Origin of the sequence: Peribacillus muralis (assembly GCF_001645685.2) — a bacterium.
Taxonomy (GTDB): domain Bacteria; phylum Bacillota; class Bacilli; order Bacillales; family DSM-1321; genus Peribacillus; species Peribacillus muralis_A.
Window position 1 is genome coordinate 4,106,318 of the sequence record NZ_CP017080.1, and the last position, 115,343, is coordinate 4,221,660.

Sequence of the window (115,343 nt, forward strand, 5' to 3'; positions counted from 1 at the left end):
GGGAACAAAGTCAACACACCCATACATGTCCCCACGATCCTATTCGCACGGCGGCTTTTGAAAAATGAATGATGTGTACAATCATGGAAAATGATGAAAATCCGTGTCAGGAAGCCCGCAGCCAATATCGCCGGGATCAATGTTAACCAATATGATACGGAAAGGCTTATATATGCAAGGTACCATAAAATAAGAAACGGTCCGATCGTATTGATGATCTGCCAGATACTTTCCTTTGTCGTTGATTTCTCAAAAGGAGCAATTTGTTTTCTCAAACTCTTCGTATTTTGTACAGTCATTATTCGATTGCACTTCCTTTTATTTGTCTTACTCTTATTATAAGGAACGGACTGCGACAATATTAGTACCAGGTGTCATGACGAGAAGATGACATATGTCACATGCATATCATGTGAACAATGAGATTGCTCATACCCGCTTTGGCGGGTCGATGTGGAAATTCCAGAGAAGAAATATCGGAGGCTTTTATCTGCGAATTCTGCCTTTTATCTACGATTCTAGTGCTTTTATCTACGAAATTTGCATTTTATCTACGAATTCGGACTTTTATCTGCGATTCCGGCGATTTTATCTACGAATTCTGCTTTTTATCTACGAATTCGCACTTTCCACAATGTACCTCTATTTTATGGAGATTCTCCATAGTAAACTAGTGAAGTTAAAATGATGAACAGCTAAGGAGAATAGAATAATAGTGAAAAAACACGTTGGATGTCTTATTATGTTAAGCCTTCTTTGTATTTGTTTCTTTCCAGCAAGCGGCAAGGCAGCAAGCAATACCTTGTACGTAGGCTCGGTTAAAGCGGATAATACAAAGGTTTATAGTTCTCCTGCTCTCGGTTCCACTGTACTGAAGACTTTGAAAAAGGGTGAGGCTTTTCCCGTCATTTCCACTGTCGCCGGTGATTCTTCGAAGCCGATTGTGCATACAGTGAAAACCGGAAACACCTTATGGAAAGTCGCCAATCAATATGGTGTGTCAATCGGTGATATACAGAAAGAAAACAAATTGAATTCGACCGATATCATAGTGGGCCAAAAATTGAAGATCCCGCAAAAATATAAGATACATACCGTTGTATCAGGTGATACATTGTGGAAAATCTCGAATAAATACGAGGTAGCCGCAGCTGACTTGTCCAAATTGAACAACTTGCGGACTGCTTCCCTTAACGTCGGGCAAAAATTGAAAATTCCCGATTATTACCACCAAGTTCAGTTGCTTGACGGTAAAAAAGGCTGGATCAAGAAGTCGCTCCTCCCAAAAAAAGCGCAAAAGCGTATCGTCATGGGCTGGAAACATAATGGAACACAGGAAAACTACATCAAACAGCTTAAACAGCCACATTTAAATGTAGTATCACCGCGTTCCTATACACTGACCGATTCCGGCAATTTCTTTTCCGCTTCTGTAGATACAAAATACGTTCAATCCGCACATAAACAAGGAAAACAAGTTTGGCAGCTGATTGGCAATAAATTCGACCCAACTTTAACTGGTTCAATACTTGGCAATGAAAAAAAACGTCAGAAACTAGTTTCAGCTTTACGCGATTCACTAGTTGAAACGAAAAGTGATGGAATCAATGTGGATTTTGAAAACATCGATCCCAAAAATAAGAAGGACTTCGTACGTTTCATAAGCGAATTGAAAAAGGCGCTAAAACCTCATGGAATCATCTTATCCGTGGATGTCACCCGAGAAAACGAAGACCCTTTCTGGTCAAAAAGCCTCGACAGGAAAGAACTTGGCAAAATCGCAGACTATATCATCATCATGGGGTATGACGAACATTGGGGCGGAAGCCCAGTGGCTGGCTCCGTTTCCTCGTTACCTTGGATCACTGAAGGAACCAAGCTCTTAATGAAGGACGTACCTGCCCATAAAATCATTTTGGCGGTACCATTTTATACGCGGGAATGGGTAACCGATTTATCGACCAAAAAAGTGACAAGCCATGACCGCACCATGACTGAGGTCAACCGGATCGTTTCGGCCCACAAGCTTAAAAAGGTTTGGGATAAAAACACCTCACAAAATTACGTCGAGTATACATCCAAAGGAGAAAAGCACCAAATTTGGATGGAAGATAAAAAATCACTGGGGCTTCGTCTTGACCTCGTTAAAAAAAATCATCTAGGCGGAGTAGCCGCTTGGTACATTGGATCAGAAACTCCCGACATTTGGGATGTCTATCATTTTAATTAACAAATGAATAGACAAAGAAGGCCTCACATGGTGTGGGGCCTTTTCTGCATGATCTCATTTTCAGTCGGTCTCGTTGTCCTGAGTGAATAGATCATCCCAAGAAAAATCAATGAAATGCCCAAGATTTGAACCATATCCGGGACAAACCCCGAAAGCAAAATATCTAAAAGAATGGCAACTGCCGGATCCACAAATATCATGAAGGATACTACGTTTGTTGGCAAATGGCGAATGCTATTGAAAAACAAAAGATAAACGACGCCCGTATGGACGATGCCGGTCAGTACCGTGTAAAACCATTGCGAAGCATGCAGCGTTGTATACACGTGAAAATCAACAAAGGGAAGCAGCAATAAAAAACCGATGAGCATTTGCAGGAACGTGGTCGCATACACACTCGTCTTTGTAATCGACTTTCCTAAAAGCATCGTTGCCGCATAGAAAAATGCCGCAATGATCCCATACATGATTCCTTCCCATTCAGGAGATGACGATTGAAATCCATCCGTCCCCATTATCAATAATGTGCCGATGAAGCATAGGGAAATGGCCAGGATGGAGTATAAAGACAGCTTCTCCCTAAAGATGAAGCTCCCGATGATAAGCACAATGATCGGTGCTAAATGATAGAGCGAAATGGCAATCGTCACGGAAATCAGCTCAAACGATTTAAAGAGGAATATCCAGTTTAACAAGTTGGCCACCGCACAAAAAATGATCAACATTGCCTCTCTAACATCCCACTTCTCCCTTTTGAAATGTCCGGTAGCCATCCAGGCTGCACAGAGGAATACCGCAGCACAGATGCAGCGAACAAAAACCAATTCCAATGCAGGAAGTCCCGTCCGTTCCGAAAAGAAACCGACGGAACCAAAAATCGCCATCGCCACGGACAGCTGAAGAACGGCTATTTTATTCATGTATTCTCTCCTAATCTATTCGTTTAGCTTATGCTATCATTTTTCACCCATACCGTCACGAGTGATGAGATCAGCCCACACGCCTATTCACATAAATTGTGTTAAAGGCCCAGCTTACCTTCTTTTCAAAACAACAAACATGAACAATGAAAGAAGAATCCCCTTTCGGATAAAAGGAGATTCTTCGCTTGCCGTCATCATCCGAAGAATAAATCGAGCAAATTGCTGCCTGCAGAAGATTGCCTATTATAAAACTCCGAATAGCCGCATTGCTTGCAATACACTACCGTGAATTGATTGCTCTGGACATCGAACATTTTTGACAACCCTGTTCCAGTCATGGCTACGTCCTTCTTGGCAGCATCATTGCTGCCGCATTTCATGCATCCTTTTTCAGTCATGATTACACTCTCCCGAATTTTAGTTACGGATCCCCTCGATCATGAGACCCCATGATCCTTCCTGGCAAAACCGAGATACCTTGTTCCTTGGAAGGTTAACGTGCCGCTATCCCCTTCTGCAAGCATCCCAAACTCCTTGCCCGAAAGATGGAATTCGAACCGATCTCCACTCTCAAATTCAAACGTACTGAAATAAGTCGTGGAGCTACCATCCGAAGAAAGATGTTGATCGTTTGTCTGATGTCTCGTCACCTTTGTCCGCTTACTTTTTACAACGGCAGGAACAGTCAAGCGAGGCGAATCCTCATTTTTCTTCCATTGCCGAGCTCCGTTGAATAATTGAAAGATAATGATGATAAAAAAGATAACAAACATAATTCCGATAAGGTCTGGAGCACCGGTGAACACCCAATCCTCACTTCCATCAAAACCGTCCATGAAAACACCTCCCCCTTCCAGATGTTAACATATACGAATGACCTGGAAAAAAGTTTCATCCTGCACGCTTACATATCAAGATAAGCATATTCAGGTGTTACAAGAGAAAATAACCACTTTATCCGCGAATTGGACTTTTCTCAAAGTTTCAACGCGCTTTACTCGCCAATTTTGGGGTTTTACTCGCCAGTTTTGGGGTTTTACTCGCCAATTCCGTCGTTTTACTCGCCAATTTCACGACTTTACTCGCCAATTGGGTTTTCCCTCTAATTTTCAGCGTGTTCACACCATCCGAAAATATGGTTCTAGTGCCGTGAGTCGCGGAAGTTCTATGCCAAGCCTTCTTGCATCGGCCAGTATATCTCTTGGGAAGAGGGCGAACGATTCTTGTGAAATATACGCGGTATCCTCCATCCGTTCCATGATTGCGCCTGCGAGCGTGCCACCGGTAATCACTTTATATACGCCATATCCCATCAATCCTGCAGGAAGGTGCAGCATGACCATGGTACCCAAGCTAGCCCTGCGTCCTTTCGCCCGAATCAATGGAAGCATCTCGCGCATTAACAGCACAGCTGGCTTCACGTGTTTTGGGGACTGATACATCTTTTGATAGCTTCCCATCTTCAAGGCTTGCGCAGCCATGCCGGCATTCATGATGAAATGCTGTAAATACCAGACGTACATGTCTTTTTGCAAGGATACGGAGAAGCCTGCCTGCTGAAACAGATCAACGGCATTTTTGTGTCTTACCACAGAGGAAGCGGCAGCAGCGGATTCCAAATAAATCGATTTCATAAAACCGGCCTCCAATTTATTTTTGCCTCTAAAGCCTCCACCTCCACCTGGAAAGCCCCACAATATTTGCTCTTTGGGCAGCCGCGCCGCTACAGTATCCAGGTCATCCCACACATTATTGAAAATTAAAATCGTGGCATTACCCGCGCGTTCGCTCACTATTTTAGATGCTTCCTCGAACTGCTCGTGGTTTACGCTGAGAAAAATGAGGTCATAGTCGTGATCGGGACTGATTTCCTCACGCATATTAATAAACCATCTCTCCAGGACCTGGTCTCCCTTTCTGTTTTTTCGCCCATCCAGTATATCCAGGTCAACATACGGACCGTATTGGGCAGCCCTTCCCGGCCTCACATAGAAATCGACCTCATTTCCCGCTTTTTCAAGCGCCCATCCGTACTGCGTCGCCATAACGCCTCTGCCAAACATTAAAATTTTCATCCTGTTTTCCCCCTTGAAAGTTTTTTAATTTAATCAACTGTATTTAAAAACTAATGTACAGAAATCTTTGCCGTTTGTCAAAAGTTTTTAAATATAATCGATTATGTTTAAAAACTACCCGTTATATGTCATAATACTTGTATCAACGAATAAGAGGGAATGTCATGAACAAATATGAAATCAGAACGCAGAAGAAGAAAGACGCCATCATCCAAGCGGCTCTAGACCTCTTCCGGGATAAGGGATACACCAACGTCAGCATCAATGAAATCGCCTCCCTTTCAGGCGTATCCTCGGTTTCCATTTATAACTATTTTGGCAATAAAGAAGGGGTAATCAAGGAGTGTGCGCGAGTTCTTATGCAGGAAGCAACACAGCTGGTGAACGATTTGCTTCTAGAAAACATTAGCTTCAAGGAAAAGCTGCTGCGGGCGGTTTCCATTTGTGCCGAGAAGCCACACCAGCTCCTCGAAGAATACTTCTCACAGGAAGCGCTGCACGATGCCGTTTTTGTCGATTTATTTAAAGAAAGTGCGGGTGAAATCCAGAGAGATATATTGCAAGTATTTATCGAATCCGGAAAACGGGAAGGGACAATCGATGCCTCCATTTCCACGGAAGCAATCATGGAGTTTCTTGATGCCGTCGCGAGCCTGCAGGCAAACTGGGAAACGAAAGAGGAGTATCAAACGAAAACGGCGGAGATCGGGAAGCTTATCCTTTACGGTTTGATAGGGCGTTAAAGCACATGGCAAAGAAGAGGCCGCTATTAGGTGCGCCTCTTTGAAATCCATTATAGTAAATCAGAAAGCTGCGTCAGCCTAACCAGCTCCACATTCCCGAGGATGAATTGACACTCCTCCGCATTTTTACTGGCTAGTAAACTTTTGTCTTCACCTGTCCCTAGCTCTAACCAATGGACACCGTCTGCAAGACGGCTCGCAAATCTGCATAAGTTACCGAATGATGCAGTTTACATTCATACAGTACTTCAAACATTTCTTCAAACTTCAAATATTCTTCAGTTTCTGAGCTTGTTACTTTTTCAACAATGATATCAAATTTTTCTATAAACGGAGTTAAGTGTACCTTACATTCATCTTCGTCTTTTGCATGTACATGCAATCGTACCAGCATTCGTAACACCCTATTCTTATATTAAAAAAGCCAAATAAAGCCGCACCTATTACTGGTAATAACATAATAAATACCCGTTTTCCTTATCAAAAAGCACCACTACAACCATCTCATCCGTTCCCCTGATTTCATGATGATATCGATTTGATCCAGTTGCCCATTTATATGTTTTTCCTTCATCCCTGATACATCGATATCCATTTCTATTTTCAGTCGATTTCGCTCTTTTCCCCTTAAAATGACCATATAAGGAGATTCGGTGTTCATGAATGATACCAATTTCGAATCGTCTTTGTCATACCTGCCTATCAATTGGATCTTGAATTGGACATCTTTCTTGCTGTAATTCTCAAAAGGAAGCTCGCATACACCATGCAGCGTTGTTTCATCTTCCATATAAAAACGGCAAGTACTGGATTCGCGATCATAGGAAACGGCGTAAATGTCCGAGGCAAAATGCTTTTGATATGTATTCGCCAAAAAGTGAGGCGCAAACCAGGCTATGATGATGGCCAGCACGAAAAATCGGCCAGGATGCACTCCCACTGCTTGGACAAGGAAAAACAGGCTGATCAGCAATAGAATGACCGCCAATATCCCCACATATTGGAATCCATTTTCGGACTCGATCGGTATGCCAAACCTGATTGCAAGCGCAGCGCCGTATGGAACTTGATGCGGGAACGGGAAATTCAAAATGAATGACAGTATAAAAAAGATGAGTGCGAGATACAGATGTTTTCTTTTTTTTATCAATTGAACCACTTCTTTCTCTCTTCTTGGAACAATTCAGCCTACCTGCTACCAAATTGAATTCCCCAGTAATAAAATAATTCCGAAAATTTCTATCGGCCCTATTCCCTTAAAATATCCTTGTCCATACTTATACGATTAGAACTGGCTTAAGTTTCACTTTAATCCAAATTTTGTATGAATTTTCATTCTATAAAGGGACCTTTAGCCTCATTCCAATTATGGGGAATAATCCAGATGGATGACAGGAGGAGGATGGGAATACGGTCATAATGACGGGAGGGGTTTTCGGAGCGAAGTGAACATCGTCGTGCGCCGGGAGGCTAGTTTGAAAGAAGCTAAACAGGCACAGCACATCCTGCCCCGCATGCAAGAGTTTGTGATGTCTCAAGCGAGATTGAACGGATCTCCTATTGGAATGGGCACTGAATGTTTTAGTGAACACTGCAGGCAAGACAAGGAGGACTGACGAGATCATCAAAAGGAGCTGGCGACTAATCTTGAAGCGCCCATGCATGTAACGACTCTTTTCCTGCCGCATTTGATGCAAAGAACAACGGCAGCCTTGATCCTCCAGTTTAGCTTTGACACCTGGTACATGGGTGCCCTATCTATAGTGCAACCAAAGCTGAGATTCACTCATTTACGGTTTCCTTAAGACTGGACCCATGTAAACGTGATTGAGGTTTTACCGCCTGCAGTCAATACCGATCTTGGCGTTGTTGGCCTCCATACCTTCGGCGTTCCCTTGAATGACTTTGCCGATGCTGTCTTTAACGAATTGGAAAGCGGCAAGGAGAACCGCCTACATGCGACCAGGAATGAGTTCGACGAAGTGACCCGGCAAGCTTGGAAGGCTTCAAACGTAAAAGTCCGGATTTTTTGAGCGACTGACTCATGAAGATTTCAGGGAGGGTCCAATGCGAATGCCCCCTCCCATACTGTTAGAATACTATTCTTGCAAACGAAAAAAGACTGCAGCGCAGTCTTTATCTCGAATAAATTATTCTTTATTTCAAGAGATATTACTTACACGAATACCTCCCTATTGCTTCCCCGTTAAATTAAAAGGTCGGGATGGACGAATGATAATTGGTAGCCGAAATCGACGTGCCTCCAACATTCGTTCCGCTAAATTGAACATCTATCGCGTTGTAGAAGGCATTCACCGTATCCGCGACATCCCATACCGCAAAGATGACGTGATATCCAGTCCGCTGCGGCACGACCACTTGATGGTTCACTTTATTGGACGGTCTTGCTCCATTATCATTTTTTTCATAGAAAGGGACCAGTTCCAATTGATCTCTTGTAAGCGGCTTATTCGGATTCCAATTTTGCTTCGTGATATAATAATGCCATTTCGCTGTCGAATGCATGGCGGTTAAATTCCAGGTGAAGGTTTGCGGACCGCTTTGAATGGCATTTTTGCTCCAGCGTGTCGCTGTTTGTTCATCAAGGACGCCGCCAAATAAACCGCCTGCCGATGCAAGCTTGCCATCAGGAATGCTCGTACCCGGAAAACCTTTGTGGCCCTCCAAGCTTTGCGGTTCATACATGATCGATCCACAATTCTTATTCACCTGCTCTTTGCAAAGCAACGACCGTGATTTTGGCGACTCGACATATCCATGAGCAGAGGCGAAATCATTTGCACCGACAATGGACAACCCAAGAACTAACGAAGTACTGAAAAGAAAGCGCTTTAAACTTTTCGAACCTTTCATCTTTACAACATCTCCCTCATCATTTTCCTACATAACATGTAGTATATAAACATTATAATGTTTATACCTTTGTTTTTTAAGGGCAATATGTCCTATTTATACAGATAATTACAAATATTCAATTTAAATGGTTTTTTTCACGCCTGCGATTCCAATAAAAAAATCCGGAACCCCTAATGGATTCCGGTCAACGCAATCAATTCGTAATATCTTTTTTCTGGAAGAAGAAGAATGTCAGTGCTAAAAATACGAGATAATAGACGACTAACACACCCATGGAAAAACCAAGTGTAGCTCCATCGAACATCTCCATCGTTCCCGAGATGTACCCTCTTAAATCAAGGTGAGGGAATAAGACGAATTTTAACCACTCGTATTTCCCGATGAAGGATTGAATGATCATATTTAATGTCGAAGATGCAAATAAGATGAAGATCGATATCCCCACTGCGAGCGCTTGATTCTTAAATAACGTGCTTAACATGAACGCAATCGTCGTGATGACCAGGAATCCCGGTATCCAATAAACGATCATGTCTTTGAAATAGGTGCCGACCACCACTGTACTGAAGCTTCCGAATGCTGTCGGGTCGAGCATCTTGTCTGAATAGGAACCATTGCCAAAGAATATGATTCCGATCAGGTAACTGAAAACCACTAGGCTCACAAGCAATAAAGCGGCAAATAACAACGAAGTGATATATTTGGAAAGAAGGATCTTCCAGCGTTTATAAGGCCTGATCAGCAGTTGCTTTATGGTGCCATCCGAAAATTCAGAGGAAACCATCGAGCTGCAGACGATCACGACGAATAACGTTACGAATGATGTCAGCGATACTGTATACTCTGCCATATAGGTCCAGTTCGTGCTTAAGTCAGGGTCGATATTGGCAGCTAACAGTTGCTTATTGGTGTCGATCTCGTCCATGATAGCGGCCTTTTCATCTTCACCGATATCTTTGGCTTTCAATGCTTTTTCCTGTTCTTGTATGTCCGCTTTTACCTCCTGCTTCCAATCCTGGCCGGACTCCTCCGGGCTAAGCTTCATGTCGATGATTGCCGTTACAAGAGCTGCCACCAAAAGAAAAGCGATGAATATATAAGTCGATACTTTAGAAAAGATTTTCATCCATTCATTTTTCACTAAGGATATCATACAGACTCCCTCATTTCCTGCTCGGTAATTTCAAAGAATTTATCTTCCAATGATTTTCTCGTGATGCCAATTTCATAAACATCCAGTTCATTTCCATTCAATAGCCTGTTTATCCGGGCCGTTTGTTCACGTGTCGCGGTCACGGAAATCGTACTCGCATCGAATGAAAGAATTGGGATTTCCGCAAACTGTTCCTGAAGGATCTTATTGGCTAACTCCCCATCATTGACAGCAAAGGAAACTTGATGAATCGTTTCCGCTTTTTCATCGATCATATGCTCTTTCGTATGTATCAGTTTTCCTTTTTCGATGACGGCGAAACTATCACACATCAATTGCATTTCCGATAGCAAATGGGAGGATATCAGTATTCCGACTCCCTCACTTGCCAGTAGCTTCAAATGATCGCGAAACTCGCGGATCCCCTGCGGATCCAAGCCGTTCGTCGGTTCATCGAAGATCAGTAACGACGGTTTATGCAGGATGGCCTGTGCCACACCAAGGCGCTGACGCATCCCCAATGAATAGGTTTTGACCTTCTTATCGATGGCATGCTCCAATTTCACAAGCTTGATGACCTCTTCTATTCGCTCATTCGATATGTCATTGGGAGACATGCGAGCATAATGGAGGATATTCTTCCTGCCTGTCATGTACTTATAAAACTCGGGGTTTTCGACGATGGCGCCCAATTGATTCATCGCGCCCTCGAAGTCTTTATCAAGATCGCTGCCATTGATCATCACAGAGCCGCCGGTACGGTTGATTAGACCTGTGATCATCCGGATGATCGTCGTTTTACCAGCTCCATTCGGACCGAGTAAACCGAATATTTCATTGTTTTTTATCTCGAAGCTAACATTGTCCACAATGGTCGCATTGCCAATTTTTTTGGTTAAGGATTGAACCTTAAGAACTGCATCAGACATATAGTACCTTCCTTTTTTAGTATTTTCCAAAATCACACATTCTCAACATTACCATATTATGCATATCATTACTATATTGATATTTTTCCAGTAACATCCCCTATAATCCGTTTCCTTTGCATACGTTATTAATGGAATTAAGTTTCATTTTTCCAGCAAAAAGTAAATTATAGCGCAGCACAAACAGAACCACAGAAGAAAAACAAAAAATGGTGGAAGTTTTGAAATTAAACTTTCACCATTTTTTAGTTGCTGTTTCTCACTTATATACTAAATGAAACATTTTATAGCATTTACTTTGATTAACTACCTGAAATTTAGATATAAATCTTCTATTATTATTTTTTCAGGTTTTCTTATCGGTGCAATACTCTCTAAAATTTTATTTACAGACCCAGATAATCTCATGGTTATAACTTGTTTTCTAGGGGGTTTTTTTATCGGAGAATACGTAATGATAAATAAATGGATAAAAAATCATAAGACCCATGGTTAACCAAGCTGGAAATGCGGCTAGACTGCATACGCTTAGTAGTGAGAGCCCATGGGCGGACCTCTCTAAAAAACTAAGAGCCTGCAGTGCAATGCAACGGGCTTTGTACAAATCCAACAACTGTGGGTAATGGTGTATAATCATAGATTTCATACAGAGTTGAATGAAACGATAGATGTCCTTCAATCTGCGGGCAATGGAAATGCCATTCTTATGTTCACACAAAGTGGAATGAAACGGAAGGCAGCGACACTCCTGCGGGAAATGCAACGGGCTTTGTACAAATCCAACAACTGTGGGTAATGGTGTTTAATCATAGATTTCATTCAGAGTTGAATGAAACGGTAGATGTCCTTCAATCTGCGGGCAATGGAAATGCCATTCTTATGTTCACACAAAGTGGAATGAAACGGAAGGCAGCGACACTCCTGCGGGAATTGCGCGTCTACTTGAGACCCCACAGGCTTTAGCCGAGGAGGCTCAAGGACCGCCCGCGGAAAGGGAGCGCCTGCAGTGCAATGCAACGGTCTATATATAAGCCCCCAATACTGTGGATTAAATTTTACTAGTTAACCCATCAGCTTCATATTGCTTTGCTCATGTGTGCATGAAAAAGATGAAACGAAAAAACCGAAGACTCTTTATATCTTCGGCGTTGGTTATTGGCAATACGTTAGCAATCGCCCCAGATCATTGCTCAATCTGTTTTATGACATCAGTCAGGCTTTTTTCCATCATGGAACGCAGGCGTAAATGATGATGTTCGAACGCTAAAGCCTCCGTCACGGGATTTGGAACGATTACACACTTCACTCCAGCTTTCAGAGCCGCTTGAAGCCCATTTAATGAATCTTCAAAGGCGATGGCCTCCGTCGGATCGACATTCAACACCTGAATTGCCTTAATATATAAATCAGGCGCAGGTTTAACCTTAGTCACTTCATCGCCCGTGATGATGGCCTCAAAATAGTGCAGCAGTCCAAGCTTCTCCAAATAAAGAGTGACCCACTCTTTGGATGAGCTGGAAGCAAGCGCAATTTTATATCCTGATTTTTTTGCTTCCTCTAAATATTCCTTAACGCCTTCACGGGCCACAGCAGCCTCCATCTTCCCTTCATGCAGGCTTTTTGCTCTCGTTTCAATCTCTTCGATATTGTATCTGTCGCCTAACTGTGATTTGAAAAACGCATTAAGTTCCGTATTATCCGTTCCGATGCATGTAACGAAATGCTCGAGAGGCAGATCGGCTTCATAAAAACCCATCGTTTCCTTATACGCTTCATACCAAGCGGTTTCCGTGTCTAAAATCAAACCATCAAAGTCAAAAATAACTGCTTTAATCATCATGGTTCCCTCCCCTTAGATTGCTTGAGGACAAAGCTCAGGCTCCTTACTTAAACGTACATGAATGAGTATCCATATTCAACTAAACCGACCTCTTCGTTCCCGGTTCACCAAGGAGGAAAAGGATTCTAGAATATCCTTTCCTTCTTGCTTCGATCGAATGCACCATCCCCGTAACTAAGGATATCGTAGCCCTATCTCCGCCTCATTTCCCCCCCTTCGCCGTTACATGTTTTAACAGTTCCTTAGTGCCTTCGCGGTGTTTTTGCTTGCCTGCGCTAAAAAAAGTGATGGGGTACCGAATTGTATGACTGCAGGAAACAACGAGGAGGAAAAACATGAAGAACATTATAGTAACGATCCTAACGGCTTCTGTATTCATTCTAGGCGTTTGCATGCCAACAGAAAGCGAAGCCGCAGTCGGGAATCGCACCCTTTCAATGGGTATGAGTAATAGTGATGTAAAAGAACTGCAGGAATTATTAATGACCAAAGGGGTCTTCCCTTATCATGAAGAGACAGGGTATTACGGACCGATCACTAAAGCATCGGTTAAGAAGTTCCAGGTGAAAACTGGATTGAAGGCCGATGGTATAGCAGGAGCAAAAACGAATCAAAAAATACAGGTGTTGCGAAGCGGGGATATGGGACGGCCAGTAGCAGATCTGCAAAGGTTATTGAAAGCATGGAATGTCTACACTTCAACAATCGATGGCATCTATGGCAATGGTACAAAGCAAGCCGTTTTGACCTTTCAAAAACAACACGGTTTATCGGCCGATGGCATAGCCGGAGCACGGACCTTCAGTAAATTACAGGCAAAGGCCAATTTAGCGGGATCATCCGTTAAGGAGCTGACGGTGACCAGTACAGCCTATACAGCGAGCTGTTCAGGATGCTCGGGCACGACCCGAATGGGCGTCGACCTAAAAAAATATGATGACGCGAAACTGATAGCCGTCGATCCGAATGTCATTCCGTTAGGCTCCATCGTCGAAGTCGAGGGCTACGGACAGGCCATCGCAGCAGACACGGGCGGAGCGATCAAAGGAAACAGAATCGATGTTTTCATCGCAAAGGAAAATGATGCGTTAACATGGGGAAGAAAGCAAGTGAAGGTGAAAATCATCAAATGATCGATTGCTGATTCATCATATGAATCAGGTACATAACGAAAAGGGCTGGCATGGGGTATCGTTTCCCTGCCTGCCCTTTTTTCTTTTGCTGATCACACCAGCTTATACATCAAAATGTCATCCACGATTTGCGCTTCGCCTAATGAAAGAAAGGCGAATTTATTTTCCACTCGCTCATATTCCAAATGAAACCCCAAAACATCAAGATAAAATTTTTTCGATTCACTAATATTCGCTACGGATAATTCCGGTACTAGTGCCTTGTATTTCATGCCTGCTCAATCCTCCACATCATCGTCCCCCATGTGATATCACGTTCAAATCGAATTGAACGATCGGGCGGTTTTCGATTATTCTCTTTTCTATTGTTGAAACCGCTTTGTTCCATTCACGATCTTGATTCATAAAATCATATTTTTTATGGAAGAAGTTATATAACGTAAGATCTCTTACCTTCAAAAACAAAGGAATGGTTTCGTAATCAGCACGTGTCAGTATATTTTCCGTCTCATATCCTTTCATGAATTCCCTCATGAATGTGGCCGCATATCCATCCAGGTCTTCCACGCCCTCGCGCTCCAAGCTCCACATCAAATAATATAAAGGGATGGCCAGGTCGCTGGCGAACCAGTGATTGGAGCAGTCATCAAAGTCAAAGACGTGAATCCTGCCCTCGTGATAATGGAAATTCCCGTGATGAATATCGGAATGAATCAAGCCGAAGTTATCGCGGTTAACTGCTAGACCGTTTAATTCCCTTAGGATGATGTCTTGCTGGCGCACCACTTGTTCCGGAGCATCCGCTTGATAGTGTGCAGCATCCAATAATTCCTCTTCCTGCCAATCCATCCTTTGATAAGCTTTTTCCGGTATGTAGTCTTTTGTTTTTTGATGCAGCTGACCTATCGTTTTTCCCCACACATAAAATAAATCTCCATTGTGATTTCCATCCACTAGCTTCACTCTCGCACCCGGGGCTTTTTCGAACAGGCAGCAATGAAAATCCGACCCATCAAGACCCTTTACCGTTTCAATCAGGTTATTTCCCTTTGAAGGAATAACCTTCGGAATCGCGCACCCATTAGTTTGGAGATACTCCATCCACTTTAGCTCAGCCAGCACTTGATGCTTCGCGCGATGTGATTGATGGGTCAACCTTAGAATGTATGGCGTGCCATCGCGATTAACCTCAAATACATAGTTCTCGGCATCGCCCAGTTTAACCGGATTTTCTGTGTTCACTTGAAAAAAACGCCCGGCCGACTCCACCATTTCAGCCGTGAAAATCCGCTCTATCGACTCTTCCAATTCCTTCACTCCCTTTATGATCCATAAACGGTGAAATAATCTCACCTTATTTGCTTATACGATATCAAGGGTCTATTTCCCTTTATTTGCCTATTGTTATTTTTCAAAGTCGACACAAGGTTTTCAGAAATGATCGGACACACCGATACAAATGTGTACAAATTAGCAATTTTCCTTGTTTCATAGGAAAAACTTCGAGAGCCTTTGTGCTCCGAGATACACTATCATGCTATCATCAAGTCATAATCATAATTTAGCATGTAAGGAGAAAATAGATGACAACGACCGCGATAATCATTACCATCATTCTTAGTATCATTAAGCTATTGGCGTCCTGTCTTCCAACCAGTACAGTGAATTGGATTCTTAAGAAATTCGAACTTCATTTCGAACTCGACCAAGCCAATACAAGCTTAACCATCCAAGGAAAACACTTGGAGGGTGAAGACAAGCTTCGTGTTATAAACTATTATAACGAGGCGAAATTCTTAAAGAAAAAACATATTTTCCCCGGTAATGAACGATTGTTTTTGCAACCAGAGGATAATGGAACTCCATTAGTCTTTGAGACGAAACAAGGGAAAAAAGATATAAAGTTGCATGTCTTCATATACAATGACCACATCGACGTAGTCAAACAATACAAAAAGAAACTAGCTGCGTATACCTTGTCTTCCGATTGCCTCCAAGAACGTTCTATGCAGTTAAGCAGCGATTTAGCTTAAAGTTCGTAAATGATAGACTACTAACAAGCTCCCGTTTGAACTAAGTTTCACTTCAAAACGGGAGCTTGTTCATTTTGCTTCAACTTATTAAGTCAGCCTAATTTCTTACGATCGGGGGAGGTTCTTTAAAGAAGAATGATATAATGATTTCAAATAAAGGGAAACGATCGGAGTTAATTAATAGATGAAAAAAACTCAAGTAATGGTGTATTTCAGTTTGTTTGGAGATGATTTTCCAATAGATGAAGTAACCAAAAGCTTAGGCATTACCCCTACGCTGACCTATAAAAAAGGTGACATCATTCCTCGGCATAACTCTTTAAACTCTTTACAGCCCCACTACCGAAAAGAAACTGCTTGGGATTTAAGTAGTGGTTACCAGGAGTCCTATGATGTAACGGAACAAATGGACCAAGTATTTGTGCCATTAAAAAATCAGGCAGCGGTGATCAATCAATTAAAGGAGAACTATCATTTGCAATGTAAATTCTTCATCGTAATAAAAATGGAAAACGGGCATTCGCCTGGTTTATATCTAGATAATGAACAAGTCGATTTCGCCAGCAAGGTAAAGGCCGGGTTTGATATTGATTTGTATGCAAACCCTTATAACGACAGCTTTGACGACTAATCCAAGAAGATAGGGAAGGTTTATTAAAGCAGGGATTGAAAAAAAAAGAAGGCATAGCTCAACAAGAAGAAGAATTAAGTCATCTGAAATTTTTCAACCCGCACCTTCCACGGGTATGGGGGTTTTGATTTAATTCTTTTAAGCTTTTGGAAGAATGGTTTGGAACGGAAGGCGCGACACCGCAGCCTGAGGCTTGAGGCTCACGGGCCGCCGCTGGATAAGGGAGCACCTGCAACGGTCCAAGTCCACCCCCTCCATAACTGCGGGCACAAGCGGTATTATCAACGTATTCATGCAGAATCAAGGTCCACACCGACTTCCATGAAAGGGAATTCAATCGATTAAGCCAAAACGCCACTTTGTTACAGAACTATACCGCTCTCCCTTATCCACAAGAGTCGTAGGGAACTGTGGATGATTGACCGCATCCGGGATCCCCTGCGTTTCCAAGCATAGCCCCAAATATTTTCCTGATTGCCTTCCGCGAATTCGAAAGTCATCTTCCAATAGATTGCCAGAATATAAAACGACCGCGGGCTGATTGGTTTCAATGATAAGTCTGCGCCCGCTTTCCTCGTCATCCAAAACGATGGCCGCTGCATCGCTCCCCCCTAACAGGAAAGGATGGTCATACCCGTTTCCAGCCAAGAGATTTTGCGGATGCTGAGATGTGATCCCGTCCTCGATGACACGTCCTTTGCGGAAATCGAATACAGTCCCCTCCACTTCCACAGCTTGACCAGTTGGTATCAAGCTTTCATCAAGCTCGAGGAATTGATCACTTTTTAACGTCAGCCGATGTAATTCGATTGAGCTTTTCAGATCACCGCTCAAATTAAAATACGTATGATTCGTCATGTTCAAAATGGTCCGCCGATCACTTTCCCCTTCGAGCGTAAGGATGATTTCATTATCGTTTGTAACCGTATAAACCACCGTCAGTTCAACCCTCCCAGGATACCCCTCCTCAAGATGCCCACTTGAATGGCTATAACGAAGACTGATTGAGTCGTCCCCTTCGGTGATGGATACATCCCAAACCACTTTATCAAAACCGTTGATGCCGCCATGCAGATGGTTGCCAAGATCGTTTTGGGCAAGCCTGTACGTTTTTCCCTCGATCATTAACATGCCTTGTTTAATCCGGCCGGCATGCCGTCCAATCACAGAGCCAAAATAAGGGGAATGCTTCTGATATTCGTCAACCGTATCAAAGCCGAGTACCACATTTCCCGATTTCCCATGACGGTCAGGAACTAAAATGCTCGTGATCGTACAGCCATAATTAAGACAGGTTACTTCCATCCCGCTATCATTGACTATCTTATGCTCCATGATTCGCTTTCCAGCCAGCTCCCCTATACATGCTTGAGATACCTTCATTCCATTTCCTCCCACACTATAAACTCAGGCAAAAACGGCGAAATGCCTTTTGACCTTGCAAATCCCTTTTGAATACACCGGAATCTTCCAACGTCCTGAGGAATTTAACACCCAATTCCTTTTGAAGGATGCCTTGAACGGTTTCCTTACTTATGCTTGCATCATATCGGGCCCTTATATCATCGGCCCATGATACATGGTATTCCTGCACGTTTTTCATTCCGCCCAACAAATAGGCTTCAATCTGCTCCAGCTCCATTTTCAGCCTAGCCGGAAGAACGGCCAGACCCATCACTTCAATCAAACCGATATTTTCTTTCTTTATATGATGCACATCACGGTGCGGGTGGAAGATTCCATCCGGATGTTCCGAATTCGTCCGATTATTCCTCAGTACAAGATCCAGCTCGAAATGACCATCCTTCAATCGTGCAATCGGCGTGACCGTATTATGGGGCGTCTCATCTGTATAAGCCCTTATTTCCACCTCTTCATCTGAATACAGCTTCCATTTTTCGAGGATGTTGGCAGCTGCATTCGTCAGCTCTTCCTTATTTTCACCGCTTAACCGAATGACAGACATCGGCCACTTTAAGGTATGGGCCATCACCTCAGGAAATCCCTCTACGTTGAAGCTACATTCTCTCGCTGCGTTTTCCATGGCGAATTCATATTGGCCGCCTTGATAATGATCATGGTTCAATATCGATCCTCCTACAATTGGGAGATCTGCATTGGAACCAATAAAATAATGCGGAAACTTCTCCACGAATTCCAGAAGCCTTGAGAAGGTTCCCTTGGTTATCCTCATGTCGCGGTGCTCTTCAGAAAGAACAATGCAATGCTCATTGTAGTAAACATATGGGGAAAATTGAAAATGCCATCGCTCATCCATTAATTCAAGCCGGATCGTCCGGTGATTCGAACGTGCCGGATGACCGATCCTCCCGCCATACCCTTCATTCTCGACGCAGAGGAGGCAGCGGGGATAGGAGATGGCTTGCTGTTTTTCTTTTTCCAGCGCGATTTGCCTTGGATCCTTTTCCGGCTTAGAGAGGTTGATCGTGATATCGAGTTCACCATATTGACTTTCCAATTTGTAGTTGATGTTCTTGTGGATATGCTTCATTTGAATATAATTGCTGTTCTGACTTAATCGATAAAAATATTCAGTCGCCGCTTTTGGGTCTTGATGATATTTGTCATAAAAGGTTCCATTCACCTCAGACGGTTTTTGCATGAGCACATTCATGATTTTACTGCCGAGGATTTCTTTTTGTATGTCGAGTTCACCAACGATGCCCTTTTCGCATGCATAAGCCACTATCTCTTCAAGCAAATCAGGAATGGCTGCGTGTTTCCGTACCTCTGCCGCATACGGGAATTCCTCCAACTGGAGGAGCGCCATGATTTGATTGCGACAATAAATTTCATCCTCTTTCACCAGCATATCGAGCTGAACCGCCTGATTCAGAAGTGTTTGAATAGCTACATATATCTCCATATGAACACTCCTTTGTTATTTTTTCATTTCCCATTTGTGCAGGGGCAGGCGAGCCCTCAAATTCGTTTCGTTCCATCTCCTATACTCGCTACATAAAAGTCGGCTTCATAACCAATTTTTTGCTTATATCCTTCACCGACCTCGGTGATGAAGGAATCCACCTCATTCGCATCGACCAAGGCTATCGCACATCCGCCAAAACCGCCGCCTGTCATTCTGGCTCCCACCGTTCCCGGCTGTGCCCAGGCTGATTCCACAAGGGTATCCAATTCAATCCCCGTGATTTCATAGTCCTTGCGCATGGATAGATGAGATTCGTTCATAAGATGTCCGAAGGTGCTTAAATCGCCTTCCTTCAGCGATTTCAAGGCTTTTTTCGTCCGGTTGTTTTCATACACCGCATGTTTGGCCCGCCTCTTCAACACATCGTCATCAATCAGGAATTGATTGGCTTCAAATTCCTCTTCCGTAAGATCGCCCAGGCTTTGAATATCCAGCTTCCTTTGCAAAAGCCGCAAAGCGTGCTCGCATTCCGAACGGCGTTCATTATATTTGGAGTCTGCCAGTTCCCTTCTCTTGTTGGAGTTGATGATGATGATTTTATGACCCCCGATATCCAGCGGGGCATACTCATATTCAAGTGTTTGGCAGTCAAGGAACATCCCGCAATTCACTTTCCCCATCCCTACGGCGAACTGGTCCATGATACCGCTGTTGACTCCAATGAAATCGTTCTCGACTTTTTGGCCAAGCTTGACAAGCTCAATGCGATCAATCCCCAGAGCATAGACTTCATTCAGGATGACCCCCATCAGCATTTCGAGGGATGCCGATGAGGATAGGCCTGCACCATTTGGAAGATTGCCAGATACATACATATCAAAACCAACAGGCAGTGATCCATACCTTTCCTGAATATAACGGATCATTCCTTTTGGATAATTGGCCCAATTATCTTCTGCAGCGAATTCCAATAGATCAAGCGAGAATTCGATCATGCCTATATTTGCGAAGTTTTTCGAGTAGACGCGAACGCGTCGATCTTCCCGCCGTTTTACAACACCATATGTACCATACGTGATCGCACACGGCAGCACGTATCCGCCATTGTAATCGGTATGCTCACCTATGAGGTTAATGCGTCCAGGCGAGAAGAAGGTGTGCACCGCCTGACTTGCCTCGATCGAAAAAACTTGTTGAAATTCACTTATTAACGTATTTTTGTCCATCGGCTCTCCTTTTTAATTCATTAATGAAATGAAAGACCAGCGCAAAGCCATTCACCCTCTGCCACTGGCCCTTTTTCTGTTACGAGATCGTCTCCGCATGCCACATATCATTGATTTCCTTTATCTTTTTCAAGTCACATTTCGGTTTTCGATCGTAAGTCAGAATCCCGTTGATTTCTTGCTCCACATCCGTTAGCTGGGTATAACAATATCCGTGAAGGACGTTGGAAGCATAGACCGCTTCCATTACCCTTCGGTAGTCCGCTACAAATTCTTCCTCATTTGCAACCGATGTATATCCCCACCCAGCATCTGCACCGGCTTTATAGCCGATACCGCCGAATTCTGTCAAAAGAATCGGTTCTCCTTGATGTGAAAACCCATCGGCATAAATTCTTCGCTTCGCTGGCATTGAAGCAACAGCTGCCTCTTTTGTTCCTAACTCAGCTTTGAACGCTTCATATTTACCCTGTTCTTCCTTCGTTCCGTGATTGTAATTATGGATGGCACAAATATCCGTTTTCGTAAGCTCCCACCCATCATTCGATATCACCAGTCTCGTTCCATCCAAGGAATGAAGGAGATGGTACATGGCCAACGAATGATGCTGCTGGTGGAGGTTTTCTTTTACATGTGGGATGCCCCAGCTTTCATTCAAAGGCACCCAAGCGACAATCGAGGGATGATTATAATCTCTTGCTACCATTTCCATCCACTCTTTCGTTAAACGGGCAACCGAATCGTTATTGAACGAAGGCGATGCCGCGCACTCTCCCCAAACAAGATAGCCTAGCTTATCCGCCCAATATAAAAACCGCGGATCCTCAGTCTTTTGATGCTTGCGACACCCGTTAAAGCCCATTTCCTTTGCCAATTCAATATCTTTTTTCAGGTCTTCATCCGTGGGAGCAGTAAGCAGACCATCCGCCCAATACCCTTGATCAAGAACAAGCTTTTGATAATAGGGCTTATTATTCAAATACACCATGCCATTTTCGGTATGGACCTTTCTCATCCCGAAATATGTTTGCACATCATCCAGTGATCTGTCATTGTCATCTTTCAATTTTATCGTTACATCAAAAAGGTTCGGGTTTTCCGGGGTCCAATTCCAGCCATCATGATGAAAGCCCGTTCTGAAAATTTTATGATTATAGAGGTTGAAGGTGCGGCTCGTATATCTTTCCATGATGAACACGGTATCCTTGACGATCCGTTCCCCTTGGAAGTTGATCTCGACGTCTACATGCTTTTCGCTATAGTCCCCAAAAATCTCAAACTCCATTTGAATATTTCCATGATCAATGTCCGGCGTCCATTTAAGGTTCCCCACACGCACTGGCTCGACTGGCTCTACCCAGACCGTTTGCCAGATTCCGGTCGTTCTCGTGTACCAGATTGAATCCGATTTCTCGAGCCAAAACTGCTTGCCTCGCGGGATCGTTTCATCAGTGGATGGATCCTCCGCCTTAACGACGACCGTTTCTTTCCCACCAGTCAAATACTCCGTTATATCATAGGTAAAGCTTGTATGACCACCTTCGTGGTAACCTGCAAACTGTCCATTCACATAGACCCATGACCGATAGTCCACCGCTCCGAAATGGAGGTGTATCCGTTTCCCCTTCCATAAATCAGAAATTTCAAAATGCCTTTTATACCAAACGATATCGTGAAGACTAGTATCTTCAATGCCGCTCAGCTTCGTTTGATAGGCAAAGGGAACTTGGATTTCCTTCTCAAAAACCGCGGCGTCCTGCGCATACCACTTTTGATCGGTACCAATCTTTTGATCATCAAAAGCAAAGGACCAGACCCCATTTAAATTGAGCCAATCTTTGCGAACGAATTGAGGTCTCGGATATTCCTGGCGATATGTCATTGCCTTCTCTCCCTATAAATGATTAATTTGATTATAAATAAAAGTCATCCCAATAATTGAAAGCGCCTACAATATCATTCTATATAAACAGTAAAATAACGTCAATAATTTTAGTAAAATTTTTATCAATCCTTTTTTCTAGAAATAGAAAAAAACCATGGAAGGAATCCATGGTTTTGGAGGTTCTTTACTTTATTTGCTGCCTTTCACATCCGTCTGCGGAAAACTGCTCACATGCTGTGGAATGGAACGGAAGGTGCGACACTCATGCGGGAAAGCGTGTCTACGTGAGACATCGGAGACTCACAGACCTCCTCTGGATAAGAGACCGCCTTGCAGTGCAATGGAAGAATTCCTTACAGCTCACACCGCATCGTTATCACTCAGAAGCTGCTGTTCCTGATAATCAATTCCGTACCGATCAAGACTTGCTTGACGATTTTGCGGCCCATCACTTGCTCCAAGACTAAATCGGCTGCCGTTTCCCCCATCAATTCCGTATGTACCTTAAGGGTCGTCAGCGCTGGATAGACATATTTCGAAACACTGATATCATTGAGCCCGATGATATTGACTCGTTCAGGCACCTGTATGCCTTCTTCATGCAAGGCACGTAAACATCCGATCGCAATCAGGTCATTCCCGGCAAAGAAGGCGGTAGGCAATTCGTCACCATGCTCGTTAATGGCCGCTTTCATCAAGCGATATCCGTCATCCACCGAAAAAGTCCCCATATAGATAAACTTTTCTTTAAGCACGTGCTTTTCTTTTCCGTAACTTTTGAATGTTAGCTCGCGTAAATCGCTAATCTCGCCGGATTTGTCTTTATAGGTCTCTTTTCCTCCTATGTACCCGATCGAGGCATGTCCTTTATCAATTAAATAGTTGATGATTTTTTTAGTCGCTTTCTCGAAATCGATTTTAACGGAATCGAAGGAATCATCTTCAAGACTATGATCGACCAAGACGATGTTTTCCGTTATTTCCGCAAGTGAAAGGACTTGCTCCTTGCTGAACTTCCCTATTGCAATGATCCCTTGGATGTTTTCAAGCTTCACTTCCTCAAGGTCATTATAAAAATATTTTACAAGCTGGGCCTCTAGTTGCTGGCAACGCCGTTCAATTCCAAAACGGATCGACATATAGTATAAGTCTTCAAGCTCTTCTTTTTCTGTATACCAATGGATGATCGCGAATTTAGAAGGTGCTGCCTTTCGTATCGCCCGTCGTTTATAGGATAACGTCTCTGCTGCTTCAAATATCCTTTTCCTAGTCTCATCCGTAACGGAAAGTGAATCGTCATAATTTAAAACTCTTGAAACAGTGGCAATGGAAACGCCAGCTTTTTCAGCTATATCCTTAATCGTGGCCATTCTTATCAATCCATTCTTACATAATTTCTGTACTTTTCTTTACTTAATAATTTCATATTATCCATAAAAAAGAAAGGGAATCTTCCTGAAGGGAATGGTGATTTAATCCGGTAAACCCGCCCATTATCCGCTCCCATACGACCTCCCTATCATTTAATGCCAGTTTGGGTGACTCCCTTAATGAATGAACGCTGCCCCATAATGAAGATAAGGATAACGGGAATGGTGGCAATCGCCGTTAACGCCATTAATCTTCCTGGTGAAGAAACGAAGCTTCCTTGCTGCATGATGGCTATGCCAGTCGTGATGGTCCTCATCTCCGGCGAGCTTGTCGTCAGCAACGGCCAAAGGAAATCGTTGTAAATCGACATGAAGGTGAAAATCGCCAATGTCCAAATAACAGGGCGGACAGATGGCAGGACCACCTTGATGAACACCTGCCACTTGTTCGCTCCATCCAAATGGGCCGCCTCCTCCAGCTCCTTCGGGAAAGCCTTGAAGGATTGATATAAAAGAAACACGCCAAAGGCATTCGCAGAATAAGGCAAAATGAGCACGGCATACGTATCCAATAATCCAAACTGGTTGAATCCCATATATAAAGGTAAAAACGTGATGACCCATGGGATGGTCAAGGAACCTATGAACATGGCGAACAGCAGCTTTTTGAATGGCACGTCCAGCCTTGCCAAACCATATGCTGCAAGGGTATCGACAATTAACACGAGCAAGGTGCCCATAATCCCGACAAATAAGGAATTAGACATCCACGTAAAGACTGGCGTATCCGATCCGCCGCTAAGGCTATACGTATAATTCTCCAACGTGAAAATTTCGGGTATCCATTTAATTCCCGAGGTGAAGGCTTCTTGATCGGTTTTAAAGGAAGTGGCCAGCATCCAAAAAAGAGGAGCGATAAAGAAGATGGCAATGACAATCGCTAGCGTGACTATAAAAATCTTGAACCCTGTATTTCTCATTTACTTCACTGCCTCCTTCTTTTCCCTGGTCAGTCTAAATTGAACGAGTGAGATGATGATCATGATTACGGCCATCAATATCGACATGGCAGCGGCATTGCCCAATTGTCGCTGATTGAAGCCTTCCTCGACTATATTCATCAGGAGAACCTGCGTTGATGTGCCTGGGCCGCCCCTGGTCATCAAATAAGGCTGACCGTATATATTGAAGGATGCGATGGTCGAGGTGAGGGTGACGAATAGCATCGTTGGCTTGATGGTCGGCAACGTAATATGAATGAAGGTCTGCCATCTGTTGGCCCCATCCAATGAACCCGCTTCATACAATTCCTCCGATACCTCATTAAGGGCATTGGTGAATATGACCATATTAAAACCTATCGTCCACCATAGTGTCGCGATGATGATCGATACCCAGGCCCAAGGGATATCCGTTAGCCAAGGGATCGCCGAAAATCCTAACTTCTGGAGATATTGATTGATCAAGCCACTGTTCGTATCGAATATCCAAAGCCAGATGATGGCAACGATGGAAACGGATACAGAGTAAGGAATGAAATAAGCAGTTCGGAACAAACCTGTCATCTTCTTTGGCAGGGCATTCAGCAGCAAGGCTAAACCAAGCCCCACGGCGACAAGCAAAGGCACACTGAAGATGACGAACAAGAACGTATTTTTCAGTCCTTCAAAAAATAAATTGTGCAAATATGATTCCGAGTCGAATATATTCAAATAGTTTTTCAACCCGACGAATTCTTTGACGGGATTCAGCAAATCCCAATCATGCATGCTGATCCATACCCCATATACAATCGGGGCTATGAGAAAGACAGTAAACAATAGCAAGTACGGTAATACAAATAGACTGGAAGTGGCTTTTGATTTCCACGATGTTCGCTGCATAGGTTTCTCTCCTTAATTAACTCTCTGCGGTCGATACAATAATAGGAGGAAGCAAGTGATTTTCACCTGCCGCCTCCTTCAAGTCATTTATTCAAGATTTGGCCGGCTTTTTTCGTTGCATCATCCAACGCTTGTTTTGGATCCTTCTTCCCTAACAACGCCAGATTGACTTCAGCCCATAATGGATCTGAGATCTGGCCCCAGTTTGCGATCCTTGGGGCAAACATGGCGTATTCGAACGAAGCGGCAACCTTAGGCTGTTGAACCATGCTTTTAAATTCTTCATTTTGCTCATAAATTGCCTTGGAGGCAGGAGCTTGGCCTGATTTGGCCCATTCCAATGTGTTTCCGGCAGCGAATTTAAGGAAATCATTGATAGCGGCCAGTTTTTCTTTATTTTTAACAGTAGCAGGGATAACGAAATTATGACCATTGGCATATACAGCTTGTTTTTCCGTACCTAATTGCGGCACTTCGGCAACACCATAATTAATGCCTGCCTTGTCCCACTGCTCCATCATCCACGGTCCATTAAATTGCATCGCATTTTTCCCTTGAAGAAAAAGATTCACTTCTCCATCTTGCTGAACATTGGCCGGGGACACCTTTTGCTTATGGATTAAATCCGTCAAGAAGGTCAAGGCTTCAACTCCAGCCGGGCTATTGTAATCAGGCTTGCCATCCTTTAAGAATTCTCCGCCATTTTGATAGAAGATCGTTGGGTAAATGAACTGATTCGGCCAAAGAGTCGGCACGACATAGCCATATTGCCCTTTAGATTTATCCGTTAGCTTTTTGGCAAATTCCAAGAACTCCTCCCGATTCACCGGCGCCTTTTCAGGATCTAGACCAGCAGCCTTGAACAAGTCCTTGTCGTAGTATAGAAGCAGGGGATGAATATCCAACGGAATCGCATATTGCTTTCCGTCCACAGTCCCCGCGCCCCAAGCCGTTTCGGAATAATCCTCTTGTTTTATACCTGCAGATGCCACTGTCTCGCTAACATCTTTCACTAGATTCTTTTCCACATAGTTTGTAAGCTGATCAGTATGCATGATTAATAGATCAGGCGCATTTTTTTGCCCCGAAAATGCAACATCGACCGTTTTGTAATAATCCGATTGCGGTACGATTTGCATATTCACTTCATATTCAGACTGGGATTTATTATAGTTTTCAACAATATTCTTCATTCTCGGACCATCCGCACCAGAAAACGGTGTCCAAAATGTAATCTTTTTACCATTGCCATCATCACCGGAGGTAGAAGCTTTATCATCATTGGAACAAGCAGCCAGAGATCCTATCGCAAGCGCTGTAGCCAGGAATGCGCCGATTATCTTTTTCTTTTTCATCTAGGTTAACTCCCTCACCTTTATTTCGTTTCACTTTTGAATACGTTCCCCTTCTTTGTGCAACACACCTCCCGTCCGATAGAATTTTAACGTAGTGAAGCCCACTGATGAATACGCTTTCAATTACTGATAAAAAAAATTTGTTTTTAAGTAAAATTTTTACTTAAAATAAATATATACTTGGACCCATTTGTTGTCAACGGTTTTTCCAACACCAATAAAAAAAATTCCGACAACTTTGATATTTGTATGTAACGGTGTCGGGTGCATTTTCTGATTGAACTAAAAAGGAGCCCGTCAAACGACACTCAAGCGTGCGTTCAGAGCTACTTTATAGGAAGTATGCATCCAAGCAAATGACTCAGGACTGAACCATCGTCAGCTAAGTGGATCAATATTCAAATAGGAATCCACGCAGTTAACATACGGTTTCAGATCATAGGAAGAATACAATTGACTGGCAAGCCTGATCGGATCTCCAAAGAAAAACCGTTCATAAAGCGTTTCCCTTGCGCCGAAAGAGCTCATGGAGATATCCCATGCCAAGCGAAAAATTTTCATGCGGTCTTCAGCTTTTCTGGATGCCCCTTGCAAATATTGCTCTAAGTCTTTTTTGATCCCCGATTGAAAGGAGGTTCCTGTCGGGATCGTCATTAACCCGCTTGCACCTAGTAATTGGATGATTTCCGTAAACCTAGGGTACATTTTCGGAAACAAGTTACTGGCAATTTGAAGCGTTAGCTGATCAGGCCTCATATATCCCCATTCATCGGCTCGCGCCTCCATTTCCGCTTTAAACAGCAAAGCTTTCATCGTCTCCAGGGCGACGATGATTTCAGCAGCTTTCTCTTGTACATGCTGGTATCCGCCAATATTTATTGTTTCAATGATGGATTGGACTATGCCCAGAATGAATTCGGTTTTAACGATCCTTCTTGCCACAACCTGATGCATGCTGAATGCAGAAAATGAACTGTTAGCCATGAAGGTATTCGAGATTTCGCTATTATTAAAATAAAATACCCGCTCCCATGGGACCAATACAGAATCAAAAACAACAATCGTATCCATTTCCTCGAATCTTGAACTTAAAGGGTGATCGAAAGCAGATTCCCCGCCAACAAAGGATTCCCTGCAGATGAATTTCAAGCCTTTACTGTTGCTGGGAATGCTGAAGGAAAAACCTTTATCCTTCCCATCGAGTCCTGCTGCTGACAAAACTAATATTTCATCCGTTATCCCACCCTGTGTTGCCAATACCTTCGCACCTTTGATTACGATTCCCTCATCATTTCTTTCGATGACTTTTGCTGCAATCGGCTCCTCCGCATGTTCAAAATGATAGTGGGACCGATCTACTTGCGGATCGATAAATGTATGAGTGATCGATACATCGTGTTCACGTGCATATTCATAGAACTTCGTTACATTTTCAGGAAAACAATTTTCTTTACCGTTCAATAAATCCACTGAAGAGGCAAATGCCATGATGACCGTATTCATATAGTCTGGACTTCTGCCCATCATTCCATTGCTCAATTTTGCCCAGTTTTGGATCATCGTGCGCCTGCTGACTAGATCTTCGATTGTTTTTGGCTGTAAGTAGGACATTCCCACTTGTTTTCCGGTTAAGGGGGATTGATAGGTCATTTCATGCTTGAATGCTTCTTCAAGCTGGAAGTCATACAACCTTCCTTGGCTTTTCATGACTCCCTTAAATGCAGGATGCTCTGAAATCTTCCCCTCCACAGGATTCCCATCCACCCATACATTCGTTTTTAGCCGGTCAATTCGATCAATATATTGATCTCCGTTTATAGCTGGCATTTTTCCACCCCTTCCTTCGTGATATCATATTAAGCTTCATTTTTCTTTGTTACCGAAATAGGGAGTGTTCCAGAAAAACTTTCAAATCCGCCCATGCTCCATTTGTAATCGGTTCCAATGCGAACCGGCAGGAATCCTGATGTTTACCTATGCTTTTTAAAGGCTAGAGTACCACTACATCAAAACAATTAGGGGGAGATTTTCTTGAATATATATGAACAGCAGAAAAACGGACAGCCTGGACAAACGCAGCCAAGGCAGCCTGGCATCGAATCAGAAATGAATCCATTGCCCATTCAGCCGAAAGATTACAAAGGAAGCGACAAGCTGAAGGACCGCGTCGCATTGATTACTGGCGGGGATAGCGGCATCGGACGTGCGGTTGCGATGGCTTATGCGAAAGAAGGGGCCCATGTCGTGGTGAATTATTTAGATGAGCACAGTGATGCACAAGAAACGAAGCAGCTGATTGAAGCGGAAGGCGTCCGCTGCCTCTTGCTGCCAGGAGATGTATCGGAGGAAGCGACCTGTAAGGAACTGGTCAAGAAAACGATCGACGAGTTCGGCAAGCTGGATATCCTTGTGAATAACGCTGCGGTGCAATACCCGACGGAAAATATTGAGGATATCACGGACGAGCAATGGGACAAAACGTTCCGCACCAATATTTATTCCGTATTCTACATGAGCAAGCATGCGGTTCCACATATGAAGCAGGGGAATTCCGTCATTAACACCACCTCCATCAACCCGTACAGAGGACACGCGACATTGATGGACTATACGGCGACAAAAGGAGCAATCGTCGGCTTCACACGAAGCCTTGCACAGAATGTTGCAAAAAAAGGAATCCGCGTCAACATGGTTGCTCCAGGCCCAATCTGGACTCCGCTCATCCCGGCGACGTTCGACGAACAAAGCGTAGCTGAATTTGGCACGGAGGCACCTCTTGGCCGCCCGGGACAGCCCGCAGATCATGCAGGCGCATATGTACTGCTCGCATCTGATGAAGGAGCATATATAACAGGACAGTGCATCCATATCAACGGCGGCATCACGATGTCTTCATGAACCTAAACGACCGCAAGCCTGATGCTTCCGGTCGTTTCTTTCCCTAGCACCAAACGATGATTCGATATGGCGTGGTTTGGGCAGGGATGCTTTTGGTGACAGGTCCATAGATGACAACCAAATTGCGGCTTTCGGGGGTTTTCGAGAACGGTTGCCCGTTTTGTAAAACGATTTGCGTGAACGGAGAAAGATTCAATCGCAATTGGCCATCCCGGCTCTCCAACTGATCGTTGAAATAGTCGACTTTCACATTTTGATATGGACTATCCTTCACCATGATAAGCGCCCGAAATTGCGGCGGGTAAATAAGAGGAACAGGCGCATTTTCATCATAATAACCAGTCACCCGATCTCCTACGGATACCATTGCCTGGTCAACGAAGTACGTTCGGGGTGACACAACGAAATTCACTGATGTTCCCCTATCTTCTACAGATACTAATTTATAGCAGCCTTCCCTCTCACCATTTTGCCCGGTTGGAAAATCACTGACCATGGTGACGATTCCATGAAATGGTTTAAAACTTATCATCCGTAATCCCTCCAATAACTAAAAATATCCATAATGATATCGTTTTAATGTATGGGAAATCATCTAGATCGGTGCTTGTGAGCACGCTATTCATTGCACTCCGCGCATGTTTTACATTTCGTACATATTTGCTTGCAATTTATTGGTATGAGTTGCTTTCAGATGCTCAAAATAAGATAGAGATCGATTGAAATCGGAGACTTTGGGATAAGGGCAATAAGAAAATTCAAAAAATATATTGAAATATCAATTTTTTTTAGATATAATACGACATGGTCTTAAATATTAGTTCGTCTACAATTTTTAGAAAATTTAATTATTTTTTAAAATAGTAAATACTGGGTAAACTCTTGGAGGTTTTAATGTGTCTAATAAAGTGCCATCTTCATTTATAGTAGTGATCGGTTTCATGCTATTCGCCTTGTTCTTTGGGGCAGGAAATTTAATCTTCCCGCCGATGCTCGGTCAATCAGCAGGAATGAATGTCTGGATTGCCAATGCCGGATTTTTAGTGACCGGAGTCGGACTGCCCTTACTTGGCGTAATGGCACTTGGTTTTTCAGGAAAAGATGATTTACAATCGTTAGCGAGTCGCGTACATCCGGTGTTTGGGATTGTATTCACAACCGTTCTTTATTTAGCGATCGGCCCTCTGTTCGCAATACCGCGAACTGGTAACGTATCATTTGAGATCGGTGTAAAACCCTTTTTACCCGACAATCCAGGCCCGCTGCCTTTAATGATTTTCACCATCATCTTTTTCACAGTAACGTGTCTTCTTTCGCTCAATCCCGCGAAAATTGTCGAAATTGTGGGGAAAATATTAACACCTATCAAGTTAACATTCATTGGAATTTTAGTGGTAGTTGCATTCGTCCATCCAATCGGGAACTTCCAAGCACCTGCCAGTAACTATACCGTTCAACCATTTTTCAATGGATTTAAAGAAGGATACTTAACGATGGATACATTGGCATCATTCGTTTTTGGTATCATCATCATTAACGCCATCAAAGCAAAAGGCGCCACAACCAAAAAACAAATCATGATTGTCTGCGGAAAAGCAACCGCTATTGCAGCCATCATCCTGGCTACGATTTATACTGCCCTTTCCTATATGGGAGCTTCCAGCGTAGAAAAGCTGGGACATCTCGATAACGGTGGAATCGTGCTGGCCAAAGTTTCGGATTACTACTTTGGATCATATGGCGGAATCTTACTCGGATTAATGATCACGGTAGCTTGTATAACGACGAGCGTAGGACTGATAACGTCTTGTTCGACATACTTCCATAAGCTATTTCCAAACCTGCCGTACAAAACCATTGCGATCAGCTTATCGGTTTTCAGTGCAATAGTTGCCAATATTGGCCTGACGCAATTGATCGCCATTTCCGTACCCGTGATGACAGCCATCTATCCGTTGGCCATCGTATTGATTTTCTTAACCTTTTTCCATTCTCTATTCAAAGGGAGACCGGAAGTGTATCAAGGCAGCTTACTGCTGACATTCATCGTCAGTTTATTTGATGGATTAAGCGGAGCTGGCGTCCACATTTCATTCATCGATACATTCTTTAATGCAATCCTTCCCCTATACGGAGCAGGACTAGGATGGATCGTCCCGGCCATCGTAGGAGGAGTCGTCGGCTATGCCAGCAGCCTCATACGCCCAAGCCATAACCATCAAATCGATTAAACAAAAAGATCTGTCCAAGCATCCTGGACAGATCTTTTTTGTTCTATTTTCGCGTGTTCGGATGGATTATTTGCGCGCTTGGGCGGATTATTATTCAGTTGGGACGAATTTTCGCGCGCTGGGTCGGATTATTACTCTGGTGGGACGGATTATCCGCGCGCTAGGTCGAATTATTACACAGTTCGGACGAATTATAGCGCGCTGGGACGGATTATTACTCTGGTGGGACGGATTCTCGCGCGCTGGGTCGAATTATGACTCTGGTGGGACGAATTATCGTGCGTTGGGTCGAATTATGACACAGTTGGGACGAATTATCGCGCGTTGGGGCGCATTATGACGCAGTTCGGACGAATTTTCCGCGCGCTAGGTCGGATTTTTACGCAGTTCGGACGAATTATCTCGCGCTAGGACGGATTTTTACGCAGTTCGGACGAATTATCCCGCGCTGGGACGGTTTCCGACGAGGTTCGAATAAATAATCTCGCGTTGGGCGAATTCCGACACGGGTAAGGGCGTTTACCTCCTGGTATACCAACATTTTCATTACCTTTTTACTTCGTTCCGTAGTTGCCTCAGCTGTTGAAGGATTTGTCCGCGGTGATGTGATTCGTGTTCTATCAAATGGTAAACGACCCATTCAGGCGTGACATCATATTTTTCAAGCACTCTTGGTTTACGCCAGTCTTCCAGGTCCATTGTTTGGAAATGGGAAAGAAAAACTTTACGCACCCTATTCAGGCGGTCAAGATGCTCTTCCGTAGTTTGTCCCTCCAAATGGGTTAGGGAGCCATCGCCGGAACGGCTGTCTACCGGAAACAGCGCGAGTATTTCTGGATCCCATTCCCTGACCAGCACTTCTTCGTATAACCAATCCGCCTCGACCAATGCAATGTGGTAGAGCAGCGAGCCGATCGTTTGCCGTTCATCCATCTTTGTATCGAGTATGTTTTGGCTGACGCCGGCCATTTCCGAGAGGATCGTATGGCGCACATCTTCCAAACACCAGAGCCACCGCCCAATCTCTTCTTCATATCCCGGTAATGCCTTTACCCTTAATTCCCTTTTCTCCAATGCCATCATCCTCCGCTACTTTGAAGTAGATGCATAAATGGGGGCAGTGCCGTGATATTTTTATAGTCGTAACTACGTCCGTCATATGCATCCTTTATAGTGAAATTCGCTGAAGGACATAGGTTTTCCTCTTTTCTTTTTCTCAATTAATAACATGACAAAAAGAGCAATCCACTGATTGCCCTCTCGTTAGCCGGTGTCAATTGCCAAAAAAAAGATTGGTTCTCATTCCCTCAGATATACGCCTGCTTTGTAAATAATCCAGTTCCCGTTCTTGTTCAACCATTATCCGTTGCTCCAGTTTTTGAGCATATAGTGCATAACTGATCCCATGAGCCTGAAACATTGCTTTTTCCATTGCCGACGTGTACGTTAATTCGAGAAAATTAATGAAGAATCAATCCTTTCCAGATTAAATTTCGTTTTCATCTTATCATTCCAACCGACTTACTGACAAAGTGGCTCAGCCTTCATATTCACGGATAATCCAGATTCTCGCCTGCCGGTTCTTCTTGCCGGGCATCGAAACGCCGAATCCCGCAATTTTCCTCTATTTTCCTTTTTTTTGTTCCTTACAAGGAGAACAGTAAGCACAATGAAAAAAGCCCCCGTTTACAATGGTTGTTGTAAATGGAGGCTGAACATTATTGTTTGTAGGAACCGAATATTTCTTTAGCCAGTCTGCGGCCGGTCGGTGTAGCCGCAAGGCCGCCCTCTGCCGTTTCACGGAGTGCAGATGGCATGGTCAGCCCAATTTTATACATCGCATCGATCACTTCGTCACATGGAATGCGGCTCGTTATGCCTGCGAGTGCCATATCCGCAGCCGTAATCGCGTTAGATGCTCCCATCGCATTACGCTTCACGCAAGGAACCTCGACTAAACCAGCCACGGGATCACAAACAAGGCCAAGCATATTTTTCAATGTGATTGCCATCGCCTCTGCAGCTTGACTAGGTGTACCGCCGGCTAGCTCTACAATTGCAGCTGCCGCCATTCCGCTTGCTGACCCAACTTCTGCCTGGCAGCCTCCAGCTGCTCCGGAAATCGAAGCGTTGTTCGCAACGACGAAACCGAAGGCAGCCGAAGTGAAGAGAAATTCGATCATTTCTGCCCGGGTCGGGTTCAGTTTTTCTTTAACGGCAAATAAGGTACCGGGAACCACACCTGCGGAACCTGCAGTTGGAGTGGCGCAAATCATTCCCATTGCTGCATTGACTTCGTTCGTCGCAACAGCCTTGCTGACAGCATCCAAGAGCAGATTGCCTGCGAGTGCCTTGCCCGTCTTCATATAATTTTGCAAAAGGACCGCATCTCCGCCTGTTAGACCTGTAACGGATTGCACGCCCTTCAATCCTCTTTCGACCGCTTGTTCCATGACCGTCAGATTCCTGTCCATTTTTTCTATGATTTGTTCTCTCGACAAGCCAGAGAACTCCATTTCTTGTAAAATCATGATTTCCGCAATTTTGACATTTTTACTTTCAGCAAGTTCAACCAACTCTGCTACATTTCGGAACATATCCTTACCTCCACATCTATACAAACAAACTTCAAGTCTCTTTAATCCACCATCTTGATGACTTGCGAAACGTTTTCCAATTCTTCAAGTTCCTTCATGATTTCAAGCTTGATCTTCTGATCGACTTCAATCACCATGAGCGCCATCTGGCCTTTTTCTTTTCGTGAAACTTCCATATGTCCGATGTTAATTTCATGATTCGCCAAAACGGTTGAAACGGAAGATATGATTCCGAATACATCATTGTGTACCACCAGGATGGCTGGGTTTTCACCTGACAATTTAAGCTTGAATGTATTCAGCTCCGTTATTTCGATTGTGCCGCCGCCAATGGAGATTCCAACAAGCTCCAATTCCTTATCTTCATCGAACAGCCTGATTTTGACCGTATTGGGATGATCCATCACCGTATCCTCGATTGTAAAGGTGACTTCCATACCCGCTTCTCTAGCAATGGTTAACGAAGACGGGATCCTTTCATCATCGGTATCGAAATCCAATATCCCGCCCACGACAGCAACATCCGTGCCATGTCCCCTATAGGTTTTTGCAAAAGAACCGTACAAAGAAATAATGGCCTTATTAGGTTGCTTTCCGAATAATGTCCTTGCCACTCTGCCAATTCTGGCAGCTCCTGCTGTATGTGAACTGGAAGGTCCGACCATGACAGGACCGATTATATCGAATGCAGATCTATATTTCATTGTGTACTGCTCCTTTTCTGATAATATATTCGTTTAACCGACATGGAACATGCCGCTTTTCGCACTTCATCCTTTTTGTTTGATCTAGCTGCCCCGGTTCCATGGCTTCCTCTATTAAGCTATCCATATGGATAATATGAATAATATATATATTATATTAGAATATCTTTATTTTTCCTAGAAATGTAAACCCTTTCATTGCATATATCATCTTACCATATATTAGACTGCATACCTAACAAAATTTCTTATTAAGAAAATAAAAATATTATTAAATTCTTCAGTATTTTTACATAATTTAGTCTCTTATAGCGTTCTTCAAAATTTTAAGGTTTCTGTAAGGTTGGCATTTAAATCATGTAAGGTTCGTTGCCTATAGTGATCATTATACAGAATAATTTTTTAAAAGGAGAATGACATTGATTCCATCCATATCACAAAAAGAAAGAATCCTTTCATTGGACATTATCCGCGGCCTTGCTCTTTTTGGCATATTGCTCATTAATGTAGCTGCGTTCAAAATCACGATTGAAGGAGACCCCCTACCTGATTATGACGGCGTTAACGGCATCATCAGCACATTGATAGACATCATCGTGGAAAAGAAATTCTTTTCGATTTTTTCTTTCTTATTTGGAGCAGGTTTGTATATTTTTGCTTCAAGAGCCGAAAGTCGCGGCGATAAACCTCACTGGAGGATGGTGAGACGGTTACTGACCCTCTTCGTTTTAGGAATTCTTCACTTTTTCATCTTCTGGGGAACCATTCTGCCGGTATACTCAATTGTCGGGTTGCTTTTGATCCCCTTTTATCGTGCAAAGGTTTCCACACTGAAGAAGTGGTTAGGGGGCATGACGGTCATATACATGGCATCGTTACTTACCAATATCCTTCTTCCATCTATAGCATCACCAATCCTGGAGTTTCTAACCAATGATGGTATTCTAATCTTCATCATGTTTTTAGCTGGTTTCTTAACCGCTAAAGCAAATTGGCTTGTTCGGATACAAGCATTATCAAAACAGCTTAAATGGATACAGCTCGGCACCTTTCCCGTGTTCATGATTTTATCCGTTTGGATCTGGAACGCTTCGCAGCATGGTGATGATCATATCGATCTGCTTATCAAATTGGGTGCGATCCCAACTACGCTGTTTTACTTATCCACAATGTTCCTATTAGTTGAAAAAGAACGGATCGTGAAATGGCTGAAGCCGATTTCCCTTGTCGGACAAATGGCTTTCACCAATTATATCGCCCAAAGCATCATTGGTTCGGCTATCATCTTCCTTCTCGGTCTCGAAGTCGTTTCACCACTTGATGTTGTATATATTGCCGTCTTGATTTATGGAATACAAATCACGTTCAGCATAATCTGGTTCAAGTTCTTCCCTATGGGTCCAATGGAAAAAGCTTGGAGGTATATGACTTATGGAAAGCAAATGAAGAGCAAATGAAAGCAACCCGAATGCCAAAATGGAGCAGCTGTACACATGCCAGCTGCTCCTTCTGCCTTTAAAATATTAGCTCGCCTTTTTCTCATCCTTCGATCCTACCGCACCCCAAATCTTGGACGCCCACTCAGGGTGATCAATGAATGGATTGCGGTTATTCTGCCATTCATAAATGACATCATTTCGATGACTTTCGAAATCGTCGACTGGATCGAGATCATTCCATTTCAATAAAGTCGAAAGCTTTCCATGCAACGGCTTCGGATACGTATTGACCGTATCGGATAATTCCAGATCCAACTCGCCGTTTCCTTCATAACGGACGGCCATGTAAAACAGCATCCGGGCGATATCACCTTTCACATGATCTGGCGGCTCCCATGAATCTGCATCGAACTTGCATTCACAGCCACTATACGATTGACCGCCCTCATCAAAATCGAGATGGCCCCGTTTGCCATTCACTGTCACATCGGCAGGACGGAGATGATGAAGATCGGTCCCAGGTCCTTTGGTCGTTCCAAAATCACCGTGTGACTTAGCCCAGACATGTTCACGGTTCCATTGCCCTGTATTGCCGCCATTGGCATTCTTGGCAATCGATTTTCCAGAGTAAAGCAGGATGACATTATTGCTGTTTTGCGGATCTTCATCCGTTTCCTTAAGGGCATTCCAAACTTGATCATAAGAAACCATCGTATGCCCCTTGATGATGGAGTGCAGAACAGACTTCAATTCCGTCCCTGTTTTACCTGCCGCCTTGTCGTAATACGCTTCAAGTGGATCATTCGAGACATTCAACGTGAAACGGGCAACCGCCTCCGACTGCTTATCAGCGGCCCTTACTGCAACAATCGTTGTACCCGCCTCATGTGTAGGAAGGGTTAAGATGGAGCCGGCAACCGTACCGATGGTGGAAGAAAAAGTGAGTGGATCGCCATCGGGGTCTGTAAAATGTTGTTCTAGGTTTATCGTTACTTTAGATCCTATTTTCACGTCAACATTTTCAAGACTTTTCGTCACGACAGGTGCTTGATTTTCTTTAGTCCCAAAAGGGGAAGCAATTGCTTCCCCCTTAGAATTGAAAAACTTGATACTCTTCGTGTCGACACCTTCGGTTACTGTCCACTTCTGGACATTTTCAGCGCCGCGGATTTCTTTTACATGAGCATTATCGATGATGACTTCCTTCACCGCCATGCCCCCAAAATCAATGACTGCGCCTTCCTTATCCGGCTTGATCGTGACTGTCACATTTTTGAGGCCCAAGCCTTTGAGTACCGCATAGGAACCCTTTAAAAAGATGCCTTCTTCAATTTTGGATGTTTCGTCCAAATCCACCAACACGCTAGGGGATGCAATCGTAAGTTTTTTTGTTTTAACGTTTTGCAAATGATACTTCTTGTCCGGGACAACCGGTTCAACTCCGCCTGACCCGGATAGAGCGGTTTGAATCAATACAGGGTCATGATCGCTTGCCCGTCCATGCACTTCCATGAAGGATGAGTTAATATGGACAATATCGACTTTCGTCGCAGCGGCCATGTTATTCGAGACGAGAATATGGTCCAACACTTGTGAATTCCCTTGATAGGTGTATGAATAACGTTTCTCAAAAGGAACGTTCTCGATCATATTCGTTAAGTCTTTACCCTTTAATGTTTTAAGCGGTGCCGAAAATTCATAATCGTTAAAATCGCCTAGCAGGACGATATTCGCCTTCGCATCCTGTGACTTGATATCGCTGACGAATCGATTGACGATGGAAGCAATTTTAAGCCTTTGCGTCTCACTTGAAAGCACTGGAGGCTGGTTCTTTCCGAATAAAGGCTGGTCGCCGCCCTTCGAATTAAAATGATTGGCCACTACCACTACACGTTCGCCTTTGAATTCGAATTGAGCGGCCAACGGCTTCCGGCTTGAAGTGAAAGCAGGATCAGCAGGCTCGATCCGTCCAGGGTTCAAGGTGAGCTTTCCATCCTTGTAGGCTACGGACTGTGTCGCCGTCCCCCTCAATCCCTCCGTTAATTTGACACGGTCGACATTATATAAAAAGCCGACACGGATATTCCCGCCTGGCGCTCCGCCATCGCGTTTATCTTCTGGGGCGATATCGATGAACTGATAGTCCGGTCCGCCCAAATCTTTGATTTTGTCGGTTAGCTTCTTGGCGCTTTGTGCAGAATCCGTTGTTCCGCTGTCCGTTGCCCCATCATTGTCCTGCATCTCGGTTACGCCGATGATATCCGGCTGTTTAAGATTTGTAATGATGGATGTTGCTATCGTTTCCACTTTCGCGTTAGCCGTTTGTGTCGAGAAATTCTCGATATTATAGGAAGCAATCGATAGTTTATCGGAATCCTTCTCTATGGATGTCACTTCCCGGGCAGTGCCCCCATCCTTTAATGCCGGCAGTTGATTTTTATTCGTCAATACCCGGTAGTTGCTGAATCCATAACCGATTACACCCGTAACCGAGCCATCAAAGGAATCACCGGTTTTGGCCACGAATTTTTCATCATCTATATCCAGGATGATTCGTTCAGGATTAAAATCCGTTTCCGTAATTTTCACGCCTCCAACAGCAGTCGTCGTTTCCATATTCCCTGGAATCACGACCAATTCACCATAATCTTGTGGCGCGACCACTTTTGGATTGGCTACTTGTACGAGCATTCCTTCCAAGCTCTCGTAAAAATCAATGCCATCTTCGCTCGGATTAAAGTCTGTCAATCTATCATCATCTATGTTTTCCGAAGGCGGGGTGACGTCTTTGCCGATGACGATCGGTTTCGGTACAGCTGCTGTGCCCAGCTTTTCAATGGTCGTATTCGTCAATTCCGTTGTTGGCAAATCTGTCGTTTTCATTTCGGCATATCCCTCGACGTACCATTCAACGACCTTACCAGACACTTTGATGTGATCTCCCGCTTTCAGACCATGTGCTTTATTGTTTACAAGAATTCCCTCCGAAGTGGTTATATCCTGATCCGGATTCGGATCTTGCATGTAAAAATTATTCGCATCCTTTACATACGTGACGACACCCTCGACACTTGAGACGAGTTGATTCTCGTACGATGAAAAATGATTCATCCCCTGGATGTCCCGGATTTTCACTTCATTGGTTTTCGTTACCGTATAGGCAAATGAGAAAGCCTCGGACGTGTTGTCGTTAACAGCAATTGCTTTTATGACCGTATCTTTCGTCAAGGTGATGGGCTCCGTGTAAAGCGTGCTTGCTGAAGTCGGAGCTGAGCCATCCAGCGTATAATGGATCTTCGCATCTTTCCAGCCCGTATGAAGCGTCACCTTTGTCTGTTCACTAACCGTTCCAGGAAAAATATTCGTGTAAACAGCCGGTTTGTTGACCAATTCATAATCTTCCATTCCACGCGGCTTCAGTTGGTACGTGTCATTGAATTGCGATGCGATTCCGGTAATGGAAATGACATCACCTTCCTTAAAGCTTTTCAGAAAATCATCATATGTCGAACCGTTCCGGTTATCATGACGGACGATCACAGAATTCCCTTTGGCGTCTTTAGCCAGAAATTCAAATGTACCGTATGTTCCGGACGAAGCCAATCCTGTAATCGTCACATTCTCAATGGTGACGAGCTCCCCTTGTGTGTTTGCATTGACGCCAGATGCGTCCAGTTTTTGGCTTTCCGGAAGCTCATTCCCAGAAGAAATGACCTCCAGGTTGGTTGGCTGCATTTGCAATTCTTTATTATAAGCCGATACCTTGCCAATCAAACGAACCTTATCCCCTTGCTTCACATCTTTAGGCCATGAAGAACCATACACATATAGACCAGCTGTTTCATCTTGGATATAAAAGCCTTTTCCGCCCCAATATCCTAGCCCTGTGGTCACCACTCCATCCACCTGCACAACATCTTCTGTATTCGTGCGGGCCTCGGCAATGGAATCAAGAACCTTCACATCGGGTTGTTCAGGAGATGTTCCTCCATCGGTGTTGATAGTGTATGCGGTCGGCGATTTAAGACCAGGTACGGAAAAGTATTTTTCCAATTTCCCGGTAATCGTCACTTGTGCTTTCAATAATTCCGGATGGTCGACCAAATTAAGTGCCGCCCGGATGCTACCGGCTGGAAGCTGAACGGGCATGATTTTCTTTACGTCCGTTTCATCGCGACTATCCGCTATTCCAATATTCGTACCTTCAGTAAAAGGTGATGCCTGTTGATAGCTTGTCCCGCTTTTGGCTACGCCGACGATGTATCCCTTCACAGCTGCCGTCCCGCTGTTATTGTTAATGGCTTCCGCTACCGTTATCGTCGTCCCTTCCGCCTTGGCAACGGCGGCATATGGCAAAACCGTTGATAGCACAAACAATATGGCAAGGAAAAGCTTGCTCATCCCACTCTTCTTCAAAATCTCAACCCCTCCAACTTTTTACGTATATCTGCTGTATGCCAATTAAAAAATGATTTCGCCCTTCACGGTAATACCGCTCATGTTCACGTCTTTGCCTTGAAGGGATGATAAATCCAAATCGCCCTCGACTGTAACATTCGAAAAAGTGAAGTCATCCGCAGGAGTGCCCACCAATGATAGATTCCCTTTAACTGCTGCATCTTTTAATGAAGCGATATCCGTGATGTCCACAATTACATGACCATCATGGATCTTCGGTGCATCAGCATTTCCGCCAAAGTCCTTAGCCAATACTTTGACCGGGTCTCCAGGATTTCCAGCCACATCTTTGATCCGGCCTTCAATGCTTGGGGCAACGGTTTTCAGTCCGCTTACATAATCGCGTAAATTTTCCCAATCGGCGAGACCGATATCCGTCACTCGTCCTTCTTCATAGGCCTTCTTGAAAACGGTGAAACCATCTCCGCCCTTAGCTGTAAAAGCATTGGTCGCCACGACATATTGCTTCGTCGCTGCCAATTCGGAGTATGTTCCATCTTGGCCCAAGACTTCTACCTTGTTCACACGGTTGCCTGATGCCTTCGAACTGTCATAGGTGAATCTCATTCCAGCTACATGGAGGAAACCGCCATTTTCCTTAGGGGCAAGGCTGACACTATGCTCCAATGCCTCAGTGATTTCCGCGCTAGACAGCTTCATCGTCGCCAGCGTATTGCCAAATGGTAAGACGGTCAGGATTTCCCCTAACGTGATCTCGCCTTGATCGATGCCCGCACGGATTCCCCCGCCATTTTGGAACGCGATGACTGCATCTTTATTAAATTCCTTCGCTTTGCTAAGCATTCCATCCGTAATCAAGTTACCTAGTTCCGTTTCATTTTTACGTACACTCGGCTTCGTTTCGACGCCTCCATCACGAGGGGTTACCAAAGCATTCACGGCAGTTGCCCCTGTCTTCGTTTCCTTCAGCTCCTTAATTTTCGAGGAGTATGTTTCAAGCACTTTAGCCGCTTCTGCATCTTCCTGTTTATCAGCAAGCTTGATCAGCTGTCCGGCCTGGCCGACAATCTTGCCTTCCTTATCGAATTGCACATCGACCGTTCCCAAAAAGTCACTATACTGATAGCCCTGAACGATGACCGTAGGCTCTTTCTCATTCCCCTTTGCATCCTTATCGATAACGACAGGAGCGTCCAATTGCGTATGGCTATGGCCGCCCACGATCACATCGATCCCTTTGACGCTTGCCGCCAAGGTTAAATCATTGTCGTAAGCTGCATTGTCATCATAGCCAATATGTGAGATGGCAACGATCTTATTCACGCCCATTCCTTCGAACGCCTTGACCGCCTTTTCGGCTTCTTCAAGATAGTTTTCGAACTCTATGCTTCCAGGACTTGAAATATCTTTCGTTTCTTCAGTCGTAAGCCCGAAGAAACCGACCTTCTGACCGTCCACTTCCTTGATGATCCCATTGTAAATCTTCCCTTGCTCTGGCTTGCTTGAGATCAAGTCAGAAAAGAGTCCTTTAAATTTGTTATCTTTTGAGAAGTCCACATTCGAACTGACAAACGGGAATTGTGCCCCTTTAACGAAATCGGCCAAAGCTTGATGTCCTTCCGCACTTGACCCCAGGTCGAATTCATGATTGCCAAAGGTCATGACATCATATTTCATTAAATTCATAAAACGAAGATCTGCTTGTCCCTTGAATTCATTGAAATAGAGCGTTCCCGAGAATACATCCCCAGCATCCACCAGCAACGCTTGCGGTTTAACTTGACGCACTTCTTTAACGGCCGTCACCCTTTTAGCCACATTGTCCAAGTGGGCATGCGTGTCATTCGTATGCATCAAGGAAAGCGTGATCGCCTTCGGCTTCAAAGCCTCTTCGGCAGCCGCAACCTTTTTATCCGCCAATGTGATCTTCGCCTCGAATTCCTTGCGATCGGCATCCTTGATACCCGTTAAATGGATGGCGGCCCTGGCCTTTTTAGCCGCGTCTATCTGCACTTTCGTTTTAAGCTCCCCATTGGCAAGAGCTACGTAGGCATTCACTTTTTTGGCTACTTCTTTTTTCTTTTCTGCATATACCGCACCGTCATACTTAGCGGTTACATCTTTCACATAAGCATGGATACCCTTGCCAAGCTTCGATGTTTTACTAACCTTTTTCAGCTGTGACGAAACGGTTTTCATCCTTTTGTCTGCCGTTATTAAATCACCTTTTTTCACCCAGTACTCTGCTTTTCCATAGTAAAATGGCACTTTAAGATCACCATTCAAAGCCGTTTTGGTCGACTTCGTGAATTTATCGTATAAAAGCTTTTCGATTTTGGCACCGTACACCGTATCTTTTATCGCTTTGTCTGTCTTTTTCACGGCCTTATCCAGTGCATTGTATTGATCACTGATATCATTGGATTTCTTCGCAATGACCGCATTCGTAAAGGCATTGATTGCCTTATCATGTGCAGCTTTCGCTTTTTCGGCGTCTTTATATCCTTTTACGTAGCCTTCTGAACGAGTGATATACTTATCATAGGCTTCGATTTCTTTATATTTGGCCTCTTTTTCTTTTTTGCTTAACACTGATTTTTTGATTGAAGAGTTGATGTCTTTTTTAGCTTGTTTAGCTGACTTGATTTGTTTCTCGACAGTGGACACGGAAGCGAGTTTAGAAGAGTAGAAATAAGTATCGAATGGTTTTTTGATGGCGGCCTTCGCCGCTTTGATTTTTCCATTCAAGCTAGTGGCGGCGTCTGATGGTGCCGGTGCGACTGCCACGACCGTAGTCGCAGCCATAATGGCAGCTGATGCGATTTTCACGATTTTCTTTTTCCCCATTGAAGTTTTCCTCCCATAAGTTCTATACTGACATAATATTTCGTTAACATGACCTTGAAATTGACACGCTTTTCAAAAAATTATGTCCGAAAAAAACCTAATTCATATACACAAACCCACCCTACTTTTTTCCTGTAAAGATTCGTGTATATCCTATATTACAACAAAATAATCCAATTTTAAAACAAATTTACAATATTAAACGAAATATTAACAGAATATTATCAATCATTTTAATTCATAATACCTATTTAGCGATTGAAATTATCCCAATAAAACTATTAAACAGGATAATAGTAGGGAGATTCCTTCAATTGACCGTTGGACTTTATACCTGAATTTGCAAATAATCAACATGATGAGTTTCTGCTTGGTCATCTATTGAGATTGGGATGAATGATGGATTTTGATGATGGCAAAGGTTGATTTCCCATCCCCGCTTCTTCTAAAGCGCCCTGCCACTTATGGCGACAGTATTAAGGGTTGGTTTTTTAATGTTTTCAGTTTTACTTTTGACATGTGGCAGGTGGCTGAATTAAAAGAGAGAGGCTGTACGGAAATGAAATAAATATCCCAAAAAGTAGAAACTGTTCATTTGGAAATAATCAGATTTTTATGTTTTTTTCATAATAACACAAAAGGAACGTATGTTCTAGTATAAAGTGTAAAATAATTACACTTTTATAAAAAAATCATTCTTAGAAAACTCTGTTCAAAATGATGAGATGAGCATAGATCCCTTAATCAGCTACGACGGATTCAATTAGAAATCACTCTTCACCGCTATCATAAGCATTGTTATTTCATTGAAAAAATGCCTCACTTTAGATTTTCTGACGGAATTGTTTGCTACTATTTAACGTAAATATAAAATGGGCATTCATGTTAAAATTAACAATAATAAACTTTCAATTAACCTAGGGAAATTCAACATTTGAATAGATAAGCGGAGTGCATTGAAAGGAATTGGGGTGGCTATCATAAAGAAAATTATTGGTTTATTGTTTTTAATTGTATTGATTAATGGTGTAGTTGCTTGTAATAAGGATGTCGTGAAGGAGGGGAAAATGGTCACGCTAGAAGATGCAGAAAAATTATTTAAAGGCTATAGTACAGAGCTATATACCATTAAGGATCCAGCCACTCCCCCTACTTCTGATGACATTGCAAAAAATATTAAGGTTTATTTAACGGAAGAACATTATAATGCCGAAATAGCGAACCGCAAATTTCAAATACCGGAATTGGTAGCCAAACAAATTAACAAAAGTATTGAAGTACAAGATGTGACCCTTGAAGAACAAAGCAAAAATGATGATGGCACAATCGATTACTTATACACGACAAAATTCAAGGTTTATGACGACACCTCCTCTAAACTGTATGAAAAAGAAGGAGAACTAACCATCACCACCATAAATGATGAATTAAAAATCAAACGTGAGTGGAGCAGAGGGGTAGAAATTGACGGCATGGATGTTGGCGGACTTTAAACTGATAGTTGCATGAGATATAGTATCTTGGACGATTCCCAGTCTTTCACTCATCCATAATCACCCATTCATGCGTGACTTCCAGATGATGATGTTCTTTTAATAAAAGGGAAACGCGTACCACAAAAAAGAAGGTTTGAATTTGAAAAAACACGGTCAAGTAATTTTTAGGCTGGCTTTGCGGTATTCTATTAATCTTTGGATAGTGATGAAATGAAAAATGGTTCTTATCTAAATTGAGATAAGAACCATTTTTCTATTTATCTGCGATAAATCTTTATATGAGCGTTAAAAATAATAAACAAGGATTCACCCGTCAAAACGAACTCCCCGAAAGTTCTGGATAAATTATTTCATCGACCTAGCCACTTCAAACATTTGTTTCCTTGATACCCGTGCCCGTGAGCTATACATTTCTACATAAGTTCCTTCTTGTTTCCAACGAAGTAAACCACCCGTAATAATTTCTCCCTTTTTGTCTAACTCACCGTTATTTCCCTATACGATAGGTTAATAACGATTTGATCCGGATCCAAGGACGTTCATTTTCCCATTTTACCGTGACTGGGACTTGAAAGGTCTTTTCCAATATATCTTCCGTTAAGACCTCTCTTTTTTCGCCTTTAGCCACAACGGTGCCGGAATTGATCAATAACGCATGTGTGAGTGATGGGACGATTTCTTCAATATGGTGGGTAACATATATGATCGTTGGGGCGATTGGGGATTGTGCCATTTTTTCTATGGCTGCCAATAGTTCTTCCTTAGCGTGGATATCCAGTCCATTGCATGGCTCGTCCAGAACGAGTAGCTTCGGTGAAGACATAAGGGCCCTTGCCAGCATCACTTTTCTTTTTTCACCTTGAGAGAGCGTATGTAAGAGTTGATCGGCCATGGGCTTGATCCTGAATTGGTCGAGCAGTTCCATCGCCTTGTTGCGATCATTGTCCGTGATCTTGTCATATATTCCAATGGAAGCGAACTTGCCGCTTATGACGGTTTCAAGTGCCGAATCACTTGCCCTTGCCTGATACTCTTGGTCCAGGGAAGAACTTACCCAGCCAATGGATTTCCGCAGCTCCGGTATATTCGTTTTGCCAAAAACATTCCCCAGCACTGACACGTCACCGCTGCTTGGCCATTGATAGCCTGTAATCATCTTCAGCAGGGAGGTTTTCCCTGATCCATTAAGTCCTAGAAGGGCCCAATGTTCTCCTGCCCGTACCTCCCAAGATACTTCAGTCAATATCGTTTTCCCTTGTCTCTTCCAGCTAATATGGTTAAGTGTAATGATGCCAGTGTCTTGGCTCATCGTTTTTTCCCCCTTAATCGGATGAATGACTTTCTGAATACTTTGACGACTCATTCATTCTACCATTTTATCCACTTCCCCATCAAAACCTTCAGGAGTTGAAAGCAACGAATGCCAAAAAAAACGGTGTGAAGGTTCACACCGTACATGTTTCCATAATAGAAATTAAGCGATTCATGCACTATTTTTTAGTGCTTGGTCTGTCTTTCTTCCAAATCCATTGATGATGACGACGCTCGAAATCGCAACCAGCCCCCCCATTATGGAAAGGCCGCTCGGCAGCTCCTGGAGCCAGATCCAGGCAACGATAATGGCAAATGCCGGTTCAATATACATCATGCTCGAAACGGAGCTGGCTTTTCCTAATGATAGGGCAATGGCCCAAGAAACATAAGCGACCGCTCCCGGAAAAATGCCGATATAGAGAGCAGAAACATTCGCTTCCAGCGTCGCATCTTGAATGGTATGTATAAGGCCAGGAGAAAAGATGAAAAAAGGCAATGTGCCTGCCCATGTAAAGTACGCCGTCAATTCAATCGGCTTGTAGCGAAGCAATAATGGTTTTTGATAAACGAAAAAAACCGAAGTGGCAATAGCAGCGAATAATACTAAAAAAGCTCCGTTGGAAATATGGAAGCTTGTACTGCCCGTTCCCAACGTAATAAGGAAGATCCCCACAAAACCAATCACTAATCCGACCCATCCAAACAGACCTAGACGTTCCTTTAAGACGAGGGCAGCTATTACCGCTGTAAAAATGGGGGCAGAGGCAACGAGCATCGCTGCCGTCCCCGCTGAAACGGTTTCTTCACCGAATGTTACACCCAATTGATAGAGACTGATGCCAATCCAGCCCAAGATCACTATTTTTATGATATCCTCTTTTCGCGGTAAACGGAATTTGCTCGCAGGCCACATGGCATAAAGGATAAAAACAGCTGATGCTATGAGAAAACGGATCAGCACTAAATGTCCTGCGGAGTAACCGCCATGGAGGCTTGCACGAATGGCCGCAAATGCTGATCCCCATAAGATGATGGCTACCGCCGCTATCATGAATATCTTCAGATTCATAACCAGGCCTCCACTCCCTTTTTTATATACAAGCCTAAAGGTCCTTCATCCTTTTTAATGTGTATAGGAAGTATTCCCAATTATTGATTGTCGAGGGGATGCTGAGATGTTCATCAGGTGTATGGACGGAAAACATATCCGGTCCGATCGAAACGGCATCCAATCCTGGTATCTTATCGATGAACACCCCGCATTCAATCCCTGCATGGACAGCGATGATTTCAATCTCCGCTTCATATTTCTCTTTATATGTTTCTTCAAATAATTTCTTGAGCTTCGATTCGGGATCATAAGGCCATTCCGGATAATCCGCATCGATCGATAGCTCGCAGCCGAGCATGTCCGCGATGGCCTTTGCCTGGGTGACCATATGATATTTGATGCTTTTGATCGAACTCCTGATTTCACTTTCAAATGTCAATTCGGCATCATTTATACTAACGACCCCTAGGTTGGTCGAGCTCTCGACCAATCCCTCTATCCCCATGCTCATTCCTTGTACGCCGTGGGGGATGATCAATAGTGAGGAAATCGCTTTAGCCGCCGTCTCCTTGGAAAAAACGGCTTCAGAAGCTGCTTCGCTCCGTTCAAAAGCAATCGACACTTCACGGTCGGAGGATTGCAGTTCGTTTTTGAATGTTTCGTCCCATTGCTTGATTTTCTCCTTAACCTTTTGCTGATCTCCTACATGAATTCGTACAATTGCCTCCGCTTCGCGTGGGATGGCATTCCCCTTTAGCCCACCGCTCATTTGCTGTATGAAGCATGGGAACTCCATCGTTAAATCCTGTAATAATCTACCCAAAAGCTTATTGGCATTGCCTCTTTCCTTATCGATCGATATGCCTGAATGTCCGCCCTTCAAACCCTTAATCCCGATCCTGTAGGGAACGGCTTCCTTAGGGGCAGGCTCCCATATGATCGGGAGGTTCTGTCTGGCACGGATTCCCCCTGCACTGCTGACCAGCAGCTTTCCGTCTTCCTCGGAATCGATATTGATCAGCATTTTTCCCTTGAAGTGAGCTGGATCAACGGCAAGTGCTCCGTTCATGGTCGTTTCTTCTTCGGTCGTAATCACGATTTCAAGCTCAGGGTGAGGGATATCGTTTGCATCCAGAAGAGCTAATGCATAAGCAACCGCAATCCCATTATCCGCACCCAAGGTTGTATCCGTTGCATATAACATGTCCCCGATAATCCGTAATTGGAGGGGATCGTTCTCGAAATCATGAAGGGTCCCTTTGTTCTTTTCACATACCATATCCATATGACCCTGGATAATGATGGCAGGTGCGCGTTCATATCCTAGGGCTGCAGGCTTTTTAATGATGACATTCAAGGCTTCATCCTGGATTGCCTCTAGGTCCCTCTCCTTCGCAAAACGGACCAGATAATCACTGATCGCTTTTTCCTTACCCGAACCTCGCGGGATTTTCGATATCTCTGCAAAATAATGAAACACGGGATGGTCCGTTAATTCCTCTAACGTGCGATACATGAAAAACACCCTTTCATTCAACATATTTATATAGCTCGGAACCCTTCTTCACCATCCCTTTCCCTTCCCAGGCAGGATCGTAACGACCCTGGAGAAAAGGGGATAAAGGAGGTAACCCAAGTAAACACCCATCATGTTCAGGATAAGGTCATCCACATCCAAGCTTCCGCGCCGGAGAACAAATTGGCTGATCTCGATGGTGGAGATCAAGGTGAACGGAAAAAGGAATTTCGTTAAGGCGGTCGCCACTTTCCCTTCCCTGGACAACAAATACAGCCCGAACGGAATGAAAAGTCCTACATTGGCGCTAAGGTTATAAAATGACACAAGCCTGTCCAGTTCATTCGATGCATAAGATAGAATGGTGGAAAAAGGAATCAAATTATAGGAATAGACCTGCCCTTTTGGCCGAAAAAACAGCAACACCAATAGTGATGAGCTGTAGCCGACAAACGTGGCCTGCCATACAAATCGCCGGACGGTGATCACTTCTTTGCGAAAATGAAGAACGGAGAACGCTACGAGCAGGAGGATAGAAAACCAGACTACCAGGATTGCCAAAGGATTCAAATATAATGAGAGCTTGAGAAATACAGGCAGGCCGCAAAAAAATAACGCTTGCGACAGAAAAAAGGAAAGCAGGACCGATTTTAGCGACATAAGCATTCATCCTCCTTCCAAATCATACCTATCTTTTTATCCTAGGGCATCTTCAACAAACCGTCAACAAAGGGCAGGATCGGGTGATGCCAAGTTAAAAGCGATTCCTCATTCGACTTCCACCATGATTTGGGTCAGGTAATTTTCATATCCTTTTACCGAGACTTCATCCAAGATATATTCTTCGTAGGCAAACGATTTGATGTTCAGATTTTCATGCTCCATGAAGCGGATGATCCTTTTATAGGTTTCGGAAATATTTTCATAGCTACCCCTATGGTAGGCAACGATATAAAGACCCTTCGGCTTGACATGGACGGCAAGGCGATGATCTGTATCGTTTACTTTCGTGTAAAGAAATGAGTAATTATCATGATCTCCGTCGATGATCTTTTCTTTGCTTATCATCGCCCCGATTGGATATCCGCTGTAAAATTCATGTTCATTACAATAATCGATGAAGTCCGAAGTTGCTTTTAAAAATTCAGCATCAGAAGAGTTCAGGATGGATTCGCTAAGGAAAAGCGGTTCTTCCTCCTCGAGTCTCAAGGTGATTTCGGTGTCATCCATACATAGCGCTTTTTCAGTGAGGGATATTTTCGTTTCGATGATTTTCTGCATTCGATGAAGATTTTTTATTTTTTTTTCCAACTCCAACGACTTTTCTTTGAAAAGCTCGATTAGTTCCATTGGTGATCGGTTGGTGAGAAACCACTTAATCTCCTTCAATGGCATATTGAATTCCTTTAATAATGAAATGACCGAAAAAACTTCAAATTGCTGATAGGAATAATACCGATACCCTTTGTCATTTTTGACATCGGGAGTGAGAAGCCCAATATCATCATAATGGATGAGCGTTTGTTTCTTCACATTGCATAATTTGGCAAATTCACCGGTTGTGAAGTATTTGCCTATATTTAACTCGGACATTTCGATCTCTCCTCTTGACTATATGGTTACCATATACCTTAGGGTATTAGTATATCATGATAGCAAAACAGATAAACCGGAGCGAAACGAGGAAGGAAATTATATGACAGTTCATATTAAGGAAGTCACGAACGAAAATCGTGCAGAGATTTTGAAGCTGCAAATCCATAAAAGGCAAAGGTCATTTATCGAAACGACCGAGCAATGCTTGAAAGACGCTTTAGAATGTAAATATTATAGGCCGGTCGGTCTTTATTTGGAAAATACCTTGGTCGGCTTTGCGATGTATGGTTTTTTCCCCGGCGAGGGTGATAATGGCCGAGTTTGGCTGGACCGCTATTTCATTGACGCCAAGCATCAGGGACAAGGTCTTGGTACAGTCTTGCTCAATGCTTTGATCGAACAGTTAATCAAGGAATATGATTGTCCCGAGATTTACTTAAGCATTGTCGAGGAGAACAAGGCTGCTTGCCACTTGTATAAGAAATTCGGCTTTTCCTTCAATGGCGAGGCAGATTTCAACAATGAAAGAGTCATGGTCAAGAAGATATGAACATGGAGGACCTTATACGAAAAAAAATCCGGTTGCTGATAAGGCAGCCGGATTTTGTAATGTTGCGCTCGTTCATAAGGAACGATATCTTTTCAAGCTAATGATATTGATCGTTATGAAGACGGCTGAAAATGCCACAAGGACGAGTAAATCCAAGTATACATCAGCGAAAGAAAAGCCTTTATACATGATGCCGTTCATGGCATCCGATGCGTAATAAAGCGGCATGATCTTGCCGATTTTTTGCAGCCAGTCCGCCATGCCATCCAAAGGGAAAATCCCGGTGAAGAACACCTGCGGCACGATGACGAGTGGAATGAACTGTACCATCTGGAATTCGGAGGTGGCGAAACTGGATAGCAATGTGCCAAGCGACAAGGCCACGAGTGCGACAAGGATATTCGTCACTAACACGAGCCATAAAGAGCCCACGAGCACGATATCCAGCACATTGACCGCATAGAGGACGACGATGATCGTCTGAATGAGGGCAAATGATCCATAGCCGATCACATAGCCGGCGACGATTTCATGCCGCTTGATCGGTGTGGCCAGCAGCCGCTCAAGCGTCCCGCTTGTACGCTCCTTCAAAAGAGCGATTCCTGCTATCAAAAATACGAAGAAAAATACGAAAAAGCTTACGAGCATAGGACTGAAGGTATCAAACCCCTTTGTATCTTCATTTCCGTACACATATTGCGCATCGATGGAAGGCATCTTGCTTGCATGCCCCTGCAGTCCGAGCATGAGCTGCATTTGCACCGCTTTTGCACGTGCTGGTTCGTCGTTCAACAGTGTCAGCTCCATTTTTCCCTGTTCAACTTGCAGCCAGCCATCTGTGTTGGTTTCGATCATTTTCTTTCTTGAAAATTCCTCAGCCTCCTTTACTTGAAAATCGGCTTGCTTCAATCCCGCGATTGTACTTTGATCACTTCCGGTTACCACGAGTTTCAACTCACTCGCTTCTGTACCGAAAATGAAGTACATGAGCGTTAAAATGAGCAAGGGGGCGAGGAAGAATAAAGCAAGGGTCCTCCGATCACGGCGCAGCTGCTGGATGATTCGTGTAACGAGAGAGGATATCCGCATTACCGCACGCCTCCAATCTGTAAAAAAACATCATCAAGCGATTTCACCGCGTATTGTTCTTTTAAAGCGGCAGGCGTTCCCGATGCGATGATGGCTCCCTCACGCAGCATCGCCAGTTTATCGCAGCGTTCCGCCTCATCCATGACATGGGTCGTTATCACGATCGTCTTACGCTCTTCATCTCTTAGCCGCTCAAGCTCCTGCCAAATGGTTCGTTTCAGCGAAGGATCGATCCCCACTGTCGGTTCATCCAAAATGAGGATCTCGGGATTTTGGATGAGGGCAATCGCCAAAGACAAACGGCGCTTCATCCCCCCGGAATAATATGCAACCCGGGTGTTCAAATCATTCGTTAACCCGACGATTTCGGCTGCATATCGTATTCGCCCGCTTCTTTCCTTTTTCGATAAACGATACAGCTTGGCAAAAAACTCAAGATTTTCAGCACCAGTCAGCTCCGTATACAAAGCATCGGATTGTGCCATATAGCCGATTTCCATCAATAGTGCTTCATTTGGGACTTTATAGTCGAGAACCGTAACACGGCCTGCATCCGGGTTAATCAAGCCGACGATCATTTTGATCAAGGTCGTTTTCCCGCAGCCGGAAGGTCCTAACAAGCCGAAAATCCCGCTTCTTTCAATAGTGAGGTCCAAGGGCTGAATGACCTTTTTATGTTGAAAGCCTTTGGCGATTCCTTCCATGATAATCGCATGTTTCATCGAATTCACTCCTCCACTCTTTCATTAACACGGTGTTGAATGTATCATCATTCTAAGGTAGCATGAGTTTCAATACAATAAACAGATTTGGAAAAATGTTCAGTGAAGGGAGGGATACATTCAGGTGGCATCGATTCATGAGGAAATGGTACAAAAAACGAAAGCGCATATCAAGCATCATTTCATCGCACTCATCGAAGAAGAAGGGTTTTCGCATGTATCGGTGAAGAAAATTGCAGAGCGTGCAAACATCAACCGAGGCACCTTCTATCTCCACTATGCAGATAAGTATGCATTGATGGATCAATTGCAACAGGAATTGCTGGATGATCTTCAGGCACGCATTACGGTGATTGTGCCGAAGGAGGCACTCCTTGCCCTTCATCAACAACAGCTGTATCCGCCTTTCGTTGCGATTTTTCAATTCATCGGTGAGCATGCCTTGCCTTTAAGAGCGATACTTGGTGATCACGGCGATCCTTCTTTTGCGAAAAAAATGAAGCGTGTATTCGGTGAAGTCCTGTTGGACCGCTTGATCAGCCAGCACCCAGCAGCTGTCCATGAAGCATTTCGAACATATATGCACGCCTTTTTGACATCGGCGATTTTAGGGGTGATCCAGGAGTGGCTGGAGAATTGCGAGGAACAGCCAGTGGAGGAAATGGCCAGAATTCATTTTGAAATCTTGAACTTCATCAGCCAATTGCGCACATTCATTAAATGAACTGCTCATATGGCCTTTCCCGCACATGCCTTGTCATTCCCCAGGCGGAAAGGGGCCCTTACACCTTTTCCTCCGTCATTCCCGCTTCACTGGAATAATACCTGCTTTTCAAAGGCCACATACTGAGTACACATAATAAAAGAGAAAGCGCAACCATGACCATCGAGCCTGAAACGACGACGAACCGAATCGAAATGAAATGTGCGGATACCCCGACAATCACTGTTGCCATAATGACCAATAATGCTTCCAACAATCCGAAAAGGCTGCCCACCCTCCCCATGATATCCACAGGAATATTATTTTGGTAAAAAGTTTGAAAGCCAGTGTTGGCAAAAGCCAAGGAAAAGGCAATAACGAAAAATCCCATAGCCGCGATCGAAAAGGAAGGGGATAAGGCATAAATCATATAACCGAGCGAAACAAATACAGAACCTAAGCCAATCATGTATGATGTCCGCATTTTATTGACGAATAATGCATTGACGATGGCTCCGGCAATGATACCGGCACCGGCGATGCTTACGAGGAACCCGTAATCACTGTCCGACAAAAAAAGGACAGCTTTGGCAAATGCCGCTTCTTGCGAGTCCATGGCCGTTTCCATGACCACCATGCAGCTGAACAAGAAATAGATGAGCATCACATAAGCGGATTTACGGCTGTAATTCAGGACGATGCCCCAATCCCTTTTCACGATGTTCCAGGATAGGCGATGATCGGTAGGACGATAGGAATCATCTTTTTCAAGATCTGGCATGAATAGCGTGATCACGCCTGAGAATACTAAGGCCAGTGCATTGATATAGATGGCAACGACGGGGGTGCCGATTAAGAAAAGGAGACCCGCTAACGCTGGTCCAATCAAAAAAGCCCCTGAATCGATCAAGCTTCGTAATGAGTTGAATCGTTTTCTCTGTTCAATTGTTAGTAATTTTGTTATATACGTCCTTGATGTTGTACCAAACATGGCCTCTGCCATATTGATCACCAATACGAGCGAATAGATGACCCAAATGGAGGAAGTAAAGGCAAGCAAAGCGATGAATGCCGCCCGGAATAGATCAAGAGTAACCATTAGATTCCGCTTATTCATCCGGTCGATGACGCTGCCTGCCCATACATTGGTCAATAATACCGCCACCGGCTTCACCATAAATAAACCAGCCACCGCTAAGGGCGACTTGGTCAAATCGAGCACGATTAAATTGAGGGCGATGAAATACACCCACGCGCCGAAGTTGGAAATCCCGATCCCGCACAACAAGATCGCAGGATACTTCCAAGAAGCTCCTACATGTTTAAATCTCATCAGTTCCACACCCTTGGTTGCCATGCTCCGTGCTAGGCAGTGTTCAACAGTATTTCCGCCACTTACATTGAAGTCATGTTTTTCTAAATTTTAACATTATCGATCAAGAGCTGTAAATGATTCCACGCAAAAAAACCCATTGAGATCAATGAGTTTAAAAGCGAAACAAGATATGGATTTTTCGGCTCGGCGTTCACTGTCATTCCATGCATGAAGCCACTAGGAAATAATCACCTTTGTGAAAAAAATTTTAACAAGGGATTCTTTTTCTTATCGGTTATTCTTAACTCATTCATGATGATCTGGTCCTCATGATCGGCAATCCATTTTCTTAGTGCATCTTTATCCTGACATTGGGTTAAATAAGTCTGGCCACCCTTGCCTGTAGCATTGATAACATATCGATTGAACGTCTTCTCCATAATTGCCCGCCTTTTTTGTAATGTGTTTGATTTCGTTTAGGATTTCCCAAAAGAACGAATATATATAGTCTCTTAAATCGGATTTTCGAATGAATCGAACCTATCATAATGTGCTAACTAATATTTGTCAATACGTTTTGGAAATGTATAAGTGAAACATAAATTTTCAGTTTTGTTAAAGAAATATATTTTTACAATTTAGGGGTTTACAACTGCTAAATGATGGGAGTAGAATACATTTTATCAATTTAATATATTTCGGCCAAAACTCATGTGATTTGAGTACGGAGGACCCAATTACTTGGGGTTAATTCTGCCTTGCAGAAGGGATGAGATCAGCTCTTTCGCCATCCTACCCGTCAGCTAACTTCGTCGGCTAAAGCGAAGGAGGTCATAAGACCGCCTATTTCGGGAGCTACTTTGCACATTATTTGTGTCAAAATAGCTGTTCGAGTTTTTTCGCAGGTCTTTTTATTATGCTTTAAAAAGCTTCGTAATGAAGATTGATGGTTACTAAATCCATACAATTTCACACATTTCACACATTTCATTTTTATAGGTAGGGATGATCATTTTGATAAAAGCAAAAAATCTATTGGATCCACCAAAAATTCTAGTAATCGGGTTCGGCATCCTGATACTTATCGGGTCCTATTTATTGACCCTGCCGATTTCCACTGAAAGCGGGCATGGTCTTTCTTTTCTGGATGCTCTTTTCACCGCAACATCCGCTACTTGCGTAACGGGGCTTGTCGTAGTGGATACGGGATCGACTTTTTCAACTTTTGGTGAGTTGGTCATCTTAACACTGATTCAAATAGGCGGCTTGGGATTCATGTCATTTGCGACATTTTTCTTTTTCCTATTAGGCAAGAAGATTTCTTTAAAAGGCAGGTTACTTTTGCAGGAGTCCTTAAATAATCTATCCATGGCAGGTGTAGTAAGGTTAGTGAGACGGCTATTGATTTTCACAGCCATTATTGAAGGCATTGGCGCCCTTATCTTATCGATTCGCTTCTCTTTTGACATGCCGATCGGCAAAGCGATTTATTACGGGGTTTTTCATTCCATATCGAATTTCAATAATGCCGGCTTTGATTTAATGGGGGAATTCAGGAGTTTAACCCCCTATGTATCGGATCCATTCATAACCCTTACGGTCGTCTTCCTAATCACGTTTGGCGGAATAGGTTTTATCGTGATGAATGAATTATACGAATATCGTGACACCCATCGTTTATCCGTACATACGAAGATTGTTCTAACGACTAGCTTGATCCTTACGATTGCCGGAGCCATTTTAATCTTTTTATTCGAGTTCGGCAATGTCAAGACATTGCAGCCTTTATCCTTGATGGGTAAAACGTTATCGTCTTTATTTCAGTCGGTTTCACCAAGGACGGCAGGCTCCAATACGTTGAATATCCCTGATTTGACTCAGCCTACCTTACTGCTCATCATTTTCTTGATGTTCGTTGGGGCTTCTCCGGGATCGACTGGCGGCGGGATTAAAACCACTACATTGGCGACGCTTGTCGGAACGGTTTGGTCACAGATTAAAGGAAAGGGTGATGTGGTCTTATTCCGTCACCGTATTGTGAGTGAAACGATTTTCAAAGCATTATCCGTTACATTCATTGGCGTATTCATGGTTTCAAGCATCTCCATTCTGCTGGCCATCACTGAAAGCGGAAGTGACTTCTTGATGATTTTGTTCGAAGCCACTTCAGCATTCGCCACCGTGGGACTCTCGATGGGTTTGACCCCGGAATTATCACCGGTTGGCCGGATGCTCATCATTTTTACGATGTTTGCAGGCCGTGTTGGTCCTTTGACTCTGGCTTTTGCTATCGCCATGCGGCGCAAGCCAGATCAGTTCCGCCGGCCAAAAGGGAAAATCATGATTGGCTAGTCATAAAAGGAGGAGTGTAAAAGATGGGAAGACGACAATATGCCGTAATCGGTCTAGGCAGATTCGGAACCAGTGTGGCACATAGATTGTATACGGCCGACCAAGAGGTTTTGGGTATTGATATCAATGAGGAGAGAGTCGAGAATGCGGAACTGAGCATTACCCATGCAGTCATCGCAGACACAACTGAAGAAGAGACATTGAAATCAATCGGCATCCGTAATTTCGATTGTGTCATCGTAGCCATCGGAAATGACATGCAATCGAGCATTTTAACTACCTTGCTTTTAAAAGAGCTTGGGGTCAAAAAGGTCATTGCCAAAGCCCTTAATAAAAATCACGGGCAGGTGCTCACTAAAGTCGGTGCCGACTGGGTCATCTATCCTGAGAGGGATATGGGGGAACGGGTCGCGAATCAGCTTCTCTCCCCTAACATGCTGAACTATATAGAGCTCTCTAAAGAATACAATATCGAGGAAATCATCCTCCCCATGAGCATGAAGGGAAAAAGCCTCAGAGAGCTAGATTTACGGGCAAAATATAATATCAGCGTCATTGCCATCGTGAGCAATGGAGAAATTATCATAGCACCATCACCGGATCAGGATATTTCTGAAAAAGATATGCTTCTAGTCGTTGGCAATAAAGAAGATTTAGCCTTATTTGCCAATATTGAATGATTCAGGCATTTGGTTACTCACTGACTGTTTACATCATTCGATCGATAAGGAATGATAGCTTTCACCATCTGTTGTCGTTTCCTATTTTGCTCGTATCTATTTTTAATACCTTTCCAGATGTGGGTTCGGTATTAGCACCCTATCATTCTAGCATCCCCACCTTGTATATGTATTATATGATCGTATTGATCGCTTGGGCTAAAGTGGATTTGACCGTCACCTTGTCAAAAGGCAATTGAAGCTTGACTGCTTTCATCGCTATATCAGGCTGAAGCCCTGAAAGGGTGGTATCGATTCCGATCAGATGGAGTGATTCGATCAGTTGCGACAATTGGTGAGCGGATACCTCGTCTATGGCATGAACGCCCGATAGGTCAATGAATAGCCGCGTGACACTTTTTTCGGCACACTGCTGTAATGTGCTTTCAAGCAAGGACATGCCCCTTGCCGTGTCAATATTGCCAATCAGCGGGAGTAGTGCTGTATGATCCTTTAGCGATATGATCGGCGAGCTCAATTCAACGATCGTTTGCTGTTGGTCCATCATTATTTTATTGGCATACCTATGGTTCGCCTGCGTGAACCTTTCCATCACTTCACTGAATACCTTGACGACGACCCGGTTCCAGGCGTTCACTTCCGCTTGCGTGTATTTTCCTTCATGCAAGGCGACAAATTGCTCAATGTAATCGAGGTATTGATTTTGCGTCCGGAAAAATTCCCGCAATATAAAATAGATCGGTGTGTTTAAATGCTCCTCATCACTGCCGATATCATCGATCCAGTCATCAAGTAGGTCAAAGAACTGGCATTCCTCTAGTGTGAAAATCTTAAAGAAATGCAAGTGAAATTGATGATTTTGCTGTTTCAGCTTTTCAATAACCCGTGGATCAGGTGAGCTATACACCCCCACCTGGTCATTTTTATTCAATGTCGCATACCAATCCTCCGTCAGTTGCGTTGCTTTATCTGATAAAAATGAATATAGTTCCCTATTTCTATGCATTAACTTCTCCACCTATTTATTTATTATCAAAAGTCATTTCAATTGGTCTCAAGTCAGCTGGTACCGCGAGCTGCAGCCCTCTTTCCATATACCTTCCCTGCTGCTTTTGAAACCATGCAACAACTGATTTTTCGAAAAAAGATGAACATTGAAATTTTATTCGAACCTATCATTTCATTTTAATAGTTTGCCATTTTTATTTTTAGTTAACAAATATACATTTACGCAATAAAAAACCTGACCCCAGATCCCGCGATCCAGCATGCAGAATTGTTTAAGTTCAATGTGGAAACGGAAAAATTACGTATATTACCTTGACTGTCATAGTAATGTATTATAGGATATACCAAAGGAGGTGAGGATTTGATTCAACGTAAACTTTCCTCAGACCTGCTTCGCGGACATGTAGATACGATGATTCTAAAACTCCTGCAAAGTGGCGATAAGTATGGATACGAAATCAGCAAACTGATATATGTAAGTTCAAATGAGCAATATGAAATAAAGGAAGCAACGATGTATTCCAGCTTAAAACGTCTCGAAAAAGACGGATGCATCCTCTCTTATTGGGGAGATGCGACCCAAGGCGGCAGAAGGAAATATTATAAGATCACTCCGCTCGGTGAAGACACATACAGGCAAAATAAAAATGACTGGGAGCAGGCCAAGCGAATCCTTGAAAGCCTGCTGTAAGAAAGGATGATGAAATGTGATTGAAAAACTGCATGCACATGTTCATGGCATTTTTGCACCATACCAAAATGCAAAAACGGCAAAGGAATTGGAAGAAGAACTGCTGCAAAATCTATTGGAAAAATACAACGACCATAAAAGGAAGGGCTCAAGCGAAGAAGAGGCGTATAAGCTCACCATCGATTCAATAGGCGAAGTATCGGAACTTGTGGATGCCCTCAATCTTCAATATAGTGAGCTTGAACAGGCAATCAAGATGGATTATTCAAAACAACGCTTAGTGGATTCCGACTTTCGCTCGGTTTCCGTGCATGATGGAAAATTCAATTCCTGCGATTTAAGCCGCTCCGATTTCAGCCATTCAGACCTGACGGGCAGTACATTCAAAGGCACGAACTTAAGTAATTGCATCTTTGAAAACGTCAACTTAACAAGCACGTTATTTAAAAGTGCCAATTTAAAAGGCGTCACCTTCAACAGCAATACGTATAATAAAACCCATTTTAAAAACTGTAACCTATCGGGGCTTATTTTTGATGGCGAATCATTCAGCCAAACCATTTTCGAAGGGTCTTCATTGAGAAAGGCATCATTTCGCGATGCCACTCTCACCAATGTTCAATTCCGGATGTCCGATTTAAAGAAAATCGACTTTACGGGAGCATCGATGGATAAGCTCACTTACAACTTTTTATATGGAGCAAAGGTTGACCTTAGCGGAGTAACCCTCATCTAATCCCACAACCGCCCCATTTGCTTGATCAAAAAACCCTGTGCCAAGACATGAGACTTCTTGGCACAGGGTTTTTTACGGTTTCAGTTCCTTCATTTCATGGATCATGCGTACGAAGGCTTAAAAATGACGTTCTATTTTAAAAAAAGCAACGGCTTCATGCCAGGATTACATTGTACTTTGAAAAAAAAACGGCCATTGCTGCTCTTTTCCCATTCAGTACAAACATATTCGCTTAATGTAATTCGATGCGTATTCCGCTATCCCTTGCTGCAGCGCAAATCCACATGCAAACTCCCATGATATAAAAAAAAGAACCGCCATTAAGCATGTCGTTCCGATAGAACTCCCATTGCCAAAAGCTTTGGGCGCCACCGCAGGCACTTAGCTTTACAGTGGCGGTCCGGGAAGCCTCTCCTCGGCGGGCTTCGCCTACCGCGCTCATTTACTAGCCGGAGTCTCGCACCATCGTTCCAATTCACCATGTAATCGAGTCCCTAAAAGCAAAAGGGCTTCGGAATACTTTCATTCCGAAACCCTTTTGTCGTTTAATTCACTTGCGATTTATGCCATTTCCATGCACTTGCAATGATTTCTTCCAAATCAATGGATGCTTTCCAGCCTAGGTCTTCATATATTCTGGTAGCGGAAGCGACGAGACGCGCTGGGTCTCCAGGACGGCGGTCTGCATACTCAATGTTCGGTTTCACGCCTGTGACTTTTTCGCATGTGTCGATCACATCTTTAACCGAAAACCCTTTTCCGTTCCCCAGGTTATAGGTCGCCGTGTTCTTCTTCCCGGACAGTAGTGCTTGAAGCGCAATGATGTGTGCTTTAGCTAGATCGGTAACATGTATATAGTCGCGAATGCATGTACCATCTTGAGTTTCATAGTCTGTACCAAACACGGAAATCTTCTCACGCTGGCCTAACAAATGCTGCAGAATGATCGGGATGAGATGCGTTTCCGGATCATGGCTTTCACCGATTTCCGCCGACTCATGTGCCCCGGCTGCATTGAAGTATCGCAAAACAACATAATGAAGGCCATACGCTTGGGCGAAGTCCTCCAAAATCTGCTCGACCATCAATTTAGAGCGGCCGTATGGGTTGATTGGATCAGTTGGCTGATCCTCATCGATCATGTCCACATTAGGTATCCCATAAGTGGCAGCAGTGGAAGAGAAAATGAAATTCTTCACATCATGCTTGAGCATTGTATTCAATAATGTAAGAGTTGCCCCCACATTATTCTCATAGTATTTATATGGGTCTTGTACCGACTCCCCTACTAAGCTATTCGCTGCGAAATGCATGACCGCTTCAATGGGATATTTGCCGAATATTTCATTCAAGACCGCTTCGTCCCCTAGATTCCCTTCAACCAAGATGGCATTCGAATCCACCAAAGAACGAAAACCGGTTGAAAGATTATCCAGAATGACAACCTCTTTTTCATTTACTAATTCCTTCACAAGATGACTGCCGATGTAACCTGCACCGCCAACGACCAAAATCACATTACATTTCCCCTTTCGAAACTGCCTTCTTTGCATGTACCTCTAATTCGGATTCATCTGCCTCATTAGGCGTGGATTACTTACTTATATGTTATAGGCATTTCTTGAAGGTTTCCATGGCTAATGCATTATATTGATGGTAATCAAATTTTTCCGGTTTGGATTCAGCATTATTAGCCATCGTAGATAACCCTTTTTCAAGTCCATTTATGCTATTTTCAACAAGCAGCCCATATTTGCCGTTCTCCAGAACGGTCCGGTTCGCGACTATATCAGTTGCCATGATTTTCATCCCTAACGTCATCGCCTCTAGTAAAACCATAGGCTGCCCTTCATAATGTGATGACAGAACGAAGCAGTCACATTTTTCCATGAATGAAAAAGGATTTTCGAGCTGCCCCAAAAGGTGGACGGAATGATTCAGCTCCAACTCATCAATGATGGCCTGCAGATCTTCCCTTAAAGGACCTTGACCTAATATATACAGCTTGCTGTTTCTGTGCTTCTCGTGGAAGCTTGCGAAAGCATGAATCAAGTTATCCTGACCTTTTTCAGGAGAAAGCCTTCCCATGTTAACAAAATTATAATCATTTTCATTAGGATATGGGACGAAGTGATTATTCACTTCCAATCCAAGGACTTCCTGTACGATTAGCGCCTGTTGGTCCAGCCAGCCTAGTGATTTACCGTCCTTCACCAAATGATTATAGGTCCCAAGCTGGGTAACGGCTTCTTTATCGAACTCGACAAGGCATCCATCAAAGCTCGGCCCTTCTGGAACGACCATCGCATCCAATAACCCGTAAGGTTTATTAAAGATATTATAATTTCCTAGCTTGATTTCCGCCATGCCATGCACTTCCCGTTCTTTTAACACGACAGGCTCATCAATCATTTCAAAGGCACTGGTATTTAACCAGCCAATTTTTTTATTGTCCAATTCGAAAAGGTAGTAGCCACCCTTTCTTGTTCTGTTGTATTTGGTGATTTTAACGGTTTGCCCCTCGAACTCCGCTGCCTTGCCTACCCTTTTGGCTTTGTAATTCGGATAAGCCTTCGTCCATATAGTATGATCTTCCGGGTTCATTATCTTCCCATACTTCTGGGCACTCGTATTTACTTCCTTCAGCGTCCGGTTATCGAGCTTATCAAGGAATTTTTTATATTTTTTATAGTTTTGCGCCAGCATATACTTTCGTTTCAGCATGATTTGCAGCTTGTCCATTTCACTCATATCTTCAGTGATTGTACACTGCTCCTGCATGGATAAAGCTGAATTATCCACCCAACCGATTTCCGTCTGGTTTATCGAAATTCTGCTATAGATCGAATGCTGGGTTTTTACTTCCTTATCGACATTCACGAGTATCCCTTTAAAATCATGGCTGCCGGAGACTTTGTATGTTCCTTCAACCTTGTATGGCTGCGACCAGATGAAGTTTCCTCTTGGCCTTACTAGTTTCGCGATTTTATCCAGATCCTTTTCGTAAATGATACTGTCTGGCAAGAACTCCACTGCATCTTCGTTGATCCAGCCGATGATTTGATTATTGAAGCTGAATTTATAATAGGTAGCTTCATTACCCTTGGCTTTTCGCGTAATCATGATTTCGGCATCTTCAAGCCGCTCTTCCAAAGCGAATTGAAACGCATTCGAATTACCAGGAAGGATATTCCAGGCATGATGATTCCTGACATCCCTCAATATTGCTCTTGCCTTGAAATTCTCGGTCGTAATCGAAGCCTCTTCATCAGTGATCGACGGTGCAGCTTCCTCGGTCTTGATTTGAAGGATTTTCTCGGGATTGATGGAATTCATGACAAAATCGAATTTCTCATAATCTGCATATTGAAGAAGGTTATTTCGGTTCAATTCCATTGTCCCCTCAGATACACTGACTAATTTATCGAAACGATGGTATACGGAAAATAGCCCTCTCAAGTTAATGCGGTGAGGCCGTCTCCCATTAATTACCCGCTCACTATCGGAAAGTAGATCATTATGCATATAACAAACTTTCTTTTTTGAATCGGCAGCAAGGAGGAATTTTGCCCAATAATGGCTATATCCACTAAAATCAATCACATAATCAAATTGGGTCTTCCCGAACAGGCGGGCATGTTCCCTTATATAAGCCTCTTCCGGGTAAAGCTTTTTCCCTAAGGAGCCTCTTTCCCCCCTGTTATGAATGAATTTATCCTTGTACACTTCCCCCAAATTATAAACAGGCAGGCCTGGTTTAAAGAGAAAACGCACATTCTTATTGACTTTATTCAAGTTTTTCAAGGCTTCCTGGGAGTTGGGCGTCGCGGTAAAACAGGTGACATCATATTTATCATAGTCAATATTGTTCATTAAATTGATAAAGGAGGATGTGATCCCGTTATCTCTCATACCGCCTGGATAAATCAGGATTTTTTCCTTTGAGGAATCTAGACCGGTAATTGTGTTGAGATGTTTCGTAGAGTTATTGAAAATACTATGAACAATTCTCTCTGTTACATTCCCATCCTCATAATTCGTGAATTGTTGCTTCATTTTATGATATTTATCTGCATAGCTCTTTTTCACATCTTCAATGTCCTTAACGGCCTGTACCAATTCCTTGGCATTGAAGAGCATCGGTCCTGGAAGCTCATCATTTTTCAAATATTGGCCCCTCTGCTCCGAATATACATCCGTATCCCATGTGTAGAATAAGATCGGCCTATCGGTTACAAGGTAATCGAAGAAAATGCTGGAGTAATCCGTGATGAGCAGGTCGACTGCAGCAAGCAATTCATTCGTATCCACATAATCCGGCACTAATCTGTCCGTGATATCCGCATGCTTGGCTGCTTCTTTATAAAGAAAAGGATGCACCTTAATCAATATATTATATTGTTCTCCGACTTGAGCTCCTAAATCATTCATATCCGCTATAATCTGAAGGATATCATTATCCACTTTGGCAAGGTTCGTCCCTTTCCATGTAGGAGCGTATAAAATATTCTGCTTGCCATCTTGAAGGGCCAAACCAAGTGTCTTTAAATACCCCATATACTCTTCCGGGTTCGTATTCAAGGTCATATCAATCCGCGGATATCCCGCTTCAATGATTTCCCCTTTAAACAAGCCGTTCAATTTATAGCTTTTCGTAAACATGTCCGTCGTATGGGCATTGGGGCTCAAAATGTAATCTGCACTTAAAAAGTTCCTGACGACGTTTTGAGATATAGAAGGGTTTCCAGGAATATCGAAGCCCATGCTCTTAAGCGGTGTCCCGTGCCATGTATTGATATAAACTTGATCCTTTTTTGGAATGAAAAAAGATTGGAACGTCGAATTATTGATTAAATACTCACTTGTGGCCAAACATTTTAAATATTCCTTTGAATTACGTTGAACAAATTTAACGTTAGGCATATCCTTATACTTCGCAATCACCCCAGAGAGGATGTCAAAATCCTGAATGGACCAAATATGCAGATAATCCTTGAAATCTTGATTTCCTATCATATAAGTAAACATCGCATATGGACTGTCGGTCATACTATTACCATCGCGGCTCTCATACAAAATGGTGTTTTTTTCTACACTTAACTTTTCATAATATTTCGCGTAATTGATTACGCGTTTATGATTTTCCCTTAAGAAGAAGTTCGTAACAGGCTGTAAAAGGAACTCAGCTCTTCTTTTTAATACCTTTTTATTCACTAAACAGGCAACCCCTTTTATGAATTGATCATCAATATCAGAAATAAATCTATTAAACCTTGTAAAAATGAAGCACGGAAAAGAAGAAAACTCTTAATATGGGACAATCCACTCCATAACAAATCAAACTTGCCCGTGACTGTAATAATAAAGTTTTGAGATGCCTGATCGAATACATTTCAACATGAATCCGATCAGACCATTACTGGTCACACAGGCTAGCTTGATGGAGATGGCATCTCTGATTCAGAAAGTGGATAATTTGAAAAAAGCCTAGTATTGCCGGCTTTTTTGCTTTAAATCCTATATGAAGGTCTATTTGGTTGCAGTCCTGTGCATCTTGAGTATATTTTCCATTTCCTTAATGATGTCATCTCTTAACTCAGGACGCTGCAGCGCAAATTCGATGGTCGTCTTGACAAAGCCATCCACTACTCCCACATCATAGCGTTTACCTTCAAAATCGTAGGCGAAAACCTTCTGTATTTCATTCAATTTTTGGATGGCATCCGTCAACTGGATTTCGCCGCCGGCCCCTGTTTCTTGCCTAGCCAGGAAATCGAATATTTCCGGAGTTAGGATATATCTTCCCATAATGGCTAAATTGGAAGGCGCCGTTCCTTGTTTCGGTTTTTCAACGAAACGATTCACTTCGTATCTTCTGCCTTCCTGTGTAACCGGGTCAATAACGCCATACCTATGCGTTTCGTTCTCATCCACTGGCTGCACTCCGATGATGGACGAGCCAGTTGCATCGTATTCGTTGATCAATTGACGCAATGAAGGCACTTCGCTTTGTACGATATCATCACCTAAAAGGACGGCAAATGGCTCATCCCCGATAAAGTTCCGTGCACACCATACAGCATGTCCAAGACCTTTAGGTTCTTTTTGCCTAATGTAATGAATATTGGCCAAGTTAGAGGGATATTGCACTTTCTCCAATAGGTCGAATTTTTCTTTTTCCCGCAGGTTGTTCTCTAGCTCATAGGCGTTATCGAAATGATCTTCGATCGCACGCTTATTCTTCCCTGTGACAATGATAATATCTTCAATTCCAGATTTCACGGCTTCTTCTATAATATATTGAATGGTTGGCTTGTCCACTATTGGCAGCATTTCTTTGGGCATTGCCTTCGTAGCAGGTAAAAATCTAGTTCCCAATCCCGCTGCAGGTATAATCGCCTTTTTAACTTTTTTCATACTTTTGTAGCTCCTCCGTCATAACTTTTTAAATCTATCCATAAGACTACTTAGTTTACTATATACAATATTCATAGTAACATAGACTCGTTTTTTGTAAATATTTTCGTCAATTAAAAATACTTGCACATCAACATATTATATACCAATTTCTATAAAATTAAAAACCTATTAAGTTCCATATTCAACCATATTTTCAATATTGGGGAGAAGATGACGTTTCAAGCACCAAGCAAAAAGGCCTTTCCCTGAATGAACATCGGGAAAAGGCCTCATTTTCTTCATTAATATTGCTGCCTTACGCGCCTTTAATGATCGCGTTAATTTTTTCCATAAAGGCATTCATCACATGCTTCAGTTTCAATTCCGCCTCTTCCAGCTTTTCACCTTGGATGCCGAAGTAGAATTTGATTTTTGGTTCTGTCCCCGATGGCCGTAAGCAGACCCAGGTTCCATCTTCAAGGAAGTACTTGATTACATTTGATTTGGGTAAATCGATCACTTCCTCGGTATTACCGTCCATCGCCAGCTTCCTGCCGCTTTGATAATCCTCCTGGACCACTACAGCTTTACCGGCTATATGCTTTGGAGGATCCTGACGGAATTGATCGAGAATCCCCTGGATTTGCCCAGCCCCTTCGATTCCCTTTAGCGTCAATGATTGAAGTCCCTCCAAATAATATCCGTACTTTTCAAAAATTTGGATCAATCCTTCATATAGATCCATTCCCTGCTGTTTATAGTAAGCACAAACCTCAACCGCAAGGATGGCTGCCTGGATCGCATCTTTGTCTCGGGCAAAATCCTTGATTAAATAGCCATAACTTTCTTCATAACCGAATAAGAAGGTGTGCTGGCCGCTTTCCTGATATTCGTTGATCTTTTCAGCGATGAATTTAAAACCGGTCAATACATCAACGGTTTCCAATCCATATTCTTTCGCAATGGTACGGCCGATTTCCGAAGTCACGATCGTTTTTAAGACCACGCCATTTTCAGGCAACGTCCCTTTTGCTTGCTTTTCTCTTAAAAGGTAATCCAATATGAGTGCGCCTGTTTGATTACCTGTAAGCACCACATATTCGCCAGCTTTATTTTTAACCGCGATTCCGAGTCGATCTGCATCAGGGTCGGTAGCGATCAGAAGGTCGGCAGATACCGTATTTCCCAATTCGATTGCCATCTTGAATGCTGCATGCTCTTCAGGATTCGGAGATTTGACTGTCGAAAAATTGGGATCAGGCAATTCCTGCTCCTTTACAACGTGTACCTTGTCGTAACCAAGATCTCGCAAGGCCCGTCTGACCGATTTATTTGCCGTACCATGAAGCGGCGTGAATACGACCGTCACATCCTCTTCTTCACTTAAACTCTTGTTTTCTGGTACAGTAAGTAATTTTTCATTATAGGCAGCATCGATATCTTCACCGATCATCTCAATAAGACCGTTCGCTTTTAAGGTCGCTTCATCCTTCACCGCAATGGTCAGTTCATTTTCAATCGCATTGACGTATTCAATCACCTTATCCGCCGTGGCTGGTGGAAGCTGGGCGCCATCCGGTCCATACACCTTATAACCATTATATTCGGGTGGATTATGGCTGGCCGTGATCACGATCCCAGCATAGGCATTCAGCTCACGAACGGCAAAGGATAGCTCCGGCGTCGGCCTTAGCTCATCGAATAGATACGCCTTTATCCCTTGTGTAGCCAAGGTCTTGGCCGCTTCCAAGGCAAATTCGGGGGATTTGAAGCGTGAGTCGTACGCGATTGCCACGCCTCTGTTCTTTGCATCATCGCCGATTTCCTGGAGATAATGCGCCAATCCCAATGTCGCTTTGCGGACTGTATAAAGATTCATCCGATTCGTGCCTGCACCGATTTCCCCGCGCATGCCGCCTGTACCGAATTCCAGGTTCTTGTAAAACGCATCTTCCACTTTTTTTTCATCATCTTGCATCTTTGTAAGTAATGACTTCATTTCCTCATCAAGGGCTTCATAATTCACCCAAGAGCTATAAGAACGTTTCCAATCCATTTTCACATAGTCCTTCTTTCTTTCTAGTTTCCTATCGGAAAATCCAGATATTTCTACTAAAAACTCACGAAATAAAAAAGCCGTTCATGGGACTTTCTTCGCTATATTATCAGCAATAAATGGACAACAGTCAATATCATAAACAGAAAAATACTTTGCTCGTGTCGGGTTGCTATGCTGGAATAGAATGGATTGGGTTGGGGATGCTTCATGGAGGGGAATCAGGTGAACTTGGACATCGCCCCCTGTCTCATGGAAAACATGCATCCAGGAGACAGCGGGGCGACGGTCAGGTCCGTTTTAAATTACTTCGCTTCGCCGACAACGGTAAAACGTTGATTGATGTGCTGCGGATTCTCGATCTCGTCAAGTACAGCCACGGCGAAATCGGCGTAACTCACATAACTTTCGCCTTTTGAGTTTACGAGCAGATTGTCTTTACCAAGTTCATACTGCCCTGTTCTTTTCCCTTGCGGATCAAAGAAGGCGGATGGACTGATGAATGTCCAATGGATGCCGCTTGCATGCTGTAAATCCTCCAGATTCTTGGCTTGATTAGACGCCGTGGCAAAATACTCTTTAGGGAAATCGGGCGTATCCAGCACACGTGTCGTTTTCGCCTCGTCAACGAAAAGGCTGCCTGCACCGCCAACAACGATCAATTTAGTGTGAGGCGCGCCTTTCATTGCAGCAATAAGGATTTTCCCTGCCTCCACATGCAGATGTTCCTTCCCTGGAGCTGCACCAAAAGCATTCACAACCACATCGAACTGCTTCAAATCATCCGCTTGGATGTCGAAAATATCTTTAACAAGTATGGATACCCCTGAATCCTGGACTTTCGCTTCATCCCTGACCACAGCCGTCACTTCATGTCCTCTAGTTTTAGCTTCGTTTACAATCAAGCCTCCAGCTTTTCCGCTTGCACCTATGATAGCTATCTTCATTATAATTTCCTCCCCTTAATGGTTTAAACACTTAAATGTAATCAAATTAGTTACATGTAATAATATAAATTACAACCACTTCTTTTGTCAAATGCTTTTTGAAAAATCTTTCGTTGATATATTGTGGAGTTTCGTCGATATATCGCGGATTTCGTTGATATATTGCGGAGTTTCGTCGATATATCGCGGATTTCGTTGATATATTGCGGGGTTTCGTCGATATATTGCGGAGTTTCGTCGATATATAACTGATTTCGGTTCAGCAGATATATCGTGTTTTCCGTTGCTGTGCCGTTCCATTAGTATTCGTTCATTAAAAAAGCACCATTCATTGTGAAATCATTTCCACAAAGAATGGTGCGCTTTTCATGCTGCTGTTTCGTTCTTCCGATTGCTGCTCATTAGTAATGCCATGCATATTGTAATGAGGGTGAAGGCAATAAAGGCCAAAAACGGAATCGTGATGAACCCTAACCAATTTATATAATCGACTGAGCAAGGGACACCGCTTTGGCACATTTCGAATTGCTGCAGGGCTGGAATCTTTTGCAGGCAATAGTGGTATCCTGAAACCAGCATCCCCAAAATCGACAAGGGGAGGATGTACCGATGGATTTTCAGGTCTTGCTCATAGAAGGCCCGTCCTAATAATATAACTAGCGGGTACATCAAGATCCTTTGGTACCAGCAAAAAGTACAAGGTACATAATGAAGGATTTCACTGAAATAGAGACTTCCCGCAGTGGCCATGATGGATAATATCCAAGCGAATAATAGCGACTTGTTCATCGACTATTTGCCCTTCGCTGCTTCATCAACCATTTTCTTCAGATCATCTATCGTATTTCCCTCAAACTTCTGGCCATTGACGAATAAGGAAGGTGTGCCTGATACAGCTAATTCTTCGGCAGTCTTCATATCCTTGTTCCAGTGTTCCTCGGATTTGCCTGCTTTAAAGGAGGCAACCACCTTTTTCACATCCGCTTCATTTGCGATTTCCTTCAAGGTCTTTTCCAAAAAATCATCGGTGAATATATCTTCTTTTTCATATTTATGATCATCAGGCTGCTTACTGAATAAAAGCTCATGAAACTTCCAGAACGTTTCATTTCCTAATTCCTGATAAACGCTCTCAGCAAATTTAGCGGATCTAGTGGAATCGACGTTAATGAACGAATAATTCATGAAATAAAATTGCGCTTTTCCTGTATCGACCAGCTCACTTTTGATCGATGGAAAGAAGTTCTCTTCGAAGGTCTTACACACTGGACATTTATAATCACCAAATTCAACAATTTTCACAGGGGCCGATTCATCTCCTACATAAGGCTGTGCTTCATAATCGATTTCATAAGCCGCTGTATCCTCTTTTTTACCGTTAGCCAAGAAAATGAACCCGATAATGATGACAGCGACCAACCCGATGATCCAAAACGTGAATGCAGATGATTGTTTTTGCTTCTTATTATTTTTATTAGACATCATGAACCTCCATAGCTATTATTGTTTTTTAACATTCCTTATACAGGTCCTTTGGACTCCATTAAGGCCGCTTTCAGTTCCCCCTTTCCATTTGCCGCATACCTGTAACTGACTCGTTTACGTGTTATAATATAAGTTTCACATGATGGTTTGTCAATTTAACGATCCTTTTATTTATGGCGGCGAATGTGATTCATGATCATTATAACTTGTAACTACTTGAATTACATGTTAAATGTTTTATACTATATAGGAATCGAGTTGTTAAAGGAGAGAACAAGATGTCCATCAGTACCCGTTTTTCCGTAGGGATCCATATATTATCTCTTTTAGAAATTAATAAAGAAGTCGTTAACACTTCTGATTATATTGCAAAAAGTGTCAACACCAACCCCGCCTTAATCAGGAAAATTACCGGCATGCTCAAGAGTGCCGGTTTGGTGAATGTCCGGCCTGGCATTGCTGGAGCGACATTGGCCAAGGGGCTGTCAGATATTACTTTACTCGATGTTTACAAAGCCGTTAATGTGACGCACGATAAAGAACTATTTGGCGTACATGAAAATCCTAACCCAGCATGCCCTGTGGGAAGAAATATACAGAGCGCGATAGAGCCGCTTTTTTCAGTTGCTGAACTTGCCTTGGAAAAAGCATTGGGCGCCGTAACGATCGAGGATGTCGTCAAGGAGATCATTGAAAGAGATGCGCTAAGCAACTCGTGATATGTTACGTTTAGCTTTTTTAGAAGCAAAAACACATGAGGAAGACTCATGTGTTTTTTTGTTGGTATTTTACTTATATTTAGGAATTTCGATCGTCAATTTATATGAATCTAATAAACTATACAAGTTATAAATCTGTTTCACTTGTTTCGTTGCCCAGCCAATATCAGTGGCATACTGATGTGAAGCATAGCCATATTTCTCTGCTGCGGTAGGGTTCCACCTCATTTTGTAAAGCGTGTCCTGTCCAGCGGAAATATAGCCCTTCGCTATGAATTCGGCGCCGCCGATAATGGCCGCTTCCGGTGTGAACCAGCCGGCATTATATGCATATTGAGCACCGCTGCTTACCGCTGTACCGTCAAAAGCTCCCACTCCATACATATTATAGACCGTTCTCCCGTTCACCTTCACTCCTGTTGCCAAAGGTGAAGTGCCATTCCCGGTCTCCAGCAAGGCATGAGAAATCAAATAAATCTCATTCACGCCATACTTTACTCCTGCGGAAGTGAAGGTCGCAGCTTGTCCTTGCAGAATGCCTTTACCTGAAAGGATTCTATCATTCACTTCGGAAACATTCATATTGGTAACTTGGGAGAGCTTCACGAATTGATACGAATGAACTGGATCATTGACGAAATTATTCGGATTAAGGTTATACTCTATGTCTTCCGGACTAGCATTAACCCATGTCTTGTTATAGCTCACTTCGTACCAGTAGTACCCGTCAGAGCCTTTCACTTTTGATTTAATGGTCAATGATTGATTATTGCTTACATCCCCGACTACCCAATAATTCGGGCCAGCTCCGCCCCTGACACGCCATCCGGTTCCTTTAACGGTCCCTTTGGTTGAATTGATGATTGACAGGCCATCCTCACGTATGTAGGTTTTATACACTTTATCTGTTTGCGCATTAGCCTTCATTTGAATTTCAACCATTTTTTCCATTGTAAGATTGTACTCTTTATCGACCCTGATGATCGATTCATTGGGACTTCCTGGACCCTCTGGTGCCTTGGCTGATAGGTATTGCGTGCTAACATAACCCGTTTTTCCATTCGCCGTGACCCGTGACCAGCCTCCAGACTCGGAATACACGGTTACCGCCGTTTTATCTACAAGCTTGGCAATGATTGAAGCGGTCGCCGATGCACCTGAGCGCATATTCAAACTGGAGCCATCATTCACACTTACATACTTGGTGATCGTCGTTTCTTCTCCGCCTGGATTCTCCGGTGTGGCACCAGGTTTCTCCGTTGATAAATATTGCGTGCTGACATAACCCTCTCCGCCATACGCCTTAATTTTGGACCAGCCATCTGATTCCGAGATAACTTCTACCTCTACACCCCTTGCCAATTTTACAACGACCGATGCGTTTTCTGATGGCTTATTACGCATATTGAGCGTTCCTGAGCTGACATTTACATATTTCGTCGTCGTTTTTTCAGGAATTGATGGTTTCGTGCCCGTTACCGGCTTTGTCGCCGTTAGATAGGATGTACTTACATATCCTTCCACCCCGTTGACCTTGACCTTTGCCCACCCTTTGGATTCTGAGTATACCGTTACCTGCGTGCCATGTGTCAGCTTGCCGACGATGCTTGCGGTTTCACTGCCGCTTTTTCGCATATTGAGCATTCCTGAGCCGACATTTACATATTTCGTCGTCGTTTTTTCAGGGACTGCTGGTTTCGTGTCCGTTACCGGCTTTGTCGTCGATAGATATTTGGTGCTTACATGACCGTCCTTTCCATTGGCCTTGACCTTCGCCCAGCCTTTGGCTTCCGAATATACCACTACCTGTGTTCCCTTTGAAAGCTTGGCGACGATGCTTGCGGATTCACTGCCGCTTTTTCGCATATTGAGCGTACTTGCATTCACATACTTCGTCGTCGTTTTTTCAGGGACCGCTGGTTTCGTGTCCGTCACCGGCTTTGCATTCGATAGATATTTGGTGCTGACATACCCGTCTTTTCCATTGGCCTTGACCTTCGCCCAGCCTTTGGCTTCCGAGTAAACCGTCACTTTCGTCCCTTTTGATAGCCTCGCGACAATGCTTGAACTATCCGTCCCGCTTTTTCGCATATTGAGCGTGCTTGCCGTCACGTATTTCGTTGACGTTTTTTGAACAGTTGCCGTGGATCCGGCTCCTGGCTTGGCCGCGGACAAATATTTGGTGCTTACATAGCCGTCTTTCCCACTGGCTTTGACCTTCGCCCATCCATTGGCTTCCGAATACACCGTCACCTGCGTCCCTTTTGAAAGCCTTGTGACGATGCTTGAACTTACGGCACCGCTTTTCCGCATATTGAGCGTACTTGCCGTCACATATTTCGTAGCGGTTTTACTCGTTACGGAAGATTTGGTTGCCTGACCAGGCTTCGTTGCCGAAAGATACTTTGCATTGACATAGCCATCTTTTCCATTGGCTTTGATCTTTGCCCATCCTTTGGCTTCCGAATACACCGTTACTTGCGTGCCTTTTGTTAGCTTCGCTACTACGGCTGCACTTTCCGTCCCGCTTTTTCGCATATTGAGCGAACCCGTGCTGACATTCACATATTTTGTCGCCGTTTTACTCGTTACGGCGGACTTGGTCACCTGGTTTGGCTTCGCTGCCGAAAGATACTTAGCACTGACATAACCGTCTTTCCCATTGGCTTTGACTTTCGCCCATCCTTTGGATTCCGAGTACACCGTTACTTGCGTGCCCCTTGTCAGCTTCGTTACTAATGCTGCACTTTCCGCCCCGCTTTTTCGCATATTGAGCGAACCCGTGCTAACATTCACATATTTTGTCACCGTCTTTACAGTTACGGCAGACTTAGTTAAAACCCCGGGCTTCGTTGCCGATAAATACTTTGTACTGACATATCCGTCCTTTCCATTGGCTTTGATCTTCGTCCAACCCTTGGATTCCGAATAAATCGTTACTTGTGTCCCTTTAGAAAGCTTGGCAACTATGCCCGCATTCTCCGCTCCCGTTTTTCTCATATTGAGCGAACCGGAACTTACATTTACATACATTACATGTGCATCAATATTCGTCTGTTCTGCATGTAGTGGAGCTGCAGATATTTTTTCTTCGAAAGCGACTGTCGACAATACTGCAAAACAGAAAGTTGGTATAATTAATTTCTTCATATCATTCTCCCTACTAAAGCATTATATTTCTAACATTTATTTAAATATCGGTTAATATCAGTATAATAATATAGGTACATATACTTATTCGTTAAAAATATAACATATTTCTTTAGATTCATAGGGTAATCACTTAGGTTTTAACATATTAGTAAACTAACAGTCATTAAAGTAACTTTATAGTAATATTTGAAACATATTCATATGGTAACGTCCATCAAAAGCCTGGTTATGCACATATGATATACTAAAATAATTAATTAAGTGATATCCCTCACACATGAAAAATAAAAGCCAGGTTATCCCTTCGATCCTCATATTTGACGGGTTAAGGTCATAAACTATATAATTACCATATATATTGATAAGAATCCTTCTGTTAAGGGGAGTAGCTATACAATAAAGTCGTCAGTACAGGATTATATCCTCGGCTTTATTGGCAACTGATTCCAGTTGTTTGCAAGACCTTGCCGATTATTTGGTGAGGTCTTTTGATTTTTTTAAAAGACGGTATGACCAATAATCGGTTATACCGTCTTTTTTTGATCCCAAAATTGCACATTAGAGGTGAATAGTATGCAGAACTATACTGATTTAGCCGCAAGCGTCAAGATTTCCAATGATAAAAAGTATTCATTGATTGATGCCGCCCCATCCCTGACCCTTATCGGAAAGGGCCGCAGCGCTTATGTATTCCGGATACATTCCACCAATAAAGCGCTAAAGGTGTTTTTCCCGGACCAAATTCAAACAGCTAAAGTGGAAGCCGAAATATACAAAACCGTTCAATCCATTGATTATTATCCAACTCTTTATGCTGCCGGTTTTAATTATCTCGTCATCGATCTCATCGAGGGCAATACCCTTTTTGAATGTTTGACGTTAGGGATTCCCATAACGGAAGAAAACATCGAGGAAATTGACCATGCTCTGCAATTAGCAAGAAAAGAAGGATTGAACCCTTCGGATATCCATTTAAGGAATATCTTCATCACTTCCGAAAAAAAGGTGAAGATCATTGATGTCGCCAGGTTCAAGCAAGTTAAATCCTGCAAACAGTGGCACGATTTGAAAAGCGCCTTTCACCTTTTCTATTCGAAGTCATTTTTCCCGAAAAAAATACCGGGATTCATATTGAATTCGATCGCAGCCATTTATAAAAAAAGATTCTTACCGATTTGAACGACACGATAAAATCACATTGGAGGCACATATGAAAAAAATGATCGCAATCGCTCTTCTTTCCATTCTTACATTAAGCGGGTGCTCGCTTTTGGGGGAAGTCAATTCATCCTTGGAATATGCAGATAATGCAACGGAATATGTTAATACGGTTAAGGAATTTGCCAATGAGGTACCAGCACTTGCCCAAAATGCCGTCACAAATACAGAAGCAAGGCAAAACCTTGAAAAAGAACTGCAACAGATGAAAACGAATATTGAAGAATTCAATGCAATCGAGCCACCTCAAATCGCCGAAACGATCCATGAAAAAATCGTCGCTTCCAATCAACAGTTATCAGAGGGAATTGAATTATACTTGAATAATATTGAAAAGGGCGAACTTGACCCTAAAGCATTGGAAGATTCAGAGATTATGCAAACCATCGATCAAATCACGGGCTTGGCAAACCAAATTAAAAAATTAGGGAACTAAATGCCGGAAGCTCCGATAGTCGCCGTTGACATGAAACCAAATGGTTTTATATAATTGTTAAAACAAAACCGAATGGTTTTATTTCATCGATAAGGGAGAGTCACTATGGACAAACAACATGCTTTAGAAGATGTCAAGAAGACCGTCATGCTTGAAGCACCGATCCAAAAGGTTTGGGATACAGTATCGACTGCCGAGGGAATCGCTTCATGGTTCATGCCAAATGATTTTCAGCCGAAAGTGGGACATGAGTTCCATGTACAATCACCGTTTGGTCCCTCTCCATGTAAGGTATTGGAGATAGATGCCCCCCACCGGCTCTCTTTCTCATGGGATACTGATGGTTGGATCGTTTCATTCCATTTAAAAGAGCATGATGGCAAAACCGAATTCACCCTCATCCATGGCGGGTGGAAGCAGCCTGAATCGATCCTGCCGAAAGCGAATGAAAAAAGCTCGGTCGTCCGCGATAGGATGGCATATGGATGGGATCAGATTGTTCATGAAAAACTTAAAAAGGCAGTTGAAGGCTAAGTGTCTTCTTCCACAGAAAAATATGATGTATTCCAAGCCGTGGCGGACCCCACTCGCAGGAAAGTCCTGCAATTGCTTACTGTAGGGGAATTACCCATTTCGGCCATCACCTCCCATTTTCCGATGAGCCGTACGGCGATCGCCAAGCATCTTCATATTCTTTCCGAAGCCGAGTTGGTCAGCGGGCGGAAGGTAGGAAGAGAGAAACGCTTTCGGCTTCAGCCAGAGCCTTTGAGCGAATTGAAGGAGTGGCTTTCATTTTATGACCGATTCTGGGATAACAAACTCTCCATCCTTAAGCATGTGGTTGAACACCCCGAGGAAAAGGGATTGCAAGTAAAAAAATAGGAAATGAAAGCCCCCGGCACAATTGCACCGGGGGCTTTCTCATTCATTTTTATGCTTCACCTACGATGGTTCGTTCTTTGCGCTTGCGAATGACCATTGTGAGCAATAGCAGCAAATTAAATACAATGATGCACCCAGTAAGGAAAAGATAACTGGTCGTTAATGCATCCGCTCCAAGACTTGCGCTCATCGATTGACGGAAGCCCATGACGGAATACGTCATCGGTATGAAAGGATTAACCGATCTGAAGAAGCTATTCATTAACTCGACAGGGAACATTCCCCCGCTTGCACCTATCTGCAATACAAGGAAAATCATCGCTAGTAAGCGCCCTGGATTGCCAAATCCTACGGTCAGGAAGGTAACAAGGAACATGTAAGTGAGGGAAGTCAATATCGAAACTCCTATAAATTGCCCTATGTTCTCGACCTGTAAATCCATTCCCCATATCATGATCGCATCGAGCACTAATGCCGAGATCGTTGCTTGAATGAATAGGACCGTAAATTTACTGAACCACCATGCCAAACCTGATGTAGGCCGTGTTGACGGCATGCCTGTCGGGAATCCCATATTGAAGGCAATCGCACCTACGAATAACCCTAGTGACAGAACATATGGAGCTAGAGCATGCCCATAGTTCGGCACCTTGCTGCTTTTTTGTTCTTTAATCTGTGTAGGTTCAGCGATCATGCTGTAATTATCATCAGATGTTTCATTATTGTTTATTTCTTCTGCACCATCACTTAATTTTTCCGAAAGCTCTGTCGTTCCATCTTTTAGTGAGGTGATGCCATCTCCCAGTTTATTTGAACCTTTTGCTAGTTTGGATGACCCCTCATTGATCTTACCTGCACCATCAGCAAGCTGGATGACACCATTGCTCAATGTCGGCAGATTGCTTGCCAATTGTTCAGTACCTTCAACAAGTGCCGATGAACCTTTGTTCAAGGCGGCTGAGTTGGCATTCAATTCGTTGGCTCCATCGGCCAATTTGCTCGCCCCTTCGCCTACCTTACCAACACCGAACGTATACTTTTCCAAACCACTTCCAAAGGTTGCTGACCCTGTTTGAAGCTTGGATACCCCATCAACCAACTGACCAGAACCCTCAGTTAGTTTTGACAGGCCAGTATTCAACGACGAACCGCCTTGTGCCAGCTGATTGATTCCATTCACCAATTCCGGTGTTCGTTCATTTAGGCTATCAGTTGCCTCCGTTAATTGATTGCTGCCCTTAACCGCATCTGACAGACCTGTATTTAATTGCGATGCACCCGGAATGAATTGATTTTCCAGTGAATCCTTAATGGCCGTGTATCCATTCAACGCTGAAACCGCGTTCGGATTGACTTTATTCACAGCATTATTCAAGGCTGCCACTTGTTCCGGCAGTTGGCCTAAACCATTCAATACTGGCATCACATGATTCGTTAATTGAGCAGATAAATCGGATATACTGCCTGCAAGCGCCGTAGCAATTTGCTTTTGTGACCCTGCTTGTGTTTGAGCTTCGTTTTGAACGGCCCCGAGTAATTCGGATTGCTGTTCACTTGTCATGCCTTTGTAAGCTTCAGTTCCTTTGACGGCATCGATCGTGCTTTGTCCGTTGTTAGCAATCGACGTTTGAAGCTGTGACAAAGCCGCTTGGCTGTTCTCAAGATCTTTCGTAATGCTAGAGACGGTGCCGGACGTGCTGCTTCCTGCCGGGATCGCTTCTTGCAATTTATTGACGCCGCTTTGAATGCTTGAAAGTCCTTGTGTAAGCTGACTTAACTGTTCACTAGCCGGCAATTGGCCATCCAGCTTTTTCAAACCATCATTCAACGCCTGACTTCCCTCCGACAGCTTGTTAATTCCATCATTCAAGCTCCTTTGGCCTTCCGCCAGCTTTGGAATGCCTGTCGATTGATCTGTCAGTTGACTTGCATTTTCCGATAATAGATTCAAGCCATCGTTCAGACTGGCACTGCCTGTTTGTGCTTCCGCTAAGCCATTATTTAAACTTTGGGCTCCTGGAACGACTTTGGCCAATCCATTCGAAAGCTGTGAAGAGCCTTGAATCAACGCAGCACTATTATTCGTTAATTCCCCTGTGCCTGATGCAAGTTCATTAACACCTGTTTGGAGCTGCCCGACTCCATTCGTATATTTGGCTATTCCCTTGTTTAATTCCGTTGCGCCGTTTTCAAGTTTATTGACGCCTTCCAAAAACTTTCCTACGCCAATTTGAAGTTTATTCGCTCCATCCTTGAAAGTTAAAGTACTGGACGCTAATTTATTCAGATTGTCTGTCACTTCTTTGTTTCCATCATGAAGTTTTTCAGCTCCGTCATCCAATTTAGATGCCCCATCTGCTGCTTCACTGAAACCGTCCCCGATTTCCCCAAGCTGTGAGAAGATCGCTTCCGCATATTCTTTAGTGACACTTTCTGCTATTTCCGTTTTCAAATTATTCGTGGCTTTGCTTCCGACCGTTTCAGAAACGAAACTGCGTCCAGGATTCACATCATAGGTTAAATTCATCTTCTTCGGCTTTTTATCCATGACGGTTGAAGCATTTTTGGAAAAATCCCGAGGAATGGTTATGACCATATAATATGTACCATCTTTGAATCCCTCTTTTGCCTTTTCTTCCGACACGAAATGCCATTCCAAATCATCATTGCCCTTTAATTCATCGACGAGCTCATCGCCGACTTTCAAGGTCTTTCCTTCATACTCTGCCTTCACATCATTATTCACGACCGCTACAGGCAACTTACCTGTATGGCCATATGGATTCCAAGCGGAACTAAGGAATAATCCTCCATATATAATCGGAACGAACAGTAGTACAATGGCGACACCCAGCAGTTTTTTATTCGAGAGGAAAAGCTTCCACTCTTCTTTAAGCATATTCATTCTTTTTCACCTGTCTTTTCACTTCTAAATTCACACAATGATTCCGAATTCCAATTCAAGGTCGGAAGTTCGTTTGTTCCAAAGCTTTCCTTGAGCAGATCAGCCACTGTTTGACTGGAAAAGAACTCCATGAGAAGCTCATCCGCCTGCGTGAACATCCTGCGAAGAACGTCCACTCCCTTTTCAGCATACTCGCCATCTTTAAACGCTTTTTCAATAAGTCCTGTATCGGGAAACATCGATATCGGACCTTCCATCGCTTCAATAATTTCGATATTCTTAATTTCATCCACACGCTTGGCAAGCGAGAGGCCGCCATTATTCCCTGGTACGGAAGTGATGATTTGCTTCACGACCAATTTCCGGATGATTTTTTTCAAATACGAAGGAGATACTTCCAACCTTCTGCTAATCTCATTGGACGAAAGCGGCACCTTTTTATCCTGGGTTGAGAGTATGACAATGATGCATATCGCTTGCTCCACCCCTTTTGTTAATTGCAATTCCTTTCACCTCTTTATATATACATGTAAATGGACATCCAATATCCATAATGGATATTTCGTATCTATTATTAAACCTCGTTTCAGCATAAAAATCAAGTCATTTTATTGAAAAATTTACAAGTATGATATTTATCCTGAAATACAGAAGAACAAAAAGGAAACCCCACATGACGATATCATGCGGGGTTTCCTTTATCAGAGACGTTTACAGTTCATTTAAGAATTCGTTGACTGCCTCTGGAGTTTTTGCATTGGCACTGTGCAGATGAGCCACTTTCTCGCCATTTCTGAATACTAATAGCGATGGAATCCCCATTACCGTTTGCTCCTCAGAAATCTCAGGGAATTCGTCGCGATCGATCGTAAACCACTGCTTGTCTTGATGCTCCTGCGTGATTTCATCGATGAACATGTCTAAGCGTTTGCAGTCTGGACACCAAGTAGTCGTAAAAATCCCGACCGTCAGTCCTTCTTGTTTAATTTGTTCACGGTATTCTTGTTCTGTGCCTATATTTTTCATAAGTTTCTCCTCCGGGCTTTTTTCCATCCTATTTTAATGCAAGCATGAATGTACTCCACGATTACTATATAATTAATTCCCTCACAGCACAAACGGTTTAGCCTGTACAATACTTGAACGTATCTTTCCACTTTACGTCATCACTTAGTTAAAACACCAATAATGACAATAATTCAGGCTATATGTGTAGAAATATTTCCTTCATTGCTATTCATTCGGCCTGATCACATATATTTCGTCCTGCACAGCTATTAATTCGACCTTCTTCTCATTATTTCGACCTGCTACTCATTATTTCGGCCTGTACACCTATTAATCCGGCCTTCTTCTCATTATTTCGGCCTGTATAGCCATTAATTCGACCTGCTACTCATTATTTCGACCCGAATAGCCATTATTTCGGCCTGATCAGCCATTATTTCGTCCTGTGACTCATTATTTCGACCTGTACAGCCATTAATTCGACCTTCTTCTCATTAATTCGTCCTGAACACCATTAATCCGGCCTAATACTCATTATTTCGGCCTCCATCACATTTAATTCGTCCTGCATCCGGAAACGGTCTAAACGATACCGCATGTGGCGTTATCCAGTTCATTCCTTAGGGAGGTTCAGCTGCCAGGAGACACCATACTTATCGGCTATCCATCCGAACTTCTTGCTAAAGGAATAGTCACCCAATGGCATCAGCGCTTGTCCGCCATCAGCTAAACGCGAATACAGCCTGTCAATTTCTTCTTCACTATCACATGTAAGAAAGATTGAAAATGAAGGTGTAAAGGTAAATTGGTGCTCAGCATTACTATCGATGCACATGAACTCCTGATTTTTTAAGGTGAAGGTGGCTTGCATGACGCTTCCCTCTGTACCTGGCTGATTTGCTCCATACCGGGTGATGCTGGTTATTTCCGACTCTTCAATCATAGCCGTGTACTCATTCATCGCTTCTTCCGCATTTCCTTGGAACATGAGGAAGGGTGTCACTTTTTTTGTCATTTTTCATCAAACTCCCTTTTCGTGAGGTGGTTGATTATGGTGCCCACCAGTTTCCTGACACCACAATCATTGCCTGCAATTTTATCGTATTGGCAAAATAGTCATCGTCTTCTTTTGATTGTATCGTCCGGTCCCACAAATCGTTGATCCATTGCTGGTTGGACGGATCGATCATGCTGCTTACCATGAAGGGGGCCGTGAAGCTTGTACTATTTCCTTCTTCGACGATTTGTCCGTTTAACGTATAGCCGGATTGGATATTCTCAGGGTTTCCATCCGTTTCCGACTTGATCCATTCATTCATTCTCGTCAATTGGGTTAGCGCCCTATCATCACCGGTCAATAAGTAATCAATCGTATAACGCCACGGGGTTCGGCTGCTATTCCAGCTATAATCGCCGTCATTCTCCCCTTCTAAAAAGTCCGCTTGTGCAGGCTGAATCCCATCTTTGGATTGGACAATGAAATCCGGCATCAGCCCCGTATCGCGACTTTGCCCTTCATAAATGGCATTCATGATCTTATACGCCTTATTCGTTACAGCCTCCCAGTCCTGATTCCCCGTTACTTCCTCGAACACCTTCAAATGACTGAGAAGGAAATCCGAAGAGCGTGTGGCTTTTCCGTATACCTCATCATCATCCTCAGCCCAGTCGCCCAGTTTAATCAAGGATTGCGACCGGTTTATTTCATGCGCCATGATCGCCTCGATGATGTCCTTTGCCCGGGCAAGATAGTCGATGTCCCCATCGCTTCCCCACTGGCGATCAGCCAATAGAAGCGAATAAGCGATATCCATATCTCCATCGGTTGCCGAGTCGGCATCTCCTGGCGTATTTATGATTTTCCCCTTTTTATCCTTCACTTGCTGCCACGCCATCAACGAAGGAGCATTATCGCTTTCATGCGCTTTATAAAATCGGTAAAGTCCATCAAAATACCGCTTATCCCCACTGCCTGCCATGATGGCCGTTATCATCATTCCATAGCCATGGGCCTCTGAAACGGTGACGGCATTTTTTGGTTCCGCATACCCCTTATCGTTGTAGTAGATATAATATTCATCTTTTTTATCTGCTGGCTGCTTGAGGTATTCTTTTTTCCAGACTTCATAAAAATCCCCAACCGCATCGTCCAGCTCCTCTTGTGATGCATCGTCAGGCTTTATCGTCCCTGATTGATAAACTGCATGCTGCGGAAATGGCCTTTTACCGGCCAGCTCTTGCTTCGAGGTTTGAGTGGTTTGGGACACCACCACTACCGAGAAGATGATTCCGAAGATGATCACTCCGATTCCGATCATTAAGCTTTTTCTTTTTTTCATGGCTGGCTCCTTGAATGATGGTATGTCCTTTATTCGATATAAGAAATTTCATGTAAGAAGTTTCCCCATCGCTCACGCTATACATGCCGCACTGGGCGCCTTACTGCTTAACCCTTCCGATCACAAAACCATCATATCCCTTCATGCCAACCGTTTGCATGACGGTAGAGTCGATGCGCGGGTCTACGGATAGCTGATCTACAAATGTGCGGATTCCCTTCACATTCGGGTCTTCGCTATCGGGATCGAGCACCTTTCCATCTCGTATGACATTATCGGTGATGATCACGGTACCAGGCCGAGAAAGTTTCAGCGCCCATCTAAGATATTCGGAATTATTGACCTTATCCGCATCGATAAAAATGAGGTCAAAGCTGGTTAAACCTTGTTCTTTAAGCTTTGGCAACGTATCAAGTGCCGCCCCCACAATGATGCTGATTTTATCGGCCAAGCCTGCCTTCTTGATATTCGCTTCAGCCACTTTTGCATGCTTCTCTTCATATTCAAGCGTTATCAACCGTCCTTCTTCCGGCAAAGCGCGCGCGAGCCACACACTGCTATAGCCGCCAAGGGTCCCGATTTCCAAGATGCTTTTCGCTCCGCACAGTTTCGCGAGCAGATGGAGGAATTTCCCTTGGTTTGGAGATACATCGATGGCCGGCAGCCCCGCTTCTTCATTCGCCTTCAATATTGAATTCATGATGTGATCGGTCGTATGAAGTTTATTACTAAAATATAAGTCTACCTCATCCCAAGTTTGTTTCTGCTGATTCAACTTTCATCTCCCCTTCGCGATTTAATGAAATGATTAGCTTGTCATCAATGACAAGCGATAGCGGAAAGGTTTCCGACACCCTATCCGAAAAAATCCAGCGCCTTTTCCTTGGACCCAAAAGTAAAAACGATCCTGCTTCATGCTGCCCTATGAAATTCAATCTTCCTTCACTAATCGCTTCATCCTTCCTTACTGGAAGCCCTAAGCTATTCAACTCACTCCCGATGAAGCCCACCTTATCTGTCGTAAAATTTATTTCGCTAATGCACAAGGATTCCTGTACAGAAAAAGCCTTTGACGGTGATTTCGGTGATACAGCATATCTGGATATGAACTCGACAATGTTGCCTGATGGGTCTGAAAAATAAAAGGCATGGGCGTCTGAAAGGGTAAAATAAACTTCATCCTCACCATCTTCCTTCAATAACTCGACTTTTGATTTTGCCCATTCTTTTGCCGAGTTAAATAAATTGGTTGGGATGTTAATGGCAAAATGATAATAAGGCTTCTCCTGAGGATGATAGTCTTTGACCTCCAGCACACTGTCCCCAATCGTAATTTCAAAACTGGCATTGGTTTGTGCGCGTAGCTCAAAGCCTAACTCATCCACATAAAAATTCAGCATTTCATCCAAGGAATGACTATATAGTGTGACCTTATTGATCTTCATCGTCGCTCCCCCCTCTAACAAATATTGTAAAGCAATCCTATATTTATGGAAACATTCTGAACTTATTTACAAAAAAAATATATTTGCTGCATTCCTCCACGCAAAAAAGGACCGCCAAGCTGGCGATCCACTGATTATGGTCGAATTAACCGTAAAGACGTTCACTCTTTGATTGTCAGTCCAAGCATGGCAGCAAAGCCTATCGCTTGATCCGCGGAAACCTCGCAGCCGTTTAGATCCTCCAGGGATACGGTTAGCCTTTGGAAGGTGGAGCTGCTAAGGTCGATTCCTTTAAGTGGCGTCCTGGAAAAATTGACCTCATTTAATCTGCAGGCATCGAATGCCACTTTCTTCAATGTACACTCATAGTAATCTGCGCTTTCCAATGAACAGCGATCATATTTCACCTGTTTTATGGAAGCATAACCGAAGGCACTTAAATTCAAGTTGCAGCTCTCGAATAGAACATTTCCTAAACTGGCATCGGACAGGTTGATGCCAAGTAATTTCGAATCCTTGAATTCGACACGGTGAATCGACCCACCCATGAAATCGGCATTGGTCAAGTCGCAATGGTCAAAAATAACATCCGTTAGCTCAATATTCCTGAAGTACACATCGCTGAATGTCACATTTTTAAAAACTACCTGTGATAATACAATTTTGTCGATTGATTCTCTATCAATCGAACAATTGGCGATGATACAGGCATCAAGATAGGGCTCATCTTTATAATAGATTTCCTGAAAATTTGCTTCGGGTAGCTCTTTACCAATCTTAGGCTGTTCAATCTTGATTTTGGCTGTCATCGTATCACCTTTTCACTATATTCTTCGCTCTTCACTCTCATCTAATGGGAGCTGGCTTCCCTATAATAAATGAGTTGTGCGTGGAGTTCAAACTAAGAATTTCGCGTGAAGGGCTATTATTTTTCGTTGTTTCATGTCTCGCGAAACGGCATTAGCTTTCAGTCTTGAACCAGCTTGGCTTCCAAAAGTAAGATAGGGCCGCGGCTACTATCAAGAGCAATCCACCCATCAAAAAAATGCCTTGGAAGATACCTCCCCCGATTGTCGGTGAATTGGAGACAATCCCCCCTGCAAACAGAAATAGGACTCCAAAGCCTAATAGAAATAAAGCTTTTTTTGCGATGCTGCTTTTGAAAAAACGATAGCCCGTAAGCAAGATGATGTACGAAGCGGTTAACGTCATAAGCACCGGAAACATCGGCCTGAATTTAGCGGCATAAACGAAATAGTCCAAATCCGAAATGGCATGGGCATCGATCACGTGATCACCTGAAAAATACGTTGAATGCTTTCACTCCCAGTGATTATCCAATATTTCGCTGCCTTCATACCAGCTACAAAATGAAAAAAGGATAAAGAAAAGTGCAGCCATTATAATTTGTGAAGCATAGTTAAAAGTCAATTCCATCTCCTCCAGCTGCCATTATACCAATAATTGGTTGAATTTCCTATATCCATAGCCAACTTCGTGTTCAAGCAATATGTAAACAAACACGGTCTTCTGAATATCATAATGTAACCACTTTTAAGGAGCGTTAGAAATATGATCACTCATGGAGATGACCTCCTTATTTCAGGAGCATGGTTACTGGGCATCGGCACACTCGCTGGTGCAATCGGGCAGACCCAGCAAACGTTAACCGGAACGAACCTCGGAAAGGACTTGATTTTAAAAGGGAATGGCATTGAAGCCTTTGGAAATGTACTGCAGGCAATCGGACGGACGAAAATGCTGGATGAGGAAAATGTAATCCCGGAAACCTATTTCATTTTCGGAGCTTGGCTTGAGGCTGTGGGTAATGCCACAAATGTAGCGGGAATTAATATGCAGTTGAATGGGTCTGCTGTGGAGGGAACGAAAACGGATGCACTCGGCAGCGGCATCCAAGGTCTAGGTGCCGCTTTTGAAGCGTTCGGTGCCTTTCTTTCGGAGGATTCCATTTCACGTCCGCTTGAAATGAAAGGAAATGCACTCATTGCAGCAGGTTCTTTTTTTGAATCGATCGGAAACATTTTCATTCTCAATGAAAAAAACCGGATGGGGGAGCAAATCCTCTTACTTGGCAGCTGGGCCCAGGTCGCCGGTGCCTTCATATTGATCGATGCCCTTTCCTTTCGTCCTGAATCCGAAAGTGATGAGCATCGATCCAGCCGGTATAGCTATGCCAACGCTTAAATGATACCCTGCCTTCCGCCGACCGAAGCATTAAGGAGCGACGAGTTCGACCTTCATCCGATCTGGATCTTCAAAATATACCGCATAATGACCCTCTCCCCCGGCAAACGGGTGCTTATCGGCATAAAGGACGGATACTCCCCTGTTCCTTAATTTCGTCGTCAGCTCATCAACCTGCAGACGGGACGAAGCATGAAAGGCAAGATGGTTAAGACCGACCCTTCCCCTATGATAGGGAACATCCAGATACTTATCCTTCGCTTGAACAAAAACGATATACATTTCCGCTAATCTCCAGCTCTTCCCGCTCTCCCACTCCTGATATGGCTCATAGCCCATTTCCTCCAAAAACCAACCCCAAAAATCTATTGTTCTATTCATCTCTGAAACATATAGCTCAATATGATGAATGAACCACTTTGACTTTGACACGGCTTTCCCCCCTTTTAAACCACAAAAAGAGGAGCGTTTAATACCACTCCCCTTGCTTGGCTGATTTCACTATACCCGAATCCGGGCACATGGACTATCGAAAATTTCCGATTGGGGCGAATTTTATTGCTCTGGCGGACGAATTATCTTCCTATTGGGACGAATTTTTTTCTGATTAGGACGAATTATCCTACAATCCGGTCGATTTCTCCTGAAGGACGAATTATCTCCTGATTGGGACGAATTATCTCCTGATTGGGACGAATTATCCCCTTTAACGGACGTATTATGACGTTTTCCCCCTCTATCCGACGTTTTCTCTCACATTCAAATTGAAAGATACGCACAGATGGTTGATTTGTTTCTCTATTTTGGGCTAATTGCACAAATTTTATCTTTTTTAAGGCTGGATGGTTTTTTATTTGATGATTTTGTCATAAACTTCTCCTCCGCCATTAATTTTGATGATTTTTAAGCGGTTTGTTTTTTTGATGAAAACGGTTTTATATTGTTTTTCTCCGTTTAAGTCAATCAGGAATACACGTTTATCATCGTTATCCGTTTCCTTGTTGAGGGTATAGTCTTCCTCACCGATTTGCTCGATGATTTCGTCATATTCGGGCAAGGAGGACCATTTATTTTTTTCAGGGCCCGCTTTCGTTTCTTTTTGCTGTTCATTTTCGGCCGACTTTTCCTTTTCATCCGCCATGTCACTATTGCAAGCAGTCAGCATGGCTGCTGAGGCAACCAATGCAATGATTGATTTATACATGTACAACATCAACTCCCATTCCTATCTTCCCTCTTCACTTGTTAAATAACCTTGTTTCGCATAAATATCAAAAATCCGATTGGACATAATATATTGATTCTGCTATTATAGTTACTCAGGGTAACAATTACTCAAGGTAACTATATAATGATAAAAGAGGTGTTTCCTATAAAGACTTACCAAAAATTCTTTCAGCAACTTTTACAGTTGTACCGCCCATTTGAAAATAATCTCAATATCCAGCTGAATAAGCATGATTTACACAGGGCTCAATGGTCCATTTTGCATTGCTTATTCAATTATGAATCGGCGACGCTTGTCGAGCTCGCCAATTACCAAAGCGTCGAAAAGCCCACGATTACAAGGACCATCACCCGTTTGGAGGAATTGGGGTATGTCGAGCATGTGCCAAGCAAGGATAGGCGCGAGAAAAGGATGCGGCTTACGGAGCTCGGCACTAAGATTTACAACGAAGTCCGTACAACGATCGACCAATATGAGCAGGACATCCTGGAAGGAATCACAGAAGAGGAGCAACTCTCAGCGATACGCATCATGGGTGAAATAAGAAATAACATCTTAAAGTAGGGAGATCATATAATGGAACAATCCAGACCAAAACTATGGACGAAAGATTTCATCATCGTCTCATCCATTAATTTTTTCATCACACTAATCTTTTATTTACTGATGGTGACACTGGCCATCTATGCTGTAAATGAATTGGATGCATCTACAAGCCAAGCTGGACTCATATCAGGTATCTTCATAATCGGAACATTGATCGGACGTTTGTTCATTGGCCGTTTCATCGATTCGATCGGCCGTAAGAAAACATTATTCATCGGGTTGATCTTTTTTACGTTGACGACCATTCTTTATTTCGTCGATCTTGGAATTGGCTTCCTGCTCGTTAACCGCCTGATCCATGGGATGGCAATGGGGATGGCCAGTACCGCGACAGGAACGATCGTCGCCCAAATCATACCGGCTACACGTAAAGGCGAGGGCATCGGCTATTACAGCATGAGCGCGACACTTGCAACGGCAATCGGACCATTCATCGGTCTATATATGGCTCAGCACACAAGCTTCCAAGTGATTTTCAGCTTCTGCCTGGCCTTGGGACTGATCAGCTTGCTTACAGCATTCTTCCTGTATGTACCAGCATTGAAAGTAACCGCAAAAGCGGCAGAAAGCAAAGGGTTCAAGCTTTCCAATTTTATCGAACCTAAGGCACTGCCCATCTCATTGATTACTTTAATATTGGCATTCTGCTATTCCAGCGTCCTTTCTTTCATCAGCTTCTATGCCATTGAAATCGACCTGGTCAATACAGCAAGCTTCTTCTTTGTCATTTATGCTGTGGCTGTATTATTATCACGCCCTTTCTCAGGACCATTAATGGACCGAAGGGGAGCAAACTTCATCATGTATCCGGCTTTCATGATATTCGGTGCAGGCTTGCTGCTTTTAAGCATTACGACCAATAGCTTCACTTTATTGGCGGCTGGATTCCTTATCGGCCTTGGCTTCGGTAATATGCAATCAAGCTCGCAGGCGATTGCGGTTAAACTGACACCGCCTCACCGTATGGGGATGGCGACATCGACCTTCTTTATCATGCTTGATGCAGGTCTTGGGTTCGGCCCATATATTCTCGGTTTCATCATTCCTATCACGGGCTATAGCACGCTCTATGTCATCCTGGGCGTCGCTGTCATCGCAACTTCCGTTCTGTACTTCTTCCTGCATGGCCGGAAAGAACGGGCAGCAAGAGCATCAATCGCTTCAGCTTAAGACAAAAGGGCCGGGAATGATTTCATTCCCAGCCCTTTTTTATACATTCATCTTAGATGGAGAGAAGTGGGATACAGCCATTTTGCCTGATGAGGTCGAATCCAAAATGAAAGGTCCCTTCATTAATGAGGGGACCTTTCGCTTCATTATTTAACTTCGAGGTTACTTATAGAAAACCCAGTTTTTTGTTCGTTCTTCTTTTTGGCAGCATGCATGACCGTTTCACCTTTATATAAAGTTTTTCCTGTCTTTAAATCAGCGATCAGTAGGTGTGCAGGTTTGTAAGTTAAGTTCTCACCCATACCGCTTCCTATTAAGAAGTACACACGCCCATTTTTAATCGCAACGTAGTTTGCTTCTTCTTTACCAACAGCTAAGTCCAGCTGTATGTCATTCGTTAACGCTCCACTGCTTATGTCAAATGTCTTCATTTGATATTTTCCGGATTTGAAAGCAATTGCGTATAGGTTTTTCCCATCCGTATAGCCGGATCTTGCGATGTCCAAATTAAGCGATTCTTTCTTGGCACCCTTGATCGTTGATAATTTTTCCGTGTCATACTGGTAAGAGAACAGCTTGCTTTCTTTTAGCTTTTCCTCATAATCACCTTCCTGATGATTTACGCCTTTCATGATTGAAAATAGGATCATATTGTTTGGCTTTGAAGGTGATGTGTTCACTGGCATTTCAAAGTCCACTTGATTCGGGTACGTAAAGGTTTCAGAGACAAGGGTCTTGTCGCTCACAACCTTTTCATTGGCTAAATCGATCGTATACAGATGAATCTCTTTCGTTTGCTTATCATCGTTCGAGTACACATCGATCATCGTGAATACTTGCAGCTTCGAATTGATCAGCTGAACATCCCTGACTTCCGCATTCATTATTCTCTCTTGATGGGGAAGGTCGATGCGGAAGGACGTTTCATCTTTACCTTTCTTCTCCAGTACACCGATATTCAACTCCGCATTCATTTTCCCGCTCTGCGTGTATTCCCTATTCAACGAAGCATAAGCGAGGAAATCATCGTCCTCATAAAAGGAATCGATGAGGTCCTTCCCGCGCATGAACGAACGATGTTCCTTTACCAATCGTTCAATTTGAACATCATTTCTGTCAGACCAGAATGGCCTATCTCTTTCATATTTGGTTTGATTGGATTCAATCGTCAATGGATCATAAAAATTAGGATGTTCAAGTGTTGCTTGTACGATGACCGGATCAAGCTCTTTAACACTGCCTTCACTCGTCTTGAATGTATAAGTTGGCAGGCTTGAAGCGGAGGAAGCTACTTTAACATAATAGGTCCCGATGCTTAAGAGGACAACCAAGCATATGATGATGCTGCATAAATAACGTTTCACCTTGTTCACTCTCCTTTTTGATTGTTTTTATACGGTTACACGGTTTTTCAATAACCATGAACCAAGCCAAATCGATAACCCTGTCACAATGATTCCCAATGTGAGCAGAAGACCTAACAATTCACTTGGGTAAAAATGGAAAGTTCCACTTTCGTGTATAAAAATAGGCGTTAAAAACAGCACAGCGGAAATACCGGCATACACCATTGCCACTAGAATTCCTTTCATGCGGAAACTCCGTTCAAACATGATCGCCGTGAATAATACCGACATGATCATAAGACCGGTTCCATAGGAAAGCAGGAACGTCGTGAATGTACTTGGAATGATCAGCATCAGTACCTGATTTGCTTTGGCTATGGAGGAAGTTGACAGTTCCATATTCAAGAACGCTTGCGGCACGCTTGAATTGAATAGCGCATTTTCCATCGGTAATAAGATAAGCTGCCAGGCGATCAGTCCCAATACCATCAGGAAGATGGCCGTAGCTTTGGAAAGATAGATTGATAATCTGGATGTCGGTAACATCAAGAGGCGATAGATGAATGTGTTCTTGCCGAACCAATCACGATACCAGATTAAAAAAATGTAAAAAATGAGAGCAACGGCGCTTAACGCAATCGGGCCTAGAAACCAAAGGGTATTGGCGATATGGGTAAAATCAATGCCTCCATATTCACTAAGATAAGCGGCTTCCGTTAGCTTTTCCTGCAGCATGATATCCTTGGCATTATTAAGAAGACTCTTCGTCACGATCAGTACCCCGGCAAATTGCGACAGGACGGTGATCAGCAATAGGGTAAGATAAATTTTACTAAAACGGTTGATTTCAAAATTGACTAGCTTCATATAACGCATCATGCTTGATACACCTCTCTCATTACGTCGACTACCGATTTCCCTTCTTCTTCACGCATTTCTTCGGTATTGAATTCTTTAAGCACCGTCCCGTTATCCAATAAAATGACTTTGTCGATCAAATGCTCGATATCACCGATTTCATGGGTCGTGATGATGACGCCCCTGTCCTCGATGAGGTGGCTCGCAAAAACATTGGCGATCTGCTCGCGGCTGAATATATCGATTCCGGAAAACGGTTCATCCATCAGGACATAATCCACGTCAAGCGACAGTCCCAGCATCAGGTTAAGCTTGGCCGTATTGCCTTTGGACAATTCCGAAATGCGGCTTTCCTCCTTCAGCTTGAAGAATTCAAGCAATTGAAGGGCTCTTTCCTGATTCCATGAATGATAGAAATCTTCCATGAACTCCATTGCCTGCTTAACCGTCATTTGCGGAAGCATCGTCGGAGCGTCTGGAATGAAGGTGATTTTTTCATAGCTGTCTTTTGTCATTTTTTGACCATTGATCAATATTTCCCCTTTATATGGCGTCAGGCCCATGATTGCTTTGAGTGTCGTCGTTTTACCGACACCATTTATCCCGATCAAACAGGTGACTTCGCCTTTATTGGCGGTAAAGGATACACTGTCCAATATTTTTTTGCGGCCATATTTTTTGGAAACTTGTTTTACCTCGATCATTTTCCTTCCTCCTCCCTTATTTCTTCCGAGTATTTTTCCTTAACGACACGAAGCAGTTCATCGACTGGCACATTAATCGGACGGATCGCATCGACAAAAGAATCGACGGCTTCCAAGATCAGCTCCTGCCTCACAGCCTGTAATACCGTTTCATTCGTCGTGATCTGACTGGGGAAATTACGTTCAGTGTGAATCAAGCCTTGTTCCTCCATTTCTTTATACGCTTTTTGAGCAGTATTAGGATTTATGTTCAATGTAGCCGCCAGTTCTCTTCGGGAGGGAATCTCCTGCCCTGCAACGAAGCTGCCAATGGCTATTTGTTCTTTAAAATGACGAACGACTTGTAAATATACCGGCTCCCGGGTATTAACGTTCATAAAACCACCCCCTAGTTATAAAAAGTCTGATTTGCTTTGTTGTGTGTATGTACTACGTGGTTCATACACCTTATAGATGTACTATACTCGTAATACACCTTCTCTGTCAACTTTATTTTTCAAGCAACAACCCCGAATGCAAGGCAATCGGGGTTGTTGCTTCTATTTCAATGAGTCTGCACTATCCTTGACAAATTGTTCAAAGGTAATCGGGGCATGTCCCAATATTTCCTGTAAATCACTTGTCACACGCTTCGCGAAACCGATTTTCGCTGTCGTGTAAATCCCCACCATTACGACGATTTTGTCCGTGCTTATTCCCTTTTTTCGGTATGTCTTCCAAAATCCAAGAATGCTTGGATTGGAATAAGTGAAGCGTTCCCCTGTTATTGCACTGATTATTTCGGCGACCTCTTGATACGATAAGGCTTCATTTCCCGTTAAGTCATAAGCTTTCCCTCGATGCTCTTCATGGATCAACGTCTTCATGGCTGCCACGCCTATATCACGGACATCGATGAAGCTCGTTTTTCCTTTGCCCGCCGGAACATATATATCGTGTTTCTCCCTTAACTCTTCACCATGCTCTGTAAGCAGGTTCTGCATAAAGAAACTCGGACGCAAAAATGTGTAGGGAATATGTGATTCCAAGATGATTTTTTCGATTTTGGCATGTGGGACGATTTTGTTTTTGTCGGCACCGAGCACAGAAAGAAACACGATATGTTTCACATTCTGCTTTACCGCCTCTTCTATGAACGGACGAAAATATTTATTGGCATCAGCAAGATGCGGAGGGCGCATCAAAAAGACGGAGTCGATTCCCTGTAACGCTCCGGAAAACGAGGAAGCATCCTCAAAGTTCAAATAACGGTCACCATGATCACGTCGGTGGCTTGCCGTTACGAACGGAATGCCTTCGGATTGCAGGTGATTCACTACTTCCCTTCCTACATTGCCGGTCGATCCTGTAATTAAAATCAAAAGTTTCACCTTCCTATTATTGGCTTGATGCTAGATTTTCCTTTCAAGGAATAAAGTATGTGGCGAAATGAACGAGTATCTACTGAAATAGATGATGCAGCAGGCGATCTTTATCCTCAAAAAACTGCTTCATCAACAAATAGTGATCAGACTCCTCCAATGCCACTTCATTTATTCCAGCCTCCGTAATTTGGAGGATTTTTGCCTCTGGATAGGCCATGAGAACCGGGGAATGGGTGGAAATGATGAACTGGGACCCTTGATTGACAAGCTCGTTGATCCTGGCGAGCATCGACATTTGCCTCAACGGGGACAAAGCAGCCTCAGGCTCATCGAGGATATACAAGCCATTGCCTTGAAACCGTTCTACGAAAGCCGCGAAAAACGATTCCCCATGTGATTGTTGATGCAGGGACTTTCCACCGAAGGAATCGATGATTTTCGGCCCAAACGCCTCCCTGTCCAGTTCTTCTATATTCGTTGCCAAATTATAGAACGTTTCTGCCCTAAAGAAAAAATGGTCCTGCGGTTTATACACGCCCTTTTTCAAACGGAGGTATTCGTCCAAGTTGGAGTGGGAGTCATAATTGGAAAAATTGAAATTCAACGTCCCGCCCTCTGGATTGAAGCCGTACGCAATCGCAATACCTTCAAGCAAAGTCGACTTCCCCATGCCATTTTCCCCAACAACATAGGTTACATTCGGATGGAAGGCCAATTCCTGAAGATGGTTAATAACCGGCAGATTAAGCGGGAAAAAGTCATAAGAAGAAATGCGCTCCCGATTCAGGTACATGCCCCTGATGTATTGTGTATCATGATGTAACTTCATCCCTGTCACCTCCCATTTCAAAAAACATCTCTGTCACCATTTGCCCGAATCACCGAACGCTTCGCCCTTTCATCAATCACCTTGATGAACTCATTTTTCCCGTTTACGTACTCCTCCATATCGGTTGGGAATTCGGCAGCCAATCGTAGCTTGAGCTGACTATACTTTTTGGCTTCATGCGGGTGCGCCAGCATATAATCCCGAAAAGCGAGATGCCTGGCAATATCCTCATGACCCGTTTGGAACATATGTACATGATGTGACCGCTCATCCCCGCCTTTACTGAAAAACCTTCGGCCAGCAATGCCATTCTCTCCCATTGCCTTATAGCCAAACTGCTCCATCTCTTCATTAAAGTCAACGACGCGATCGATGCTCCGAACAACTGCCAATATATCTACGACTGGCTTGGCATGAATGCCCGGAATGGCCGTACTGCCAATATGAGATACTTCTATCACTTCATCGCCGAATATAGCCTTTAAGTTTTCACATTCATCACGAAATATGCTCTGCCACTCCTTCTTATGTGCAACGACCTCGACTCTTCTCATATAAACCTCCTTTTTGAAATGGATGCTTTTTATAAATTTGGGGTTCGTCTGTGCTTGGTAGCCTGTTCGAAGGCATATGCCACTTTCAGTATAACCCCTTCACTATAAGCGGTGCCGGCGAAGGTCACACCAAATGGCCTGCCGCTTTTCATGAATCCTGCAGGCATGGCTATGGAAGGGTACCCAGCTTTCGCACAAATGGTAGAACCTATGTAAGATGGAAAAAGAATTGCATCCAGATCATACTTCTTCAAGGCAAAATCAATGCCCTGGTCCTGAGAAAAATAAATGTCCTCCAATTTCGCATTCAAGTATTCAGGATTTCTTAACGTATCGGTCAGGCTTTCTCTATTTTCCAATTTATTTTGCCCATACTTCAATGCACGCCCGCCCATGCCCTTATTAAATGCAATTAATTCCGTAATGGAATGAACCGGTATGTGCGGCGGCAGCTTCGAAAGGAAATGATCCAAGCTAGCTTTTAACTCATATAAAGAAACGGCCCAGCTCCATTCCCGATTGAATGAAGGAATGTCTATATCATCGATGACGAAGGCCCCTTCATCCTTCAAGGTTCGAACAACATCGTTAAATAAGGTTTCATCATATTCGGCCGATGCATGAAACTCGTCATGGGCCCGATTGCATACACCGATCTTGGCATTCCTTAAACCGTTTCGATCTAAATATTCCGTATAATCCGATACAAGACTCCCTGCGCTTTTATGTGTTGCGGCGTCAAGCTCGTCAATCCCCGCTAATGCTCCCAATAGAATCGCAGCATCGGTGACGGTTCTTGCCATCGGTCCTGCCGTATCCTGTGAATATGTGAAAGGGATGATTCCCCTGCGGCTCACCAGGCCAATGGTCGGTTTTATCCCTACTACGGAATTCGTAATCGATGGACTCAAAATGGATGCGTCCGTTTCAGTGCCTACAGATAATACCGTGAAATTCGCAGCAGCCGCCACCGCCGAGCCTGAACTGGACCCTCCAACATAAAGGTTCGCATCCCCATACGGGTTCAATACTTGTCCGCCTCGTGAACTGTATCCGGCCCACATCTCATCGGACATCCCATTCGCCAGCTCGGTCATATTCGTCTTACCGAGGATAACGGCGCCTGCTTCCCGGAGCCTTTTAACAAGAAATGCATCTTCCTTGCTGTTATAATTCTCAAGCGCAATCGTCCCAGCACTCGTATGCATCTTATCATTCGTTTCGATATTGTCCTTCAATACAATCGGGATGCCATGCAATGGTCCCCTGATGCCCTTGGATGCTCGTTCATGATCCAATGCTTCAGCAATGAAGAGGGCATCAGGATTTACCTCAAGAATGGAGTTCAGTTTAGGCCCAGCTTGATCAAAATTGGCAATCCGAAACATATAATACATCGTTAGCTCTTTTGATGTTATGTCTCCTTTTTCCAAGGCGTATTGTATCTCATCTATCGTTAGCTCTTCTTTGAAAAACTCTTTAAATGGTATCGTCATCGACATTGATCCCCTCTATTTGCGGATGAGGCACTTCCTCATTTGCCTTCTTCAGGACGTTCTGGATAAAAGGAGCTTTCGCCTCCGTGTATCTCGTCCTGTCATTTGGATGCTTTTCGGCTAAGTGCTGCTTCAATTGCTGATATTGCTTCCGCACCTCAGGATGTGCGCTTAGATAATCCCTGAATGAAAGTTGATCCTTCCACTGTTCACTCCCGAATATATAGAAATGCAAATGATGCGTACCCGCCCGCCATTGACCTTTTCTAAAAAAACGCCTGTCGGGAAATTCCTTATGCGGGATAAATTCATACCCGATCGACCTTAACGGCTGAATGAACGACTCCACCTCGTCTAAATGCCGGACAGCAGCCATGATATCCAACACCGGTTTTGCTGCCAACCCTTTGACGGATGTACTGCCAATATGTTCAATATATAGGCGATGACCGTGTAACACTGTCATGATCCTCGTTTTTTCCTGATGAAATTCGCTAATCCAATTGGGGTTATATTGTTCGATAATGATCTGCTTTTCCATTCAATCCCCTGCTTTTCATGTCCTGTAAACGGTCATTTTTCGTCACGCGACCAGTTGACCATTGGATCCTGAACACTTGGTTCATAGTAAGTCCCGGCATACACCTTTTCCGCTCCCGTCACTTTATTCCTTCGAATGACCGTGTATCTTCCTTTATCATAATTTTTCGTAAGATAATAATTCCTCTGTGAAAATCCTTTTTCCGGTCCCATAAATGTGGAGGTATAGTTGAATACCTCGGGCTTATTCAGACTCTCCTTCACCACGGCTTTAATATTAAGCGGAGTATCCTCAAGCTTGGCATCCATCCGGACTTGGAGATCCTTTGTCTCCTCTTGTCCTGAAGGGACGGATGTTATGCGGATCGTTTCTTCGGTTCTTGCCGAGAATGACTTCGTGACGCTGTATGAATAAATGATTTTCATCGAGCTTATACTGCCTTTCAATTTGCTCGCTGTCTCAGGCATGGCAAAGCTCATTAGAAAAAAGAGTGATATGGATACAACGAGGAAGCTAAGCGAAATCTTTTTCATATGTCCTCTTTCATGACGATGTATTTGTTACCCAATCTTCATCATTCAACATGTTTCATTTCTTTTGGAGTAACCCCAAATTTAGCGATTAAAAAAATGGCTAGAAAACTGAAACAACTGAAACTAGTATTCTCGCTTGTTAAAAATCCAGTCGGAATGATCCGTAATCCCAATAAAAGATTCAACACATAAAAAACAAGGAAACCCGCATAAGATAGGCAGGCCAAATCGTTTCCAATGACGCTTCTCTTGTAATGGGCGTGATCGCATCCCTTCTCGATCCTGATTCTACTGCATTGCCTAATTTGCCTTAAGAGACCATAGGTGAAACCGATAATCAAAATGAACACGAGCAGATAATCAATGATTGCTTCCTTCAATTTGTTATCCTCCTTGTTAAAAAGGGTATTGCTTATAAAAAGTCTACCAACCATTGGAAAATATTACAATCGAATCTTTGTGAACATTCAATTACCTAATAAATAATAAACAGAAGTCTTTTTTCTCATGGCTTAGTTATATTTACACCTAACCATTAACAATAATTACATAAAAGTGTATGCTTGTTTAACATCCATCACATAAGGGGTTTAGCATGAAAATATTTGTAAAAGCAGTCTTATCGTTATGTATGGTTCTTTATCTATTGATTTTGACAAAGTTAATCTTGTTCAAGTACATCTCGATAATGGATATGAAAGATCATATTCGTTTTACCTTCCATGAACGCTATTGGGGTTACCATAACTTCATACCTTTTAAAACCATTTTCCAGTACATCTTCACAGAGGATATCAACACAACCATCCGGATTGACAACATTGTGGGCAATATCATTGGGTTCATACCATTCGGCTTCATGCTTCCTTTACTCTCAAAAAGGGTTTCCCGATTCAAATCGATCGTTATTGCCACATTCGGTTTAAGCTTCACCTATGAGATCCTTCAGCTTTTATTTGAATTAGGCAGTTTTGATGTCGATGATTTAATCTTGAATACTCTTGGCGGGGTTATAGGATACTTGCCGATCAAGATCGTTCACATCTTCAACAAAACGAAAAACGGCCGATCCATTCGAGGTCATGCCCAATGACAATGAGCTACTACCCTTTGATTTTCCATACTCCTCCAGCCGATTTTTATATTAAGAATGGGAAACCCACTATATAAGGGTTTCCCATTTTGATTGCATCCTGCATTACATGCCATTTCCACGATAAATGAGTTGCACAACGCCGGAAGCGAATGTTTTTGTATGGACCAATTTCAAATTCACCCTCTGTTTCATATCAATGAACATCGGTTTTCCTTCTCCCAAAATAACAGGGTGGACAGATAATCTGAATTCATCCACAAGCCCCAGATTTATAAAGGTTGTAATGAGACTGGCTCCGCCATACAGCCAGATGTCTTTACCTGGCTTATTCTTCAATTCACTTACTTCTTCCAATATATTTTCATTAATGAAGATTGCTTGATCATCAGATCTCTTTTGTGTTCTGGAAAACACATATTTGTCTTTACGATGAACCAAATCCCAAATTTCTTTTTCGGTATCAGATTCGTGCGCTTCAGGAATATATTGTCCCCATAGATCATAGCTCTTCCTGCCGTAAAAAATGGCATCGATCTGATTCAGGAAATTCGTGAACCCCATATCAGGGTCCATGATGCACCAATCGATTTCGCCATTTTTCCCTTCAATAAAACCATCCAATGTAACGGCTAAATCCAAAATGACTCTTCTTTGTTTCCCAGTAATGGGCATCATTCTTCCTCCTTAATCTCATTCAAATATTGCTTCTTCTGCCCCATAGAATGAGCTGCACACTTCCTGCACCCGAATATCCGTTCTTATTTGATTATAACAAGTACCGAATGACGTATCAAACATCGCCTGTTTCCAATAACAGTCCAATGTAAAGGCCATGAAACATCCTCATCCATAATAAAAAAGCCACCAAGTTGGCGGCCCTCATTGTCGAAGAAATGGATTGTGCCAGCTGACAGTGGCTTCAATTCAAATCTTCAAATCCGTATTTTTCAAATGTTTTCATGGCTGTTGGCGTTTGGAGATAGTCATAGAATTGCTTTGCTTCTTTGGCATGTTTTTGGTCATTGATCAAGCCTACCGGATAGATGATTGGATCGTGTAGATCATCCTTGGCTGTTGCGACCAGCTTAACTTTGGATGAGCTCAGTGCATCCGTTTTATAAACGAGTCCAGCGTCTACATTTCCCGTTTCGACATAAGTGAGCACTTGCCTGACATCCTTGCCGTATACGACTTTATCTTCAATTTCTTTCCATAGATTACTGTTTTCCAATGTTTGCTTCGCGTACTGCCCGGCCGGTACGGATTCTGGTGTACCAACGGCAATTTTGTCTGCCTTGGTGAGGTCACCGATCGACTTCAAACCTTTATCGGAATCCTTCGGTACTACGAGCACCAGCTTATTGCCGACTAAATCGATTCCATTTTTCTCATCGATAAGATCTTCATCTACTAATTTTTCGAATTTATCTTCTGCGGCCGAGAAGAACAGATCGACAGGTGCCCCTTGGGAAATTTGTTGCTGAAGGGCTCCTGAGGCCCCAAAGTTATAATTAACCTTCACATTTGGGTGGTCTTTTTCAAAGGCGGCCTTTATATCCGTCAAAGCCTCCTGCAGGCTAACGGCAGCTGACACCGTCAACTCGACTTGCTCGCCGTCTTTTTGTGTCTTGTTTTTTCCCTCGTCATTCGAGCAGCCCGTCCCGATCATCACGAGCAGCATCATTGCAAAAATCAAGAAATGTAATTTTCTCAAAATCATTCTTCCCTTCACCTATTTTATATCTAGTTATATCTAATTATAACTGGTTATAAATAGTATAAAACGAATTTATGTTTTTAATCAATCCCCCTTTCTTTGAGAATTTACTTTTTTACGGGCACTAAGCTACAATAAGGAAGGAGGGATGCACATGAAACAGGAGCTATCCTATACAATCGAAGAAGTTGCACAGCTATTGAAAGTATCCAAATTGACGATCTATGATCTAGTTAAAAAAGGGGAACTGCCTGTATTTCGCGTTGGCAGGCAAATGAGGATGGATGCAAAGGACTTGGAGAAGTATATCGCCGACAGCAAGTCTCCAGCCTATACAGCGCCTGGGCCAAAGCGGGCCGAAGCAAAGGATGCCTCCCCCCTTGTCATCAGCGGACAGGACATGGTGCTGGATTTACTTGGGCAGTATATCGAGAAAAATTCCGGCCATAAGGCATTACGATCCCACAAAGGAAGCTTGAACGGATTGATTTCCATGTACAATGGCGAAGCGGAAATCGTCAGCTTACATATGTTCGATGGTGATACAGGAGAATACAATCTTCCTTATATAAAAAAAATCTTGGTTGGCCATCCCTACATTTTGCTTAACCTCCTTTCAAGGAAGGCAGGCTTATACGTAAAAAAAGGGAACCCCTTCAAGCTCGCCACCTGGTCAGATTTAAACAATGATAAGCTGACCTTCATCAATCGGGAGAGGGGATCTGGTGCAAGAATCCTTCTTGATGAGCAGTTACGGATCAACAACATTCCGGCTAAAAACCTTAAAGGATATGAAAACGAGGAAACCAACCATTTAAGTGTCGCATCGGCCGTTTCATCCGGGGCTGCGGACGTTGGTGTTGGAATTGAAAAGGCGGCTAAACTGGTTGGAGTCGATTTCGTTCCACTGATAACGGAACGCTACGACCTTGTTTTATTGAAAACTTCAACAAACGAGGAGCTCATCACTACCGTCAAAACGATATTGACCTCGATTCCGTTTCAAGCGGAAATCGATGCTCTAGGTGATTATGATATTTCGAGGACCGGCTCCGTCATTCACGAGACATTTTAAAGAGGAAGGCTACTGCAGCAGCGGCCTTCCTTTTTGCTATCGGCGGCTCCATCCGACCTAAAGGGCACATTCTTCTATTTCAAACCCGAGATCTTCGATGATGCCCCAATCTGCCGTCGGTTCTTGACCGGCTGTCGTTAAATAATCACCGACAAAGATGGAATTGGCGGCGTAAAGGGCCATGGGCTGCATCGATCGGAGGTTGACTTCACGTCCCCCTGCGAGACGGATTTCTTTACTTGGGTTAACGAATCTCATCATGGAAATCAATTTCAAGCATGTATTGGGAGTCAGCTCGGAGGTTCCCTCAAGCGGCGTACCGTCAATGGCATTGAGAAAATTACAAGGAATCGAGTCCGCATCCAGACCGCGAAGGGAAAGGGCGATTTCCACTGCCTCCATTTCAGATTCCCCCATACCGAAAATGGCACCTGAGCAAGGGGACATGCCGGCATCCTTTACAGCTTCGACCGTTTCCACCCTGTCCTCATATGTGTGTGTCGATGTAATTTTCCCGTAGTTTTCCTGTGATGTATTCAGGTTGTGATTGTAGCGATGAACCCCGGCAGCTGCTAGTTTCCCGGCATGCTCTTCATTCAGGAAGCCTAAGCAGCAGCAGATTTTGAGGTCGGTCGTTCCGCGGATTTCCTTCACGGCTTCGATGACATGATCTATTTCCCGGTTCGTTGGACGCCGTCCGGAGGCAACGATGCAATACGTGCCCGCTTTACGGCGGATCGATTCTTGCGCACCCTCGACAATCTTCTCTTTGGTCAGCCACGCATATTTATCGATTGGTGCCTCCGAGACGATCGACTGCGAGCAGTAGCCGCAATCCTCTGGACATAAACCCGATTTCGTATTGATGATCATATTCAATTTCACCTTTTTCCCATAATGGTGCCTGCGGATGAGGTAAGCTGCATTCAAAATGTCCAAAACCTCATCATCAGAGGCTTGTACGATCGATAAAGCCTCTTTGGCTGTCACTTCATGCCCCTTGATCACGCTTTCGGCTAACCTCTTCCAATCGCTTACTACTGTTTCCATATTCAATCCCTCTTTTCCATTAACTATTATCATTTCATCCAATTGGTAACGTCTTATCCACACTATCCGTATCATTGGCACGGATTGCTTTGAACGCAGATATAACGTGATCGATATGTCGCTCCCGATGCTGCGACATCAAGGTGAGACGAATGCGGGAAGTCCCATCCGGAACTGTTGGCGGTCGAATCGCGGGTGCATAAATTCCATGCTTATGTAATTCCTTTGAAAGGAGCGTGGCTTGCTCCGGCTTCCCGCAAATGATGCCAAGAATCGGCGTTTCTCCCCCCGTCACCGTGTAGCCTAGGGAGGTTAATTCCTCATAAAGATGCCGACTCATGTTTTGAAGGCGCACTCTGCGTTCAGGTTCGGTCATGATGATATCGACTGCAGCCGATGCACCGGCGACTACGCCAGGAGATAGTGCGGTAGAGAAGATGAATGGTCTCGCTTTATTTAAGAGATAGTCTATTAAAGACCTGCTTCCTGCAACGAAGCCTCCTTCCACTCCTATCGCTTTGGATAGTGTCCCCATCTCGATATCCACCTTCCCCTTCAATCCAAAATGCTCGGAGGTTCCCCTGCCGTCCTTGCCCAACACACCAGTCGCGTGTGCATCATCCATCATGATCAGGGCTCCGTAGCGTTTGGCAAGATTGACGATGCCAGGGAGCGGAGCGATATCACCATCCATCGAGAAAACGCCATCGGTCACGATCAAGGTTTTTTTGAAGCCTTGATGGCCCTGCAGTTTCAATTCCAAATCGTCCAAATCAGCGTGACTGTATATCACGGTTTTTGCACGGGATAGACGGCAGCCGTCGATGATGCTCGCATGATTGCCTGCATCCGATAAGATAAGATCACCCTCACCTACAATGGTCGTCAATACTGCCATATTCGCCATATATCCTGTATTCAGCACGATCGCCGCTTCCGTTTGCTTGAATTGTGCCAGTTTTCCTTCAAGGGCTTCATGGATGATGGAATGGCCAGTGGTCAATCGGGAGCCTGTCGAGCCAGCCCCGAATCTTTCGGTCGCCTGTATCGATGCCTCGATCACTCGTTGATCCTGTGCTAGTCCCAAGTAATTATTGGAGGCAAACATCAACATTTTTTGTCCATTCACCAAAGCCTGTCCATCATCGTTCAACGTTTCAACCGAGCGTAACTTTCGATATAGTCCCTTTTCTTTTAACGCTGCCAATTCCTGCTCCCAAATCATCCTGCAGCACCCTCGTCACTCATCAATCGTGCGATCATATACGAACCTCCCATTCTATTATATGTTAACTAAATAAATAAACAGTTAACATATTTACGAATAATATCATACAATAAATTATTTTCCAATCACTACTTCTCACCTTCTTCCTTCCCCGTCCGTTTAATCGCTGCATATCAAACACTTATATGTTAACTAAATAATAAAATAGTTGACATATAAAATATCAATCAGGCAAACTAGTAGTGGGCATTTTGCCTGCCATTTTAAATAAAGGAGGTTAATAACGTGAAAGCAAGATCGATTTCTTATGTCGCCCTTTTTACTGCGTTAACGGCAATTGGCGCCGCCGTTAAAATACCTGTCCCTTACATCCCATTCACGCTGCAGATTCTGGCAGTCTACTTGGCAGGAGCATTGCTTGGGCCCCGCCTTGGCTCACTCAGTATATTATGCTACGTCGGGATCGGACTCCTCGGGGTGCCGGTGTTCGCGGAGGGCGGGGGATTGGGTTACCTATTCAAACCAACTTTCGGGTATTTGCTCGGATATATCCTTGGAGCCTTTGTAAACGGCTGGCTGATCTACCGTTTCAATCTCTCGGCGATCCGTTCCATCTTCCTTGCTAATGCCGCTACATTGCTGACCGTTTATTTATTCGGCTGCATCTGGCTGTATGGCGCAATGAAGTGGGTGGCACAAGCGCCGCTTTCCCTCTACCAAACGGTGCTTTACGGCTTCATCATACCGGCACCCGGTGACATATTGCTGTGCATACTATGTGCCGTCATCATACATCAAGTACGTCCGCGCCTATCAAAATATATCAACGTAAAGGAGCTGAATCACCCATGGGCCAAGCCTACTTTATAACCGGAACCGGAACGGATATCGGGAAAACGATCATCACAAGTGCCCTTTATCTATCACTACAAGCATTGGGGAAAAGCGTCACGATATTCAAGCCTTTCCAAACCGGAATCATTGAGGAAAATAATACATACCCGGACATTTCCTGGTTCGAGGAAGAACTCGGTGTTAAAGATACAGGATTTTATACACTTGAACCTGAAACCTCGCCGCATTTGGCGATCAAATTGACTGGACATCCAATCGATGAGAAAAAAGCCGTGAAAAGGGTCCGTGAACTTGAGGGGCTGTATGACATCGTTCTGGTCGAAGGTGCAGGTGGATTGGCCGTACCGCTCATTGAACGGGAATCTGATTTCTATATGACGAAGGATTTCATCAAGGATTGCGGCATGCCTGTCATATTCGTGTCAACATGTGGATTGGGTGCGATTCATCAAGTCGTGACGGCGCAATCCTATGCCCGCACCCACGATATTCCTGTTAAAACGATCATTTATAACCATTACCGGCCAGAAAATCTAATACATCGCGACAATATCGAAACGATCGAAAAGCTGACAAATCTAGAGGCTCTTGCCTGCCTGCCCACGTTTGCCGATGTCAGAAAAGACTTGAGGCCCCTAACCCTCGACCTTCTTGATGACCAGGGATATATCCAACAACTGAAAGAGGTGTTCACAGCATGAACCATAATTTATTGGAGCAATGGGATAAAGAATATGTCTGGCATCCGTTCACCCAAATGAAAACGTATCGCGAAAGCAAGCCGTTAATCATCGAGCGAGGTGAGGGCAGCTACCTGATCGATGTCGAGGGCAATCGCTACCTCGACGGCTATGCTTCCTTATGGGTGAATGTCCACGGCCATAACGAGCCGGAGCTCAATGGTGCCCTTATTGCACAAGTGAACAAAATCGCGCACTCGACGCTGCTCGGATCAGCAAATGTCCCTTCGATTTTGCTGGCAAAAAAACTGGCGGAGATCACACCCGGGCATTTATCGAAGGTCTTCTACTCTGACACAGGATCCGCGGCTGTCGAAATCGCCCTTAAAGTCGCCTATCAATATTGGCAGAATATCGATCCCGACAAGTATCGGCATAAAAACAAATTCGTCTCCCTTGACGAAGCATACCACGGCGATACCGTTGGAGCTGTAAGCGTGGGCGGCATGGACCTATATCATCGGATCTTCAAGCCCCTCTTATTCGAACGCATCTCCGTCCCTTCACCATATGCCTATCACATGACTGAATACTTCGATACAGAAGCGGTGAAAAATCATTGTCTGAACGAATTGGAGAAGCTGCTGCAGCAGCAATCCGCACAAATTGCCGGCTTGATCATCGAGCCGCTTGTCCAGGGCGCGGCAGGCATCATCACCCATCCAGATGGTTTTTTGAAGGAGGTCGAAATTCTATGCAGGCAGTACGATGTCCTTTTGATTTGCGACGAAGTGGCGGTAGGATTCGGACGCACCGGTACGATGTTCGCCTGCGAGCAAGAAGATGTCGTACCGGATATCATGTGCATGGGCAAAGGGATCACTGGCGGCTATATGCCCCTTGCGGCGACCATCATGAACGATCAGATTTTCCAATCGTTCTTGGGAGAGCGTGAGGAGCATAAAACCTTTTATCATGGCCATACCTATACAGGGAACCAGCTCGCCTGCGCATTGGCGCTGAAGAACATCGAGCTGATGGAGGAGCGCGGGCTAATTCATGACATCCAGAAGAAGGCCAGGCAGCTTACAAAAAAACTCCAGGCGCTATACGATTTTCCCATCGTCGGCGATGTCCGCCAGCGCGGGCTGATGATAGGAGTGGAAATCGTCAAAGACCGCCAAACAAAAGAGACGTTCCCGCTTCAAGAGAATATCGTTTCCGAAATCATCATTAAGGCACGGGAACATGGACTGATCATCCGGGAGCTTGGCCCCGTCATCACGATGATGCCGATCCTGGCCATGTCCGAAGCGGAATTGACTGCCATGGTCGACACGGTTTACCGCTCGATACAAGAAGTGGTTCTCGAAAAAGGATTGATCCAAGCAGCAAACTAAAATCGAAAGAAACCGGAACAAGTACATCGTTCCGGTTTTTTTTGTAGTTTGCCATCCTGTCCCTATGCCAAATATGACGCTTCAATCAAACAAAGGAATCTCCGGCGGTATTCCCGCCTCTGGCAGAAAGTAAATGAAAATGGTCAAACAAATGATGAATAAGGAAAAGATGAATGCCCCGAACGAAATGCCCAAGCTGTATTTCTTGCCTGCCAAATATAAGCTGATCAAAAAACTAGCACATCCGATGGTCAAGCATAGGATGGCACCGGCATACGCGTTCAACGTCGGGAGAATTCCCGTGAGGTAAAGCAGGATGAAGGCAATTTGCAGAAATATGCATATGCCAAGCAGTCGTTTCATGTGTATCTCCTTACGCTTCATTTGGAATGAGCTCGTATATTAATTATGACGAATCCCCTTTTTATCCGAAGCAAACAATATCTATCCAGGATGTTCAACAATCAGGTTAAAGGAATTTATTGTCTCTCGCTTTTCAGTTTAACATATGGGAATGTAATGCATCGATGACCTCTTTTTTTGTAATCGCATTGATTACGTCAAGTACCCCGGAAAAATCCAGCCCTCTACTGGAATAATCAAGGATAGAATTGGCTAACTTGGCTGGGTGATCATATACATCGATTATCCTCCCGATGATCCTTCGTTTCGAAATGAAGAATTCAACATCACCGATGCTTTTCTTTCGTACATTCTTTTTTGTTGTATGGATTTCTTCCATCAGCTCGGATGGCTTGGTCGTAATTGTGCTTAATGAGGAAAAGCAATATCTATCGGAAATATCGTATTTTACATCAATGCCTCCATCTACAAAACCATGGTCATGGATTTTTTGCTGAAATTCAGATGTCCTGCCAAAAAGAATTTCCAACCCGATTCTAATGCTGAATTCCTTACGGATATCGCGATCGGGATTTCCCGCATCACTTCCATCACTGGTCGCATTCCCCCATGAGAGAACCGATTGGTTGCTATCAATCGCTTCGATTTTCAAGCTCTCTCTTTTGACTGGTATGAATGGCAAATATCGTTCTTTATCTTTTAAAGCGGAATTTCCGAGTTCAAGTTGGATGACGGCATGGACCTCTTCAGGATGTATATCTCCTATTATGATGATTTTCATATTTTCCATAGAATAGAATTTATGAAAACACATCTCCAGCATGGAAGCATCCATTGATTCTACACTTTCCAAATTTCCGATGATCGGTTGCGCCAACCCGCTTTCTTTCCCATATAAATCAGATAATAAACTAGTGTAACAGCTCGTTCTTCGATTACTATGTATTTGCAAAATCTCCTGCTTGATGATTTTTTTTTCTTTTTCCACGCTCTCATTTGTAATCGAAATCGATTGGACAAGTTTTAGAATCATTTTAATATTCAATTCAAGCTGTTCCGTACAGGATACTGCAAATGAAGTCCTTTCAAAATTCGTACTGGCATTTAGAGAAGCTCCGATTTCGCCAAATTCATGTATGGCGTCGAATTGGCCATTTTGAATAATGAGATGCTCTAAAAAATGTGCCGTTCCATAGGGGATATGATGGGACTGGCTATCCCCCCCTCCAAATCCGACCGATAGGAGAATATAATTTTCGAGAAAACCTTTCTTATTTACCAACAGCGTGTCTAACCCGCTTATGTTCTTTTTTTCTATACGACTACCAGCAAACATCGGTCATCCTTATCCCTCTCCCAAAGTATAAATGGAATAGCCTTGAAAAACTTGGGCTGCTTCCTGGATATCCTGTACTTCTAAACGATCGATGCAATCAATCATTTCAGTCATGGTCCTAACTTTCCCGCTGATTATCCCATTTTGATGAAAATCGATTAAGCTAATGGGGGAGTCTTGAGAAAGTTTATAGCTATTTTTCAATGTTTTGATCGTAGCTCTCCATTCTTTTTGGCTACAATCGCCTTCTTTTATCGACTTAACCTCTTTAAATATTCTCCTAAGGACCAATTCTTCAGAAGCAGGATCAATGACCGTTTGGATGAACAGAAGGCCATTGATTGCGTCCAGTATGCTTGTAATCAAGTAAGCTGCCTGGAGCTGGTTCCTTACATTCATGAATAACCGCGAATGCGGGAGCCCGCCTAAAAGGCGATTGAACACTACCAATGCCGGATATTTTTCACTTTTCAACGTTATTCCGCCGGTACTGGAACATGCTGTGATGATCGCATGTTCGGACTGGAATTTTTCGCAATGATAGGTTTTTATAAGGCTTTTCACTGGTTTTGGGGGAATCATGGAATGGTGCGATCCTGCGGTACCTCTCCATAAGCATCTGCTTAACTGCTCGAACACCTCTTCTTCATCCATGTCACCGATAACGTATAGATGTATGGGGGCTTCGTGAAGTATCTTTTGGTGAAGATTCCGCAGCTTGGACTCATTCCACGTTTCGATGTCCTCAATTGAGCCTACCTTATCGATATACAACTTTTGCCCGTTTCCATGTAAATATAAGAGGCTCTTTTTATATGAATGATTATACGCATTGAAAATCTCATTTTGGATCCTCCGTGAATGGAGCTTTTTTTCAAGTTCAACGGATTTCTTGGTTATTAATGGCTGAGTTAATAAATCATGCAGTATCGTCAATATTTCCGGTTTGATCTTTTTATGCTTTTGGTTGTAAAACTTTAATGACAAACATAAAACCTGCTTATCTCCTTTTTTATCGATGAAGACTCCTAGTTTCGCCCCGTATTCTTCATCCAGCTTCGATTGGATGATAAAGTTATTTCTAAATCGTTCACTTCCATGAAGTAATATGTAGGGCAATAATGCAGCACCAGTAGTCACTTTCTCATCAAGATCTACATACATCCTCACGGCGATCGTCGTTTGAACATACTTCTCCGATGACAAAAGATGAAAGCTGAAATTCCCATGCTCCCTGGTTACAAAATCATTTCTCATGTTAACTCCAAGCCTTTGTTCTTTTTATTGATATAAATGGATCTTATGAAGCTATAAGTTAAAATCAAGCTTATAACCACGAAGGGGAATGAAGCAGCTATCAGCAATTTTTTCACGCTTATGAAATGAGATAAATAAGGTAAAAGCCCGGTTAATAGAATGAAGAGAATCCCATCCAATGCATCCGCTATGGAGATGACCTTACCCCTAATGTTATTCGGGGTGGATTGAAGTTCAACATTCAATAAATTGGAAGGAAGGAACATCGCTATCCATAAAAATAAATATAATATCGGTCCTAATATGAACGGTGAGAAAGCAATGCCCATACTGCTTAATGATAAAATGACTAACGGGACGACATATCCATATTTGGTTCTTTTCAAAGACAAGTATCGATCTCTCCACGGAACAGCCAAATAATTTCCGATCAGCATGCCTAGAGCAGCAATGAATCGATATATCCCATAATACTTTTCACCGCCTTGAATCGTGGAATTCAATAAGGGAACTAGCAAAACATCTGTGATACTTAGACATCCCCATACTAAAAACGAGCCGAAAATCAGGTTTTTTAGAACCGCGTGTCTTTTGATATAGGTAATACTGGTGCTTAGCCCGCTCTGCACGGGACTGTTGCTTTCCTCACTACCACCCTCCATCGGGACTGAATCACTATCTTCATTGGCAGTGGGGAGTTTCGTCCAAGTGATCATTCCGGCAATGAAAAATGTAATCGCATTGAAAATCAATAAACCGATCACTGTGTCATTCAATAAACCGAAAGCGGCGATTGCTGAACCGATCACTCTGGCTATACTTGTCAATATCCCGATTAGACCATTGGCTAGCCCTAGCTGATCTTTCTTCACCAAAGCTGGAATGCTTGAGGACAGCGCAGGATGATATGGCAGCTCGATGATCCCGATCAGAAGCGTGATGATAAGGATGATGGCTGTACTATGAGCATTAAAAGCCATTACACATGTCAGTAAAGCCAATAATAGATTAATGATCGTTAAGGTGTACCGTCTTGAATATTTATCAACTATATTCCCGGCTATGGAAAATAGTAAAAATTGCGGGGCGAAACGAATGATGAGAAATAGACCAAAGATGAGTATCGACTGGGATAAAGTGAAAATATATGCTGCAAGGGCTATCCCTTGGGCCATGTTCCCAAGGGTAGACAGAGACTCCGATAAGCATAAATAAGCAAACCTTTTTTCATTTAATAATGGTGTGTATTTCTTATATGAATGTAATAAATGCAATAAGATACCCCCAACTGAATTGGATCTATAATGACCTTCTAACACTTTCAAGTTTCACTCGTTAATCGGAATCAGCCATAACCAAGCTTTGCATATCATGTACAAGCAATTCACCATCAGGAGACAATGAAGCATGGTCTTTGATCGTGGACAAACCGAGTTGCAGCTCTTTGCCGATTCTCTCTATTTCCGCTTCTATTGATACATCATTGTACGTTGCCCGATTTTGCTCCAATAGCCGATAGAAATGCAATACTCTGCAATGAACGTAACATCCATGGTAAATACCGTATAACGGCCTTAATTCATCTCGCCATGGTGACGTGTAAATCGGTTTCATATCGTTGAAAAGGTGAGGCCTCGCGCACATAAGCGTATTCAATCTATTATGGCTTGCTTCGTGGATTATCCATTCAGCAATTTTCACCACAGGTCTTGTAACATGGCATGCAAAGATGGTGCCATGGACTCGAAAATCAGAAAAGAAAGGCAAACCAGGCGGGTTAAAAAATACGATGTTGCCTATATTCCCATCAATCTCGTCAAACATTTCAGGCCATGTGATTTTGATTAATTGCAACGCTTCTTCAAACGACTTCTTAATGTCTTCGGATACAATATCAGCGGTTTCCATATTCATGCGCAATTCAGCAGTGGATGCAATGTTAACATACTCTTCAAACCAAAAAACTTCATTCGTAATGAACGGACCATTCATCGCTTTATGAAATTCTTGAGCATTGAAATGGTACAGTACATTCTCCACTTCAAAGGTGATATGGTTATTTTCGATTATGACCAAGATTTCTTTGGAAGCTTGATTCCCTGTCACATCCTTCATGAAAAAAAGATCCTTTGGCTTCACGATGAATTGGAGCTCTGCATTTTCCAGCGCATGATTTCCCTTAATGTTCAATTGTAAGAATATGTGCACAAACCCGTTCCAAAGCCAAGTTTGCTTTTCCGTTTCGTCCATGGAAGGGAAACCTTCATACCTTGCAATCCATAAGTAAACATAAGGTGTATTCAGAACATGATCTCTTTCCGTTGCATCGCAAGTCTTGAGCAGGACGATTGCCTCTCCCAGCCAATTTAGATTTTCCTCCTCCTCATTTGCATGAACGATTGACTCTAACGCTTTAATATTTCTAAGAGAAAGTAATTGTTTATGAACATCACTGCCAATATTCGAACGAGCCGGAGTCAATAAATTCTTAAAATCGATTGTTTTCATCATTTATCCTCCATTTACTGCTTTGAAATCTTTTAGATACCTCTCTTATTGTATGGCAATAGTCTTCCGTTTTCGTATTTTTTCCCAGCTCGATCGTGATGCCCCGAACATCAGGGAACATATCAAGGCAGATGACCAACTGATTCCAGCTTTGCTCAAATGAAATCTGCCCTTTATTGGATACGCCACTGGCTCCAATATGGATTTCGGCAATATGGGCGCCTTTTAAGAAGCTTAACAATTCCTCAAATGATTTATTAAAGGCTTTGGCGGTTGCCCATGTATGAGGAATATCGAGAATGATAGGAATATTGGCTTCAATGGAAATCTCTTTCAGTAAGATATAATCCTCCAGCACATCGACTCCCCCCCAATCATGATAGCGGGGGCCCAATTCAATGACAAAAGGAATTCCATAGGTTTCTTGATAACTTTTTATCCTTCTTATCACTCTACTCTTCAGGTCTTCATCTTTAATCGGGGCAAAAATATAACCGAATTGAAGCCCATCTGTCGTTCCCAATATTGAAAGATGCTCACCTATCCAATGGGCTTCGATTTCCTTGGCTTGCTGAAAAACATCCTTTATTATCTTCCTTGTCGGTTCATGTAAATCAGCCAATGGCAGCGTGCTGCAATGAGCTATCTTCTCAAAATTCGATGGCACATTTTCAATATTGGATGGTAGGTGCACCTCAATATAATGATAGGCAGGATCCAACTCTTTGTTTATGAACTCCAAATATTCCGGAGAGTCTATCCAGGCAACTCCGATCCCTAATCTCTTACCTGAAATCGCTTCATTTGTCAGTAGTGTTTCAGTTTTCATAATATACCTCCTTACGCTGCTTCAAATTAGGCAATTTCACCTTATGTATCTCACACCATAATGCAAAACTGTATAGATACCAGAACGAGCTCCCCAAATCATATAAGTGGGCAGAAGGATTCCTCCCTAAAAGGCTTGAGCCATCATTCAGGAACTTATCCAATTCTTCAAAATGGATGACGTCTTTCAGCTGGCTTACTTTTAAAAAGTCATAAGCAACCCTTCCTAATTGACCATGCTTCATCCATATAAATACAGGATGCGGAAATCCGCATTTTGGCCTTTGTTGTATTTCAAGGGGAATTCTATTCTTACTGAGACTGCGAAAAAGGCTTTTTTCCTTGTCAGGCGGCATGGATAGGGCGGCATGGACAAAATCTTGGTCCAGCAAAG

General features: G+C 43.4%; 110 protein-coding genes, 1 pseudogene and 1 riboswitch (2 of these 112 running past the window's edge). Of the genes and pseudogenes, 31 read left to right on the plus strand and 80 right to left on the minus strand.

The window, feature by feature from the left end; genetic code table 11:
• Window positions 1–299, minus strand: the 5' end (the start) of a protein-coding gene (locus ABE28_RS19915; protein ID WP_064462785.1) for a Delta(5) desaturase DesA. It extends 733 nt beyond the left edge of the window; the window shows 299 of its 1,032 coding nt (coding positions 1–299); the start codon lies at window positions 297–299; the stop codon falls past the left edge of the window.
• 443 nt (window positions 300–742) lie between these two features.
• Between ABE28_RS19915 and ABE28_RS19920 the strand changes: the two genes are divergently transcribed.
• Complete coding sequence (locus ABE28_RS19920) at window positions 743–2,230, plus strand: LysM peptidoglycan-binding domain-containing protein (RefSeq protein ID WP_064462784.1); 1,488 nt, start codon at window positions 743–745, stop codon at window positions 2,228–2,230.
• Window positions 2,231–2,253: 23 nt separating this feature from the next.
• Here the strand turns inward: ABE28_RS19920 and ABE28_RS19925 are convergent, their stop codons facing one another.
• The 4 genes from ABE28_RS19925 to ABE28_RS19940 form a co-directional block, all read right to left on the minus strand.
• Entirely contained in the window at window positions 2,254–3,150 is an 897-nt protein-coding gene (locus ABE28_RS19925; protein WP_064462783.1) for a DMT family transporter, read from the minus strand.
• A 197-nt stretch (window positions 3,151–3,347) separates the two neighbouring features.
• The gene (locus ABE28_RS19930; RefSeq protein WP_064462782.1) at window positions 3,348–3,551 is read right to left on the minus strand and encodes a zinc ribbon domain-containing protein; all 204 of its coding nucleotides are present in this window, start codon (window positions 3,549–3,551) and stop codon (window positions 3,348–3,350) included.
• A 39-nt stretch (window positions 3,552–3,590) separates the two neighbouring features.
• Window positions 3,591–3,989 carry a DUF2500 domain-containing protein gene (locus ABE28_RS19935; RefSeq protein ID WP_064462781.1) on the minus strand — a complete coding sequence of 133 codons (399 nt, stop codon included), beginning with the start codon at window positions 3,987–3,989 and terminating at the stop codon, window positions 3,591–3,593.
• Between the two features lie 282 nt (window positions 3,990–4,271).
• Window positions 4,272–5,228 carry a ketopantoate reductase family protein gene (locus tag ABE28_RS19940; RefSeq protein WP_064462780.1) on the minus strand — a complete coding sequence of 319 codons (957 nt, stop codon included), beginning with the start codon at window positions 5,226–5,228 and terminating at the stop codon, window positions 4,272–4,274.
• Window positions 5,229–5,392: 164 nt separating this feature from the next.
• Here ABE28_RS19940 and ABE28_RS19945 point away from each other — a divergent pair, with 164 nt between their 5' ends.
• Window positions 5,393–5,971: a TetR/AcrR family transcriptional regulator gene (locus tag ABE28_RS19945; RefSeq protein WP_064462779.1), complete on the plus strand. Its 579-nt coding sequence runs from the start codon at window positions 5,393–5,395 to the stop codon at window positions 5,969–5,971.
• A gap of 166 nt (window positions 5,972–6,137) precedes the next feature.
• Here ABE28_RS19945 and ABE28_RS19950 read toward each other — a convergent pair whose 3' ends face one another.
• On the minus strand, window positions 6,138–6,365 hold the full coding sequence (locus ABE28_RS19950; RefSeq protein WP_064462778.1) for a hypothetical protein: 228 nt from the start codon (window positions 6,363–6,365) through the stop codon (window positions 6,138–6,140).
• Window positions 6,366–6,464: 99 nt separating this feature from the next.
• The gene (locus ABE28_RS19955) at window positions 6,465–7,121 is read right to left on the minus strand and encodes a hypothetical protein (RefSeq protein ID WP_064462805.1); all 657 of its coding nucleotides are present in this window, start codon (window positions 7,119–7,121) and stop codon (window positions 6,465–6,467) included.
• Between the two features lie 673 nt (window positions 7,122–7,794).
• On the opposite strand from ABE28_RS19955, the gene ABE28_RS19965 reads away from it, so the two are divergent.
• Window positions 7,795–8,004, plus strand: a complete 210-nt coding sequence (locus ABE28_RS19965) for a hypothetical protein (RefSeq protein WP_064462776.1) — start codon at window positions 7,795–7,797, stop codon at window positions 8,002–8,004.
• A 178-nt stretch (window positions 8,005–8,182) separates the two neighbouring features.
• Here ABE28_RS19965 and ABE28_RS19970 read toward each other — a convergent pair whose 3' ends face one another.
• The 4 genes from ABE28_RS19970 to ABE28_RS19985 form a co-directional block, all read right to left on the minus strand.
• On the minus strand, window positions 8,183–8,845 hold the full coding sequence (locus ABE28_RS19970; protein WP_064462775.1) for a lytic polysaccharide monooxygenase: 663 nt from the start codon (window positions 8,843–8,845) through the stop codon (window positions 8,183–8,185).
• Between the two features lie 196 nt (window positions 8,846–9,041).
• On the minus strand, window positions 9,042–10,001 hold the full coding sequence (locus tag ABE28_RS19975) for an ABC transporter permease (protein ID WP_064462774.1): 960 nt from the start codon (window positions 9,999–10,001) through the stop codon (window positions 9,042–9,044).
• On the minus strand, window positions 9,998–10,930 hold the full coding sequence (locus ABE28_RS19980) for an ABC transporter ATP-binding protein (protein ID WP_064462773.1): 933 nt from the start codon (window positions 10,928–10,930) through the stop codon (window positions 9,998–10,000). The genes ABE28_RS19975 and ABE28_RS19980 overlap by 4 nt, the downstream gene beginning before the upstream one ends.
• Before the next feature lie 1,183 nt (window positions 10,931–12,113).
• Entirely contained in the window at window positions 12,114–12,764 is a 651-nt protein-coding gene (locus ABE28_RS19985; protein ID WP_180320019.1) for an HAD family hydrolase, read from the minus strand.
• 341 nt (window positions 12,765–13,105) lie between these two features.
• Between ABE28_RS19985 and ABE28_RS19990 the strand changes: the two genes are divergently transcribed.
• Window positions 13,106–13,903 (plus strand): peptidoglycan-binding protein, encoded by a 798-nt coding sequence (locus ABE28_RS19990; RefSeq protein WP_064462771.1) that lies wholly within the window; start codon window positions 13,106–13,108, stop codon window positions 13,901–13,903.
• A 92-nt stretch (window positions 13,904–13,995) separates the two neighbouring features.
• On the opposite strand, the gene ABE28_RS19995 is transcribed toward ABE28_RS19990, so the two are convergent.
• Complete coding sequence (locus ABE28_RS19995) at window positions 13,996–14,175, minus strand: VOC family protein (protein ID WP_064462770.1); 180 nt, start codon at window positions 14,173–14,175, stop codon at window positions 13,996–13,998.
• A gap of 19 nt (window positions 14,176–14,194) precedes the next feature.
• Entirely contained in the window at window positions 14,195–15,211 is a 1,017-nt protein-coding gene (locus ABE28_RS20000) for a phosphotransferase enzyme family protein (RefSeq protein ID WP_064462769.1), read from the minus strand.
• 275 nt (window positions 15,212–15,486) lie between these two features.
• Between ABE28_RS20000 and ABE28_RS20005 the strand changes: the two genes are divergently transcribed.
• Together ABE28_RS20005 and ABE28_RS20010 are read left to right on the plus strand one after the other, a co-directional pair.
• Window positions 15,487–15,936, plus strand: coding sequence for a YfmQ family protein (locus ABE28_RS20005; protein ID WP_064462768.1), 450 nt, complete (start codon window positions 15,487–15,489; stop codon window positions 15,934–15,936).
• Window positions 15,937–16,120: 184 nt separating this feature from the next.
• Complete coding sequence (locus ABE28_RS20010; RefSeq protein WP_064462767.1) at window positions 16,121–16,567, plus strand: DUF4279 domain-containing protein; 447 nt, start codon at window positions 16,121–16,123, stop codon at window positions 16,565–16,567.
• A 333-nt stretch (window positions 16,568–16,900) separates the two neighbouring features.
• Here the strand turns inward: ABE28_RS20010 and ABE28_RS20020 are convergent, their stop codons facing one another.
• From ABE28_RS20020 to hpaB, 9 genes are all read right to left on the minus strand, one after another.
• Window positions 16,901–17,950, minus strand: coding sequence for an aldose epimerase family protein (locus ABE28_RS20020; protein ID WP_064462765.1), 1,050 nt, complete (start codon window positions 17,948–17,950; stop codon window positions 16,901–16,903).
• Window positions 17,951–17,966: 16 nt separating this feature from the next.
• Complete coding sequence (gene galT / locus ABE28_RS20025) at window positions 17,967–19,454, minus strand: UDP-glucose--hexose-1-phosphate uridylyltransferase (RefSeq protein WP_064462764.1); 1,488 nt, start codon at window positions 19,452–19,454, stop codon at window positions 17,967–17,969.
• A 56-nt stretch (window positions 19,455–19,510) separates the two neighbouring features.
• Complete coding sequence (locus ABE28_RS20030) at window positions 19,511–20,683, minus strand: galactokinase (protein WP_064462763.1); 1,173 nt, start codon at window positions 20,681–20,683, stop codon at window positions 19,511–19,513.
• Window positions 20,684–20,762: 79 nt separating this feature from the next.
• Window positions 20,763–22,565 (minus strand): glycoside hydrolase family 2 protein, encoded by a 1,803-nt coding sequence (locus ABE28_RS20035; protein ID WP_064462762.1) that lies wholly within the window; start codon window positions 22,563–22,565, stop codon window positions 20,763–20,765.
• A gap of 383 nt (window positions 22,566–22,948) precedes the next feature.
• Window positions 22,949–23,938, minus strand: coding sequence for a LacI family DNA-binding transcriptional regulator (locus ABE28_RS20040; protein WP_064462761.1), 990 nt, complete (start codon window positions 23,936–23,938; stop codon window positions 22,949–22,951).
• Window positions 23,939–24,087: 149 nt separating this feature from the next.
• A complete protein-coding gene (locus ABE28_RS20045; protein ID WP_064462760.1) occupies window positions 24,088–24,918 on the minus strand; it encodes a carbohydrate ABC transporter permease in 831 nt (276 codons plus the stop codon).
• Window positions 24,919–25,821 carry a carbohydrate ABC transporter permease gene (locus tag ABE28_RS20050; RefSeq protein ID WP_064462759.1) on the minus strand — a complete coding sequence of 301 codons (903 nt, stop codon included), beginning with the start codon at window positions 25,819–25,821 and terminating at the stop codon, window positions 24,919–24,921.
• 83 nt (window positions 25,822–25,904) lie between these two features.
• The gene (locus ABE28_RS20055) at window positions 25,905–27,176 is read right to left on the minus strand and encodes an ABC transporter substrate-binding protein (RefSeq protein ID WP_064462758.1); all 1,272 of its coding nucleotides are present in this window, start codon (window positions 27,174–27,176) and stop codon (window positions 25,905–25,907) included.
• A gap of 378 nt (window positions 27,177–27,554) precedes the next feature.
• A complete protein-coding gene (hpaB, locus tag ABE28_RS20060; protein WP_064462757.1) occupies window positions 27,555–29,003 on the minus strand; it encodes a 4-hydroxyphenylacetate 3-monooxygenase, oxygenase component in 1,449 nt (482 codons plus the stop codon).
• Window positions 29,004–29,207: 204 nt separating this feature from the next.
• Here hpaB and ABE28_RS20065 point away from each other — a divergent pair, with 204 nt between their 5' ends.
• Window positions 29,208–30,074 (plus strand): SDR family oxidoreductase, encoded by an 867-nt coding sequence (locus tag ABE28_RS20065; RefSeq protein ID WP_064462756.1) that lies wholly within the window; start codon window positions 29,208–29,210, stop codon window positions 30,072–30,074.
• 43 nt (window positions 30,075–30,117) lie between these two features.
• Here ABE28_RS20065 and ABE28_RS20070 read toward each other — a convergent pair whose 3' ends face one another.
• A complete protein-coding gene (locus ABE28_RS20070) occupies window positions 30,118–30,606 on the minus strand; it encodes a hypothetical protein (protein ID WP_064462755.1) in 489 nt (162 codons plus the stop codon).
• A 364-nt stretch (window positions 30,607–30,970) separates the two neighbouring features.
• Here ABE28_RS20070 and brnQ point away from each other — a divergent pair, with 364 nt between their 5' ends.
• Both brnQ and ABE28_RS20080 read left to right on the plus strand, forming a co-directional pair.
• A complete protein-coding gene (brnQ, locus tag ABE28_RS20075) occupies window positions 30,971–32,305 on the plus strand; it encodes a branched-chain amino acid transport system II carrier protein (protein ID WP_064462754.1) in 1,335 nt (444 codons plus the stop codon).
• Window positions 32,259–32,645, plus strand: coding sequence for a hypothetical protein (locus ABE28_RS20080; RefSeq protein ID WP_064462753.1), 387 nt, complete (start codon window positions 32,259–32,261; stop codon window positions 32,643–32,645). Before brnQ ends, ABE28_RS20080 begins: the two co-directional genes overlap by 47 nt.
• Window positions 32,646–32,851: 206 nt before the next feature.
• Here ABE28_RS20080 and ABE28_RS20085 read toward each other — a convergent pair whose 3' ends face one another.
• From ABE28_RS20085 to sdaAB, 3 genes are all read right to left on the minus strand, one after another.
• On the minus strand, window positions 32,852–33,379 hold the full coding sequence (locus ABE28_RS20085) for a DinB family protein (RefSeq protein WP_064462804.1): 528 nt from the start codon (window positions 33,377–33,379) through the stop codon (window positions 32,852–32,854).
• Window positions 33,380–34,023: 644 nt separating this feature from the next.
• Entirely contained in the window at window positions 34,024–34,902 is an 879-nt protein-coding gene (gene sdaAA / locus ABE28_RS20090) for an L-serine ammonia-lyase, iron-sulfur-dependent, subunit alpha (RefSeq protein WP_064462752.1), read from the minus strand.
• Between the two features lie 41 nt (window positions 34,903–34,943).
• Entirely contained in the window at window positions 34,944–35,606 is a 663-nt protein-coding gene (gene sdaAB / locus ABE28_RS20095) for an L-serine ammonia-lyase, iron-sulfur-dependent subunit beta (RefSeq protein WP_064462751.1), read from the minus strand.
• 413 nt (window positions 35,607–36,019) lie between these two features.
• On the opposite strand from sdaAB, the gene ABE28_RS20100 reads away from it, so the two are divergent.
• Window positions 36,020–37,063: a DUF418 domain-containing protein gene (locus ABE28_RS20100; RefSeq protein WP_306807305.1), complete on the plus strand. Its 1,044-nt coding sequence runs from the start codon at window positions 36,020–36,022 to the stop codon at window positions 37,061–37,063.
• A 66-nt stretch (window positions 37,064–37,129) separates the two neighbouring features.
• On the opposite strand, the gene ABE28_RS20105 is transcribed toward ABE28_RS20100, so the two are convergent.
• The gene (locus tag ABE28_RS20105) at window positions 37,130–41,461 is read right to left on the minus strand and encodes an endonuclease (RefSeq protein WP_064462749.1); all 4,332 of its coding nucleotides are present in this window, start codon (window positions 41,459–41,461) and stop codon (window positions 37,130–37,132) included.
• Between the two features lie 45 nt (window positions 41,462–41,506).
• Complete coding sequence (locus ABE28_RS25875; protein WP_257390642.1) at window positions 41,507–44,311, minus strand: bifunctional metallophosphatase/5'-nucleotidase; 2,805 nt, start codon at window positions 44,309–44,311, stop codon at window positions 41,507–41,509.
• A 409-nt stretch (window positions 44,312–44,720) separates the two neighbouring features.
• Between ABE28_RS25875 and ABE28_RS25275 the strand changes: the two genes are divergently transcribed.
• Both ABE28_RS25275 and ABE28_RS20115 read left to right on the plus strand, forming a co-directional pair.
• Entirely contained in the window at window positions 44,721–44,879 is a 159-nt protein-coding gene (locus ABE28_RS25275) for a hypothetical protein (RefSeq protein ID WP_156775853.1), read from the plus strand.
• A 388-nt stretch (window positions 44,880–45,267) separates the two neighbouring features.
• On the plus strand, window positions 45,268–45,804 hold the full coding sequence (locus ABE28_RS20115) for a hypothetical protein (RefSeq protein WP_064462748.1): 537 nt from the start codon (window positions 45,268–45,270) through the stop codon (window positions 45,802–45,804).
• A 490-nt stretch (window positions 45,805–46,294) separates the two neighbouring features.
• On the opposite strand, the gene ABE28_RS20120 is transcribed toward ABE28_RS20115, so the two are convergent.
• From ABE28_RS20120 to ABE28_RS20140, 5 genes are all read right to left on the minus strand, one after another.
• On the minus strand, window positions 46,295–47,116 hold the full coding sequence (locus tag ABE28_RS20120) for an ABC transporter ATP-binding protein (RefSeq protein ID WP_064462747.1): 822 nt from the start codon (window positions 47,114–47,116) through the stop codon (window positions 46,295–46,297).
• 174 nt (window positions 47,117–47,290) lie between these two features.
• Complete coding sequence (locus ABE28_RS20125; RefSeq protein ID WP_064462746.1) at window positions 47,291–48,190, minus strand: DMT family transporter; 900 nt, start codon at window positions 48,188–48,190, stop codon at window positions 47,291–47,293.
• 34 nt (window positions 48,191–48,224) lie between these two features.
• Complete coding sequence (locus tag ABE28_RS20130; RefSeq protein ID WP_064462745.1) at window positions 48,225–49,688, minus strand: aminoacyl-histidine dipeptidase; 1,464 nt, start codon at window positions 49,686–49,688, stop codon at window positions 48,225–48,227.
• A gap of 48 nt (window positions 49,689–49,736) precedes the next feature.
• On the minus strand, window positions 49,737–50,348 hold the full coding sequence (locus ABE28_RS20135; protein WP_064462744.1) for a VanZ family protein: 612 nt from the start codon (window positions 50,346–50,348) through the stop codon (window positions 49,737–49,739).
• Between the two features lie 108 nt (window positions 50,349–50,456).
• A complete protein-coding gene (locus ABE28_RS20140) occupies window positions 50,457–51,281 on the minus strand; it encodes a MerR family transcriptional regulator (protein WP_064462743.1) in 825 nt (274 codons plus the stop codon).
• Between the two features lie 103 nt (window positions 51,282–51,384).
• Between ABE28_RS20140 and ABE28_RS20145 the strand changes: the two genes are divergently transcribed.
• Window positions 51,385–51,834 carry a GNAT family N-acetyltransferase gene (locus ABE28_RS20145; RefSeq protein ID WP_064462742.1) on the plus strand — a complete coding sequence of 150 codons (450 nt, stop codon included), beginning with the start codon at window positions 51,385–51,387 and terminating at the stop codon, window positions 51,832–51,834.
• A gap of 72 nt (window positions 51,835–51,906) precedes the next feature.
• On the opposite strand, the gene ABE28_RS20150 is transcribed toward ABE28_RS20145, so the two are convergent.
• Complete coding sequence (locus tag ABE28_RS20150; protein ID WP_064462741.1) at window positions 51,907–52,923, minus strand: ABC transporter permease; 1,017 nt, start codon at window positions 52,921–52,923, stop codon at window positions 51,907–51,909.
• On the minus strand, window positions 52,923–53,645 hold the full coding sequence (locus tag ABE28_RS20155) for an ABC transporter ATP-binding protein (protein ID WP_064462740.1): 723 nt from the start codon (window positions 53,643–53,645) through the stop codon (window positions 52,923–52,925). Before ABE28_RS20155 ends, ABE28_RS20150 begins: the two co-directional genes overlap by 1 nt.
• A gap of 124 nt (window positions 53,646–53,769) precedes the next feature.
• On the opposite strand from ABE28_RS20155, the gene ABE28_RS20160 reads away from it, so the two are divergent.
• The gene (locus tag ABE28_RS20160) at window positions 53,770–54,369 is read left to right on the plus strand and encodes a TetR/AcrR family transcriptional regulator (protein ID WP_083232168.1); all 600 of its coding nucleotides are present in this window, start codon (window positions 53,770–53,772) and stop codon (window positions 54,367–54,369) included.
• Window positions 54,370–54,427: 58 nt separating this feature from the next.
• On the opposite strand, the gene ABE28_RS20165 is transcribed toward ABE28_RS20160, so the two are convergent.
• The gene (locus tag ABE28_RS20165; RefSeq protein ID WP_064462739.1) at window positions 54,428–55,681 is read right to left on the minus strand and encodes an MFS transporter; all 1,254 of its coding nucleotides are present in this window, start codon (window positions 55,679–55,681) and stop codon (window positions 54,428–54,430) included.
• A gap of 230 nt (window positions 55,682–55,911) precedes the next feature.
• Entirely contained in the window at window positions 55,912–56,103 is a 192-nt protein-coding gene (locus tag ABE28_RS20170) for a hypothetical protein (RefSeq protein WP_061142725.1), read from the minus strand.
• A 250-nt stretch (window positions 56,104–56,353) separates the two neighbouring features.
• Window positions 56,354–56,496: riboswitch (cyclic di-AMP (ydaO/yuaA leader) on the plus strand.
• Window positions 56,497–56,677: 181 nt separating this feature from the next.
• On the opposite strand from ABE28_RS20170, the gene ABE28_RS20175 reads away from it, so the two are divergent.
• Together ABE28_RS20175 and ABE28_RS20180 are read left to right on the plus strand one after the other, a co-directional pair.
• A complete protein-coding gene (locus ABE28_RS20175) occupies window positions 56,678–58,015 on the plus strand; it encodes a TrkH family potassium uptake protein (protein ID WP_064462801.1) in 1,338 nt (445 codons plus the stop codon).
• A 23-nt stretch (window positions 58,016–58,038) separates the two neighbouring features.
• Entirely contained in the window at window positions 58,039–58,695 is a 657-nt protein-coding gene (locus tag ABE28_RS20180) for a potassium channel family protein (protein ID WP_064462738.1), read from the plus strand.
• A gap of 172 nt (window positions 58,696–58,867) precedes the next feature.
• On the opposite strand, the gene ABE28_RS20185 is transcribed toward ABE28_RS20180, so the two are convergent.
• Complete coding sequence (locus tag ABE28_RS20185) at window positions 58,868–59,701, minus strand: STAS domain-containing protein (protein WP_064462737.1); 834 nt, start codon at window positions 59,699–59,701, stop codon at window positions 58,868–58,870.
• Window positions 59,702–60,115: 414 nt separating this feature from the next.
• Here ABE28_RS20185 and ABE28_RS20190 point away from each other — a divergent pair, with 414 nt between their 5' ends.
• The gene (locus ABE28_RS20190; protein ID WP_373921359.1) at window positions 60,116–60,394 is read left to right on the plus strand and encodes a PadR family transcriptional regulator; all 279 of its coding nucleotides are present in this window, start codon (window positions 60,116–60,118) and stop codon (window positions 60,392–60,394) included.
• A 16-nt stretch (window positions 60,395–60,410) separates the two neighbouring features.
• The gene (locus ABE28_RS20195) at window positions 60,411–61,130 is read left to right on the plus strand and encodes a pentapeptide repeat-containing protein (protein ID WP_064462736.1); all 720 of its coding nucleotides are present in this window, start codon (window positions 60,411–60,413) and stop codon (window positions 61,128–61,130) included.
• A 545-nt stretch (window positions 61,131–61,675) separates the two neighbouring features.
• Here the strand turns inward: ABE28_RS20195 and galE are convergent.
• The 7 genes from galE to ABE28_RS20230 form a co-directional block, all read right to left on the minus strand.
• Window positions 61,676–62,647, minus strand: coding sequence for a UDP-glucose 4-epimerase GalE (galE, locus tag ABE28_RS20200; RefSeq protein ID WP_064462735.1), 972 nt, complete (start codon window positions 62,645–62,647; stop codon window positions 61,676–61,678).
• Between the two features lie 91 nt (window positions 62,648–62,738).
• Window positions 62,739–66,344: a CDP-glycerol glycerophosphotransferase family protein gene (locus tag ABE28_RS20205; protein ID WP_064462734.1), complete on the minus strand. Its 3,606-nt coding sequence runs from the start codon at window positions 66,342–66,344 to the stop codon at window positions 62,739–62,741.
• A gap of 315 nt (window positions 66,345–66,659) precedes the next feature.
• Window positions 66,660–67,547, minus strand: a complete 888-nt coding sequence (gene galU / locus ABE28_RS20210) for a UTP--glucose-1-phosphate uridylyltransferase GalU (protein WP_064462733.1) — start codon at window positions 67,545–67,547, stop codon at window positions 66,660–66,662.
• Window positions 67,548–67,845: 298 nt separating this feature from the next.
• Window positions 67,846–69,585 (minus strand): phospho-sugar mutase, encoded by a 1,740-nt coding sequence (locus ABE28_RS20215; protein ID WP_064462732.1) that lies wholly within the window; start codon window positions 69,583–69,585, stop codon window positions 67,846–67,848.
• A gap of 305 nt (window positions 69,586–69,890) precedes the next feature.
• Window positions 69,891–70,532 carry an NAD(P)-dependent oxidoreductase gene (locus tag ABE28_RS20220; RefSeq protein WP_064462731.1) on the minus strand — a complete coding sequence of 214 codons (642 nt, stop codon included), beginning with the start codon at window positions 70,530–70,532 and terminating at the stop codon, window positions 69,891–69,893.
• Between the two features lie 366 nt (window positions 70,533–70,898).
• The gene (locus ABE28_RS20225) at window positions 70,899–71,321 is read right to left on the minus strand and encodes a disulfide oxidoreductase (RefSeq protein ID WP_064462730.1); all 423 of its coding nucleotides are present in this window, start codon (window positions 71,319–71,321) and stop codon (window positions 70,899–70,901) included.
• Between the two features lie 3 nt (window positions 71,322–71,324).
• Window positions 71,325–72,017 (minus strand): DsbA family protein, encoded by a 693-nt coding sequence (locus ABE28_RS20230; protein WP_083232169.1) that lies wholly within the window; start codon window positions 72,015–72,017, stop codon window positions 71,325–71,327.
• A gap of 278 nt (window positions 72,018–72,295) precedes the next feature.
• Here ABE28_RS20230 and ABE28_RS20235 point away from each other — a divergent pair, with 278 nt between their 5' ends.
• The gene (locus ABE28_RS20235) at window positions 72,296–72,736 is read left to right on the plus strand and encodes an Rrf2 family transcriptional regulator (protein ID WP_064462728.1); all 441 of its coding nucleotides are present in this window, start codon (window positions 72,296–72,298) and stop codon (window positions 72,734–72,736) included.
• A gap of 69 nt (window positions 72,737–72,805) precedes the next feature.
• Here the strand turns inward: ABE28_RS20235 and ABE28_RS20240 are convergent, their stop codons facing one another.
• Complete coding sequence (locus ABE28_RS20240; RefSeq protein ID WP_064462727.1) at window positions 72,806–75,886, minus strand: SH3 domain-containing protein; 3,081 nt, start codon at window positions 75,884–75,886, stop codon at window positions 72,806–72,808.
• A 576-nt stretch (window positions 75,887–76,462) separates the two neighbouring features.
• Here ABE28_RS20240 and ABE28_RS20245 point away from each other — a divergent pair.
• The 4 genes from ABE28_RS20245 to ABE28_RS20260 all read left to right on the plus strand — a co-directional run bounded on the left by ABE28_RS20245 (window position 76,463) and on the right by ABE28_RS20260 (window position 78,425).
• Complete coding sequence (locus ABE28_RS20245; RefSeq protein ID WP_064462726.1) at window positions 76,463–77,068, plus strand: protein kinase family protein; 606 nt, start codon at window positions 76,463–76,465, stop codon at window positions 77,066–77,068.
• Window positions 77,069–77,099: 31 nt separating this feature from the next.
• Window positions 77,100–77,543, plus strand: a complete 444-nt coding sequence (locus ABE28_RS20250; RefSeq protein WP_064462725.1) for a DUF6376 family protein — start codon at window positions 77,100–77,102, stop codon at window positions 77,541–77,543.
• A 105-nt stretch (window positions 77,544–77,648) separates the two neighbouring features.
• Window positions 77,649–78,077 carry an SRPBCC family protein gene (locus tag ABE28_RS20255; RefSeq protein ID WP_064462724.1) on the plus strand — a complete coding sequence of 143 codons (429 nt, stop codon included), beginning with the start codon at window positions 77,649–77,651 and terminating at the stop codon, window positions 78,075–78,077.
• Window positions 78,078–78,425 carry an ArsR/SmtB family transcription factor gene (locus ABE28_RS20260; protein ID WP_064462723.1) on the plus strand — a complete coding sequence of 116 codons (348 nt, stop codon included), beginning with the start codon at window positions 78,078–78,080 and terminating at the stop codon, window positions 78,423–78,425. It abuts the gene before it with no gap.
• A gap of 49 nt (window positions 78,426–78,474) precedes the next feature.
• Here the strand turns inward: ABE28_RS20260 and ABE28_RS20265 are convergent, their stop codons facing one another.
• The 9 genes and pseudogenes from ABE28_RS20265 to ABE28_RS20310 form a co-directional block, all read right to left on the minus strand.
• Window positions 78,475–81,330: a YhgE/Pip domain-containing protein gene (locus tag ABE28_RS20265; RefSeq protein ID WP_064462722.1), complete on the minus strand. Its 2,856-nt coding sequence runs from the start codon at window positions 81,328–81,330 to the stop codon at window positions 78,475–78,477.
• A complete protein-coding gene (locus ABE28_RS20270; RefSeq protein WP_064462721.1) occupies window positions 81,327–81,833 on the minus strand; it encodes an Rrf2 family transcriptional regulator in 507 nt (168 codons plus the stop codon). The genes ABE28_RS20265 and ABE28_RS20270 overlap by 4 nt, the downstream gene beginning before the upstream one ends.
• A gap of 208 nt (window positions 81,834–82,041) precedes the next feature.
• Window positions 82,042–82,356: a thioredoxin family protein gene (locus ABE28_RS20275; protein WP_064462720.1), complete on the minus strand. Its 315-nt coding sequence runs from the start codon at window positions 82,354–82,356 to the stop codon at window positions 82,042–82,044.
• A gap of 595 nt (window positions 82,357–82,951) precedes the next feature.
• Window positions 82,952–83,353 carry a VOC family protein gene (locus ABE28_RS20280; protein ID WP_064462719.1) on the minus strand — a complete coding sequence of 134 codons (402 nt, stop codon included), beginning with the start codon at window positions 83,351–83,353 and terminating at the stop codon, window positions 82,952–82,954.
• A gap of 34 nt (window positions 83,354–83,387) precedes the next feature.
• Window positions 83,388–84,677, minus strand: a complete 1,290-nt coding sequence (locus tag ABE28_RS20285) for a family 8 glycosyl hydrolase (protein WP_064462718.1) — start codon at window positions 84,675–84,677, stop codon at window positions 83,388–83,390.
• A gap of 100 nt (window positions 84,678–84,777) precedes the next feature.
• Complete coding sequence (locus ABE28_RS20290) at window positions 84,778–85,452, minus strand: O-methyltransferase (RefSeq protein WP_064462717.1); 675 nt, start codon at window positions 85,450–85,452, stop codon at window positions 84,778–84,780.
• Entirely contained in the window at window positions 85,424–86,122 is a 699-nt protein-coding gene (locus ABE28_RS20295; RefSeq protein WP_064462716.1) for a VOC family protein, read from the minus strand. The genes ABE28_RS20290 and ABE28_RS20295 overlap by 29 nt, the downstream gene beginning before the upstream one ends.
• A gap of 161 nt (window positions 86,123–86,283) precedes the next feature.
• Window positions 86,284–86,931, minus strand: coding sequence for a pentapeptide repeat-containing protein (locus ABE28_RS20305; RefSeq protein ID WP_083232170.1), 648 nt, complete (start codon window positions 86,929–86,931; stop codon window positions 86,284–86,286).
• Between the two features lie 151 nt (window positions 86,932–87,082).
• A pseudogene (locus ABE28_RS20310) lies at window positions 87,083–87,424 on the minus strand (DUF4306 domain-containing protein); the annotation flags it as partial.
• Between the two features lie 270 nt (window positions 87,425–87,694).
• Here ABE28_RS20310 and ABE28_RS20315 point away from each other — a divergent pair.
• Complete coding sequence (locus ABE28_RS20315) at window positions 87,695–88,327, plus strand: DUF6944 family repetitive protein (RefSeq protein ID WP_064462715.1); 633 nt, start codon at window positions 87,695–87,697, stop codon at window positions 88,325–88,327.
• A 30-nt stretch (window positions 88,328–88,357) separates the two neighbouring features.
• Here ABE28_RS20315 and ABE28_RS20320 read toward each other — a convergent pair whose 3' ends face one another.
• On the minus strand, window positions 88,358–88,759 hold the full coding sequence (locus ABE28_RS20320) for a VOC family protein (protein ID WP_257390643.1): 402 nt from the start codon (window positions 88,757–88,759) through the stop codon (window positions 88,358–88,360).
• Between the two features lie 418 nt (window positions 88,760–89,177).
• Window positions 89,178–89,531, minus strand: coding sequence for a hypothetical protein (locus ABE28_RS20325; RefSeq protein WP_083232172.1), 354 nt, complete (start codon window positions 89,529–89,531; stop codon window positions 89,178–89,180).
• Between the two features lie 147 nt (window positions 89,532–89,678).
• On the opposite strand from ABE28_RS20325, the gene ABE28_RS20330 reads away from it, so the two are divergent.
• Window positions 89,679–90,119 (plus strand): MarR family winged helix-turn-helix transcriptional regulator, encoded by a 441-nt coding sequence (locus tag ABE28_RS20330; RefSeq protein ID WP_064462713.1) that lies wholly within the window; start codon window positions 89,679–89,681, stop codon window positions 90,117–90,119.
• Window positions 90,120–90,131: 12 nt separating this feature from the next.
• Window positions 90,132–91,331 (plus strand): MFS transporter, encoded by a 1,200-nt coding sequence (locus tag ABE28_RS20335; protein ID WP_064462712.1) that lies wholly within the window; start codon window positions 90,132–90,134, stop codon window positions 91,329–91,331.
• A gap of 146 nt (window positions 91,332–91,477) precedes the next feature.
• On the opposite strand, the gene ABE28_RS20340 is transcribed toward ABE28_RS20335, so the two are convergent.
• The 11 genes from ABE28_RS20340 to ABE28_RS20390 form a co-directional block, all read right to left on the minus strand.
• Window positions 91,478–92,695 (minus strand): hypothetical protein, encoded by a 1,218-nt coding sequence (locus ABE28_RS20340; protein WP_064462711.1) that lies wholly within the window; start codon window positions 92,693–92,695, stop codon window positions 91,478–91,480.
• 27 nt (window positions 92,696–92,722) lie between these two features.
• On the minus strand, window positions 92,723–93,556 hold the full coding sequence (locus ABE28_RS20345; RefSeq protein WP_064462710.1) for a hypothetical protein: 834 nt from the start codon (window positions 93,554–93,556) through the stop codon (window positions 92,723–92,725).
• Window positions 93,553–94,239, minus strand: coding sequence for an ABC transporter ATP-binding protein (locus tag ABE28_RS20350; RefSeq protein WP_064462709.1), 687 nt, complete (start codon window positions 94,237–94,239; stop codon window positions 93,553–93,555). The genes ABE28_RS20345 and ABE28_RS20350 overlap by 4 nt, the downstream gene beginning before the upstream one ends.
• Window positions 94,236–94,616: a GntR family transcriptional regulator gene (locus tag ABE28_RS20355; protein WP_064462708.1), complete on the minus strand. Its 381-nt coding sequence runs from the start codon at window positions 94,614–94,616 to the stop codon at window positions 94,236–94,238. The genes ABE28_RS20350 and ABE28_RS20355 overlap by 4 nt, the downstream gene beginning before the upstream one ends.
• Before the next feature lie 162 nt (window positions 94,617–94,778).
• The gene (locus ABE28_RS20360; RefSeq protein WP_064462707.1) at window positions 94,779–95,600 is read right to left on the minus strand and encodes an SDR family oxidoreductase; all 822 of its coding nucleotides are present in this window, start codon (window positions 95,598–95,600) and stop codon (window positions 94,779–94,781) included.
• Between the two features lie 79 nt (window positions 95,601–95,679).
• Window positions 95,680–96,432, minus strand: coding sequence for an AAA family ATPase (locus tag ABE28_RS20365; protein WP_064462706.1), 753 nt, complete (start codon window positions 96,430–96,432; stop codon window positions 95,680–95,682).
• A gap of 17 nt (window positions 96,433–96,449) precedes the next feature.
• The gene (locus ABE28_RS20370) at window positions 96,450–96,986 is read right to left on the minus strand and encodes a GrpB family protein (RefSeq protein WP_064462705.1); all 537 of its coding nucleotides are present in this window, start codon (window positions 96,984–96,986) and stop codon (window positions 96,450–96,452) included.
• 29 nt (window positions 96,987–97,015) lie between these two features.
• Window positions 97,016–98,482: an amidase family protein gene (locus tag ABE28_RS20375; protein WP_064462704.1), complete on the minus strand. Its 1,467-nt coding sequence runs from the start codon at window positions 98,480–98,482 to the stop codon at window positions 97,016–97,018.
• Window positions 98,466–99,023: a GrpB family protein gene (locus ABE28_RS20380; protein ID WP_064462703.1), complete on the minus strand. Its 558-nt coding sequence runs from the start codon at window positions 99,021–99,023 to the stop codon at window positions 98,466–98,468. The genes ABE28_RS20375 and ABE28_RS20380 overlap by 17 nt, the downstream gene beginning before the upstream one ends.
• Window positions 99,024–99,055: 32 nt before the next feature.
• Window positions 99,056–99,556, minus strand: coding sequence for a hypothetical protein (locus ABE28_RS20385; protein ID WP_064462702.1), 501 nt, complete (start codon window positions 99,554–99,556; stop codon window positions 99,056–99,058).
• 41 nt (window positions 99,557–99,597) lie between these two features.
• A complete protein-coding gene (locus ABE28_RS20390; RefSeq protein ID WP_083232173.1) occupies window positions 99,598–99,936 on the minus strand; it encodes a hypothetical protein in 339 nt (112 codons plus the stop codon).
• A gap of 215 nt (window positions 99,937–100,151) precedes the next feature.
• On the opposite strand from ABE28_RS20390, the gene ABE28_RS20395 reads away from it, so the two are divergent.
• Complete coding sequence (locus ABE28_RS20395; protein WP_064462701.1) at window positions 100,152–100,649, plus strand: VanZ family protein; 498 nt, start codon at window positions 100,152–100,154, stop codon at window positions 100,647–100,649.
• A 105-nt stretch (window positions 100,650–100,754) separates the two neighbouring features.
• Here the strand turns inward: ABE28_RS20395 and ABE28_RS20400 are convergent, their stop codons facing one another.
• The 3 genes from ABE28_RS20400 to modA all read right to left on the minus strand — a co-directional run bounded on the left by ABE28_RS20400 (window position 100,755) and on the right by modA (window position 102,366).
• Window positions 100,755–101,324, minus strand: a complete 570-nt coding sequence (locus tag ABE28_RS20400) for a dihydrofolate reductase family protein (RefSeq protein WP_064462700.1) — start codon at window positions 101,322–101,324, stop codon at window positions 100,755–100,757.
• A gap of 18 nt (window positions 101,325–101,342) precedes the next feature.
• Window positions 101,343–101,486: a hypothetical protein gene (locus tag ABE28_RS25280; protein WP_156775854.1), complete on the minus strand. Its 144-nt coding sequence runs from the start codon at window positions 101,484–101,486 to the stop codon at window positions 101,343–101,345.
• Between the two features lie 85 nt (window positions 101,487–101,571).
• Entirely contained in the window at window positions 101,572–102,366 is a 795-nt protein-coding gene (modA, locus tag ABE28_RS20405; RefSeq protein WP_064462797.1) for a molybdate ABC transporter substrate-binding protein, read from the minus strand.
• A gap of 157 nt (window positions 102,367–102,523) precedes the next feature.
• Between modA and ABE28_RS20410 the strand changes: the two genes are divergently transcribed.
• Window positions 102,524–103,444 carry a helix-turn-helix transcriptional regulator gene (locus ABE28_RS20410; RefSeq protein WP_064462699.1) on the plus strand — a complete coding sequence of 307 codons (921 nt, stop codon included), beginning with the start codon at window positions 102,524–102,526 and terminating at the stop codon, window positions 103,442–103,444.
• A 57-nt stretch (window positions 103,445–103,501) separates the two neighbouring features.
• Here the strand turns inward: ABE28_RS20410 and bioB are convergent, their stop codons facing one another.
• Window positions 103,502–104,494 (minus strand): biotin synthase BioB, encoded by a 993-nt coding sequence (bioB, locus tag ABE28_RS20415; protein ID WP_064462698.1) that lies wholly within the window; start codon window positions 104,492–104,494, stop codon window positions 103,502–103,504.
• 34 nt (window positions 104,495–104,528) lie between these two features.
• A complete protein-coding gene (bioF, locus tag ABE28_RS20420; RefSeq protein ID WP_064462697.1) occupies window positions 104,529–105,719 on the minus strand; it encodes an 8-amino-7-oxononanoate synthase in 1,191 nt (396 codons plus the stop codon).
• Between the two features lie 288 nt (window positions 105,720–106,007).
• On the opposite strand from bioF, the gene ABE28_RS20425 reads away from it, so the two are divergent.
• Genes ABE28_RS20425 through bioA form a run of 3 tightly spaced genes read left to right on the plus strand, consistent with a single transcriptional unit; the run spans window position 106,008 to window position 108,657 of the window.
• Complete coding sequence (locus ABE28_RS20425) at window positions 106,008–106,592, plus strand: biotin transporter BioY (protein ID WP_064462696.1); 585 nt, start codon at window positions 106,008–106,010, stop codon at window positions 106,590–106,592.
• Entirely contained in the window at window positions 106,571–107,278 is a 708-nt protein-coding gene (gene bioD, locus ABE28_RS20430) for a dethiobiotin synthase (protein WP_064462695.1), read from the plus strand. The genes ABE28_RS20425 and bioD overlap by 22 nt, the downstream gene beginning before the upstream one ends.
• Complete coding sequence (gene bioA / locus ABE28_RS20435; protein WP_064462694.1) at window positions 107,275–108,657, plus strand: adenosylmethionine--8-amino-7-oxononanoate transaminase; 1,383 nt, start codon at window positions 107,275–107,277, stop codon at window positions 108,655–108,657. The genes bioD and bioA overlap by 4 nt, the downstream gene beginning before the upstream one ends.
• Window positions 108,658–108,738: 81 nt before the next feature.
• Here the strand turns inward: bioA and ABE28_RS20440 are convergent, their stop codons facing one another.
• The 7 genes from ABE28_RS20440 to asnB form a co-directional block, all read right to left on the minus strand.
• Window positions 108,739–109,020, minus strand: a complete 282-nt coding sequence (locus tag ABE28_RS20440; protein WP_064462693.1) for a hypothetical protein — start codon at window positions 109,018–109,020, stop codon at window positions 108,739–108,741.
• A 133-nt stretch (window positions 109,021–109,153) separates the two neighbouring features.
• Window positions 109,154–110,356, minus strand: a complete 1,203-nt coding sequence (locus ABE28_RS20445) for a M16 family metallopeptidase (RefSeq protein WP_064462692.1) — start codon at window positions 110,354–110,356, stop codon at window positions 109,154–109,156.
• Window positions 110,357–110,365: 9 nt separating this feature from the next.
• Window positions 110,366–111,613 (minus strand): M16 family metallopeptidase, encoded by a 1,248-nt coding sequence (locus ABE28_RS20450; RefSeq protein WP_064462691.1) that lies wholly within the window; start codon window positions 111,611–111,613, stop codon window positions 110,366–110,368.
• Window positions 111,610–112,887, minus strand: coding sequence for an MFS transporter (locus ABE28_RS20455; RefSeq protein ID WP_064462690.1), 1,278 nt, complete (start codon window positions 112,885–112,887; stop codon window positions 111,610–111,612). Before ABE28_RS20455 ends, ABE28_RS20450 begins: the two co-directional genes overlap by 4 nt.
• Before the next feature lie 61 nt (window positions 112,888–112,948).
• Window positions 112,949–114,124 (minus strand): aKG-HExxH-type peptide beta-hydroxylase, encoded by a 1,176-nt coding sequence (locus tag ABE28_RS20460; protein WP_083232175.1) that lies wholly within the window; start codon window positions 114,122–114,124, stop codon window positions 112,949–112,951.
• On the minus strand, window positions 114,102–114,950 hold the full coding sequence (locus ABE28_RS20465; protein WP_064462688.1) for a multinuclear nonheme iron-dependent oxidase: 849 nt from the start codon (window positions 114,948–114,950) through the stop codon (window positions 114,102–114,104). The genes ABE28_RS20460 and ABE28_RS20465 overlap by 23 nt, the downstream gene beginning before the upstream one ends.
• On the minus strand, window positions 114,940–115,343 hold the end of the coding sequence (asnB, locus tag ABE28_RS20470; protein WP_064462687.1) for an asparagine synthase (glutamine-hydrolyzing). 1,372 nt of this gene lie beyond the right edge of the window; 404 of the gene's 1,776 nt are visible here — the last part of the coding sequence; its start codon lies beyond the right edge, outside the window; its stop codon occupies window positions 114,940–114,942. The genes ABE28_RS20465 and asnB overlap by 11 nt, the downstream gene beginning before the upstream one ends.

Excerpts from the sequence above, each read along its gene's own strand:
- ABE28_RS20005 (WP_064462768.1), top strand. The coding sequence starts at position 15,487 with ATGACAACGACCGCGATAATCATTACCATCATTCTTAGTATCATTAAG.
- ABE28_RS20395 (WP_064462701.1), top strand. The coding sequence starts at position 100,152 with ATGAAAATATTTGTAAAAGCAGTCTTATCGTTATGTATGGTTCTTTAT.
- ABE28_RS20350 (WP_064462709.1), bottom strand. The coding sequence starts at position 94,239 with ATGATCGAGGTAAAACAAGTTTCCAAAAAATATGGCCGCAAAAAAATA.
- ABE28_RS20345 (WP_064462710.1), bottom strand. The coding sequence starts at position 93,556 with ATGATGCGTTATATGAAGCTAGTCAATTTTGAAATCAACCGTTTTAGT.
- bioD (WP_064462695.1), top strand. The coding sequence starts at position 106,571 with ATGGGCCAAGCCTACTTTATAACCGGAACCGGAACGGATATCGGGAAA.
- ABE28_RS20050 (WP_064462759.1), bottom strand. The coding sequence starts at position 25,821 with ATGCAGCGAACATCGTGGAAATCAAAAGCCACTTCCAGTCTATTTGTA.
- ABE28_RS20460 (WP_083232175.1), bottom strand. The coding sequence starts at position 114,124 with ATGATGAAAACAATCGATTTTAAGAATTTATTGACTCCGGCTCGTTCG.
- ABE28_RS25280 (WP_156775854.1), bottom strand. The coding sequence starts at position 101,486 with ATGGCCTTTACATTGGACTGTTATTGGAAACAGGCGATGTTTGATACG.
- ABE28_RS19945 (WP_064462779.1), top strand. The coding sequence starts at position 5,393 with ATGAACAAATATGAAATCAGAACGCAGAAGAAGAAAGACGCCATCATC.
- ABE28_RS19990 (WP_064462771.1), top strand. The coding sequence starts at position 13,106 with ATGAAGAACATTATAGTAACGATCCTAACGGCTTCTGTATTCATTCTA.
- galT (WP_064462764.1), bottom strand. The coding sequence starts at position 19,454 with ATGGAGATATATGTAGCTATTCAAACACTTCTGAATCAGGCGGTTCAG.
- hpaB (WP_064462757.1), bottom strand. The coding sequence starts at position 29,003 with ATGCCAGCTATAAACGGAGATCAATATATTGATCGAATTGACCGGCTA.
- ABE28_RS20180 (WP_064462738.1), top strand. The coding sequence starts at position 58,039 with ATGGGAAGACGACAATATGCCGTAATCGGTCTAGGCAGATTCGGAACC.
- ABE28_RS20315 (WP_064462715.1), top strand. The coding sequence starts at position 87,695 with ATGATCACTCATGGAGATGACCTCCTTATTTCAGGAGCATGGTTACTG.
- ABE28_RS20120 (WP_064462747.1), bottom strand. The coding sequence starts at position 47,116 with ATGAGCCAAGACACTGGCATCATTACACTTAACCATATTAGCTGGAAG.
- ABE28_RS19935 (WP_064462781.1), bottom strand. The coding sequence starts at position 3,989 with ATGGACGGTTTTGATGGAAGTGAGGATTGGGTGTTCACCGGTGCTCCA.
- ABE28_RS20275 (WP_064462720.1), bottom strand. The coding sequence starts at position 82,356 with ATGAAAAATATAGGCACAGAACAAGAATACCGTGAACAAATTAAACAA.
- ABE28_RS19950 (WP_064462778.1), bottom strand. The coding sequence starts at position 6,365 with ATGCTGGTACGATTGCATGTACATGCAAAAGACGAAGATGAATGTAAG.
- bioF (WP_064462697.1), bottom strand. The coding sequence starts at position 105,719 with ATGATTTGGGAGCAGGAATTGGCAGCGTTAAAAGAAAAGGGACTATAT.
- ABE28_RS20280 (WP_064462719.1), bottom strand. The coding sequence starts at position 83,353 with ATGACAAAAAAAGTGACACCCTTCCTCATGTTCCAAGGAAATGCGGAA.
- ABE28_RS20400 (WP_064462700.1), bottom strand. The coding sequence starts at position 101,324 with ATGCCCATTACTGGGAAACAAAGAAGAGTCATTTTGGATTTAGCCGTT.
- ABE28_RS20285 (WP_064462718.1), bottom strand. The coding sequence starts at position 84,677 with ATGAAAAAAAGAAAAAGCTTAATGATCGGAATCGGAGTGATCATCTTC.
- ABE28_RS20215 (WP_064462732.1), bottom strand. The coding sequence starts at position 69,585 with ATGGATTGGAAACGTTCTTATAGCTCTTGGGTGAATTATGAAGCCCTT.
- ABE28_RS20245 (WP_064462726.1), top strand. The coding sequence starts at position 76,463 with ATGCAGAACTATACTGATTTAGCCGCAAGCGTCAAGATTTCCAATGAT.
- ABE28_RS20150 (WP_064462741.1), bottom strand. The coding sequence starts at position 52,923 with ATGCGGATATCCTCTCTCGTTACACGAATCATCCAGCAGCTGCGCCGT.
- ABE28_RS20250 (WP_064462725.1), top strand. The coding sequence starts at position 77,100 with ATGAAAAAAATGATCGCAATCGCTCTTCTTTCCATTCTTACATTAAGC.
- ABE28_RS20230 (WP_083232169.1), bottom strand. The coding sequence starts at position 72,017 with ATGATGTCTAATAAAAATAATAAGAAGCAAAAACAATCATCTGCATTC.
- ABE28_RS20235 (WP_064462728.1), top strand. The coding sequence starts at position 72,296 with ATGTCCATCAGTACCCGTTTTTCCGTAGGGATCCATATATTATCTCTT.
- ABE28_RS20045 (WP_064462760.1), bottom strand. The coding sequence starts at position 24,918 with ATGAGAAATACAGGGTTCAAGATTTTTATAGTCACGCTAGCGATTGTC.
- ABE28_RS20125 (WP_064462746.1), bottom strand. The coding sequence starts at position 48,190 with ATGAATCTGAAGATATTCATGATAGCGGCGGTAGCCATCATCTTATGG.
- ABE28_RS20445 (WP_064462692.1), bottom strand. The coding sequence starts at position 110,356 with ATGTTTGCTGGTAGTCGTATAGAAAAAAAGAACATAAGCGGGTTAGAC.
- ABE28_RS20355 (WP_064462708.1), bottom strand. The coding sequence starts at position 94,616 with ATGAACGTTAATACCCGGGAGCCGGTATATTTACAAGTCGTTCGTCAT.
- ABE28_RS19975 (WP_064462774.1), bottom strand. The coding sequence starts at position 10,001 with ATGATATCCTTAGTGAAAAATGAATGGATGAAAATCTTTTCTAAAGTA.
- ABE28_RS20030 (WP_064462763.1), bottom strand. The coding sequence starts at position 20,683 with ATGGACAAAAATACGTTAATAAGTGAATTTCAACAAGTTTTTTCGATC.
- ABE28_RS19970 (WP_064462775.1), bottom strand. The coding sequence starts at position 8,845 with ATGAAAGGTTCGAAAAGTTTAAAGCGCTTTCTTTTCAGTACTTCGTTA.
- ABE28_RS20190 (WP_373921359.1), top strand. The coding sequence starts at position 60,116 with ATGATTCTAAAACTCCTGCAAAGTGGCGATAAGTATGGATACGAAATC.
- ABE28_RS19995 (WP_064462770.1), bottom strand. The coding sequence starts at position 14,175 with ATGAAATACAAGGCACTAGTACCGGAATTATCCGTAGCGAATATTAGT.
- ABE28_RS20240 (WP_064462727.1), bottom strand. The coding sequence starts at position 75,886 with ATGAAGAAATTAATTATACCAACTTTCTGTTTTGCAGTATTGTCGACA.
- ABE28_RS20330 (WP_064462713.1), top strand. The coding sequence starts at position 89,679 with ATGATAAAAGAGGTGTTTCCTATAAAGACTTACCAAAAATTCTTTCAG.
- ABE28_RS20295 (WP_064462716.1), bottom strand. The coding sequence starts at position 86,122 with ATGAAGATCAATAAGGTCACACTATATAGTCATTCCTTGGATGAAATG.
- ABE28_RS25275 (WP_156775853.1), top strand. The coding sequence starts at position 44,721 with ATGATGGCAAAGGTTGATTTCCCATCCCCGCTTCTTCTAAAGCGCCCT.
- ABE28_RS20170 (WP_061142725.1), bottom strand. The coding sequence starts at position 56,103 with ATGGAGAAGACGTTCAATCGATATGTTATCAATGCTACAGGCAAGGGT.
- sdaAB (WP_064462751.1), bottom strand. The coding sequence starts at position 35,606 with ATGAAATATAGATCTGCATTCGATATAATCGGTCCTGTCATGGTCGGA.
- ABE28_RS20100 (WP_306807305.1), top strand. The coding sequence starts at position 36,020 with ATGACATTGATTCCATCCATATCACAAAAAGAAAGAATCCTTTCATTG.
- ABE28_RS20225 (WP_064462730.1), bottom strand. The coding sequence starts at position 71,321 with ATGAACAAGTCGCTATTATTCGCTTGGATATTATCCATCATGGCCACT.
- ABE28_RS20080 (WP_064462753.1), top strand. The coding sequence starts at position 32,259 with ATGCCAGCAGCCTCATACGCCCAAGCCATAACCATCAAATCGATTAAA.
- bioA (WP_064462694.1), top strand. The coding sequence starts at position 107,275 with ATGAACCATAATTTATTGGAGCAATGGGATAAAGAATATGTCTGGCAT.
- ABE28_RS20410 (WP_064462699.1), top strand. The coding sequence starts at position 102,524 with ATGAAACAGGAGCTATCCTATACAATCGAAGAAGTTGCACAGCTATTG.
- ABE28_RS20465 (WP_064462688.1), bottom strand. The coding sequence starts at position 114,950 with ATGAAAACTGAAACACTACTGACAAATGAAGCGATTTCAGGTAAGAGA.
- ABE28_RS20370 (WP_064462705.1), bottom strand. The coding sequence starts at position 96,986 with ATGAGAAGAGTCGAGGTCGTTGCACATAAGAAGGAGTGGCAGAGCATA.
- ABE28_RS19980 (WP_064462773.1), bottom strand. The coding sequence starts at position 10,930 with ATGTCTGATGCAGTTCTTAAGGTTCAATCCTTAACCAAAAAAATTGGC.
- ABE28_RS20130 (WP_064462745.1), bottom strand. The coding sequence starts at position 49,688 with ATGTATCGCACGTTAGAGGAATTAACGGACCATCCCGTGTTTCATTAT.
- ABE28_RS20265 (WP_064462722.1), bottom strand. The coding sequence starts at position 81,330 with ATGAATATGCTTAAAGAAGAGTGGAAGCTTTTCCTCTCGAATAAAAAA.
- ABE28_RS19920 (WP_064462784.1), top strand. The coding sequence starts at position 743 with ATGTTAAGCCTTCTTTGTATTTGTTTCTTTCCAGCAAGCGGCAAGGCA.
- ABE28_RS19940 (WP_064462780.1), bottom strand. The coding sequence starts at position 5,228 with ATGAAAATTTTAATGTTTGGCAGAGGCGTTATGGCGACGCAGTACGGA.
- ABE28_RS20440 (WP_064462693.1), bottom strand. The coding sequence starts at position 109,020 with ATGAAACGACTGCTTGGCATATGCATATTTCTGCAAATTGCCTTCATC.
- ABE28_RS20140 (WP_064462743.1), bottom strand. The coding sequence starts at position 51,281 with ATGTCCGAGTTAAATATAGGCAAATACTTCACAACCGGTGAATTTGCC.
- ABE28_RS20020 (WP_064462765.1), bottom strand. The coding sequence starts at position 17,950 with ATGAAGGTATCTCAAGCATGTATAGGGGAGCTGGCTGGAAAGCGAATC.
- ABE28_RS20325 (WP_083232172.1), bottom strand. The coding sequence starts at position 89,531 with ATGTATAAATCAATCATTGCATTGGTTGCCTCAGCAGCCATGCTGACT.
- galU (WP_064462733.1), bottom strand. The coding sequence starts at position 67,547 with ATGAAAAAAGTTAAAAAGGCGATTATACCTGCAGCGGGATTGGGAACT.
- ABE28_RS20040 (WP_064462761.1), bottom strand. The coding sequence starts at position 23,938 with ATGGCCACGATTAAGGATATAGCTGAAAAAGCTGGCGTTTCCATTGCC.
- ABE28_RS19930 (WP_064462782.1), bottom strand. The coding sequence starts at position 3,551 with ATGACTGAAAAAGGATGCATGAAATGCGGCAGCAATGATGCTGCCAAG.
- ABE28_RS20380 (WP_064462703.1), bottom strand. The coding sequence starts at position 99,023 with ATGGAAAAGCAGATCATTATCGAACAATATAACCCCAATTGGATTAGC.
- ABE28_RS20375 (WP_064462704.1), bottom strand. The coding sequence starts at position 98,482 with ATGACGATACCATTTAAAGAGTTTTTCAAAGAAGAGCTAACGATAGAT.
- ABE28_RS20365 (WP_064462706.1), bottom strand. The coding sequence starts at position 96,432 with ATGAAGTTACATCATGATACACAATACATCAGGGGCATGTACCTGAAT.
- ABE28_RS20145 (WP_064462742.1), top strand. The coding sequence starts at position 51,385 with ATGACAGTTCATATTAAGGAAGTCACGAACGAAAATCGTGCAGAGATT.
- ABE28_RS20035 (WP_064462762.1), bottom strand. The coding sequence starts at position 22,565 with ATGACATATCGCCAGGAATATCCGAGACCTCAATTCGTTCGCAAAGAT.
- ABE28_RS20155 (WP_064462740.1), bottom strand. The coding sequence starts at position 53,645 with ATGAAACATGCGATTATCATGGAAGGAATCGCCAAAGGCTTTCAACAT.
- ABE28_RS20135 (WP_064462744.1), bottom strand. The coding sequence starts at position 50,348 with ATGTCGCTAAAATCGGTCCTGCTTTCCTTTTTTCTGTCGCAAGCGTTA.
- ABE28_RS20010 (WP_064462767.1), top strand. The coding sequence starts at position 16,121 with ATGAAAAAAACTCAAGTAATGGTGTATTTCAGTTTGTTTGGAGATGAT.
- bioB (WP_064462698.1), bottom strand. The coding sequence starts at position 104,494 with ATGGAAACAGTAGTAAGCGATTGGAAGAGGTTAGCCGAAAGCGTGATC.
- ABE28_RS25875 (WP_257390642.1), bottom strand. The coding sequence starts at position 44,311 with ATGGGGAAAAAGAAAATCGTGAAAATCGCATCAGCTGCCATTATGGCT.
- ABE28_RS20305 (WP_083232170.1), bottom strand. The coding sequence starts at position 86,931 with ATGACAGCCAAAATCAAGATTGAACAGCCTAAGATTGGTAAAGAGCTA.
- ABE28_RS20450 (WP_064462691.1), bottom strand. The coding sequence starts at position 111,613 with ATGAGAAATGATTTTGTAACCAGGGAGCATGGGAATTTCAGCTTTCAT.
- ABE28_RS20070 (WP_064462755.1), bottom strand. The coding sequence starts at position 30,606 with ATGATAAGTTTTAAACCATTTCATGGAATCGTCACCATGGTCAGTGAT.
- sdaAA (WP_064462752.1), bottom strand. The coding sequence starts at position 34,902 with ATGTTCCGAAATGTAGCAGAGTTGGTTGAACTTGCTGAAAGTAAAAAT.
- ABE28_RS20055 (WP_064462758.1), bottom strand. The coding sequence starts at position 27,176 with ATGAAAAAGAAAAAGATAATCGGCGCATTCCTGGCTACAGCGCTTGCG.
- ABE28_RS20220 (WP_064462731.1), bottom strand. The coding sequence starts at position 70,532 with ATGAAGATAGCTATCATAGGTGCAAGCGGAAAAGCTGGAGGCTTGATT.
- ABE28_RS20165 (WP_064462739.1), bottom strand. The coding sequence starts at position 55,681 with ATGAGATTTAAACATGTAGGAGCTTCTTGGAAGTATCCTGCGATCTTG.
- ABE28_RS20185 (WP_064462737.1), bottom strand. The coding sequence starts at position 59,701 with ATGCATAGAAATAGGGAACTATATTCATTTTTATCAGATAAAGCAACG.
- ABE28_RS19925 (WP_064462783.1), bottom strand. The coding sequence starts at position 3,150 with ATGAATAAAATAGCCGTTCTTCAGCTGTCCGTGGCGATGGCGATTTTT.
- ABE28_RS20385 (WP_064462702.1), bottom strand. The coding sequence starts at position 99,556 with ATGAAAAAGATTTCGCTTAGCTTCCTCGTTGTATCCATATCACTCTTT.
- ABE28_RS20255 (WP_064462724.1), top strand. The coding sequence starts at position 77,649 with ATGGACAAACAACATGCTTTAGAAGATGTCAAGAAGACCGTCATGCTT.
- ABE28_RS20335 (WP_064462712.1), top strand. The coding sequence starts at position 90,132 with ATGGAACAATCCAGACCAAAACTATGGACGAAAGATTTCATCATCGTC.